This window comes from Sphingobacterium sp. UBA7249 (genome assembly GCF_002472835.1).
In the GTDB taxonomy this organism is placed as follows: Bacteria; Bacteroidota; Bacteroidia; order Sphingobacteriales; family Sphingobacteriaceae; genus Sphingobacterium; species Sphingobacterium prati.
The window spans coordinates 1-107,806 of sequence record NZ_DKST01000006.1; the positions used below are offsets into that span (position 1 = coordinate 1).

A 107,806-nucleotide genomic window follows, 5' to 3' on the forward strand; every position below is an offset into this window, starting at 1 on the left:
GCTAATATAGTTGGTGTTGATCTCGGTGTACGCTTTTTCGGCAGCGTTATTATTAGGATCACTTAAATCATTCACAAAAGCTGCTCCAGCATTGTTTACGATGATATTCACGTCGGCGTGATTCGTTTTCAGGTCATCCGCAATACGGATCCTGTCAGCTTCTACCGATAGATCACCTTGTATAACCACTGCGCCGTTTAATTCAGCCAATGCTTCTTGAAGACGCTCTTCGTTGCGGCCGTTGATGATGATTTTATTTCCAGCTGCGCTTAATTTTTTAGCAATAGCCAGACCGATGCCGGCACTTCCACCGCTGATAAATACGGTATTTCCTGTTGTTTTCATGTGATATGTTTTTGAGAGGTAATTACTTTAATAATTTATTTATTTCTTATACAAAATCTTTGTGATATTGGTGCAGTTATATCCCTGCAGTTTAGCTGGTTAACGTCGTGTAATCGGTGTAACCCTTTTGGCCCGGGGTATAAAACGTGTTTTGATCAGGTGCATTTAACGGTGCGTCTGTTTTGTAACGCTCGACCAGGTCGGGGTTGGCAATGAACGGAACCCCAAAGGACACCAGGTCAGCATCGCTATCGTTGATTACCTGCGTTGCCTTGTCCTTGTTGAATGCGCGGTTGATGATGATGGTACCCGTATAGATTTTACGGAAATGTTTTGCAACTTCCTGTATCGCATCGCTATTGCCACTTACATCAGTAAAAGGTTCGATCAAATGCACATAAGCCAAGCCGTAATCGTTCAAGCGGCTGACGATATAATCATAAGTGGCGATGGTTTCATCATCTACCAAAATACCCATAATGCCATTTAAGGAAGGGTTAAGACGGATACCGACACGACTGATATCCACGGCCTGCTTCAAGCCATCCAGTATGTCAAAAAGAATGCGCGCACGGTTTTCGGGGTTTCCACCGTATTCATCGGTTCGAAAATTGCTGTTTTTGCTGAAAAACTGCTGTAAAAGGTAGCCGTTTGCTCCGTGCAGTTCGACACCGTCAAAGCCCGCTTCAAAAGCGTTGATGGCGCCTTGTATAAAATCGGCAACTGTTTGTCTGATGTCTTCCAAGGTCATCGCCCTCGCTGTTTCACTTTGTTTAAACCCAGTAGCGGTAAAGACCTCTACCTTCGGGTTGTAAGCAGAAGGTGCCAAAGGAGCCTTCCCATTATGGTGGTCAGGATGTGAATACGCACCCGTGTGCCACAGCTGCGCAAAGATTCGTCCGCCTTTTTCATGAACGGCATCTGTCGATAATTTCCAGCCGGCAAGCTGGTCTTTTGAATAGATACCCGGTACATTGGGTACGCCCACAGCATCCTTGCTGATGAAGGTACCTTCTGTGATGATCAGACCGGCGGTAGCACGTTGTGCATAATATTCCGCTTGCAGTGCAGTAGCGGTATTGCCTTCGTTGGCTGCCCGTGACCGCGTCATCGGCGCCATTACGATGCGGTTTTGGAGTTGTAATCCGTTTAGCTCGTACGTTTCAAATAATACTGTGTTGCTCATATTTATTGATCTTAACTATTATACTTTTTAGTCTATTTTATTTTAATAATATACTTTTTAGTCTATTTTGTTTTAAAAAAAATTATTTGCTGTATTGTTCCAGTTCAGCCTTCAGGTTTTTGATAAGCGATTGCATGGGCTTTACGGTATTCATTGTTCTGCACATGATTATACCACCTTCAACAGCGGCCACCATTTTAAATGCAAAAACAGCCGGATCAAGGTCGTGCGAAAACTCCCCGTTCTCTATTCCTGATTTGAGGATATTTGTAAGGCCTTCCTGACCAGCCCTGAATGTCGCTGCGATCTTTTCCTTGATCACCGGATAGTTGTCATCCGCTTCTACCGCAGTATTAAAGATTGGGCATCCCCCTGAAATATAGGTTTCTATCGGATCTTTGTAAAAATCCATGAATGCGAAAATCTTGGCTTTTGCAGTTTTCCCTTTTGCAACGGTCATATGCATCTTTTCGCTGACTTTTTTCAGCATCTGATCAACGACCTGGACGGAAAGATCATCCTTGTTTTCAAAATGGCCATAAAGACATCCTTTGGTCAGTTTCGTCGCAGCCAGCACATCATCAATATTGACACCGGCTATCCCCTTTTCATTGTAGAGCGGGGCTGCTGTATCCAGTATAAATTGCTTTGTTCTTTCTGACTTTGTTAGCATTGTTTCAAATATTATGCAGCAAATATACCAAAAAGTATATTTTATTTGAGCATGCTAACTCTATTTAACAGACTATTGAGTATTCTTTTACGATAGTATGGCATTTCTATTGAGGCAATAAAGCGATGGCTATTGAATTTACTAGATTTGAAGAATATAACAATCTGGAAATTAAATCTGTATGGTGAAAGGAGGCCGAGCATCCAAACCCGGCCATCCAAATCAATCAGTAGAAACGAGGCTCTGTCACCTATAGAACAGCTTAAATTTTGAGATCGTTTAAAAATAATTTAAACGACATTTCAACTTGCGGTGCATAAAGAGTAATAGCGTCGCAGTGCTCTATCAATTTTTAGGTCTTTTACTATTTGTTCAAATAATCCGAATGCTGCTCCTTCAAAACAGTGACATCATTTAAAGACAAGGTGCTAACTATAAAATAGTTATATTAGCACATTAAGAACAGGTTCGTAGTAAGGCATGGTGAAAATTTATTAGATGAAGAAGAGTAACACAACGGATCCTATCGCCCGGCGTAAGCAGCGCACAACCAGACAAAGGGGCAGCAAGGCTGCATTATGCGGTATTTTGATTGGTCATGCTATGATCTTAGTGGGCGGCATGCTAGTCGTCCGTTCGCTTTTTGGTTTTTTAGAGGAGAATGTGACAAACGCTGGTGAACCACCCTTGGCGATCTTTGGAATGGCAGGCGGACTACCATTTATTATTTTTGGTTTCTTTGTGCATATTGGCGCTTGCCGAAGATTTACCGGGAAACTGCTTTCATCCCCCGGTGTTGGCGCAGGACCTATCCTTTTCCTGGGCTTTGCCCTAGGTGCCTGGTGGGGCGTGCTTTCACTCCCTGTACTTGGATTATTATGGCTTATACCAACGATCCTGACCGCTATTGCCCTGTTATTCCTATCAATTAGTGTATTCTTAAGAATGCGCCGATCTACAAAGAATGATCTGCTTAGGCGCATGATAAATGAGGGAAAAATAGCTGCTGCACTTATTACCGATATTCCGGCAATTGAGCCCAGTTCTGCTGGACTCATCGGAACAATCACCGTGAGATTCACCGACATGAACGGAGTCCATCGTTGGGTACAGAAAATAGGCCAATGGAAACGCCAAGATCTGCCCCAGATTGGCGGTATAGCGACAGTACTTTATGATCCACGACAGCCAGAGAATGATGCCGGTATCTGGGTGGGGCCGCCAGGATCCACTACAGTAACAGATTTTACATTTTGGCATTCCTAAGAAATAGTATTCTTCGATGGCTGTCAGCCGTTATTGCTTACACCACTGGGCGAGAAATTAGTCGCGGTACTTTGGAAATTGAACGATTGGGGAAAGCTTTTATTGGAGGATTCTGAAAAGGGCGGACTGCTATAGTCCGCCCTTTCTGCTATTTCCACCAATAGTAGTAATTGTGGTTGCCGTCATACTCAAAACCGCAACGCGGATATAGCGTATTGCCTATATCGTTTGTTTTTTCGGTCTCAAGCATCAAACCGCAAGCCCCTGTTTCATTGCACCATTGTTTTGCCTGGTCTATCAATGCTACCGAAAGCCCTTTGCCTCGGTAATCGGGATGAACGAACAAATCGCTCAATAGCCATTGCTTTTGGAGTTTAATGTAATGATAGAGTTTGTACAACTGAACGAAACCGGCTGCCTCCTCATCCACATAGATCATGAAGATGGTCGATTGCTCATTGTCTAACCGCTGGTGTATAAACTTTTTGCATCTCTCGAGGTCATCCTCCTGACGGTAAAAAACGCGGTAATTGTTGAATAATGCTGCTGCTGTGTCTAAGTCTTCCAGACCAGCTTTCTTGATTTTGTACCCCATTGCTTTTAATTGTTTTGATTAATAGCTCAAAAGTATCAGATTACAAGATTAGCTTGATGGTACAGTTTAAGGATAAGGGGCTAGTCCAGACGATTATAATAAAGACGGATCGTTATCCTGCTCCACATGCAATTCCTTCAACAAAATATCCCTGATCAGATTTCGCATTTTTTAGGGTTGTCTCCTGCCGGTTTGCCTACTTGTCAATAACAAAGGCACAAAAAAAACCGTTTGGTCATCCCAAACGGTTCTGTATATTTTAGACCCCTGTTCTACTTCAGTTTTTCGATCTCCTCGATGGAAAGTCCGGTACCTTTAGCAATATCTGCTACAGGTAAACCCATTTTCTTAAATTCTAATGCAATAGTACGCTTTTCTGCCTTAAGCTTAGCACGCTCTTCCAAACGCCCCTTCTCAATGCCTTGCTTCTCTGCTTTATCCAATAAATATTCTTGAGTGCCCATTATATTACTCCTTCCTAATTTGTTTTCGACCTCTTTTTCAAAGATATAGAAATTTTCTTGTTTTTGAAAACTTACATAGTAGGTCAAAAAATCATAGAGACCCTGACGTGTTTTCTTATCCATTTTACGACTCATCATCTGTTCATAAAGATCGTGCTTAATATCCTTCAACTTATCGTCACTGATATTTTTATTCGTGATAGCCAATAATGTAGTTAAAACTACGACTGAAAAGGGATTACTATTTGAACGTAATGCGACCTCGTCCTGATGCAACACTTTGTAACTACTAAAACGGTAATGGAGAATGGTACCCATGAACTCCTTGATATAAGCAGATGGGTGGTAAGTTCGGCTATCGTCGGTAAGAATAGCAATGGCAGAAATTGGAACTTGATACTTATCGGATATTTTATAGTAATACCGAAACATGCGCTCTGCAAGATCTCCCTTACCTCGACTGGACTGTACCTCAATATGGCATAGCACAAACTGCTCACCGCCCTCTTTCAAATAGACTTTGACCAACTTATCTACAAAACGCACCCCCTTGCCGTTGGGCTCTGGAGGAAATAAAGATTCAAACTCTTTATCTAAATAATCAAAAGGTTTGCTCAGATCGAATATAGATGCTGCATCTTCAAAGAAAAACTCTAAGAAATGCGCAAAAGTCTGTTCTAAAATAGACTTCCATAGCTGATCATCAACGCGGCTGGAAGATTTACTCATAATAAACTGCTTATAATAAGGATATTAGGGCAAAGATACAAAATAAAAGATAATAAAACTAATATTTTTAGTAATCATAATCCTGATGCTTACCATAAAGAAGTTGCTTAAGTATATAAACTGTTGTCTATTGACTGTATAAGAAACAATATTTTTTAGAATATGTTCTCCAACAGTATGATCTCATAAATTAACAGTGATCTATCTATATTTAACATGTGCAACGATCCTATGCTGACCTGACCTAACTACCGATTTTGACTCAACTTATCTTGCAGTGATTTGTCGAATTGGTAAATATCAGCGTACAAAATGGGCTTTCCGTTTTTTATCAGACAGGTCAGGTAAGTTATTATAATCGGCAGCGGCTTGCTCAGGACAAAATCCTTCTTTTCGTAAGATTGTATTGCATATTCCAGCTCCGAAATTCTGTATTCGGAATCATCATATGATAATAACATGGCGGCGAGCCTATCGGCATTCTCCACACGTATACAGCCATGGCTGAGCGCCCTTTTCCCGCGTTTAAAAAATTGTTTCTGCGGGGTGTCATGAACATATACCGCATGCGGATTCTGAAATCTAAATACGACGGCACCCAAGGCATTGTCCTCCCCAGATGATTGCCTTACACTATATTTCTTAGGATTATTCCTGATCTTTCTTCGTGTTGATGCATTCACGATGACTTCATTGCCCGCTCCGTCATAGATCGCGTAATTATGATCCGCGAGATAGCTCTGATCTTCCAAAATTTCGGGCAGTATTTCATTGAGGAAAATACTTTGGGGGACCCGCCAGTCTGGTGCTGTTGAAAAAAACTCGATCTCACTTTCCAAAACAGGCGTTTTTGTCGTTGGCTTTCCCACCACCACCTTAAAGTCGGATACTTCGTCCCCCTGATGAAATTCCAGGGTATAGGAAGGAATATTTACCAGGATATAGTTTTCACTTTGCGTGCTGATCCATCTAAGGCGCTCCATATTCATGATGATCTTATCCATTACCGCTTTAGGAGTCGTAGCCTTATTCTCTGCATAGTATCCATCCAAGTAGGCCTGTAAGTCGCGGTAAGCCTTGATCTTGGGCTGGGCATTGTGTATTTCACCCTGGAAATCTGCCCGCAACCGTGCTGCAGACAATATCTCATCCGCACAAAAACCATTTGTCCTGCTGCTATCAATGCTAGACGCATCGTATAGTGGATTATATTTGCCAAAGTGAAGGTGATTAATAAAGGTAATCAGGCCATCTGTCAGCAGGATATCAAACTTGGCTCTTTCCTTCTGATTCTTATCGGAAGGAAAATCCCGCCATTGCTTTAATTTTTTAGGTGAAAGGCTTTCTAGATGGTAATCGGACAGCGACAGTCCATAATGGTCAGCCCGTGTCAGCAGCGCGAGGGCTATTTCCGATTGATCCAGCCCTTGTTGACTATCAGTCCAACTATCGCCTGAATAATTGTCCGTGTAGAACCTGATGACCGATTTTGGATAATTCAGCTTGGAAAGATAGGTATTGTCCATTAGCGCTGTGGTAATTTCAGTACCTATTTTTACATCCTGCCCGTAGATCGCTACGGGGAGAATAGCTAAAAAAATAACGACGAAATATTGAAACGCTTTCATGATATTAAATTTTTTTGTTTAAAATTTCAATACCGACCTGATCCTATCGCTGCATTTGTCTTCGGATGGCCAAACCTTCAAATGACAACGTCAACTTATTACAAAGTTCTGAATTATAATGCAATATAAGTTATATAATATTAATTAATTTTTATGTAATTGGTAGAAATCCAACTGTGGCGTATCGGTATGCCACACGACAGTGAGAAATCCGACGTCGTTACCACCGAAGGACCGAAACAAACAAGTATTCCAAAACAATGGGCGGCGATATATTGTTATCATTTTCAAACAGTGAATACACGTAGAAACAGGTAATTATGGCAAAAAAACAACAGAACACGAAACAGGATGTAGCAAACTTCCTAGGTGAAATGATCTCATTTAGAAATGCTTTAAAGTTAACCCATTGGTCTATAACAGGTAAGGGAAGTTATGAAGCACATATTTCCTTGGACCAGGCTATTGAATCCCTGATCGACATTACAGACAGATTGGTCGAGACAACCTTTTCTTTAGAAGGCACGCTGGATATCATTATTCCTGAAACTTCCAAGCCTAGCAATTATATTAAATATATAGAGGACTTTTATAAAAAAGTGGAAAGCAAACGGGAAGGATTATTTAAAGAAACTTTTTCTCAATCCATTATCGACGATGCACAAGAAGCAGTCCAACAATTATTATTCCGGTTAAAGCGGTTAGAATAACATTCTACAAGCTAACTCAAGTTTTAAAGTGTTTATTATAATAAATGCCACGAATAGCGATTATTTGTGGCATTTATCATAACCTATAAATGAATAGGATAAAAATCGTTAATACAATGAATCTATTTCATTAAAATCTGCACCTTGTTCCTCGGCAGGCCATTGCAGGAAAGAAAGTAAGCGTAATGAAATCACATTCAGCGCTGTAGATGTATTATAAGTTAATTTTAGGGTAGGTTATTTTATATTTTAACATAAATAATTTTATAATGAAAATAGGAATTGTAGGAACAGGAACCGTAGGCAGCGTCCTAGCGAAAAAACTCGCCGACGCAGAGCAAGAGGTAAAGGTGACGAATACCAAGCCAATGTCAGAATTGAAAAAGATTGCAGCAGATTTAGGAGCCCATGCTGCTTCATTGCAAGATCTTGTCAACGATGTGGACGTGATTATCTTTTCCATGCCTTACAGCGCATATAAAGGTTTACCCAAAGATCTATTACATGAGGTGCCCGAGGGTGTCGTTGTTATCGATACATCCAATTATTATCCAATGCGCGATGGTGAAATACCCGAACTAAAGGAGATGACCGAAAGCGATTATATTGCCAGCATTCTGAATAGGCCGATCGTAAAGATGTTTAATAATATATTGCAATATGCCATTAAAAATAAAGGGAAAGCTGCTGGAGCAAATGGCAGAATAGCCATCGCTGTTGCCGGAGACAACGATCAACATAAAAAAATAGCTTCTCAAATCGCAAATATTGTCGGCTTCGATACGGTCGATAATGGAACGCTTGCTGAGTCTTGGCGGCAACAACCCGGTACCCCTGCCTATTGCACCCACCTGAACGTCAGCGAACTGAAAGAAGCATTGAGTTTTGCCATACGGGAGAAGTCTGCTGCTGCAAGAGATCGACTTAATGAGCAACTCGTGATTCAGAAAATTGACTTTACAAAGGAATACGAACGCGTAGTCGCTCTCAACCGCGAGATATTTTACCAAAGCGTCGGAAAAGAATATAAAGCGCACTAAGTCAAAAACGTAGATTAACTACATACTTATTGGCTAAACGCCAATTACTAAACAGGTGATCCTTACAAAGTAAGGATCACCTGTTTTAGCGTATACTGCTTGAATTTTAATGCATTTAGAATACAATCCTTAGCGAATAATAATTTTATTCAATTCCTTTTTATTTTTTTCGTTGCGCACCAGCAAGTTCATCATATAAAGCTCATCGATATCACCGATAAATTTCACTGGGGAGACATCAATCCGCATGATATTACTTATATCCACAAAAACCTCAGCAGGATTTTGCTGAACTATCTGATCATTGATCTTAAAGATGACACGATTAGATTTAACGTTTGTATATTTTTTTTGCAGGTCGGATAGCGTAATAAGGACTGGCTTATAGTTCTGATTCAGTTCGATTATAACAAGCTGTTTCCCCTTGACAACCTCCACAGATTTAACTTCCTCCGGCTTTAAGGTACTCATCAGATCGCCTTTGTACACCTTGCCCAAAATCTGAACATTCACCTGACTTTTATCATCGAGGTTTTTATAAACTGTTGAAGGTACGGTATCTGATTTACTATGTTGGCTGTGAGGATTCTGTCCGTGTGCTATACTGAAGCCAAACCATGACAAAAGAGTGCACAAAAGCATTTTCTTCATATTTTTAATAGCTGCTAATATTCACCAAGAAACTTGTATTTGAAATTTTGTATTTAACCATCTACGAAGACCTAATCTCCGATCATACCTCAAAATATACAAATTATCTTGATTCGGGATATCTTTTTTCAATTTTTGTTGAACCAACATAGATGTTGCATCAATAATCATTTTTTTTGAACGATATTGGTTTGAGGACTGTTTACCTTGAAATCAAACTCATAAGCATATGAAAAGAATATTTCTGACCCTAGCAATTGCATTTTCGATTGTTGCCGTTCAAAGTTGCGGCGGCGGTGCAAAGAATGACAGTAAGGAAACGGCAGACAGTATCAACGAAGAAAAGGCACCTGAAAATATAGATGATGATCAGGTCGCAGCGACGCCTCTATCAGTCAGCGAAGAGGATGCTAAATTTGTCACCGAGGCCGCAAATGGCGGTATGGCCGAAGTCGAGCTCGGACAGCTGGCACAGCAAAAAGCGCAGCATGCCGATGTCAAAGCCTTCGGAGAAATGATGATCAAAGACCACTCCAAGGCCAATGACGAACTGACAGCACTTGCCCAGGCAAAAAACATTACTGTCCCAGCCACAGTAGGCGCTGAGCAGCAAAAAGTAAAAGATGATTTGGCTAAAAAGGCCGGAAGAGAATTTGACAAAGCTTATATCGACGAGATGGTGGAGGATCACGAAAAAGATGTCAAGCTTTTTGAGGACGCCAGTAAAAATCTGAAAGATGCCGAATTAAAGGCCTTTGTAGATAAGACTCTACCGACTTTAAGAACTCATTTGGAGCACAGTAAATCGGTAAAGGACAAATTGAAATAATATATTTGGTATTATCCATCAAAAGTAAGGGCTTATCTTCAGGGAAAGCCCTTGCTTTTGATATCCCAAAACGAAAAGCTATGCCCGAATTGCCAGACCTAGCGGTTTTCAGTAAAAACCTAACGAAAATGATTCAAAGAAAAGTGCTGAAGAGTGCTGTTATCCATCAAAAACAAAAGATCAAAGTCAGTGAGAAGGATTTGCAGGCATTGGAAGGTAAAAGGCTGGATAAGGTGTATCGTGAGGGCAAAAGGCTTTTTTTTGACTTTGGAAAAGATGCACTCCTCGCCCTGCACTTGATGCTCCATGGCAAACTCGTGTATTCCGACGATCCGAAGCCTAAGTATACCTTGCTTTCACTGACTTTTCAAGATGGCAAGACCCTTTCCGTGACCGACTTTCAGCAGCTAGCCAATGTTGAGCTTAACCCACCTCAGGCAGATGCTGTGGATGCTCTTTCCACCAAGCTAAGCCCGCAGTTTTTGGAAGATCTGTTACAGTCCAGTAGATCCAAGATAAAAACGCTTTTAATGGATCAAAAACATATTGCAGGCATTGGCAATGCCTATGCCGACGAAATCCTATATGAAGCGAATATATCGCCCCTATCCGTTGCGAATAAGATTCCGGAAAAGGAAATAAAGAAACTCGCGAAAGCGATCAAAGAAGTGCTCGAACAAGCGGAAAAGCACATTTTAAAGACCCATCCCGACATCATTAGCGGCGAAGTCCGCGATTTTATGAAAGTGCATAACAGCAAAGCTGTAACAGATGCCAAGGGAAACAAGATTTTGCAGACCAAAATCGGAGGCCGCAGTACCTATTACACCGAGCAGCAGCACACATTTAGTTAATCCCCCTAAGCTACTCATATAAATTCATGCCTTTTTTGCAGTATACGACAACAATATTCGCCTAAACAAAAATAGTGTCCGTCATTTTGGCTACAACCAAGCTCAATATGGCAACAACTCCCCTATGCCTTCTTCAGACATTTGTATTATTGAATCAGATAATAACACTATGAGAAAGACAATTTTCATTACAGGAGCTTCTTCTGGGTTGGGAAAAGCAACTGCCAAGCTATTCCAACAAGCGGGTTGGGATGTTATCGCAACAATGCGAAATCCCGAAAATGAAACCGAGCTTACTGAAATCGAAAACGTTACGCTATTAAAATTAGATGTAACCGATCCCGCACAGATCAAAGAAACTGTTGAAAAAGCAATCTCTTTGGCCAAAATCGATGTCGTTTTCAATAATGCAGGTTATGGATTGATGGGCGCGTTTGAAACCTTGAGCGACGAAAAAATACTTCGTCAAATCAATACCAATCTGTTGGGTGTATTGCGCGTTACACAGGCATTTATCCCACATTTTAGAGCACAGCAAAGTGGTTTGTTTATTTCGACTACATCAATTGGTGGATTTATGGGATTCCCGTTACAGTCGATTTATCATGCGACAAAATTCGCTTTGGAGGGCTGGAGCGAAAGTATGTCCTTTGAATTGAAAAAATTTGGGATAGCGATCAAAACTGTTGCTCCAGGAGGAATTGCGACAGATTTTGTAGGTCGTTCATTGGATATGAATCGATCTTCCAACTATGAAGACATCGAAAACAAACTGTTAGAACAAATGGATCTGATGATGCAAAACGCATCCACGGCAGCGCAAATTGCCCAGGTGGTGTATGAAGCAGCAACGGACAATAAAGATCAGGTACGCTATTTGGCAGGCGAAGATGCAAATGCCTTATATGATAGACGTCTGTCAATCGGAAAAGAAGCTTTCAGGCAAGAAATCGCCAAACAATTTGAGGCTTAATTTTTAAATCGGCAACTGTCTTTCCAGGCAGTTGTTTTTTGTAAATTTGTAAAACAAAAACAGGATGCACATTATCAATTCCATATCCGAATTTCATAAGCAATTGTCATTGCCTGCGCCGTTACATCCGCTCATCAGTGTAATTGATGTCGCTGGAATAAAACCTGATGAAAGCAGCATTTGGGAGCAGTTCTGCGTCAATTTCTATAGCATTTCCCTCAAAAAAGATGTTACCGCAAAAATAAAGTACGGACAACAATATTACGATTTCGACAAAGGAACCATGAACTTTATTGCGCCCAAACAGATTCAGTCGTTAACGATTTCTGAAATCAGAAAAATGAACATCGAATGCGGAAAAGGTTACATGCTTATGTTTCACCCTGATTTTTTGTATACGCACACACTTGCAAGCAAAATAAAAAATTACAATTTCTTTTCGTATGCCCTTAACGAAGCATTACATCTCTCCGAACGGGAAGAAAAAGACATTGTAGAAATTTTTCTTAAAATCGAAAAAGAGTATCAACATATCGACAAACATACACAAGGTATTATTTTGTCACAAATTGATATGCTGTTGCAATACAGCAACCGGTTTTACGAGCGTCAATTCATCACACGAAAAGCTGTTAACAATGCGCTGGTAGCACAATTGGAAAAATTGCTGGATGCGTATTTCGACAGCGAAGAAACATTAAACCAGGGGCTTCCGACGGTAGAGTATTTAGCAGAAAACCTCCATGTCTCAGCACGTTATCTAAGCGATTTACTACGGTCAGTGACCGGTAAAAACACACAACAGCACATTCACGACAAGTTAATTGAGGAAGCCAAAGAAAAACTCACGGCGACAAGCCTTTCAGTGGCAGAAATTGCCTACAAGCTCGGTTTTGAACATCCACAATCATTCAACAAACTGTTTAAGAAAAAGACCAATGTTTCACCTCTAGCATTCAGACAATTGTTTCTTTGACCTCTCTTTCGCAACTTAAACATATCCTTCAACATTATAAAATAATCATCTCCACATCAATCATTTGTGGAGATGATTATACAGCCTATACGGTATAAAGGCCACCCATTAAAGGGTCCGTCTTAGAGATCTTTCCGGTCTCCACATGGCCAGCAAAACGCTCTGACCAAGTCGGATATCCTTCCACCTCAAGCTGCAGGTCATACCAGCCAAAACTTGATTGAAGATCGATCACAATCGACTTTTCTTCGCCCGGAGCTAAAGTCACTGGCCCTAACTGTTGCTGATACCCCAAGTCTTTGAGCAGCATTTTTTTAGCGGCAGCACTCCGGTTATTCAATTTTACAACTAGATTTCCTGTCAATTGATCCTTATTTTTCGCCTGTTCATATACACACTTGACCGAGACCTCCGGATGCCTGTCGCTACCACGAAATTCTCGATAGAAGCCATTGGGCGCATATCCTTTTAGATGATAATGGCCATCCTTAAACGAGCTTAAATGCCAGTTATCACGTAGGGAGTCTCCGGCAGAAACCGCATATTCCCAAGTTCGTAATGTCTCCTGATCATAAGGCGCGGCAGCATAGACCAAAAATGGTGAACCATTGGATTTGGTATTGTGGACCTTATTTCCTGCTGTAAAGGTAAGTTGGTATTCTTTACTGTTTACATCGTAATGGCCATCTAAGTACAATTCATACGGTATCGGACATGAAGGTTTGATTCCCTTTTCCTGCTCAGGAAAGAGAGAAAATTGTTGTGGCGCGGTATTCACCTGAGCGATTTCCGATTCACGCAGGGGAAGATAGTTTTTAGGAATATCTTTAAATTGGGATTTATGGACATCCACCATAAAAGCATCCTTTTCGAGCGCCTTAACTGTCTCGGATTGATCCGGCTGAAAAGGTCTAAAGATGGATGTAAGGTCACCACAGATGCTGCGGCGCCATTGGGTGATATTTTCTTCGCGAATGCTTTTTCCAAATTTCTTCGCCAAAAAGTTCTCCAAAAAGCGAAGTGATGAAGTGTGGTCAAACAATTCTGAATTCACAAATCCGCCCCTAGTCCACGGCGATGCGATAACCAGTGGGACACGATACCCTAGTCCAATGGAACTCTCCCGGATACGGTCTTCCATGGCAGATGGATTGGTCTGTTGATCTTTAGTCACCCATTCCATCTTTCCGTCGATATTGGATGAGACTTTACCAGACCCTTCTCTATACGGGTTGGGCGTCGCATAGGGCGGTACATGGTCAAAAAATCCATCGTTCTCATCATAGGTAAGAATGAAGATCGTCTTTTTCCATACCTCTGGATTTTTGAGCAAGATCTCCATAACTTCATTGACATACCAGGAGCCAAACCAAGGTCTTCCGGGATGATCCGAAAAATTTGCAGGCGTCATTAACCAGGAGACCGTCGGCAGTTTGTTATTTTCCACATCCTGACGGAACTGATGGAGCACATCCCCTTTTGGCACTTGCAACTGCCGGTCTATGTCTCCATCCTGATACGATATCGTCGTTAAAGCATGATAATCTGCGTCGTTATGATTAGTCGTAAAGGCTCTGTCATTGAGTGACTTTTCATGACGCGGTAATTTATCATAGGCTTCTTTTGTATAAATACCGATACTTTCGTCAATCATGCGCATCACCTTTTGTGCTGCCACCAATCTCTGCTTGTCGGATTGACTGACAGGATCTGGCCCGATACGATCAATCTCCTGTTGTACAGCTTTTTTTCGCTGCTGAAGATTAGCCACATTGCCGGGATGCAACCGCACATTGTATGCTTTGAAGTATTCCATCACATTGGTGCCAAAATTCCCAAGCCAATTGCTTTCCTCACCACTGATGCCCGATCCTATCGTGAGCTCATTTTGATAAATCCGCCAGCCGATGCCGTGTTCTTCCAATCGTTCCGGAAATGTCTTCCAGTCGAGCGTAGGCTTGTTGTAATCGCTGATATTCCAGAGATGTGCTTTCGCCCTGGGATTATTTTGCTCGCGTACCGTGCCTGTCATCCAATACCATCTATTGGGATGTGTTCCGGTAATACTCGAACAAAAATGCTGATCACAGACCGTAAATGCATCGGCCAAAGAATAGTAAAACGGGAAATCAGAGCGGTCACAATAACCCAGCGTCAGGGGTACATCGGCATATGCTTTGTTGTAGGGCTTTTTGACATTCAGCCAGCGGTCATACTTCCCACCATTTCGCGCATCGGTCTGATCAGCCCAGCCATGTGGGGTGGAACCCATCCACGGGGCCTTTGAGTCCTTTACATTGAGCCGAAACGGTATAAAGGTCTTCCCTTCGGCGTTAGACTGAGCCCATACACTATTTCCATTGGGCTGTATGATCGTACGGGGATCGTTAAAACCACGTACGCCTTTCAAACAACCGTATAGATGATCAAATGAACGATTTTCCTGCATCAGGAAAACGATATGTTCTGAATCATAGAATGTACTGCCCGATGCGGGATTGATTGCCAATGCTCTTTGGATTGTCGATGGTAGCAAACCTACCAAAGCGGCACTTCCCGAAAGGAGTGCCGACTTTTTAATAAAATCTCTTCTTGAACTGTTCATGTTCTGTTATTGCTTAAAAACTATATCTTACCCCTAATTGAATTTGGTATGGATTGCCGAGGTAGGCCATTTTACTTAAATCACGGGAATTGTCAGCGACTTACCCTCACTTGCCGTCTTTGAATTTTGACTTGTTTGTGCTTTTCAATCGTGCACAAGTATATAACAAGCGTTTAAACAGATTATTAATTTAGGTAAACCTTTCCGTTAAAAAAAACAAAGTAAAACAGATTAGCGTATTCAAATTTAACACGGTTATAACGTGTTTATTATATTAAATGCCACGAATAGCGATTATTCGTGGCATTTATCATAAACTATGAATGAATAGGATAAAAATCATTAATACAATGAATCTCTTTCATTAAAATCTGCACCTTGTTCTTTTATCAAATCAGCAAACGCGTTTAAATTTCAAAATGTTTGGTCCACTCTCGACCTTTTGTAGTGATGTCGCCAGCGTATCCAGCGTGGCGCCTGCGATCGGATCAAACATTAGTTTCGCGCCTTTTCCGCCGGTGATCTGCATGACACACTCGGATAGGTCTTCTTCCTCTGTGACGACAACGTCGTCCGCGGCAAGATCGAGGAGAGACCGACATGCTACGCATTAGGATTTTCAACTAGAATTTACGGATTTTTCTACTGGGAGATTGGAGTTAACTTACTTGCAGTTGATTAGGTGAAAATCCATATTTCTTTTTGAAGATAAAAGAGAAATGAGAGAGATCCTCAAACCCAACTTCGAGATAGACTTCAGTCGGTCTTTTCTTTTTTTCAGTTAAGTGATAGTAAGCGAGCTCAAGTCTTTTGTCTGTTAACCACTTTTGGGGAGTGGTATTGAAAAGTTTCTTGAAATCCCTGTTAAATGTAGATAAGCTGCGACCGGTTAGGTAACCCCATTTTTCCAATGACATATTGAACATAAAATTTCGTTGCATAAAATTGATAAGGTCGATTTTGCCTGGTGCATCGAAATTTGCCAGCACACTATCAACACTTTGGTCAATCATCCGCAGGATATTTATGGCCTCAGTTATTTTTAAAGAAGCTAGTTCGTCCGGAAATTCACCCTCAACATCAAAATATGGTATCAGCGAAGCCATGCAGCTTTCTAATAAGGGGTGATTACTGAAGCGAAATATTTTCTGTCCGGGCTCAGCGCTCTTCTTAATATCAATCTTTTCATAAAACTTCCGTAGTCGCTCCACCGAAAGGTGCATGACTACGGATTTGTGAGGAAGCCCATTTTTAGGATAATTGATGATAGTCGCGAGCTGGTTTCTGGGAATAAGAAAAATATCGCCTGTCTTAAAATTGAAGGTTGTGTCCCATTGGATAATCTTTGTCTCGCCTGAAATAAACCAGATCAGCATATGGTCCTGAAACATCAGATCTGACTTGAACAGTTTGTCCTCATATGAGGAAAGTTTTATTTCTTTCGTTAGGTATCTTGATATATGTTCCATTTTTGTAAAGTTATTCATTTAGAGTGGACTGTTTCAAATTAACATGTTAAAGTATCCTATAACGCTGATAGTTCAAAAATAGTGAATTCGGATGGCATGCCCACACGTCCCGGATACCCGAGATAACCAAAACCACAATTTTCATATAGCTGCTGATCCCCTTTCGCTTTTTAAGATGCATGATGTTACTAAAAATGGGGAAGGAAAAGCATACGTAATAGTTAATTGACCTCGAAGGCAATGCCTGTCATTTCTTCGCTTAGGTTCCAAAGCCTTTTGGCATTGTTTTGATCTACTGAATAAGGTTGTACACCTTGTGCTTCTAAGCCATTACCCTGTTCTATAGTTCCATTAGCTAATTCTGCCACTTCTACATCTTCGCAATACACGCCACCGATTTCATTTAGTAGTGAACTTGTGGCACACCAAACCGTAGTAGCAGCACCCTGGGGTATAGTTTTTAAGTTTGCAAGGATTTCCGGACGTATATTTCCATGCTCATCGGCATATCCCAGTTGTCTGAATAATTCCATATCCGCACCCCGTCCCAGCTCAGTACCTGCAATTTCACCTGGATGTAACGAATAGGCCCTTACATTAAAAGCTTTAGCTCGATTATCAAATTCAACAGTAAACAGATTGCATGCAGTTTTTGACTGTCCATAAGATACAAGGGTGTTATATTCAGTATGCTCGAAATTAGGATCATCAAAATTGAAAGAGCCCATATGGTGAGCCGATGAAGATACATTAACTACTCTTGCACCATTAGCTTTTTTAAGTGCCGGCCACAATCTTGCCACTAGCTGATACTGACCCAGATAATTGGTGGCCAATTGAGATTCGATCCCACGGTTGTCTCTCTGTAGTGGCACCCATGTCATACCGGCATTGTTAATAAGCAGATGCAAGGGACGGGCTGAGGAAAGAAATTTTTCAGTAAACTCATCAATGGTATCAGGCTGACTTAAATCCATCGCCTCTATCTCTACATTCGGAATGCCTTGCAGATTCTTTTTTGCTTTTTCAACATCCCTTGCCGGTACAATCACTATTGCCCCTGCAGCTGCAAGTACTTTGACAGTTTCCAAGCCAATACCTGTATTACCTCCTGTTACAATTGCAATCTTCCCAGTTAGGGAGATTCCTCCGATAACTTCAGTTGCCGTTGATTTGGCGTTAAATCCCGATCCGATGGGGTGTTGTAATGCGCCTTGATAATTGCTCTTTTCCATTTTGTTTATTTATTTAAATGTTATAGTACAAATTTAGGCAGTTCCGAAGGCGGGAGTTTTGTTGAGAGCGTCAATAAATTTTGTTCAGCATGTCACATTGATCGTAATTCAAAACACTAAGTCTTGTGATCCGCCTGACGCATGTAAATTGAGCTTGGATACAGGTTGCAAAGGTTTTAACCTACTTGTGCCAAGAAGTAAGCCACTTATTTTAAAAATAAAGGGACCGACGTATGCCAACGCGGTCCCTACTACAAAATAAACTATTAAAACTATCTGCTCCGTTTGGATTAGTATCCAAAGATTTCATTTAAGCTAAGCTTAGTGATTTTACCAAGCGCTGTAATATTGTCCTGATTCAGGTCCTTCTCCTCGCCTACAATGCAATAGCTATAGGGCTTGCGGCTGATATTATCACTGTGAAATTGTTTAAGATCACTGTATGTCAATTGAGGAATCTTTTCAAAGATCATTTTTCTTGAATCTTCGGTAAGTCCACGGCGTTGTGCTGCCATATAGCTTGAGAGGATACCAGTCCCCGTAATACGTTCACTAGCCAATGATTTTAATAAATTCGTACGTACCGACTCCAAGCCCACAGTTGATTCTGGTAGTTCATTCAAAAGCTCATTCATACCACCTACAGCATCTTTAAACTTATCCGATTGCGTGCCGATATAAGCACCGACCAGGCCATGGTTTTCTTTCTTTTGCGGTTGTGCATAGTAGGCATAAGTCGTATAGGCCAAAGCTTTAGATTCCCGAAGCGTCTGAAATACAATACTGCCCATACCGCCTCCAAAGTATCCATTGAAAAATGCAACCGTCGGCAGTTGGTTTTTATCAAATAACCCTGAATTTCTGATCCAGAATACTTCAACCTGCTTCATACCATACTGTGCAAAGAATACTTTGCTCTCATCGGTCGGCTTTTCTACAAACTTTACGCCCTTTTCTATTGTTGCATAGGCCGTGTTACTATTTTTTAGCGGTGTCAGATTTTTTACCAGTTCATTCACAGGCTCCGGTCCATAATAGAGAATACGGTGTTTCGCATCCGCTAACTTATGCAATACCTCCACGAGGTCTGAAGCTTTCAATCCATCCAACTCTTGATCGGTATAGGTGTAATTGAACGGGTTTTTGGCCCCATAACGTGCATATGCTTTTAGCCCCTCCATGATAGAAGCTTTATTCTCCTTGGCATTGGCCCGGGATTTTTTAACACGGTCAATGAATGCGGCGAATGCCCGCTCATCCGCTATACAGTTATGCATCAGATCTTGCAGCAGACCGACCGACTCCTTGAAATTACTACCCAAACCAGAAATAGAAACACTGCTTTCCTCATTTCCGGAAGAAACTGAAAAGTCTGACGCCAGCTTATAGAATGCTTTGCTAAACTCTTCACTGCTCCTATTCTTGGTACCCAAAAATTCCAGGTATCCGACGGCCAAGCCCAGTAACTTGTTGTCCCAGCTACCAAAATCATAATGATAAGTCAGTGTAAATAGTTCGTTATTTTTGTTTTGAACAGCCAATACATCCAGATCCTTCAGCTTTGCTTTGGAAATCTCCTGATCAAAATCGATCCATTTAGGACTGATATTCTGCTCCGGCATAGCATTAATCTGTTTCAAAAATGCAGACTCTACATTCCGGTTGACCGTAATAGGCGTAATGGCTGGTTTGACTACTTTATCTACATTGGCATCCTGCCCTTTTTCCTTGAAGACGGTCACGTAATTGACGTCAGAAATATATTTATTGGCGAAGCGAACAATATCTTCTTTGGTAATCTTAGCTAAGCGGTCCGTATAAGCCAACTCATTTGCCCAATCCAACTCCGAATTAAAGCCTGACATAAGCTGTTCGGCGGTACTGGTGTAGTTTTCGAAGAGTTTAATCTGTGATTTTTTTTCATTATTGATGATCGATGTCAACAAGTCGTCGGAGAAATCTCCTTTTCTCAATTTGTCCAATTCAGCCAACAATAGTTTTTTGACATCTTCAAGGCTCTGACCTGTGCCTGGATTACCTTGAAGAATAAGCATCGAATAATCTTTTAGAATATAAGGAAATGCACCTGCTCCCAATAATTTCTGAGACTTAACAAGGTCTAGATCGATCAAACCAGCAGATCCATTGGTAAGGACATTAGCCATTAAATTGAGGATCTGTGCATCTGGATGTGCTGCCCCCGGGAAACGAAAACCCATTAAGACATATTCCGAAGCAGGGCCTTTGACAGTTCTTGAAATTGGATTAGTGATGGGCTGCTCTTTCTCAAAGGTATATGCTGGCACGGGTTTGGATTGCATGCCTGAAAACGCCTTGTCAATACGTTTAATCACATCGGTAGGATTAAAATCACCCGACATAATCACGCCCATATTATTCGGAACATAATAGGTGTTGTAATATTCACGGATTGCTTTGAGCGAAGGATTTTTAAGATGCTCCACAGAGCCCAAAACGGTTTGCTTGCCGTAGTTATTATTGGGAAACATGGCCGCAAAAATAGCTTCGATCGATTTTCTGCTATCGTTATCTAAACTTATATTTTTTTCTTCGTAGACTGATTCAAGCTCTGTATGGAATAAACGGAGGATGGGATTTCGGAATCGCTCCGCTTGTACGGTCAGATATTTATCGATCACATTGCTGGGGATATCTTCCACGTAGACCGTTTGCTCAAAAGAGGTAAAGGCATTCGTACCCTTGGAGCCCATGCTACTCATCAGTTTATCATACTCATTCGGAATTGCGTATTTTGATGCCTCCCCCGATACACGGTCGATTTCTTTATAGATGGCAGTGCGTTCATTAGCATCTGTACTATGGTTGTATTTCTCATAAAGATTGTCAACCTCGTCCAGCAGCGGTTTTTCTTTGGACCAGTCCAAACTACCAAACTTGTCGGTTCCTTTAAACAGCATATGCTCCAGGTAATGTGCTAGTCCAGTATGATCTTTTGGATCTGTCTTGCTACCAGCCTTGGTTGCAATATAAGCTTGTATGCGAGGTTGTTTGTTATTGGGGCTTAAAATGACGGTCAATCCATTTTTCAATTTGTAAAACCGGGTTTGGACCGGGTCGTTGGTCACATATTTATAGGTATAGCCCCCCTCAGAGGTCTCTTTCCACTGATATTTTCCGACTTGCGCCTGAATACCGGTCGTTATAAACAGTAGCGATAGGAAAGCTACCGTTTTCATTTTTCTATTCATAAATAAACAATTTAGAGAACATAATCTTGATAATAGTTGGCAATAATATTTTCAACAATATTAAACTTTAACCAAACAATTATCAATGTAACGGGTAAAAAACAATAAAATTTATAGAAATTCTAGCGCTTGAGAATATAATATTCAGAAAATTCATTATCATGTTATGGAAAAAAGGAATTTTTTCGGCTTTCGGCTAAGAAATTCATTTCTTAGCCGAAAGCCGACTATGGTCAAACAAAGAACTATTGCATTTTTCCTAATCACCTACCCCCTCGTCGATTCCACCGACCCAATAAGGGACATGGGGCGATGCTTACCGGTGTGCCAAGGGCTGCGATGAGGTAATATTGCAAAATGAACTTATTCATCACCTTAATTTAAAAACTTAGCTAAATACTGTTCCAAAGCCGGACCACGAAGATTTCGGGCGACAATCTTTCCCGTCGGGTCAATTAAGAAATTGCGCGGGATAGATTTCACTTTATAAAGTTGAGCCGCTTCATTTTTCCAGCCTTTCAGGTCCGCCACTTGGGTCCAAGGCAAGCCATCACTATGGATCGCATTTATCCAGGCCTCGCGCTGACTGGCACCATCTAGGGAGACGCCTAATACGGTGAAATTTTTATCCTTAAACTTATGATAGGCTTTTACAACCGTAGGATTTTCATTGCGGCAAGGACCGCACCAAGAAGCCCAAAAATCCAATAGCACGTATTGTCCCCGAAAGTCTGCGAGACGAACCAGTTTTCCAAGTGTGTCCGGCTGGCTGAAGTCTGGCGCGAGATTGCCAACAGCTAAGGTGTTTTGCTCCTGAATATAATTGGCCACTTGGGCTGCTGAAGGATAAGCTTTTACTTTGCTACTTAATTTTTTAAAGCTATCTACGTTTTGTGTAGCATCGAAATCATTTCGCGCTATGCGTTGTAACATTGACCAACTCACATAAGACGCTGGATTTTCAGTAATAAATATCCGTGTCAATGAATCCTGGTAAGCATTTATGCTATCAAACCAACGGACCAGTTTCTGTTGAAATTCAGTATTTGAACGCTCCGCATTGTCAGTTTTATTAAACATCTTGTACATCGGTTCCTGAAATGCTTCTACCCGTTTCGATACCGTTTGATTGTAGTGCTGAAAGTCATTATTCACCTTTCCGCCTTTAATATTGGCTGTTTTCAGACTGTCGGTCCCCAATACAGTTATCGTTTCTTTCTCCAAGAATATTTCCTTTGTATCGGCACTTTTGATATGAGGAAGCTTGTGAATACCTTGGTGATCCATTACAATCGCTAGGCGTTCTGGTTCATCCCGCACACCGGTAAATATGAAATGGCCATTAGCGGATATAACACTGTCTACTATTTTGGCGTTTGTCCACCCATAATTCTGGACAAGGTATGCCACCGCCTTTGGATTGGCATTTTTCAACTTGATATCAACCTTGAACTTGAACTCCTGCCCGAAAGTGAGAGCCGGAAGCAAGAATAATACGATAATTTTTATAATTTTCATGATGTAATGATCTTTTTTAATGTGTGTTATATGTTTATACTGATGTTTATTGACCATAGCCCGGATTAGGCGTCAAATTTGGATTTTGAAATAGATCTACGTTTGGAATAGGCCATAATGCCATATAAGATTTCCAATTACTTTGCTTCAACGGACTGACATTTTGCATGACCTCATCAATCTGCTTGGTCCGTTTGAGATCAAAAAAGCGGTGTCCACTTTCCGTGAATAATTCGACACGTCGTTCCTGGGCGATTGCAGTCATGATATCCCCTGTTTGGATTGCTCCTAGCCCCGCTCGTTTGCGCACCATATTCAGGTCATCCCAAGCTGTATTTTTGTTGCTATGTGCACGCGCTTCAGCTCGGATCAGGTATTGTTCCGCCAAGCGCAGAGGGACAGTCAATTCAGCATCATTCACGGGCGAACTATATTTATTGGGCAAATGGTAAATTGTTTCAGGTCTTGTTGCGGAAGCTTCTGCCTTTACCGTACGTACCCAGCTGTTCAAGCGTTCATCAGCAGGCTCAAAACGAGCATACAATTGGTCTGTTATTACCCCAAAAATATTAAATGTACCTGGGGTCTGGTTACCGGTTAGCACTGCTGGCATTCCATTATTAAATGCCTTAAAATAGGCATTCGTTTTGGGTTCACCATTTGCCAAAGACCATATAATCTCTTTGCTTCCCGCCAAAAACACTTTATTTAAGGGTTCTAAGACATAATTGGCATCCTGAATAACTTCCGTTGCTTCGTTTTCTGCCTCCTGCCACTGCCCAGCATAAAGGTATGCCCTGGCCAAAAGCGCTGTCGCAGCCGCCTTATTGGGTCGTACACGCTTGGTACTCGAATTTCCCGAACCATCCCTATACCCATCGCTAAGGAGGTCTTTTGCCAATTTTAGATCCGCAATAATCTGCTTAAAGATCAATTCTTCGGAAGATCGCAACAGGCGATTGTTAATGCTGTAGTCACTTGTCACTGCGAGGGGCACTCCTCCATAAAAGTTAACTAAATGATAATATAAGAATGCCCGCATAAAGTAACATTCACCAAGCCATTGTTCCTTAAACTGAAGATTCGCGGACGTCGATTGGATACCTTCTAATGCAGCGTTCGCGATGTATATCTTTCCGTAGAAATCGTTCCAGAATGGACTATTTTCAGGCCGAATATTATTTTTATAAAAAACATCAAAATTATTCCCGGGGACCAAATTTCGGAGTTCATCGGTATACATCCCGCTCACCATGACCATATCCGAAAAAGTAGGCCCAGAGAAGGCGCCGGCGGTTGTGGTTGAAACAAAGATACCATTGACGACACTAGCGACCAACTTATCTGACTGGTAGAGACTTTCAGAAGGGATGACACTCAGGGGCAATGGGGTATTGTCGAGGTATTTATCACAACTATTCAAAGCAAGCATGAAGGCAAGCATAAGTATATTAAATCGTTTTTTCATCATGATGGACTAAAGGGTTAAATTAATACCTGCTGTAAATATGCGCATGGGCGGAAGTACATTAGCATTTAGATTTTCGGGATCCAACCCGCCATATTTGGATATCGTCAATAAGTTCTGTCCTTGCAGATAGGCGGTAAGTTGTTTCAACCTAAGTTTTTTAAGAAGATCAGCTGGTACGCTATAGCGCAAACTGACATTTTGCAGACGTGCGTAGGTAGCATCTTCATACGCACCACTGCTGTCATTAAAATTCAGTATCGAGAGATAATTCATAACCGACGTGCTTACCTTTGGCACATTGGTTATATCGCCGGGCTGTTGCCAGCGATCAAGCCAAATCCTAGAGCCATTTGTACCATAAAAACCCATCGGTAGCCCAGATTGCCCCATGAGGCTCTTGCCTATCCGTTTGGTAAAGGTAAAGGCAAAGTCTAGCGTGAAATTTTTGAAGGTGAACGTATTGGTCAGACCACCATAGTAGGTAGGATCAAGATCGACAAACTCCGTTTTGTCAGACTGGGACAGGCCAGTTACGAATTCGCCTGTTTCACCTTTGGCATTTGTAAAAGTATATGTACCTGTTTGCGGATCCACCCCTGCATATTTATAAGTCAAGATACCGTTGACCGATTTACCCAATACATAGTTTGAATAAATACTACTTTGCGTTGGCATCCTGAGTATTTTGCTATCCGGAAGCGATATATTAAAGCGCGTGTTCCACTTAAAGTCTTTATGGTCAATATTGACACTGCTCAAGCTGATCTCTACCCCCGTATTACGTAGTAAAGCATCCGAATTGAGCGTATATTTGCTAAATCCGGTCACCATGGAAAGCGGCTGGGAAATCAACTGATTGCTTGATCTGTTGTGGTAATAGCTGGCATCCAAAGATATGCGGTTTTTAAAGAAACCCAGCTCAATAGCGGCCTCCGAGTTGAAGTTTTTCTCCCATTCCAAGAGTGGATTAGAGAGCGATGTTGGGTAGAAGCCAATTTCTCCACCATAGGTTTTGCTGAGCACTGAGTAGGTACTCAAGTATTGATAATCACCGATCTTGTCCCCTCCTACAATTCCACTACTTGCTCTTAACTTACCAAAGCTCAACCAAGGCATCAGCTCTTTGACACCTCTTTCTTCGGAAAATATCCATCCCAAAGCTGCCGAACCAAAATTACCAAACCTGCGACTTGGCCCGAATTTAATGGAGCCATCGCGGCGACCATTCAGGTCAAGCATATATTTTTTGTCCCAGATAAACTTGACAATCCCATACATGCCAATAGATCGGTATTGGTTATCCGAAATCGTATACGTTTTTGACGCCCCCAAAGCTGGATTACTCAACAAGGCATCCGCAGGAAATCCCGTTCCCGTGATTGCATTAGATCGCCTTGTATTCTGATTGATTTCGCCACCTAATTTGACGCTCAGTTCCCCCTTTTTCCAGATTACATTTTTATATTCGGCGTATGGACTAATCGTTAGCGATTGCGTATCAAAATTGTTCAAAAGCCCCACATTCGTGTTGTAAATAGATGTTGAGGCGGGATTGAAGGTTGTAGAGGGTACAGTAGACAATTCCCTACCTTTGAGGCTATTGAATCCAAAAATTGTGTTTAGGACAATATGCTCATTAGGGCGATAATTTAAGGTCAGATTCGATAATAAATTATTGGTTGTATTGAGATAAGTACGGTTGATATTACCGATCCCTTTTTCCCAATCCCCCACTTCGCTCCAATTGACTTCCCCCTTGTCAGTCAGCGGATAAGGTGCATTTGGCGCAACAGAGCTGGCATAAGAAGAGAAATCATAGGGTACCATATCATTTTTGGATCCCATATACGATCCACTGATAGAGAGGTCAAACTTATTGTTATTGCTTTTGGTATTGAGGTTAAAGCGCAATGAGCCATCCCTATTTGCGCCCCTATGCATCTGGATGTTGCCCGTATTGCGCAAGCTACCATTAATCAAAAAAGAGGTATTATTGCTACCACCGCTATAGCTCAAGTTGGCATTGCTGGTCACAGCGGCTTTACCCAAGAAAGCTGTTCGCCAATCATGGTAACGATCTTCGGGCCAAGTTCCATTGACATCATAGTCTGTTGCAGCAGGTTCAAGGCCATCGTTTTTAAAGGCCTCGCGACGTAGCATCAAATATTCCGCTGTGTTTAGTATCGGTGCTGTTTTCCCTTTTATAGAAACCCCACTATAAACGTTGGCACTGACCATGCTACTTGTTGTCTTTGCCTTTTTTGTGCTGATCAAGATGACCCCATAGGCCCCGGAGGATCCATAAATTGCGGTGGCATCAATATCCTTGAGCACATCGATGCGCTCGATATCGTTGGGATTGACATAATTCAGTCCGCTCCCCCCCTGTAAGAAGTTGCCAGTATCGTATTGTGAGTTGGTATTCATGGGCAGGGTACCACTGGGGTAACGCACCCCATCCACGATAACCAATGGTTCGGCAGATCCTGTATTAAAATTACTGGCACTTCGTAGTCTCATAGAGAATGCACCGCCCGGTTGACCAGTGGCCTGTTGGATAAATAGCCCGGGGACTTTTCCCTGTAAGGCCTCCAGCACATTGTTAACGGGATTTTTCTCAATATCTTTAGCCGTTATCGTCGTAATATTACCTGTATTAAAGCGCTTGGTCGTATTCCCATAAGCAGTCACCTGGATTTCATCCAGGTCATTCAGTTGCGGCACCAATTTAAGTTCAAAGGGATATTTAATCGCTGTCGCTTGTAAATCCACTGCTTTATACCCCACATAGGAAAAGCGTACAGTCGATTGTTTACTTTTGACCTTCAGTACAAAGGCCCCTTTCAGGTTAGTTGTGGTCGCATTCCCATCGGGGTTTAATTCTTTGACAATGACACCAGCCAAGGTAACCCCATTTTCATCCATTACGGTTCCGCTTACATAACTCTCTTGAAAATTTGCAGGGGCCGCAAGTGGGGCGGCATCGGCTCTTTTGCTGACGACGATACTGTTATCCGTGATATTATAACGTAGATTTTCGGCCGAGAACAGTTCCAATAATAGCTCCTGTAAACTTTTATTTTTTACGTGGATCGTTTTCCGCTGAATAGCGTTTATATGACTATCGTTGTATACAAAGTCATAACCTGTCTGTTTTCGGATCTCTTTAAAGATCTGCGACAGGGTTGCATCTTTGACGTTGAGCGTGACTTGCTGACTAAAAGACGTCGCGCTGGCGTGTACCATACCAAAGGTGAGCAGCGTAATAATAAGCTTCATAATACATGAAATTTTGAGCAGAATTCGCCTGATCCGCCGTTTTTTATAGGTAGAAAATTTGTACATTTGATTTAAGTTAATAATGGGTACACTTCCTGCCAGTCGTGTACCCTGGAAAATACTTGAGTCTTTAGGGTGGCCACTTTGGCCTCCCTTTTTTATGGTTGTTTATTGCATTTTATATAGGTCCGAATTCTTTCATCATGATAGTCGTTATTATTTAATTGATTAGGTATAATGTCTGTCCCTTGAGCGTGAATTTAAGGGAGTTTGTTTTTTCAAGAAGTTGTAGGATGCTCGAAAGGTTCTTTTTTCTAGAGATGATGCCTGTAAACGTATCTCCTTTATCTGTATAGGCCGCGTAATCGATGTCTATGTTGTACCAGCGTGCGATGTCCGCCATCATTTGTTTGATTGGTACAGCATTGAACACAAAGTCGCCATCCTTCCATCCAGCTTCCGCTTCCGCGTCAACTCGCTGAATTTTGGCCCCATCGGCAGATACAAGACATTGTTGCCCCGGTTTCAATAGGTATACGCCATGTTTTGAATTGATTTTAACAGCACCTTCGATCAGTGTGGTTTTTGTAGCCCTATTTTCCGGATAAGCCGTCACATTGAAATGTGTGCCCAATACTTGGATTTCCTGCTGATCGGTCCGCACTTTAAATGGACTGTGTTGTTTCACCACCTCAAAATATACCTCACCCGAGACAGATACTAGGCGTTCATTCGCTGCAAATTTTGTTGGAAATTCAATGGAAGATCCTGCATTAACCCATGCCTTTGTCCCATCGGGAAGCGTAAGTCTATATTGCCCACCTCGAGGCGTAGTTAGGGTATTTAAAAGGGGAAATTGGTTACTTGTAGGCGTGTTCCCATTCAATTCATAGCTGATATTTCCTTTTCCATCTTGGTGAACAGTTACCTGCTCATTGAGCTTGATATCCTGTACATTGCCTTCCCCCAGGGTATATACCTGCCCATTGGAAAGCTTCAGTATCGCTTTATCCGTTCCTGGCTCTACCTTGATGGACGCTGCTTCGGTAGGCACTAACTCTCTGTTTTGCTGATACAGAATCCAAGCCACAAAAGATAGACAAATACAAATTATAGCTGCCGCAACCATGCGGTAAGGAAAGTGAATAATTCGCTTCGGAGCTCCCACTTCAGGCTTCAATCTGCCCAATTCCTTATATTGCTGATCGGTCAGCTGCTGCCCGGAGATATTGAGCTGGGCATACCAGGCTTCAAGCAGTCTGGCCTCCTCTTCCGAGCAATCGCCTAGATTATATTTTAACAACAATTCTTTTAGGTCTTCTGCGTTTTTCATGCGCTTTATTTAATGTAAGACCTTTGAGGAAGCCTTAAGGGCTAGTGTGTTTTTATTTTTTTTAAAAAAAACCTAGAAAAAGTACCATACCCAGTTTAGTGCGCAATGTTTTTAGTGCAGCTTTAATATGGTTTTTGACGGTATTTTCAGAAATTCCGAGGCTTTCGGCTATTTCCCTGTGTGATAATCCATGCATCCGGCTCATCAGCAGCACATTTTTCATTTTTGGCGGCAATTTTTCAATTTCACCATCTATTAGCTGCTGCATTTCCCTTTCCCGGATTTGATACTCTGTGTAATGGCTTACATTATCTGTGAATTGACGAAAAGATTCGGCGTATCGGTCCACCACATTTTGATGTGCAATATATTTTAATACTTTATTACGTACCAGCACATAGAGCCAGGCCGAAAGATTTTTTATCGCAGGTAAGTCTGCATGTTTGATCCATATCTGAGAAAAAACATCCTGTACGACTTCTTTTGCCCCATCATAACTACCCAATTTTTGGTAAGCGTGACTGACAAGCAATACCTTATAACGATGATATACTATTTCAAAAGCTTGATGATCCCCATTGCGGATCTGATCGATCAGTTCTTCATCCACATGACTTTCGTTAGTTTGCATATAAAGTATTTACTGAATGAACCTTTACCATGTATACTTAGGTGAATTTTAAATCGGATAGACTATCTCGTTTGGCACAAAAATTGGCCTTCATCGCCAAAAATATCAATATTAAATTGAATAGAAAAAGAAAATTGGCGATGTTATAAAAATTCATTCAAAATTTTCAACGCGATATACCAGTCCCATTCAACTCCCGGAAGCGGACCGGTGCCATCTGCATCATTTTTTTGAAGAAATTATTAAAGTGGGTAGCCTCTTTAAAACCTAAAGAATACGCGATTTCTGAGACGTTCCATTCGGTATGTCTCAGTAATATTTTTGCCTCCTGCAACAAACGCTCCGCAATAATCATGGAGGTTGTTTTTTCTGTGGTCACCTTGACGGCCCGATTTAGATGATTGACATGAACGGAGAGCTGGTCCGCGAATTCACAGGGCGAACGAAAGCTGATACGCTGCCTCACATCTTCAATCGGAAACTGACGCTCTAAGAGTTCCAGGAACATATGGGTGATTCGTTGAGCAGCATTCGTTTGTTGCTTTTCAACTTTTGAAGCCGTTTTCATCCGATGAGTATAGTGAAGCAGATCAAACACGAGATTTCTCAGCAGATCATATTTATGTTCATAATCCGAATCCAAGCCCTCCTGCATCTTGAGGTACACCTGCTCTATTTCTTCCAATTGCTCATCCGTGAGCTCAAAGACAGGTATAGCATTAGGTTTAAAAACTTCGTAGTCGTTGAGATTGCCAAAATGGTGAAAAAATGATGCTGTAAAAACACAAAAAAAACCAGCTTTATAATCGTCAATCCATTCAAATTTGTAAGGGATCTGCGGATTTGTAAAAAATAAGGCCTGCTTTTTAATTTCAATGACCTTATCAGCATAATGTATTCTATTTCTGCCGATTATCAGGGTGATTTTAAAATAATCTTTCCTGCTGTAGACCACAGGCTTCGTATGCTTACCTATATATTCATCTATTTTAAAAACATTGAAATGCCCTACCCCATTTCGGATATTTTCGGGGACCCGGTCAAATTTAGACTGGTAAAATCCCTCCAGCGACTGCATTTTTTCCATCTGATAAATATACGAAAATCAAACAAAAAGTGTTGTCACTCTGGAGTGGCAACACTTTTTGTTTTTGGGGTAAGATTTTAATTAAAATCAGTAGAATAAGAAATATTCTTGTCGCTTTCCAGTTCTTCAGAAAGCAACTTAATTTTTTCCGTTGCCCTTTTATAGGCATCGCTTCCGAGATATAGCCGTACAGGGGGATTCGGATTCTCTGTCAGATCAATAAACACCTGAGCCAGCTTTTCGGGGTTACCGATTTGTGTTCCGTTCATTGCTGCATATTTTTCGTGAGAGGCTCTGATCGCAATGTAGCTTTCGATTTTCTGTTCAGCTAAAACCAGCGAGCTATCTTCCAGAAACTCCGTCCGGAATGCCCCTGGTGCCACCACTGTCACTGTCACACCAAACTCTTTCACATCCTCTGCCATCACCTCCGAAAGCCCTGTCACGGCATATTTTGTTGCCGCATACATTGCCCAGCCAGTCCCTGGGGCAAATCCCGCAATAGATGAAATGTTGATAATATGGCCTGATCTCTGTTGCCTGAAGTAAGGAATCGCAGACTGCATCGTCTTGATAACAGCCATTACGTTGATGTCAAAACTATCTTTGATTTCTTTCTGACTTAATTCTTCCACAGCTCCACCTATCCCATAGCCGGCATTATTCACCAACACATCAATTTTACCGAACTGTGCAACCGTACGTTCAAACGCTTCATGGATAGATTTCTCACTTGTCAAATCCACTTCCAATGGTAAGAACTGTTGCTCGTCAAAATGCCCGACAGCGTCAATTAAATGTTGAGATTTTCTACTTGTTGCTGCTACGCTATACCCTTTTTCGATGAGCTTTTTCACCAGCGATAGCCCCATTCCTTTGGAGGCCCCGGTTATAAACCATACTTTATTTGTCTTCATATTAAATTTATTTATAGGACAAAATTAGCACTTCAGTGGCCGGCAGTGTTAACAAAATAGAAACAATAGCTTACAAAAATCAAACAATTGAGTCAATCCCCATTTTCGTATATATGCAGGACAAAACCGCTGCATACCAATTCAGCACCGAAATCAGAGAATAGGCATATAAACGATATTTTTTTATTTTTCACTATGCTAACATAAATTTTATTACCTTAGAATATTGTTTAAAGAAATAATTAAAGCCTAAAAAACAAGATACAGCAATAATATTAGGTAAAGAAAAAATAAATTTATGAATACAACCCTAAGGATCGCTTCATTACTATTTTCTGCTGCCATTTTTATCTATGGGTGCAACAAGGATGACAGTATACCCAAGTTACCAGAGAAAGTTATCGAGAAGCCCGAAGAACCAGCCCGACTCGTTAGAGATACCTTTCTGTTTTTACGAAAAGATGTCATCGTCTTTAAAGCATATAGAGGGTCACTCAAAGGAGGTATTGATATTTCAGCTCAAGAGAAACCAGAATCTTTTTGGAATTCTACCAAACTGACCAGTTATCGTTACGATACGCTGACCGTTACCAAAGACAGCACCTTTGAAAGACCTTATAAATATGAAATCAATGATTTTCGGTTTGAGCAAAGGAAAGACAGTGTTTTCCGATGGAATCGCTACGCAAGATTTTGGGAATTTTATGGGATGCGCAAGAAAGATACCGTCGAACAGTATGTGCGCTTTTATAGTTTTCAAAAATACACGCCACCCTATTTATATGCTGAAAACGGTCACAATTCGGGCGAAATATCCTATACCTATTATTTTAATGACAATAAATACCTTTTTAAAGGCCCCGAAGATATGAAAAATGAGAACGATGAGGTAGCCTGGTATGGTATCAAATATATATACGTTAAAAAGAAATAGCTTATTCGACAGACAACAGGACCTATTTATAAAAAGGGAAGCACCAGATACGATGCTCCCCTTTTTATAGTCTAAGGCCTAAATTCAGTTAAACGAACCCAATTTCAGATCGGCAAAATAGAGATGGTCAGTATAATACCGGTACTTATATTGACTGCCCTTTTCACCGCTATGAACATGGCAAGGATACCGCCGAAATGGACTGGCCATTACCGATGAGCAGCTCAAAAACGGTGTGGGGACATTTCCTGTACGCGCATTTGCCAAGCTGAAAAAGGATGTGGCTGGATAGAAGCTTTACGATAAGAACGCCAAGCCATATACGTAAATTAAATACAAGAAAGAAAATGGGCCAATACTTTTGGATTGCAATACCTGCACAGCTGTTTTTTCAGTATTGCGGCGAAACGATGGAAAAACATCATGCACACGCCTATATTGAAATGATAAACCGCCAATCAGGCAAGCACAATTATGTAAAATATAGCAGGGAAAATCAGTCGGCGTTCTTGGAAAGCTTTTCATCCGCGGATTATTATGGATTTTTTCTGTCGACTTATCCCTTTTCAGATCAGGAGGCTATAACAAGCTCTGGTCTCTTCTACGATTCGCCTGTGGCCGAATATACAATCGCAGGAAGCGGCGGGTATGAAACTGATCAGACAAGAGAAATCATCCACTTGCGGCAGATCATGAAGCAAGCTGACAGATCCGCAAAAGCATTTTTTGCGGCCTTGCAGCGCAACCTCAAAAAGATCCCCGACCTACGCGCTACCCTAGTAAGTGGAAATAAAAACCATCTTTACCTGCCAACACCAAAAAGTATCATTCCACAAAACGCGCATAGCCGACTTATAAAAATGCCTTGGGAAGAACACTGTCTCAGCAAAGACCTCGTCTACCGGCAAGAATGATTCAAATCAGGTGGGGTACACAATGTTGACGAAGCCGGAAAACCGGTGAGTTTGGCCGGAAGACGATAAAATAGCCTGTCATCGATCAGCTTCTAGCGATTTTCGGGGGGGGGAGTAAATTTTGGTCTAATAAGTGGGAAAAATGAATTTTCCTTATTCAAAATCAGGCCAGTCATCGGTACGGAACGGTGATACCGGTAAACCTTTGCTATTGAAAAGATTGGGTGTAGCGCTGTTGGTAAAACCAAAACGTACCGCCGTCGGTGCCTTTACCTGATCGGCAAAGACCAACAACCGCGATCCCTTTACTGTATGCTTGGCGGGATAAAATTTACGGTTCTCGCCGGCAATGTACAGATCAGTGATTTCTTTTCCACGGACAAGCAGCTTGCCGTCCAGGTCGGCAAAGGAAAGGATGATCTTGTCACCTTGGATTGTATAGTCCTGCAAGGTCGGTGATTTATAATCCACCAGGGGCCGTGCATAGACCTCGGCCAGGGCCAGATCCGCGAGCCGCGAGGCTACTGCTTTTTTTCTTGTCGGATGGATATTCTTTAGGTCATCGACAAGATCAGTGGTGACCACCATCCCCGACCGCGGCAGTTTTCGGGCGGTCCTTGCCTGCTGCTCACGGAGCAATGCCGCATTAGGCTTTTTATATTGCGTGTAAACAAAGGGGGCAATCTGTACGAAGTAAAATGGAAACTGGTAGCCCCAGGCCTCCCGCCAGGCACCCACCATGGTCTGAATCAGTTGATCATATCCCCCATAGGCTATCGTGTTATCCTCCCCCTGATACCAGAGAGAACCGGCTATCGTATAGCCCGCAAATGGCGCCAGCATACCGTTCCAGAGTACCCCCGGCTGATGGGGTTTGCGGGGCGCCAGCTTCTGTAGTGCCGCATAATGCGTGAGTTGCTCGTTAGCTAAGATCTTCTCCTTTGGTGTCCAGAATTCTGCGGCTGTGCCACCCCAGCTGGCATTGATGATACCCACCGGGACATCCAGTTCGCGCGATAGTTTTTCCGCAAAGAAATAGCCGATTGCCGAAAAGTCCCTGACGGTCTCCGGCCGTGATGTTTGCCAGCTGTCAAAGATATTGTGCTGTGGGGTTTGGGCAGCGATATTACTGACCTGTAACAAGCGGATATTCGGATTGCTGCTGCCTGGGAGGATATCCAGGATCTCCTGCAGCTTATTGGCGCCGGACCATTGCATGTTGGACTGGCCCGAACAAAGCCAGACTTCGCCGATCATGATATCCTTAAGTTCCAGCTCCTGCTGCGGAGTGACCAGTTTAATGCTGTGCGGCCCACCCGCTTTCGGGGTTTCCAGCTGCGTGCGCCATGTCGCGTCACCGCTGACCACCACTGATAGGGTATCTTTGGACCAGGATGAAATCAGTTTGACCTGCTGTCCGGCTTTGGCCCAACCCCAGATATTCACCATAGACTGCCGTTGTAGCACCATATGATCCGAGAAGAATGCCGGCAGCCGTAAATTTTGCGTATATGCCTGGCATAGTATTAGGCAACAAGCGATTATAAATCCTACTTTCTTTTTCATCTTCTTTTTTGTTTATGCGCCAGCCTGGCGCAATTAGTCCGTCGCTATTCCTGGCCAAGTCCCGTTTATTTTCGTTTTCCTTGGGATAGGTCTTTTTGCCGGATCTTATTGTATTGTATCATTTTTAACTTTCACCAACAGCAGTGCCAGCGCAGCCAGCAGCAGCCCGATTGCTACGACCTGATAGGTTATTGCCAGGCTTACATTGGCATCTTTCAGGGCACCCCCGACATACACCATCAGTCCGCCGACAATGGTGCTCAAAAAATTCAGGAAGCCATAGGCCGTGGCGCTGTAGCGGCTGTCGGCCACCTGCCGCAAGAGCGGCATCAGGTTGGCATCATTGAAACCGCGTGCCAGTCCGAAAATAAGCATCGCAAGGATTGCCCAGGCAAAAACATTAGTCCAGGCCATAAAAAACAAAAAGGGGGCACCCAGCACAAAGCCCAGGACGATCATATAGAGCCGGGCGCGTTTATTCCGGCGCTGCCAGCGATCCGCTAACAGGCCTCCCACAATGACACCGGCAAAAGACCCGATCTGCATATAACCCGTGGCCGAAATACCGGCCTGGCCAAGATCCAGGCTGAACTGTTCCTTCAGGAACGTCGGAAGCCAGCCGTTGATCAACCAGTTTGCCATGCCCAGTACCGCAAAATAGACCATAATGACATAAAAGGAAGGCAGGCGAAATAAGCTATGTAGGATGGCTTTGAGCTGCACCTTCCCTACCTGTTCCGGTAGCGGTTCGTTCGGAGCGGTGGGAACAGTCCGGTCGCGCAAGGTATAAACCAGTAGCAGTGCGTACACAACACCAAAAAGGCCGAAGACGTGAAATCCCTGGCGCCAGCCCCAATATTCGGCGATATATCCGCCCAGACCGCCCATGGCCATTCCAGTATACAGTCCGCACATATGCAGCCCTGTAGCCAGGGAACGTGTACGGCCGCTATGGTAATCGCTGATCAGTGCCAGGGCGGCAGGAATATAGCAAGCCTCACTGACACCCATCAACACCCTTGTCAGTAACAACTCGGGAAAGGAACGCGCATAGCCTGTCCAAAGCGTAACCGCAGACCAGACGAATACCGAGAAAAGAATCACTTTCTTGCGGGAGTAGCGATCAGCCATATAGCCGCCAAAGGGACTCACAATGCCATAACACCATAAAAAGACGGCGGTGAGCAAGCCAAACTGCGCATCGTTCAACTTAAATTCACTGAGAATCGGATCCCGCATCGAAGTCATCAGCAAGCGGTCAAAATAGTTTAAAAAGGCGACCACCCACAGCAAGATGACGATCAGCCAAGCATAACGTTTTGATGTCGTGTTTATCATTATTTTGGGTTTATTCAAGTTTTGTTAACCGCGATACGCTAGTACATTCTTAAGCGTGATACGCTACTAACGTATTAAACGAGCTACTTTAGTACATTAAGGTTTAAAACGGGCCGTTAATATCCGGTTGGTCCGCACACCGGGTCGCACCTCACCCATCGGAATAACGATTTTATTGTCCAGTTGCACCAGACCGGTCGTCACCGGACTCCATACCCCCGCTTCCGGATTATCCGCTTCATCCTTGTTTCTGCAAACAGGGACCTTGCCGGCATCCGTCCATGTGCGCTGCCGGATATGGTATGCCAGGATCCGGTCCGAGAAGCCGGGATGCCCCACAGGGCTTGCCGCAGCCAATGTGCCGTCATCACCGCCGAAAATTAGGAGCTGTCCCAATTTGACGTCAAAGGCGGCGGGACTGGGTGCCGCGGCGACAGCATGACTAAGGGTCGGCAGCTGCTGCCAAGTTCCATCTGCCGTCAGCAGATAGGTATCTTTCAGATACTTCCGTTTGCCATTGATCAGTGTTACACCCGACAGCACAATCAGCTCCCCATCGGCATTTCCGGCCACGGCAAGCATGCGGCCTGGACCGGGGATGGCGGTCATTACCGTCCAGCCTTTTTCGGGATGATCCAGGTCCAGCCGCCAGCAGTTATTGTTTGCCGTCAAGGCATCGGGGCTATTTATGCCACCCAGGATATACCAATAATTTTGGATCCGGACCGAGGCACAGTTGGCGATCTTCGCCGGAAGATCCGGCAGACCGGTGAACCTGCCGCTATCTGCCGAAACCTCCAGGCGATAGGTGGTCTGTAGATGCCCCGATTGATTGCTGCCACCAGCAATATATAAGCGGCCCTGATACGAAGCATAGGCGCCGTAGCCCATCGCCTGAGGTAAACGAAATGAAGCCGCATGCGAGGATCCGTCTTCCTCGATCACAAAAATCCGGTCTGTCCAGACCTTCTCCCCGCCTTTCCAGGGCGGAATTCCCGAAGGAAAGTTGGCCCCGCCCAAGGCGTACACGCGACCCCCTGCCTGGCCGACATAGGCACCGGCATAACCCATTGGATCAGCGACCTGCCCGCTTGTGTCCCAGACCATCCGATCGCTCAGCACCTGTGCTATTCCATCTCGATATCCCATAAATAATAAAGAAAATAAAAGAAGTTTACTGATATAAAGCCACATGATCCAAGAATTTCGACTGTTCCAATTCGGACAGCAGCAGCTGTTCATTGACTTCATCCAACAGCGTCAATGGTAGCCGCGGCTGCCCCAGATCTAATCCGATTTTTTTCATAATCGCGCGCTGCACCGGGATAGGCCCATATTTTACCAGCAGCTGTACCATCTGCACGGCTTCAAAGTGTAAATTTCGGGCGCCTTCGTGATCACCCGCGTTAAAACGGCGGATCACCTCCAGATAGAGGGGGGCAGCGTAATTGTAGGTACTGCCAATGGCGCCAGTGGCTCCCACCGCCAGTGCCGGCAACAGCAGTTCATCGTAGCCAAATAGGATATCGTATTTGCCCTCATTGTATTGTAGGCAGGCCTGGTATTCGTGCAAGGTCGCCGCCGTATATTTGATTCCCTGAAAGGTCGGAATTTTCTCTTCCGCGAGGGCAAGAAAGCGGAGCATATCGATCTGTAGCCCCGTGACAGCCGGAATATGGTAATAGTAGAATGGCGTATGGGGTGCCGCGGCCGCAATGGCGGCCATGGCATCGACCAGGTTTTCTACGGATGAAGGCTTGAAATAGAAGGCCGAGACTGCGGAAATATAATCCGCACCGATGCTTTCGGCATGCGCTGCCAGGCGCTTGGCTTCGGCAATGGAGCTATGGCCCACATGGACAAAAGAAAGGATCCGGCCGTTAATGGCCTTGATATAACGTTCGGCAACTGCCATGCGTTCGGCCGTCGAAAGGCTCGGTCCCTCACCATTGGTCCCGCAGATAAATATCCCCCGCAGGCCCTGGCTGACAAGGTGCTCCGTCATGGCCGGAATAGCGTCCAGGTCAATATTTCCGGTAGGATCATAGTTGGCAAATGCCGCGGCGATCAAGCCTTTTATTTTATGTTTTTTTTCCATTATTTTTTGCAATAGTTGCGGTTATAACAATTCTTTTAGTGGTATCTGCTGAAAGATCAGATCTGCCTGGCTGCTTTCATAGAGCACGCCAAGCGTATGCTGGTCCACCGAAGTGATGCAGGAATAACCCCGCCCCTTGCCTTCGTCCAGCAAAACCTTGGGCCGCCAGGAGTCGCCATTATCCTTACTGGTTTTTAAGGTAATATGTGAACGGACAAATTTTGAATCGGGATTGCAGAATACCAGCAGCGATCTGCTGTCCTTTCCGGACTGATAGACATGCCTGTGGATACTGGCCATACAGGTCGGTTCAATCAGCGCTTTGTGCGAACTGGGGTGTTCGGTCCAGGTTTCACCCAGGTCCTTCGTTACGGCAATTGCACGGCCATTGTCATCGCCTTTGTGGGTGGCATTATAGTTTGACCGCATATTTAACATGATCTCCCCATTATCCAGTTGTACTGCCATACATTCCGTTGTGGATTCTGCCAGTGCCGGATTGGATGTTTTCCAGGTTGTACCACCGTCTTTGCTGTAGGTGATATTAGAAAAAGCTTTGCCGGTATGGTCGCGTCCTTGGCTCGGCATCAGCAGCGTGCCGTCCTGCAGGGTAATGCCATGGCCAGGTGCAGGTGCCCAGAGCCACCAGTGCGCCTGTTTTAAATGAGTCAGGTTAACCAGCTTGGACCAAGTGCGGCCATTGTCCTCGCTTTTCACCAGTAGAAATTGCGAGGTCTGTTTGAGATCAAAGCCAGGCTGTGAGCCTTTGTTTTTCCATTGGTGATTGTGGATTTCGCGGCCATCTTTGATCCCGGGATACCAGGTACCCGTTTCGTCGAGTACGCCATGCATCCATAGTCCTGCGACATAGATCGTCCCGGTTCGCTCGTCGAGCAAGATATTGGGATCGGAGACGCCATTGAATTTCTGCGGCAGGCCACCGTAGGTACCCATATCGATCGCGGTCTCCATCGGCAGCCAGCTGCGGCCACCATCTAGGCTGCGCGATACGCCGATATCGATGTCGCCTTGCAGGTCCCGGCCCAGCTCCCTGCGGGCATCGTATACCGCGACCAGACTGCCGTCTTTGGCCGTAATTATGCCCGGGATACGGCTGGTATGGACTCCCTCAGCGCCTTGCCGGTGTACGGCAACGGCTGGCCTGTAGCGGTCGAACTTGCCCGAAAGCAGGGATTGAGATGCTAAGCCCGCGAGTGAAACTCCAGTTATGGCCACTTGAAAAGTTCGGTTCAACTGTTTAAAAGGACGTACTTTGGCCGTCACCCAAAGGTAGTTGACGCCCTTCTCCAGGGTTAGCGGAACCTCTATTTTTCCTGTTTTTCCTTTCCATTTCTGTGCGATCAGCAGCTGCTTTGCGCCGGGCTTTCCGTTTTCAATAAGCGTCGAGTCCGTACCGGCAAACCAGCAGCTCAGGCTATCGATCTGCTCCGCACCCAGTGCATCGACCCTGATCCTAAGTTCCGCATCGACACGTTGCTGTTTGTCTGCCACAAATTCCAGCCGTTTGAGGACATTTATTGGTTGATCTGCCAATACAGGCAAGGTGTAATGCCGTTCGGCAATCTTTACCTGGGCTACAGAGGTCGCTGTCAGTAAACTGAAAAGGGCGAGCAAGCTGTAGTGTATTTTGGTTATCATTATCATCTTTTAGGTACTTATGTACTACATTATAGTATAAAAAAATATTGGGAAGCGGCTAGCGTTCCCCAAGAAATTCAAGGTGCGGACGCAAATGTTCCTGCATGGCCTTTGAAAAAGCATCGCGGTCACCGGTTTTGAGTATCTGCACCAGATCGCTGTGAGAGACCTCCGATTTGATGCTATGGTGGCTTTTGTTCAACACAAAACCAAAGATCGGCATCAGCATCGTCTGGAAACGTTTTAGAGTAGTATTGCCAGTAATTTCATACAGCTTACCGTGAAATGCAATTTCCTGACTAATTCTGAACTCTTCAGCATCGACATTTTTGTCCTTTTTCACAATGCGTTCCAGTTCGGCGATATCTTTATCCGTCTTGCGCAGGTACAGCAGGTCAGCCATCCCCAGTTCCAGGAGCAGGCGCAGTTCAAAAATGTCCTTCATCGTATTTTCGTCCATCAGCTGCGGATTCAGTACCCGTTCAAACGAGCCCAGGATATCCGGTGCGGACAGTACCATGCCGCGTTTCTTTTTGGTTTCGATCAGGCCCAGCATGCGCAGGCGGCTCAGGGCTTCCCGCAGTACATTGCGGCTCACATCGAGCGCCTCCGCGAGCTCCAGTTCTGTTGGGAGGGTATCCCCTGCTTTTAATTTCTTGCTGGAAAGATATTCTCTTATGCGTATTTCGACTATATCAGCGCGCGTACTGGTCGCTATTGGGGTAAGGTCATTGATCATATTATAAGCAAATAAATCATTTATTATGTTCTACAAATTAACAAAAAAAGAATAGCAATCCAAGCGCCCTAATTGTAGCCCTCGGTCTGTTTAATATTGGGATTCGTGTTGATTGAGCTATCGTGAACCGGCCATAACAGGATGTTTGTTTTGGACTGTTGATTTTTTAGGCTCTCGACTTCATCAAACACCACGCCGAGACGGATCAGGTCCCACCAGAGTTTACCTTCGGCCACGAATTCCCGTTTTCGTTCACTGAGTATGGCAGTATTGATATCATTGGTCGGAAGTCCGGCTGCATAAAAATTATCCGTTCCATACGCCCGTTTTGCGATCTTGTTCAACTGTTGGATGGCAGTCTGCCCGTTCCCCAGTGCATTTTCGATTTCGGCACTGAACAGAAGGGCATCCGCATACCGGTATACAATCAGGTCAGCATCAAAGATACGGGTGGCATTCTCCCATTTCCCAGCATATTTATTGATCCATTGGAAGGTCAGGTTTTTACCTTTGTCGAAAGCCGTATCAAAACTGACCTTTGCCCGGGTGTCGGCCGTATTTTCCGTCAAAAATGCCTTGTAATTGTTCGTCAGAAATATCCACTGCTGATGTGAGCCCACTTTAATGGGATTTTCAACCAGGCCAGGCGAAACATATTGGATAGGCACCAGAAAATCCGCGGGATAGCCACCCGTAAATTCATCTTGTGTCAGGCGCCAGCAAAAGATCACTTCGGGATTCAATTCTGTAGCAAAGATATCCGGGAATTTCTGCATCAGGGCGTGCTTTCCCGTTAACACCTTATCCACAGATTGTTTCGCCATATTCAGTGCCGCTGCGCCACCATTCTGCCGTTTGGCCATCCAGAGGTAATAGTCTGTTTTGAGTAAACGGATCGCATCCAGATTACCATACTGTGCTTTTGTGGCGGTAGCCGGCATCAGTTCCTCCGCCCGATCGAGATCCTCTTTGACCAATTGGAAAACTGCCTGTACAGGCTGACGTGATGGATAAAGGTCCTCCTGATTGGGTGACTCAAAACCGGTGGTCAGCACCGGTGCATCGCCCCAGATGCGGGCGATCCAATAATAACAGAACGCGCGCATAAAATACGCCTGCGCGAGGTATTCATTCTTTTTTTCCGCCGTGGAAAAACTGATTTCCGGCAGATGTTTCAAGATCAGGTTGCAGTCGTTGATGGTGGTATATAAATTATTCCAGTTTGCATGGGCATGTGTACTGTTCAGCTGATTTAAGAATGCCGTGCTGTAGGTCGCATTGGTTTCAAGTCCGGCGCCCCAATAGCCTGTTCGGTATTCGCCCCAGAAGATATAAGCCGTGGCAAAGGTACTGCGCATACGTACGTAGGCACCTGTTACGGCAGCCTGGGCATCGCTCTCATCCTTCCACATGGAGTTGGCATTGATGGCAGCTTTTAGATCGGCATCTAGTTTATCCGAACAAGCGGTTCCGGATAACAGGCCCAGGAATAATATTGATATGTATAAAATTCTTTTTGTCTTCATTTTCGTTTCTTTTATAAGGTTAACTTGGCACCGATCGCGATTTTACGGATGGCCGGATAGTTATAATAATCGTTACCATAGGTTGTTCCGGCACCGACTTCCGGTGAGATACCCGTCCCCCGCAGCGCGGAAAAATAAAAGAGGTTCTGACCGGAAACCGAAAGCTGCATGGAGCGGATCCCGATGCGTTTGCTCCAAGTATCGGGCAGCTGATACAGGAAAGATACCTCCCGTAGACAGAGGTAGTCCCCTTTGTAATTGAATACATCTGAAGTTCGGGAGAAATTGCTGTTCCCGGTATCCGGGTCATTGGCGGTAAAGCGGGCATATTTCGACTGATCGCCCGGATTTTTCCAGGTCTGGTTGACCTCATCCACCAAGGTGTAGTTGTTGGCAAAGGTATTCATGAAATAGCGCATATAAGCCGTATGATTGATGGAATGGCCCAGTGCCCAATCCACAAAAATATTAAGTCCGAACGAGCCATAGCTAAAGTTATTGGCCAGCCCGCCCGTGGTATGCGGTACGCTGACCCCCAGTTCATATTGATCCTTACTGCTGATGACCCCATCGCCGTCGCGGTCCTGCCATTCGTAGTCACCGGCCATTTTGCGCCCTTTGATGTTCTTCTTGTCCGTTGGGCTCCAGCCACGTGCCGACTCATCGTAACGGGCGGCAGCAGCCTCTTCGGGAGTTTGCAGAATATGGTCCACCTTGTACCCGAAATAGCGGTACAGCGATTCACCCTCAGCGGTCCCGCCAAAGGCTGTGCCGTCCGCCAGCTGGATCCCGCCGATACGGTTTTTATCACGGCCATTGTCCGGAAGCTGCAGTACCCTATTTTTAACAAAACTTAAGGTCAGCTTGCTGTCCCAGCGAAATTTGCCGGAACGCATATTCTCACTGCCGATTTCAAGATCAAAACCCCGGAAGCGCACCTTACCCACATTGGTCTGGACCGTTGAAAAGCCCGAGGTATTAGGCAGCTGTACGCTAAAAAGCAGGTTTTTGGTGATCTTATTGAAATAGTCCGCCTGGATATTGATCCGGTTGTTGAACAGGGCAAGGTCAAAGCCAAAGTCAAACTGCGTTGAGGTCTCCCAGGTCAGGTCGCGGTTGGGCATGGTTGCGGCATAGATCCCCGCGGCACCGTCGTACCGGATATCGGTGCTGTATTTTCCCAGCGCATCATAAAGCCCAATGGAATTATTTCCCGTCTGACCATAACTGGTACGGAATTTTAAGTAGTTCACCGTCTGCTGATCGCGCAGAAAAGGTTCCTGTGTCACGACCCAGCCTGCCGAGACACCCGGAAAAAATCCCCAGCGGTTTTCCTTGGCAAAGAGCGAGGAACCGTCGTACCGGAAGGTTCCCATCAATAAGTACTTTTGTTTGTAGGCATAGTTGGCTCGGCCGAAATAGCCGATCAAAACCTGTTGCCAGATATCCTCCTCAGCCCCTGTTTTATTCGGTCCGGCCGACAGTGTGGGTACTTTGTCCGAACTCGCACCATTGACGGTCGCGTTAAATGAATTAAAATCCGTCTGTTGATAAGAATAACCGCCCAGCAAGGATAAGGTATGGTCTGTATTCCAGTTGGCATCGTATTTCAGTAAGGCATCCACTTTGGTACGATCTAGCTGGGATTGACTCGCCCTGGTCGTCCGCAATCCCGAAAATTCATGCGCTTTTTCAAAATAATGGTAGTTGACCAGATCCGAATAGTTGGATACCTGTACCTGCGCTTTTAGGCCGTCGATAATGGCATAGTCCAGGCCACCGATCAGCGATAAACGCCGGTCTTTGGTGCCATAATCCCGGGTATAATCCCACCAGAGCGGATTTGGTGAGGTCGCATTATAACCCGGTGTCGGGCGGCCATTGTCGAAGTACATCTTTTGCGTTGCCGGAGTGGCCAGCCCTCGGGCAATCACGTTCGTCTGATTGTCAAACTCCTGCGAATTGGTCAGGGAATAGTCAAAGGCTGTGTTGAGTGACAGCTTTTTCGAGATGGTCACATCCCCCTTCCCCCGTGCAGAGAAGCGGTTGTACCCTGTACCCAGTGCTACACCCGCATCGTCCGTATAGCCGGCGCTAGCGGCATATCGGACAAGTTGGCTCCCCCCGTTGACACCGACATAATAATTGTGCCAGCCCACATTCCGAAAGAGCAGGTCCTGGTAGTTGTTGTCCTGGAAGATCAGTGTTTTGCTTGGATCCAAAGGATCCGGCATACTTTGATAGCCGGCAGGAACAGCCTCACCTGCTTGGAGATAGCGCGTGGAATAGATCGAGCTGGCATCATTGCCCGAACTGGCGGAGTAGCCAGAGTTCGTATTATAATTGGGATTGGGGCTTAAGGCAACAGCAGGCCGCACGAGCTGGATATAATCACGGGCGCTCATCATATTTAGTTTAGATTCCGGCTGCTGAAAAGCATAAGTAGCATCAAAGGTGATGGTTGCCTGTTCTGCCGTTTTCCCCTTTTTTGTCGTGATCAGCACCACACCATTGGAGGCCCGAGAACCGTAGATCGCGGTTGAGGCCGCATCTTTCAGCACCTCAATAGACTCCACATCATTGGGATTGACCCCTGAAAAGGAACGTTCGACACCATCTACCAGGACCAGGGGATCGTTGGTTTTATTGATGGACGATCCGCCGCGGATCCGAAAGACCGGGTCCGCTCCGGGACTATTGTTTGACTGATACACCCGGGCACCAGCCACTTTTCCTTTTAGTCCCTCACCGACGGTGCTGACCGGAACATTTTCCAGCGCCTTGCCATCCACTTTACTGATGGCTGTTGTCAGTGTGCGACGGGATTGCGTGCCATAGCCGACCACCACGACCTCGTCCAGGCTTCTGTTCGTTGCGCTAAGTTCCACTGTCAGCGGCGCCGTCGAGGTCACCTGTCTGTCCAATGGCTGATAGCCTACCGAACGGAACTGCAACGTATCCGGTAGCTGCTGTACATCCAGCCGGAACTTTCCGTTGGCGTCCGTCTGCGTTTGGCTGCCCGAGCGGCGGCCTGACACCGTAATGGATTGTAGAGGTTTTCCCTGTTGATCCTGGACCGTCCCTTCGATACGCTGCTGGGCATATAAGGATGATACAAGGATTATTTGGGTCCCCACAAATAAGCTAGCTTTTTTGCTTGTCCAAATCATAATTTATATTTTATAAGTGTAGAAAACTTATGCAAATGAGCGCTTCCCCGCAGACGCTCGCTAAACGATGACCTATCCTAAATCAGTATAGTACAGCACAATATCTAGTAGTTGTTAAGGCATATGATCGGTCAAATCATCCAGCTATTGGTTATTATTTTTATGTTTATTAGTTGTTATGTCCTACATAAAATTAGGAAGAAAAATGAATAAAACAAAATTTATTTTACTGTTCAGGAATAATTTGCTTTCAATTGTCAATGTACTTTCAGGGCTCAGCTGAGTAAAGAAGCCACTTGGTGCACAATGCCCATATACCACCGCACATTATCTTTATGCCGATATCATTAAAGCAGGCAAAATTTTGGGCCAAGCATATACAACGCTTGGCCCAAACTACATCCTAAAATATTGTTATCCAATATTGCAGGATTTTAAAATTGGCAACGCACACGGATGCCCTGCGCTTTATCAACTTCTACTGTTGCCTTCGGTTGCCCCATCGCCCCAGTAGCCTACTCGTTGCAAAGCTTACAAGCGTACCAAGTGCAGCGGTTAGTACAGTCTGTGCTATATCACCAAAGGAGAAGCTTGCCCATACCGAACAAAGCGTGCCTCCCAATGCCGAGATGCGGATATCATTCAGCTTCATCGGCTCCACTCCTTTCCACCTTGTCCATTTTTGGGGAACTATCCGATACTTCCGGAGGTGGCTCGTCCTCGTCCAACACCGTCTCGAGTATGCCCAATCCAATAGCCACATACTTCAATACATTGCCCACCTTACCCGGTAGTTTAACAGGTGCCGCCAGCACCAGCTGCAGCACCTGTCCTATTTTGTTAAAGATTTTTTTCATTCTATTTTTTTAACTGTTTGTAATTGTTCAAGCAGACCTGAAGTTATTGTACGTCCACTTCGACCAATCCCTGGAGCAAGAGTGCAGCTACAGCTCTATAGAATTGTTTGTAGGCTACACCCGAAGCCAATAGGCGATAATCGCCCTCTTCTAATACATATTGTGCGCCTACCAGTATACAGCCTGCAGTCTGCTTATAGCTATTCCCTTTGTGAAAGTAGACGTAGCTAAAGTTTGGTATATCAAGTATTTCAAGCATACCACGATGCAATTTTGGATAGTCGTCATAGTAACGGCCATTCATTCCGCCATCACGGTTAAAACCCAGGAGATACTTCCCGGCCGGGATAGCGGTCTCGCCCCTTATTTTCACCGGCCGTGGAATATTTTCGAGGCCATAACAGACAAATTGGTTGTTGACATATAGCTCCGACAATGTACTGTGTTTGCCCTGTTTGGTACGTTTTACGTTTACAACTGATTTCATACTATCTTTTTATTTTATAAAAGACCCAGGTATTGACTTCTGGAATAGAGCGTTTCTTCACGGTCATGCAGGAACAGGTATAGGTGCACCGGCTTCCCATGCAGGATGGATGGCAGATCGATGGCCATTTGAGCATCTTGCCGTAGCACCGACTGCTCATTGATAGCGGCTTGCGCGCTAGTGATATCATAAGCACAGAGGATGACCTGATCGTCCCATTGGCTATAATCCTTGATATTTGATTCGGAGGCAGCCCATGTCAATTGGATTTTATTGACTATCCGCGTGCAGTCATTCACCGCCAGTGGAGACAACATGCCATTGCTGATCTTGACAAGTGACGGCTCTATCCGAAAATCCGGGAATTCGCCTTTGATCACATTGGTCAGCGTATGCGACATGGCGCGACCAAAAGCTGCCTGCACCGAGCACTTACTATTGCCATAACCTTTCAGGATCAGTGGGTACAGCGGATTTAAGAATCTGCGTGCCAAGCGAAAGCGTTCCTGTACTGCCTGCCGACGTGTCGGATCTTTATCCTGCTTTTTAAACTCAGAAATCAGTCGCATATCTTTTATCGTTATGTATTCAAAAATCAGAAGGAGCGCGCAGCTCCTCCCGTTTAATTAATCCCTTCGCGGTTAGGCCAGGTCCAGTTCGCCCAGATAGCTACTTTTGGATACTTTGGTCGCCTTGCGATCTGTGAAGAAGATCCAGACATGACCTTTGCCCCCCAGCAGGTGTGCCGGAATCTCGATGTCGATGGTACCGTCGGCACGTGTCGGCGGTGTTGGTGCCGTCATAAACTCATCCTTTTCAGGCTGGTAGATCAGGATGATGACCTGATCATCGGCCTTGGTCTTGTAAAGGCTATTGAGCGTGGTATCCCAGTCGACGGAAAGAATTCCACCCGCTACAGTTGCGGCCATGGCGCCACCACTGAGGTATGAGCCTGTACTGATGTCGATCTTACTGTAATCCAATGCGAAATTTGGATAAACACCCGTTATTGCCTGCGCGATATTGAGCTGCATCGCTACATTGGTCGGTGCCATTGTATCTGTTTTGGAGAGCCCAAATCCGACCTTCAGGATTGGGGTGATCGGCATGAGGAATTTAGAGATCGTCAGGAAACGCTCCTGTTGGATCAGCTGCTCTTCGGACATCCCTTTCGTGCGCTTTTTAGGCAGGCCTTTGAGGTAATTGATAGATTTCCAGGACGAGGCAATCACCGCGCCCACTTTACCGCTTGCTTTGCCGATTACACCATTTTTGATTGTTGCCATTTTGTTTTATTGTTAAGAAAGTTAAACCATCATAAAGCATTCATTTATACCGGTATTTATTGCTTTATATGAACAAACATACTACATGACATTGCCCCTTGTCAAGAGCCATCAGCAGGTTGGCGGAGACTTGTCGGAGATATCCCTATTTTTGTCGGCGGGCTGTCGGAGAGCGGATGGCAACAGATACAAAACAAGTCTTTGACAGCGTCCGTATTCCAGCGGAAGTACCAGGCTTCCATGGTTAAAAATTATCAGAATAGGCGATCGCATTAGCCTTTCCTTCGGATCAGCTAGGTACCTGCTTCAGATGAGCAATAGATTATGGACAGACGCTGACCAGACCTTGACCAGTGTCTGAACAGGGAAAGCTTGGTCAGACACTGGTCAGTATGGCTCCTATTGTTGGTCGGCCGCGCAAGCCTTCCGAAGCAGCTCCGCATACCATCCGAAGCTAAGGCATCCGCCTAGGCCATCGTTTGTATTCGTGGATATAGAGCTGTACCACATCTTTTTTTAGAAATAAATCCGCATTGCCCTCTTTATGGGCCGCTTTGAGAAATCCTTTCGCGATACGCCGTTCGATGGTACGCACACTTTTGCTGAGATACGAGGCTACTTCGGTGATTGTCATCGTACCCATGATCTTATTGAGTTCGGAATAATGCTGATCCTGCAGGAGCTCGAGGATACGGTCAATTTTTTGGTGGTATAGATCACTATCAACCAGCGCCGTTGAACGCTGCTTAAGCAAATAAACAAATCGAGTATTTGGGAAATTATCTGTTGTAGTGGCAAAGCGGTAGCTGGATCCTTGGCATGAAGGATGTCCATTAGAAAAAAACATACATTGGTCTTTAGGAGACGACATACCGCCGAAATCCCAAATGGGTATGCTATATTTTAGCCTTACCCATTTCAGTAAGTCTGGTTTATAATCGGGACATCTGTCAGTCAATTACCACATAAGTATCCCAAACCTCGTGTGGCAAGTGTTCCTTGTTTTTCCAAAAATCACCTACATAATCTTTTATCCGGGGACCTATGCTCCCGATTTTTACAATTTCATTATCTTTCATATTTGCATACATGGCCTGTTTTGTCTGCACTTGCAGCTCTACCAATTGTCCGTTTCTTGGGTGAGCGAGGTTGACGTGCAGTAGATTGACCGAAATGGTCTTACTGATCTTTGGGAAATAATGCCGCAAATTATGTTTTTTGAGGTATTCAATAATTCCGTTGGCCTGCAGCTCTGATCCATCAGTCAGTATGACAAAAGCTTCGCCTTTGGCATGCGAGCGGATAAATACAATAGCGTGCAGCTTGAAATGGCCACGTTCGTCGCGTTCTGCGGCGGCCGTAATTGACCGCTTATGATAAAACAAGAAATAAGTTAACTCCAGTGGTGCAATAGCCGTGTCGACAATCACAAATCGTTCACTGTCGACTGAAGGCTGCTGTATATTTTGTTGGAGCCTCATGAATATACTAGCCAGCTCTGCTTTTACAAAATCCTTGGTGTCACGTGCATAGAAATCAATGACCGTCTTGATGCCCTGCATCCAGTGCAATTGCGGATCTGCCTGATCAGCGTTTAGCACAAGCGGCTTCGTGCTATCTTCCCTTCTTCTACGTTTGTCAGCAAGCCGTTCAAACCAAAAGGCATATACGATAGACATAAAGATAAAAAACATATAATGCCTCGATAGATGAAGGGAAAACACCTTCTTGTGGTCAAATTCAAAATAAAGGCCTATCGTGAAGGCAATAAAAATGGTTAGACCAAAAGATAAGGGACCAAAGAAATAAAGAATTTTCCACCAGAAACGTTTCCATGTATATTGTGCGTCGCGGTCACGGTAACGACCATACTTTTCGATCTTGTAGAAAAGTATTGATAAAAAGACCATCAAGGCGACTGTGAGGAAATAGCGTATTCCAAATTTTTCATCAAAGATCGGCCCATTTATCCAAAAGTATTCCTTGATTGAAATCCTATTGTACAAAAAAGGAAAAATGATTATAAAAACATAGATGAGCCAATTATGGCTTAGATGCGTAATGAACAGCGCAATTTTCTCTTTCAAAAACTTCATATAGGTTACTTTTCGTCAAATTCTAATCGGTTAAGCTATCTAAATCTAATTAATTTGTAAATATTCTCCACAATTTCTATATTTTTTTACAATTTTCTTATTTATTAAGCAGCTATTATTTTTTAGTGACAATCGATAAAACGCTGCCAACGTATCTATTTTTCTACCTTATTCCGAAAATCGTATTCTAAACGCATCAATACCCTTCCTTAGCTCTTTTGGGCTGGAATAGTGCTGTTTAAACATAATTAATTAGTCAATTTTGAGCTATCAAAACGAAAAATAATTATGATTAAAGAACCCTTTACCCAAATTGGCGTCGATAATGCGCAAGCAAATTTCCAAACGCTAACAGCTTTACAACAAGCCGCTGTCATCAGTCTGATTAGAACAGATTTTGATACCTGGATGAATCAGTGGTTTGCCTTGACCACTAGCCAACAGCAGCAGATTCAGTCCATGGATCCAGATTTCAAGCAAAAAATTGCCATCGCAATAGCCAACACCTATCAAGCGGGCTACATCGTCAATTTTACGAAGGAAGATCAAGAGGAAGATATTCCTGATCGCAAGGAGACGCAAGTATTTGGTCTTGAAGACTGGCAGGATCTCAATGATAATGCTACGCTGAAAACTTTACGGGTACCGCTTATGGTCAGGATCAGTTACGGTACATAACCAGAGCAGCTCAAAGGTATGGAGCAGTTCCGATAGCCCTGCTCCTTCCTTTACCTTCCAAAATCGCCAATATTTACCTAATCACTTCATTATGAAAAAGAATACACATTTTAAATTAAGCCATCGCTTCCAAAAGGTCGATGACATTCCCCGGGATTTTGCGCCACATTTAAAACTTGCGGCTGCACCTCCGATAGCCTATCGCAGTGACATCGGCTATCTGCTTCACCAGCAGTTTGATGGTCTTGTGGGTTTTATCAACTGCCTGGATTTTGACCTTGAGGCTACGGAGAGAATCCCTATCGAGATCAAAGGAAACGATCTACATATGCTCTATCTCCCAGAGGGCGACCAAGGTATTATCCTGACGGATAAGAAAACGCATGTCAGTCAAGCCATAGCGCCACAACGGGGACGATTTTTTTATCTGCCCGAAGGAGAATATGAGCTATGGGTACCAGCCGGTCGCCACTTCGTATTTAACTTTTACTTTCGTGGGTCAATATTCCGGGATGGTAATGAGAAGCCATTTCCTTATTTATATGACTTGATTGCCGATTTTCGGAATGGATCCGATCAAAGTAGCAGCAGTATAGACTTTAAAGTTGGCAAACGCACCTCCTTATTGATCAAAACCATTTTGAGCAATCTCAAGAAAGGAGATCTGGATAGTGAAGATAATATACTATGGGGTATCAAGAAACTGATCAAGCTCTCCAAGGAGAAGATCTTTGAGGAATATCATAAGATTTCGGAGGCCCAACTAAAGGCTAAAGAAGCACATGATCACATGCGGCACTTCGTTTCATTATACGGCCATGATTTTAAAGTTGATGATATAGCCGAGTTGCTCGGAATCAGTGTGGACTATCTACATCGTCTTATCCACAGCTATTATGGGCACAGCCCCAAGGGGATGAAGACCACATTTGTACTGGATCTGGCCCAAAAATATGTTTTAGATGGTATGCCTACCGACCAGATCGCCTATGAATTGGGCTACGCTTCACCCAGCAGCTTTGCCCGCTTTTTTAAAAACAAAACGGGCATGACGGCAACGGAATTTTTTGAGCGTAATAACCTATGATTATTTTTAAATCTTTATTATTAAATTAGCAATTGTAACCTACAATCATGAAAGAATTAATTCAAAGAGCCTTGGGATTTGCCAAAGCTATCGGAAAATTTTTTGAAACTGAACCATTTGACGAGAAAACGAAAATTTCGAGAGAAAGTTATCCTAAATATAACTCCCTAATAGATGGTTCTTTGCATAATTTTATTGAAATAGCTACTTCCCATTTTCCGGAAAACTATCAGCTTGATGAAAATCTACTCAAGGCTGCCGAAGAAGTTGAAGATATTTATAATGAACGGCATATGCTTTATTATCTTTTGTCCAATGCGAAAAAGGTAGATTCACCACGCCAATCATTACCAATTAAAAAGACCTATAGTTATATGATATGGCAAATATTTAATATGTCAAAAGTGGATATTGTGGCCACCCTCCCCAAACACCCACGCTTAGTAGAAATTCGTGAAGAAAAGTTGGAATTGTCCGCGGCTAAAGCTGAGATATTGATCTTGACCAGTGGAGGTGATTATTTTGAAGTGAATCATCTTCTTTCGAAGATTGACCTGACAAATAAGTATGTAATTGTCTGTTCCTCTTTTGACGAATCCAAGATACGCGATCATGTTCTTTATCGTGTAGATCGTAAAATTTCTCCAACTTTTGGAAGTGAAAGGGAATGTCTTTTATTCGTCGATGAGATTATCCGAGAAGCAACAACAATTCCTTTGAAAGTATAACTTACCATCCCCTTCCCAAGGGGATTTTTTATTCCTATTTCCTTTCATTATTTCAATCCTGTACATACCCGACTCCAGCTTCGGTCAAGTCCTCCTGCTTTTTACTACCGAACTTTGGTATAAGTTAACGACGAAAAAGTTAGCGGGATAAAAATGAAAAAATAATAAAAGCCCGGTGGGCAGGCCGCACCAAGGATGCGCCGCTGAGAACAGATAAATGGACCAGGTAAAACAAAGTTGTATGAACAGGATGCACGGTATATTGAACTTTATAATAGCCCTTTTCTGCTGGATCAGAAAGCTATACTCGTCCTTCAGGGCGCAGGTGCATCTGCTGTTTATGCCCAAGGCTTTGGTCTGCAGGCTGGTCAAAGACCCGCTTCAGCTGGACACTTTATCGCATCGTATTGCCTTCGCCCAGAAGAGAGTTGTACAGCGAAGGTCGCACAACCGTAAAGGGGCACTGTTCACGGAGATCCCGGATAGCCCTAAGGGGTTATCTGGGAACAGGATGGCAGCGTATCGGGATGCAAAGCCAGCCAGCGAGGTCTGCTAAAAGACACCCATAACACTATAATTAACAAAGTTTTTTGAGGCAACCTTTTTTTGCAATTATAAAAAAGACCCAGATATGATTTCAAAAAAAATCATCAAAAAAAGTCTAATGGCCGTCGGATCGGCGTTGACATTAACACTAGGCATTGCATTCGCAGTGAATGCAATGGAAAATAAGGTTAGTATTATCGAGGAGCAACCTGCTACTCAAACGTATTATTATCAACTAAATAGTACAACACCTGCGGATGTTAATAACCGCAATAATTATGCATTGACCAAACCTGGTAATGGACAGGTAGAATGCGGTGAAGGGATATATATCTGTGAAATTCAAGATACTCCACACCCATCCGACGCTACAAAACCGGCCATGTCATTGGGTAATGTGACCGATAATCCTGATGATTACGAAGCTGCCGAAAGACCGGCATTTTCAAATTAATGGGATAGTTTTTAAGGAGGGACAGCTCGGCTGCCCCTCCTTTTAGTTTTATCTTGGGTTTTGGGGCATGCCTGTCAGCTCAATGATTTCAGCAGGTAATGGTAACGCATATCTGTTATCATTTCTCTTAAGCGAAAACTCGCTGTTACCTAACTTGCGAGCAGGAATAATCAACCCATCATCAATCTTATTTAACCGTTTGATATCCCCCCATCGGGAATCCCGCATGATGAATTCCTTTCGTCTCTCATCCAAAACTAGTTTTAAGGCGCTCTCTTGCGACATTGACGCAAGCGGCGGGCTATAAGTCTCATCATAACGATGACGTTGGAAAATTTCAAGAAATCGCAGTCCTTCCTCTGTTTTATTCAGCCGTATTAATCCTTCCGACAGGTTGAGGTAGGCATCCGCTACTGTGAGTCCCATAAAAAGCCCTCGGGAGCCGAGGTAAGACCCCTTGAAATTATAAGATCCATCTTTATTTCTTTCAAAAAACAGCTTCTTTCTAAGATCATGGGTGTTATATGAAGAATATAATAGTGTATCAATTTTACAATAGGACTTTCCAAGTAGGTTATAGATTCCTCCTCCGGCCACTATATAAACGATTTCATCATCAAAACCAAAAAACGGATATCTGGCTTCCTGTGAATAGTCTTTATAATCTTTAAGTTTGCTATCGATTTCAAGTGCTTTCTGAGCATACAGAATTGATTGATCAAATTCAGCTCGGGCCTGATAAATCCATGAAAGTAGCACATAAGCTGATATCCTTGACGGTAAGTGAATATTATCTGATTTCAATGGCAATAAACTTTCTGCTTCATGAAGATCCTTTAGTATCTGTTGATAACATGCCTCTACTGTTCCCCTTTCGGAAGGGATGTTAAAATCATCACTCAGTCTTAAAGGGATGCCAAGATCAGTTTTAGAAGCATCTATATCATACGCTTTAGAAAAGAGGGAAAGCAGCTTATAGTGACCAAATGCCCTAAAGAACAATGCCTTTCCCCTAAGGTCCTTTGCATGCCCCTCTATTTTCTTCTCAGAAGCGATCTTATCCAATTTGGCCAATACATGATTGCTGTAATATATGCTCTTATAATAATCCAGCCAAGGATTGAGGTAAAACTGGTAGAAGATTTCTTCTCCCCATGTATATAACTGTCTTTCGTGCTGATCAAATGCTTCCCAGCTAGATTTGTCGACGTAGTAATTATCAGCAGAAGCCTCGCCAAGTCCCATGCTATAATAATTCATGATCTTAGTATTGTTCAAGAGCGCATCTAGGTCTCCGAGGCTATTGGCTTCTTTTAGACTGGCATCAGGTTTTTCATCCAAGAAATTTTTACATGAAATCTGAAGAATGATCAATAGATATAAAAAATAGTTGAACGTTTTCATTTTTTCTAATTATAAGTCAAATTAATGCCTAGAGAAATCTGTTTCTTAGGCGTGAATTGTGAAAGGTAATCGGGATCAATTCCTTTATTGTTCTTTCTCCAAATAATTCCCAGATTAGCTGCATTGCAGAATAGCCTTCCGGAAACAGCTTTATTGATCCTGAATTTATATCCTACAGAAAGATTCTGTAAACGTATATGGCTTGCATCTTCCACTAAAACGGAAGAACTTTGATAGAAAGAACTGCGCTCAGTATCAACAGGATAAATAAAAGAAGGTATATCTGTTTTGTTTTCGTCACCGCTCACTTTCCATCTCCGGTCAAAATCTCCACTACCATCGCCTAATCCACCCATGGCAACCAATTCATTATATCCTACTGGAGTCCGCCTAAATACGTATCCAAATTTATATAGGAAACTGGCGGAGACATCAACGTTTCCTAGAGATATACCGGGGTTAAAATAACCCGAATAGCGGGGAACTACACTACCTTTGTATTCGAGTACGGATTTATCCTGCAATTTGATGTTTGGATAATCGATCGAACGCTGACCATCCAATTCCCCGACAGGATTTCCGTTAGCGTCTAGCCCATTCCACTTATATGCGAGAATAGAATATACCGGATAACCTACCTGTCCCGTTACTGAAGTGCCATAACTTAGAAACTCATAAGCATAATTGCCCTCATAGTAATAATCGGTGACTTTACTGTTATTGAAATTCATCATAAGCTGGGGCGTAAAGAAAATACGATTTCCAAGCGGGATATTTCCATTGACTTTCAGGTCAAAACCATTGCCTTTCATTGCGGCAATATTCCGAAGTACACCCTTGTTTGGTATAGCCGTATAATCCACGGGATATCTGCCAAAAAGGTCAGTTCCCCATTTTTTGTAATAGTCCAGAGAACCATTGATCTTACCCGAAATAAATGAAAAATCAATTCCAGTATTCCAGATTGTATTTTTTTCCCACCTCAGATCAGGGTTGCTGTACTGGGAAATAATAGCCTGTGGTAAATTGGTATAGCGGTCCGGATTTGTATAGCGAATAGTTGTAATGGCTGAGCGCGATTGATCCACATTTCCACTGATACCATATGATCCGCGTAGGCTCAGCGCATCTATCCATGCAATCTTAAAGAAACGCTCTTCCGAAAGATTCCATTTGTAGCCGATAGACCATAGCGGTTGCCACCTTTCATTCGTTTTTACTCCGAATAGATTTGAAGCGTCCCGCCTAACACTCCCTGTCAGGACATACCTACCGTTATAAGAAACCGATGTATTTGCATATTGAGATCGTGAACGGTTTATTTTAAGGCGCTTATCATCTAAATATGGAACATATATGGTCGATTTATCAATAAAGTGAGTGTATGGGTTCCGGTAATCTACTTTTGAAACAGTATAAGTGTCGGGATCAAATCCATAGAACCTGTATTGAGCACTCTCGGCATTTGTCTGTCTCCATTCTGTTCCCAGTAAAGTTGTAAACAACAAACCCCGCCACCTCTTTTCATAGTTTACACCAAATCTCACATTATGCGTCGTTTGTATCTGATCAGATTGATCCAGAATACCGCCGTTAGGAATTGCTGATGTCACCGTTCCTTTGGCATAATCTACCATAGCATAGGAATTGATCAGATTTCTGACCATATAACTATCCTCATCATAACGTTGCTTATCCCGGGTGGATACAAATTGGAAACTATAATTTCCCTGCAGATTCAGTCCCTTCAATAGTTTGATATCAGCTGTCACATTTGCGAGTACCATATTTGATGCGAGTATAGAATGCTTTTTCTTGTATTCTATAAGCGGGTATTCGAACCAGTCATTTAAGAGGCCCTGCCCTACAGTGTCAAGATATCCTACCCTATTTTTAGCATGTCTAATCGGATTCCCATCTTTGTCTGCAAGCATTAGGTATGGTCTACCGTTTGTTGGACTATAGGCAGTTCTTCCTTCTTTAAAATTATTGTCTACATATTGAAGATCAGTTGAAAGCCTGATTTTTGGATGCAGTTCAATTTCAACATAACTTCTCAATAGACTCTTTCTCAGTTTTTCGTCCAGTGTCCCAGTATTGTTGTCCATTCGCGCAGAAAATTGGTAACGCAAGTTCCTACTACCGCCTTCAATACTTAAGTTCTGATATTGGTTGACAGCCGTTCGGTACATATACTTACTATAATCGTCCCTGACATCAAGCTTTCTGTAGTTCGCTATAGCTTGCTCATGATCCTTTCGATCTCCTATCCCATCTCTAATGGCTATTAAATGCTCTACTACAGTCGAAAAATAAGGCATGTTGAAGGAATTTTGATTATCATAACGGCCTTGTTCAAACAGGAAGTTTTCGAGATCTACAACACCCGAAGAAGAAATCCGATTTAAGGAATAAAGGTCTGGTTTTTCCTGTATCTGCACACCGCTTGCTATTGTGACCCGATTCGGAGAATTGTATTTCCCTTTTTTCGTTGTAATTACTATAACCCCATTGCCTGCACGGGTGCCCCAAATAGCTGAAGCAGCAGCATCTTTTAATATTGTGATATCTTCGATATCTTCCGGATTGATCCAGTTCGGATCACCTTCGTATGGGAAATTATCAAGCACGATGAGGGGAAGATTTGTATTATTGATACTGCTCAATCCACGGATAGTCATCGACCGTTTGCTATCCCCGGTCTTATCGAATAGTATTGGAGAATTGCCTTCTAACTTCTGAAAAATATTGCTAGCGTATACATCTTTACTTCGTCGGAGATCAATTTTATCGAATGCGCCTGATGCTATACGCTGATTTATTTTCTGATATCCTGTATTGACTGTAACCGTTTCGAGCATATTGTCTTTGCTGGCCAAAGTGACGGACCTGTCTTTAAGCAGCTGACTCAATGCAATCGTAACAGTTTTGTATCTGACATGCGTAAAGGTCAAGCTGTCCATATTAAACTTGTTCAAAAGAAAAGATCCTTCATGGTCAGTTTTTGCGACAAAATCTCGTGCTTTGACATTTACCTCTTCCAGCGGATTAAAGCTATCCACGTCGGTGATCTTTATCTTTATTACCTGAGCCTGACCGTTCACCGTCTTCATAAAAATGAAAAGCAAGAATATTAAGTAAGTCGTTTTCATAAGCTTCTCCTTTCTGTTACCTCTATAATTGATTGTTTAGAGCGCTGATTTTTGATTTTCAGCCCATATCTAGACAATATGTTCTGTAAATATTCCTCATCCCTTATTCTATGGAGATCTATAGAAATCCTGTCCTGCAGATTGATTAAATCACTGGACAAATAGATTGGAACCCTTCGCATATCCTTTTGCTGGTAGTTCAGCGATTTCAGCAGTTCCTCAATCGTCACATTATCGGCTGGCGCATGTAACTTTTTATTTCCTGTTGGATATATCAGTTTGGTTTCCACTTCTTTCTCAACGACTGAAAGGTCATATCCATTTGTATTGAGCAGTGCGATCAATGCATTCCACTTTAATTCCTTTTTTGGGATGTTCAATGGGGCGATAGATTCTAAGCCAGCGCCATATTTGGTTAACCATACAGTGTAAGGAAATTTTTGTTGATCTTCGAACCCGAAGTAGTCGAACTGATCTTCATTACTTATCTTTAAAAAGATCCGGTTATGCCAATAGACATCAAGGAGCTTGTACATTGCAAACAACAGGCTATGATTTGTTAGGTAGAGCCTTTGTGTGCTATCAGTCTTTTTGTAAGATCCAAATGCTGAAAGTCCACTGATAGGCCCCATTATAACCGTCCTGGATTTTATTGCATTCTTAATTCTACTGCTTTTTTGGTCCAGGATGACTTTGGTTTTATCAAAATCAAGGATATCACTCTTTGCAAGATATTCTTCATATTTACCTCCTTTCAATTTTTGGACATTTTCAGGTAACAATATTTCAGAGTGGGCAATAGTCAAAACTTTTCCCTGTTGGATGACTACGATATGCGGAATTATTCTATAGGGAAAATATGCTCTGAGCACTGTATCGCCGATTATTGTTGGAAAGTTAAGCTTAAACCTTTCGTTGAATTTGGTGACTTCTTCCCTGTCCTGATAAGTGACACCGAGGAATGCTATATCTGCATCAGTATACGGATCCGTTTTAACATACTTTTGTATTGATCCAATACAGGCACCACACCATGTCGCCCAGAAGTCCAGAATGATCAGTTTTCTATTTTTGAGTTCCGTAAGAGCTATTGCATTCTTATTAGAGCTGTTGTACATAGCGTTTAAGGATGCAGTCCAAAATTCATCCGGAACTGTATCTCCTATTTTTAGTGGTTTAATTATTTTCAGCCCTTCGGCCCCGCTGTCCTTGCGGGGCGTCTGAGCCGATAAACTAAACATATAAAATACAGTAGCAATTACTAAAAGAGTCCTTATGGTCAGTAGTTCTCTTAAGCTATATGTTTTACTTTCAATACACCTAGGTTGTGTATTTACTAAATTTACATACTGGGCTGCCTGTTTTGAACAGGCAATACCTCTCCCAGTCCTTATAAAATTGTTCATTTTAAGGTTTTAAAAATGGTCATAATCTTTCCTTTTCCTCGCGTAGACGCAGGATCAGGTCATTAGAATAACTCGTAAAAATGTTCCGATATAGTAGTCTCTAATTGGTTACACAAAGCAGATAATATATTTACAATGACACTTTTTTCGGATGGCCATACAGACCTCTAGCCTTAATAGAACTAAGGCGGATTGGGATTTTTTGAATGTTTGTTTTTAATAATCATAACTCGTTATCGGCTAAACGAGTCTTGGGATAGGACATTTTTAGATAAATGTGGGCCTACATGCCGTGGTTGCGAAAAAGTTTCTGAAGCCTTACGTAACACGGACTAACAGTAGGCCCACATCCACCTTATTAAAGCAAATATAATAAAAGCTTTTAAATAAGAATAGACGTGGGTATTTAAACTACCGCCCTGCGTTACGGCTTCAGAAATTGCAACCGCAAGACTCTTTATTTTAAATACCATAAATCCTCTCTTTAAGAGAAGAAATTATTTACGCAAACTTAGTGAATTGCTATAATAATTCATAGAAATAAATAATATATTTTTTCACAAACCGCCATAAATTAATATATGGCAAAGGATATCAATATTATCATTGGAAAAAATCTCAAAATAGCTAGAGAAAAACTACTGTTTAGTCGAAAAGAAATGGCTAATAAGTCGGGAATCAACCGAGGATCAATAGAACGAATTGAGAAGGCTCATAAATACTTTAATATAGACGAGCAGACGAAATATATAAAATTTATCGGTATAGAAAAGGATGTTTTGTGCAGGCCTTCTTTTAATTTAACATGGAGAGAGCTAACTGTAATTTTGAAAAAAAATCATCCCGAAAGCCCTTCTATTTGTGATATTTCAGACAAGGAGACAAAACCTCAAAAAGTAATTATGCAAAGAGCTCTTCCGGAAAAGCTACTTGAAGAGCCCGTAACTGCTGCGGAATTAACGGCGCTAATTTCCACAAATTTCAAAATAAATATTGAAGCAAATAAAGTGCAGAATTCTCTAAATTCTTTGGTAAATATTGGACTACTAGTCAAGACCCAAACATCCCCTATAAAATATAAGCGCTCGGATAAAAAGTTTCCAGAAGAAATAGATCCGCTTTTCGAACTGGTGTCGAAATTAGAGCAAATATTTGAACTAATCCAACTAAACTTAGTGAATGAAGATAAGATTAAAGTCAATCCATCCTTTCGAAAAATGGCTTTAATGTTAGAATATCTAAATGAAGGTGAAAAAACAAGGGGCGATCTATTTCGGAAAGTAGGAATGGTCAATGATACTAATAATGTTGTGAGAACAGTAAATATATTAGAAAAAATGGAGCTGATAAGAAAGACGAAAAAAGCCACTAAGAGTAGTCTTCAAAGCTATATATTAACATATACTGGAGCTGATATTTTGAAAGAAGTGGGAATGTAGTATTACATCGTAATCGCTCTTGGTTTGGTTCCGCTGAAGAAGGTTATTCGAATCCAAATTGTTTAAACAAGTCAGAGAAAGTTGTATCTTAAGTATTATGTATAAGTTATCATTAATCATTTTTTTTATTGTCTGTTGTTTAAATAACAGTACAGCACAATCTGATGTTAGCATTCAAACCGAGCTACAAACGACCTTTTCCTATGCGTATATTCAGGTGGAGGGAAAACTCCTGTCGAGAAAACTAAAGGTGAAAGTTGACTTAGGGGATTCAGATGAGCAGATTAAAGAAGGCCAAAAGTTGTCTGACACCCTGACCAATAAAAAATCGTATGCTGCCGTATTGAATTATATGTCTAAGATCGGTTATGAATTAGTGAATACGTTCGATTTAACACGAAGCAGTGATGGATCGGGCGGAACTTCTGGTATTATTTACGTCATGAAAAAAGCTGAGGATTAATTTTTATTGATTGCAAGATCAATATGGTATAATTAAGAATTGTCTCAATTAAATAAGCCATAAATGAATTGGTTGTACGTTTTTAAACATTGGGGAAGCACTTTATTACTTGGTGCCATTCTTTTTATTCTAACAGAGGGATTAGGGGCGGAAGAAGGAATTGTGTTTACGCTCATACTATCGGCTGCGAGTTTAGCCTTCTCTATACCTACCCTAATTATTTATATTTTAGTCTTCTATTGGCTTAAGAAATATAATAGAACTAACAAAAAATGGGTAAGGCTAATTTTGGTTTCTACCACAATTCTTGGCATTGGTATAACACTTTGCTTATTGTACTCGATCGGAATTATTCAGCCTTTAATCTGCTATTCAATTGCCGCAATTGTTTCCAGTTACTTTTTTGAGCTAGAAAAAGGAAATTTGGAAAATTGATCAACATATTTTAGTCTAACGGTTTTTAGCGTAACTTTTTATATATTAGTTTTCTCTAGCACAGACGTTATCTTCACTGCAGAGACAAACCATTCTATGGCAAAAATAACAGACATTAATTAAGGTGACTTGTTATAGCATTCGAAGCCGCTGACAATAAATTTAAAGTATTGCTTTGTACGAGTACTCGCAAGGACAAAAGCCCAAAATATTTTACTTTCGCGGCATTGCCCCACGACAGTTTCGACAAGCCGACGACTTCAATCATTAATAATATCGAATTCTTTGGAATAGGAAATAGAAAAAATGCTTCATTTCAATTAAATTCTGTTCAGTAATTTTATACATAAACACTTTTGTGTAGTATTTATTAAATAACATCAATAAAATATAAAAATTTATATCTTCGAACAAAATCACGTTAAAGCTCATGTAAAAAAAAAGACTGTTGATAATTATGAATAAAATATTCAAATTTTTAATTTTATTGTTTTTTATAACTAGTTGTAGAAAACAACATAATATCGTTAATGAAGACGCGGGTAAAAATGTTATCGAATTTTTGCGAGCAGATTTTAAGAAACAGACTGGCTATCATGATATAGACTCCAATTTCGTAAATTCAAATTTTAAATCTGTTATTGATTGGAAAACATATCGCCAAATATCAGAAGATACAATTTATGTGAAAGTTAGTGTCCTAAATCGCGTTGAAGCATTATTGGACTCATCCAAGATAGATATTAAAGATAATGTATGGATCAAGGCGGTCAGATCTGATCAAAAATGGTTTTACAAAGTCCTAACCTTTATTAAAGGTGATAAACAGAAACCATATTCGGGAGCGATAGCTTCCCAATCTTTGATGGATCGAGAAACGATCATTTCATTTTTCTTATATGATGAAATATTAGGAAGGGATAGTAAAGGAAATAAGTTAAAAGCAGGTTTTCCACCAATGAGGATACCTAATTGTATTCCGGGCTACGTGGATGGAACTTTAAATACCGTAGTATGTTCAGGTAGCGGAGGTGATGATCCGGGCTCATATGAAGATTGGCTTAGTGGCTCTCCTGGGGATTATCACAATGTTAATCCGGGAGGATCTGCTGGTGGTGGAGGGACAAATAACAACACAGTTGCTAATTTCAATAATAGAATTGATGATACAAAACTTCCAGATTGTATGAAGGGTGTAGTGGATGCGCTAAAAAAGCTTAATGGAAATTCAGTAGCGGATATTATAAATAAATTTGCTGGAACAGTACCGGGATATAATATTAAATTCATTATGGAAGAAGGTGAAGATCCTTTACAAGTTGCAGGAACTAAACCAAAAATGGTTAATGGTGAAATGATAATCGGTTTTAATAGTAATAGATTAACAATTCAAAATGCGACGGATCTAGCGGTAGCGACATCCGTTTTACATGAATCGATACACGCTTATCTTTCTGCGTTTTACACAAATGACAAAGATGCAGCAAAACTAACGTATCCTCAGTTATTTGAAAAATATTCGAAAGCAAAGGCTTTGTCTAACCCGATTCAACATGAGGAAATTGCAAAAAATTTCATTAAAGATCTCTCGCTCTCTTTAAAAGATTATGGAAAGTTAAAAGGATATAAATTTGATGATCAGGTTTATGATGATATGGCTTGGAAAGGACTTTTAGAAACTGATACTTTCAAAAATCTTCCTTTGATTGATAGAAATAGAATTACTGATAGAATAATGGCTGAACAATATGGTACTAAAGAAAAAGAAGTTGCACAAAAAGGGACTCGTCTTGGATGTTAAACTATTATCGTTATTTTTATTAGTTGGATGTTCAACCGTAAAAAATAGCGACGACTGGGTTGAGATAGATCGCAATAATTGTAGTAGTTTCAAACAACATGGAAAGGGACTGCTTAAGGATGGGGATACTCCGATAGTAAATGGAAAAGTTAAGTTTTGTTATAATAACAAAATTGTTCCAAATGCAACAGTTATATTCATTGATTCTGAGAAAGATACTGTTGGAATTGTTACCACTAACGTAGAAGGTATGTTCTCGAAAACATTTTCTTCGGATGGATTGTTATTTGGGAAAATTGTTATTAAAGCTGAAGGAACAGAAATGACGGTGAATGATGTTTACATTGGCCCAAATTTTAAGAACTATTATTTTGATATCGGATTACCAAGGCTTCCAAATTATATTGAAAATGAGATTCCTAAAAAAAATAAAAAATATTGGAGGAAGGAGATTGAAAAGGTAAATAAGGTTCACGCTCCTTAATTGCAAGCGATCCCACTCACGAAATCCTCTAATTTTCAAGTAAGTACAAGCGAAACAGGGAAATATTAAAAATAATACTCCAACTTTTATTCATTATTTCCTACTATATTTCCTAAAAGCTGATATTGTCTGGAAGATGCCGTATCCCATAAAAATAATACCAAATAGCCTAGCTATATCAGTTAAGAAATTTGAATTTTCGGCATATCCCACTAATTGTAGCTTGGGATAAGTGGCTATATAACGAATGTACTCCGCCGGCCAGTTTAAATCACAAAAAGCAAAAATGTTTAAGGAGGCTTGATATGCGACAAAGGATATCATACCTGCAATTAAAGTAAAGAATACGCCTAACAACCAATTTCTTCCATGCCAATTGGAAACCTCGTTTAATAATAATAACATCCTGTCGGCTTCATTACTTTTAGTCCTGCGTAGGTAATTTAGCTCTAAAGATCGGTACTCGACGGATTTATCAGTATCTCCATTGCGCTCAGCTAACAATCTGAATTGATTGTAGGCAAACTTAGCATTTATATTAAAGTCTCGTTCGTCCTCTAGACTGGGTAGTATATTAAGGTTCTCGGAGTAATTAACTAATCTTGCAGGATAATGAAATAGCTTCATGCCTAATATATTTGTATTGATAAACTGTATATGTCTAAACGTTTTAAGGTCAAAAAAATGAAAGTTGATGTTATCTAGAATGGAATCTTTTGCCGTTAAATAATTCGTATCTCTATTGGCTTTTATAAAGTTTAGTGAAGCAGTCTTTGAATCTATAAAATTGATCTTACCGTGATTAACGAATGTTTCAAATTCTAATGCATTGATTCCGGACCCCTTAACCGTGATATTAGAAAAATTTGTACCCAAAAAGCTCAAATTAACATTGATAATTTCAATAAGTATATCGCCAGAATTTTTTTCCCCAATAACAAAAGTAGTTGGAGTGATATGTATATCCTTGTATACAGAGGATATTAACAATGGTTGGTCGAATTTACACTCCTCAACGTAAAGCGCTAGTGGCCTAGGAATTTCTAGGCTTATCTTTTTAATTGTTGTACAGCTATTTAAATGTACTTCTCCTATTTTATTATCTTCAAAATAATCTTCATCACCACGCTCTAAATAATTTGTAAGTTGACTTATACCGCAGCCAGTAAGTTCTAACTTACCAATGGGTGATTCATACAATCCATTAAATTGAACAGTGTTTATTTCATTAAAAGTAACTTTATCCAATTCGTTATTGTCCCTGATAATGAAAGCTAATTGTCTAGTTTCGTTAATTAAGAAATTCTTTAATACATTGTTTTTTACTTCAACTTCAATATCCCGCTCAACAATTGAAATATTCGTATTTTTAATATTACTATCCTGGAGGTATATGTATATTTCTTCAAGATTTTTTCCGGACCCTCCTTCCCTGTTGAAAAGTTTCAGCGCCTTAGTATGTAAACGGTAACAATTAAAACGAGTAAATCTACAATAGGAATTTAATGACATGGAAACCTTAACGGTATTTAGATATATCTGCTCAATTTGTGATCCCCTTCCAAATGACAAGACATTCTCAAACTTCGTATTTCTAATATCTAGAGAAAGTATTTTGCAATGCTCTAATCTGAAATAAAGATTAAATGTACAATTTTCAATAATCAGTACATCACATGTTAAATTGTATATTCTTGCTTTTTGGCCAAAGTCAAGATCTTTTATAATAACTGTTTTTCGGTGACTACTGTCTAATTCAAAAAATTTCTTTGGGGCTTCGCTTGATACTAAAAAGGGTTCATTAACTTCTTCTGACATCTTATAAAAAATTTCCTTAAGTATTGAGATATTTATTTTTCACAATTTTAGCTGGGGATGTTATATTCAAATTTCCCCCACTCAGATTTTAAATCGTCATTAGATGGTAATTCATTTGGTTTGTTAAAGTTCCATTTATTTAACACCCTTTCGATAAATTTGTCAGCCGTATCCAGATCATAAAAAGTTGCCACAACCTTAGCTTTATGCTTGTAAGTACCACATTTAAACTTTGAAGCTTCGATCGTTGCGTGATTAAGCGAATACAATACTTTGATTTCTCTCATTTGAAAATAGGTTTGTTCGTCGAAGATAATTAAAATGCTCGATACTGTAAAATGAAACCTCACTTCTAGTTATTGAGCTAGATTTTGCGAGTTTCCGAAAATATTTATTTCTTCAATCTATTGAGTCGAATATGGTTTCCCGTAAAAGATTGAAAATTATACATTGTAATTTTCAGTATTAATTGAAAAAAGTCTTTCATGGAATATTTTAGTAAAAACTTGAAAAATTGTGTTTAAAACATTTATATTTTAAATTACAATTATTATATTGTAATAATATATTATTAAGCTATAACACCTTTTTTACATCGTCGTACAGACGATTTCAAGAGGAAAATTTATGAATTAGCCATTTATTTGAAAATGAAATTTCTCCATACTGCAGACTGGCATATTGGCCAATTATTTCACGAATATGATCGCACCTATGAACATCAGCAATTCTTAGATTGGCTGGTTGAAACGTTGCATCATGAAAAAATTGATGTGCTGCTTATTAGCGGAGACGTGTTTGATATATCAAATCCGTCAGCTCAGTCGATCAGAATGTTTTACACCTTCTTGAATCAAGCTACTTCTAAAAAGCCAGATCTACAAATTATCATTACTGCCGGAAATCATGACTCTGCATCACGCCTTGAGGCGCCAAAGCCTTTACTCCTATCTTCAAAAATTCACATTGTTGGATTGGTTGAGAAAGATGCGGAAGGAAAAATTGATTTTGAAAAATTGATTGTACCAATATATGATCAAGCTGGAACAATCAAGATATACTGCCTCGCCGTACCATTCCTCCGTATGGGCGATTATCCAACTATATCTGACTGCTCAAACCCTTATACAGAAGGTGTAACAGCGCTTTACAGAGAGTTATTTGACTATGTGCAGGAAAAAATAGAAGATGATCAAATCATCATAGCTCTGGGGCATTTACATACGCACAATGCTGAAATAACTGAACTAGATAAAACAGAAAGGCCGATCATGGGTGGTGTCGAATGTATTCCAGCGACTGCTTTCCATGAAGATATAAAGTACGTTGCTCTTGGACATATTCATAAGGCACAAAAGATTGGTGGCAAAGATCATGTGCGTTATGCTGGCAGTCCCCTGCCTATGTCTTTCTCAGAAATTAATTACAAGCACCAAGTCGTCGTCTTTGATCTCGACGACGAGATGCATAACCTAAGATCGATCGAGATACCACTGTTTGTACCGCTGCTAAGAGTTCCGCTAAAACATCAACCTTTACATGATGTCATCGCTTTGCTTGAACAACTACCTCCTTCTTATGAAGCTAACAAAGCTACAATACCTTATCTTGAAGTTCGTGTATTTTTAGAAGGTCCTGAGCCGGCATTGCGCCATAAGGTAGAGGTGGCATTGCGGCAGAAGAAAGTGAGACTTGCGAAAATTGATGTGAAGTATCCTGACTCCAAAACGGTGCAACATCAACTCATCGCTCCCGAGCAGTTGCAGGAACTAAAGCCGCTTGATGTATTTGGAAAAATATATCAAACGAGATATAACAGTGCCGTACCCGAAGAGATCCTACATCTTTTTCAACAAGTAGAGGAAGAAGTCAATCAAACAGCCGAGTAGAATGAAGATATTAGCAATAAGAATTAAAAACCTAGCTTCCCTAGAGGGAGTGACAGAAATCGACTTTACTTCCGAGCCATTATCATCCGCTGGCATATTTGCCATTACGGGAGCTACTGGTGCTGGAAAATCTACGATATTAGATGCCTTGTGCCTTGCTCTTTACGGAAAAACACCGCGGTATCTGCAAGCGAAAGAATCTGGTATCGAAATTAGAGATGTCGAAGGCAGTACGCTCAATCAGGGCGATGTACGTAGCATTTTGCGTGATGGTACGGCGGATGGCTTTGCTGAGGTTGATTTTGTTGGTATTGATGAACAATATCATCGTGCTACCTGGAGTGTAAGGCGTGCGAGAAATAAAGCTGATGGTAGCATGCAATCTGATGCTGTGACGTTGAAAAATATAACTACGAATATTGATTTTCCAGCGAAAAAAGCAGAAACGTTAAGTGAAATTGCAAGGTTAGTAGGTTTAAATTTCGACCAGTTTACCCGGTCTGTGTTACTAGCTCAAGGCGATTTTACAGCTTTTATGAAGGCTGACAAAGGTGAAAAAGCTTCCTTGCTTGAAAAGTTGACTGGCACTCATATATATTCGGAAATTTCGAAAAAGATTTATGAAAAATACAGAGCTGAAGAAGTCCTGTTGCGTGACCTTAACCTTCGTAAAGAAGGAATCATCACGCTCGCCGAAGAAGAATTGAAGGCGTTGTCGGATGAACAGGAGACACTGGAAATCAAGATCAAAGGTTTGGAAAAAGAAATTGAAAAACTTACTACTGAAATCGGCTGGTACGAACAGCTCGCTAAACTACAAATCAATTATGATCTAGCGTACACAGCATTAGATGTTGCTACGGAGGTTCAAAGCTCTGCCTTTCCACGTAAACAAAAACTGAAAACTGTTGAGCAAGCACAGCAAACCAAAAGCTGGGCAGATGCCTTGAAACATGCTCAACAGCAGCATGCTGACAAAACAACAGCCCTCGCACAAATAAAAGCAAACATATCGGTCCTACAGGAGGATAAAGAAAAGCTCGAAAAGCATTTGGAGGTGGGCGAAACCAATCTTTCAGAAAAAAACAAGGTACTAACCGATGCCCTTCCCCTATTGGAGCACGCTAGGGAACTAGATACGTTGCTGGCAGAGAAAAAACAACAGGTAGAAAAACTTAAAGAGGAAGCTGAAAATTCTGCTGAAGCTAATAATCAGCAACAGATACTACTAAAGTCTAAACAAGAGGAGTTTGCAAACCTTGCTGATCAAATAAAAGATATCACCGACTGGAAAGCAGAAAACAAAGACCGCAGCCCGATTGCGGAAAATAAAGACCTCATCTTGTCGAAACTACAAGATGCGCAGCAGTTTTTGGAAATTTTGCAGCAATCGTCCGCTACGTTGGCACAAATACAGGATAAATTTGATAAAGACGAAGCCGAGAGGTCGACAATAGAATCTGATTGGAAGCAACAGGCAGATCGCCTAGAAATTTTAAAGAAAAGCAATGATTTGCTTATCAAAGAGTTGCAATTAACACCTATGGAAACTTTAGGCCAAGATAAATCCGAAATAGACCGACAGGTTGAATACACTATAAAAGCACAGGCGCATTGGCAACTGTTTTATGGTGCATTTACGGAATTGGAAGCACTAAACCAAAAACAGGTAAATGATAAGTCTGATCTTCAAACAAAACAGGAATCTTTACAAAATTTAGCCCAGCAGCTGCCGTTGGAAAAGGTACAACGCGATACGGCGCAGCAGCTTTTGCAGCAAGCACGTTTGGCATCGACCGAAAACGTAGAAACATTGCGGGCGGCTTTAGTGGATGACGAGCCTTGCCCTGTTTGCGGAAGCGAAAGTCACCCTTATGTGCTTCATAATCCGCAATTGGAAAATGTATTGGTGCAACTCGAAAAATCCTTCGAGGAACAAGACCAGAGCTATCACGCGAGCAATAACCTCTACATAGCCCTCGAACAGGAAAGTAAGATGCTACAGCAGAATATTGAACGCCAAGGTGAAGAAATTACAGCAAGGCAAGAAGCATTAGTCTCTAAAAAGCAAATTTGGGAACAATTTGATATTGCCGAGCTAAGTAAGACTATAGCCAATGCTGAAAAAGCAGCTTGGATTGAAGAAAAATTACAGGATCTTAAAATCAAACAGGGCGATCTGCAAGCGCAAATACAAGCTTACACGGAGAAAAAGCAACAAATAGAAGTTGGTAAAACACAAATAGACCAACTGAAAGAAAAGACCGATAGCCTTGCCAATCAACTTAAAGACATTGAAAACCAGCTTGCTGTTTACAAAGAACAGCAAAACAGCCATACGAGAGATCGTGATAAGGCAACACGTGATTTAGACAGTGTTGAACGGCTGCTCTCCCCCTATTTCACCGCTCCAGAATGGATGAAAAATTTGAAAGCTTCACCCCTAGCATTCGTTCAGCGTATTGAAATCTTTGCCCGCGATTGGAAAGAAAGAAGCGAACGGATGGATCAATATACCCGTCAACATGCAGCACTCGAAGCCACAATAAGCCAACTGGAACACCAAGCTAAAAGTCTTGCTTCAGATGTTAGCAAAAAAACAGAAGCTCATATTGCGGAAAATAAACTGTATTTAGCGTTATATCAGGAACGCTATTCGATATTTGGAGGTCAATCTGCAAGCGAAACGGAGACCAAGCTAAAGCAAGCAATAAACGATGCTCAGCAGCAACTCGATCAGCTTAAAATAACCAGAGAACAACTCAATATCAACAGCACCAAAGCCCAAACCCAATACGATGAATTGGCGACTTCATTAACAGCGTTACAAGCCGACGCTCAAAAAGCATTGGAAAAAATGCAGGGGTGGCTTGACGATTTCAATTCAAAGAACAGTCAATCGTTAACCATGGAGACTCTCCATGATTTATTGTCATTGAGCAACGATTGGATGGCTACAGAACGTGGGGAATTGCAAACGATGGACGAGGAAGTAACAAAAGCGAGTAGCGTTCTTTCGGAACGAAAACATGCTTTAGACACCCACAAAGAAAATAGTATATCCGACCGACCAGTTGAGGAACTCATAGATCTCAATGCTGTTGTAAAATCGGCGCTGGAAACCAATAAACAAAAAAAAGCGGAAAACAGCTTCCGCCTACAACAAGATGCTGTGTATAAACAGAATATTGGTGACTTGCTGAAACGTATAGCGGCGCAAGAAGCTATCAAAGATAACTGGAGCAAACTGAATGAAATTATCGGTTCGGCCGACGGTAAAAAATTCCGTCAGATTGCCCAAGAATACACGCTCGATGTGCTATTGGGCTATGCCAACATTCATTTGCAAGCACTGACCAACCGGTACAAAATCGAACGGATACCTCTTTCACTGGCTCTTCAGGTAGTAGATCAGGATATGGGCGATGAAGTGCGCACGGTCTATTCCCTTTCGGGCGGCGAATCGTTTCTCGTCTCACTTGCGTTGGCTTTAGGCCTTGCTTCTTTGTCATCTAGCCGTATGAAAGTGGAATCTTTATTTATTGACGAAGGCTTTGGTTCGTTAGACCCTAATACACTTAATATCGCTATGGATGCTCTTGAACGCCTCCACAATCAGGGACGTAAAGTGGGTGTCATCTCTCACGTGCAGGAAATGACCGAGAGGATCCGTGTACAGATCAAAGTGAGCAAGCAGCAGAGTGGGAAGAGTATGGTGGACGTTTTGGGAATGTAATACTAGAACAACTAAATTTTAAACATAAAAATATGAAACAGACTATTATCGATGCAATCAAAGGTCAAAACTTACTAGAATTTTCTTATAATGGACATCAAAGAGTAGTTGAACCACACACTTTTGGAGTTTCTACCAAAAGGAATGATTCCCTTTCGGCATATAAGGTTGGAGGAACAAGTGATAAGGGAGTCGTTCCCGATTGGAAATTATTTACTATTTCAAAAATAGTAAACCTTGAAAAATCAGATGAAACCTTTACAGGTACAAGAAGTGGCTATACAAAAAATGATAGCAGGATGTCTAAAATTTATGCAGAACTCTAAACCTTTAAAAACATGGAAAAATATAGAAACACAGGAAGAGACTCAGGGGTATCAGCCTATGAAATAGGAGCTGAATACATTAAAGTAAAATTTTCAGGAACATCACGCACTTATACTTATAGTTACAGAAAAGCTGGAAGTAGCCACGTCGAGCATATGAAAGCATTAGCTAGAAGTGGCAGCGGTTTGAATAGTTACATAAACCGGAATGTGAAAAATTTATACGATTAAAACGCAGGTATTATGCCTTTGTGCGTACCCGTTATGGGTCGAACTATTGGCTAAAAGCCCTCGCTACAATGTGGATTATACGCTATGATCCCTCACGCAAAAAGTATACATTAACAATCAGTTATAATAAACCATAATGATAAATAACGGTATGGCAAAATTCAATTTTTTAAATCTTGACCAAAATGTAAGGTCAATAATGTTATCAGAAATCAATACCGACATTGAAACCGATAACTTGTATTTTAGCGACCGCCTAAATGACACAGGTAAAGAGAACTATACTAATTTTCTAATTGATTCTGTTAAAAACAGCGACGAAGAAGAATTTGAAATGCTTTTAGACTTTGCAACCCACTTTAATCCTACATCACTAAGGCAAGGCAAAATCGTAAAGACACCATCGAATGCATCAACTATTTTATGTCAAAGTGAATTTAATCGATACTATATTAGAGCGGTTTGTGTACATGCTATGGCCAATGACATTAATGAAGTAGAAATATATAGGGCTAGAGAATCAAGCTGGTCGAGACCAGGATCTGAGGCAAAGATTGGTAATAAAATTTCCGCTCAAGATTTATTGGATGATTTGAGATCTTCAGTAGGAGTTGAACCAAAATTGATGCCCGAAGTAAACTCAGGATTGAGTGTCAAAATATCCTTATAATATCATCTACTACTTTAATTAGTTAATTATGATCAAAAAAATAGATCACATTCGAGGGTTTGGAATATACAAAAACTTTGTATGGTCATCTGGCGGTACTTTAAAAGATTTTACAAGTAAAAATATCTTTTATGGATGGAACTACTCTGGAAAGACGACGTTATCCAGACTATTCAGTTCACTAAAAAATAAGGCTATACATGAAGATTTTGCCGAAGGAAGCAGTTTCAAAATAAGCTCTGACGGGGGTAATTATCAACAAGATACAATTAATACTTATGGTAGAAATGTAGAAGTATTTAACTCTGATTATGTTAAGGAAAATCTTAAGTGGGAATTCGACGACGATATCAATGCCATTTCTTTTGAAGTTGGAGAGAGTATTGACATTCGTGAAAAGATAGACAACAATTTAGCCGAAATAGCTGCGATTCAAGGCACAGAAGACGTTATTGGTAAAAAGGCAGGGCATGAAGAAATGGTCAACCAATACAACCAATTTGAAAGCCTTTATACAAATGAAGCTAAACGAATAAAAAATGATGTTTTTATTAGTCTTATTGAATTTAACAAAGGGCATTTAAAAAGAATAAAAGATCAAATTATTACAGATATCAATGCAGCAATAATTTCGGACAAAGAAGAGCTAAAACGTTTACAGAATGTAGTGAAGATAGAAAGTCCAAAAGAAGAATTGGATCTTATAGCGTTCGAAAATACTTTAAAAGATACTTATGATCTATCCAAAAATCTTTTATCCGAAACACCTTCAAAAACTCAAATAATTGAGGTATTAGAAAAAAATCATGCACACTATACTTGGGCGAAGCAAGGTCTAGAGATACATGAAAAAGGTGATGAATGCAAATTTTGTGGAAATCCAGTAACGGAGGAGCGTCTAACTGAGCTAACAAAATATTTTAACAATCAGGCATCCATACTTCGGGAAAAAACGCAAAAAGCAAAACAGATTATTTATCAAGAAATCGAAAAGCTCAATGCCATTAATTTTCCCTTAAGTGCAAATGATTTCAACAACGGTTTTCAAAGTAAATATGACAATCTACTTGGTGCTGCAAAAAAAGAAATCGACAAAAGTATAGCTATGTTGAATCTACTTTTAAAAGACCTATCTAAAAAAGAAGAAAACAGTATTTATCTTCCAATATCTACATTAGCAATAAATGAATCTGGAAGCCTACAAACGTCTATAGATAATCTAAATACATTAATAGATGAAAATAATGAGTTTAGCAAAAGTTTTGATAGTATGATAAATGTCGAACGACTTAAATATCAAAAACACTTAGTTGCAGAATTCTTAAAAGCTAAAAAGTACCTTACGGCTAAATCGAATAAAGAAAAAGCTGAGAAAGAAATTGAAATACTAAATGCTCATATTTTAAAACTTCAAAATGAGAACGTTAAACTAAATGCAGAAATTAATAGTATTTCAAAAGGTTGTGATCAACTGAACACCTTTATTCAAAGCTTCTTAAATAGGAACGATATTAAAATTGAGGTAAATCCAGAAACAAGCAAATTCAATTTGAAAAGAGGTAGTAAACTAGCAAAAAATCTCAGCGATGGCGAAAAAACAGCGATTGCTTTTTCTCATTTCTTAGTGTTAATATACAGTCTAGAGGAAAAAGGTCAATTAAAGGACACTATTGTTTATATCGATGATCCAATATCCAGTTTAGATAGCAACCATGTTTTCCAAATTAATGCTCTTTTAAAAGATACCTTCTGCCGGTATGTTCCTAGTGCAAATAACCCTTCACAATCTGAATGGACAATTGCCTGCAAGCAACTTTTCATCTCTACCCATAATTATGAATTTTTCGGTTTATTAAAGGAACTTCCGCCAACTGGTAAGAACAAGGAGTCTAGATATTTTATTTCAAGAAGAAATGATGAATCTTTTATATCCACACTTCCTTTATCGTTTGATAAATATTCGTCAGAATATCACTACCTGTTCGGAGAGATATATCAATTTATCAACGAACCTGATCGCACAGCATCTCATCGGCTTCTGGCAATGCCAAATATTTTTAGAAGGTTTTTAGAACTCTACACATTATCAAAATATCCTAGTTACGAAGAAGTTGATAAACGTGCCGATAAAATATTTGGACCGCTTGTTTCAAAAAGAATACTAAAAGTACTTCATTATTTTAGTCACTTGAACAGTATAGAAAGGATTTCTAAACAAAGTGATTTTATATCTGATATTGAAATTGCAACAACAGAATTAATAGATTATATTAAGACTAGCGATACATTGCACTATGACGCTTTGAAAGCTTCAGTTTAACTTATTTTTAAATAATAAAAATACTAGCATACAGCGACAAAGAAAAATGGAGCGATTCTGGTAATGACCTCTTCCCACAAAACAGTACATTTTAAAAGTTGAGAATTCGGGTGTGAATTACTAATTTTAAATAGTAGGAAAAACCATGAAAAGATCAAGTTTACCGAGGCACAGATCGCCTTCGCGCTACGTCAGTCCGAGACCGGTACCCGTGTGGAAGAGATATGTCGGCAAATGGGAGTCTCCCAGGCAACATTTTCAATTGGAAGAAAAAATACCGCGGTCTGGGCGCTCCAGAGTTGCGCAAACTGCGGCAGCTGGAAGAGGAGAACGCCCAGCTAAAAAAGCTGGTCGCTGATTTAAGTTTGGACAAACAGATGTTACAGGATGTGATAAAAAAAAAGTTGTGAAACCGGCTTACAAAAAAGAAATGGCATATTGGATGGTTAGCAATTATCAGATATCAACCCAACGGGCCTGTCGATGTATATGCCTTGCCAGGTCGATGTACTATTATATCCATTACCGACATCGGCAAGATAGTTTGCTAAAAATGCGGATGAATGAAATAGCCCACACACGTATTCGTTACGGCTTTAAGCGTATATTCGTTCTGCTTCGACGGGAAGGTTTCACCGATAACCATAAACGTGTTTACCATATTTATAAGGCTTGCGGAATAAACCTACGTGCCAAGCGGCCAAAACGAAGCCGTAGTGCTGCTCATCGGTTAGACCGACTGCAGACTACAGTTATAAACCGAGTATGGAGCATGGATTTCTTACAGGATGCGTTGTTTAACGGCGAACGTTTTCGCATCTTAGCTATAGTGGATAATTGTATTAAAATCTGCCACGGACTACTGGTGGGAAAGTCTTTAAAAGGTGCCGATGTAGTAAATGAACTGACCAAAGCCTGCCTAATGGAAGGATGTTTCCCTGAAAGAATTCAGTGTGACAATGGCAGTGAGTTTATATCAAAAGATGTAGATAGGTGGGCTTACGAAAATCAGGTAACACTGGATTTCTCCAGACCCGGAAAACCTACTGACAACCCATATGTTGAGTCTTTCAATGGCAAATTCAGAGACGAATGTTTGTCAGTAAATTGGTTTCTGTCACTTGAAGATGCAAGGCACAAGATTGAGAATTTCAGGTGGGAATACAATCATTACAGGCCGCACAGCGCACTAAATGATTTAACTCACAAAGAATTTGTTAACTTACAACTCACAAAGCCCGAAACTCCACTTTTGACTGTCTGAACAGGAGGTCAATTTCTTAAAAAATGTTGTTCAAAAATTATATCCTAATAATAATTAATTCCAAAAGGCTATTTCACTTCATCAAATATTATCATCATTTTCACGATCACTCCAGATCAACCCACTCTTAGATAATGACAACCGTCTTTTATCAAAAAGTTCTTCCATGATCATCCACACCTGATCCGTCAATGTAAAATATTTTTTGGTGCTTAGATCATCTATCGTTAGAAATCCAGTAACAGAAAACTTTTCGATGGCTAGTACACCGTTTTCAACATCCAGGAATAATTTTCTATCCGTTAAATAATCAAGTGTAATATTCTTTAGAACCTCTCTCCTATTGGTAACCTCAGAAGCGAATTTTAAAAGATATGGTTGTAAGTTAACTTCTCTTCCACAAGCATCACGAAGTTTAAATAAATAGGCCGCACCTATCAAAGGATCAAATTGAATAGTTTTATCTCCAAAGGTTATACTGGTTATATTAGCACAAGTGCGTGTAATGTTTAGACGAATATCCAGAGTTCCCAACTCTATGTCCTTTTTGTAATCCGTATCACTTTCTCCGGCTTCCCAAAGCTTAACTAGCTTTATACCCTTATGCTCCGCATACATGATGGTATCTTTGGTAAATCCTGATTTGCATACAATTATTCCTTTTTCTATCCCCAAATCAAGCATAGTTTCAGATAGTTTCATCACAATATCCTTATTGGCTTTCTCCTTACAGTATTTACATTCAATCGCAGTGCGTATGCTTTTCTTACCATCAAATTGCTCAGTCAAGACATCAATCTGATGCGTTACACCAGATTTACCGCTCAACTTACATGTATTACCGTAACCTAAGATCTTGATGCCATATTGTGCACCGAGGGACTCATATACGTATTTAGTAATGGCCTCGTAGTCTTGCCAGTTTATTTTGGATGTCTCGGACATAGCTATTTTTTTGTACTAAAATAAAAATAGCAAATCCAAAGAATAATTTGAACTCGCAGTAAATCGCAAAGTCTGAAGTATATACCAGAACAAGTTCGTAGATAAACATCAGGCAGCGATTTCCGTATATGAATACATAAAGGTAGGGTACAACGGAATAACACCGTAGGACAGTGGAAAGATTTCAGGATATTGAAAAGCTCACCGAAAGTGAAAAGGATCACGTATTTGCACCGTTTGACGCATTCCTCGCCAAAAGCAAGATGCAGGCGATACTCAAATAAAACAACAACGCCCAATCTTTATAGGATTGAGGGTTTTATCTTAAAAGTACCACTCGGTTCTTTTCTATAAGCAAAAAAGCCGGGCTCCATATCAGAAAGAGACAACAGCTCCCCATCTATGTTCAATATCTCTTCCATGGAAATAACTGTATAGTCCGATTCTTCAACCGCTCTGTCACTAATAAATTCCCACATTCCATCCTCTAGATGATGATACACCCTAGTTATTTGATCCGTCTTATTCAAAACAAATGATGTTGTCAAAACTGCCTCGTTGGCATCAGAAAAATAGTTAATTAACTCCATTCTTCATTGAACACTTTAAAATTTTTACCTTGTACAAATTTCGCTCTTAGGCTAATTTCACTTAAATTCATTAGACCTACTATTTATTTGGAAGTGAGATATAGTTATTTCCCTATGCATCATGAATCGCATAATTATAGAGTAATTTTGCTAGTTCTTCATTAGAAAGGAATCTGTTTTGATTATTATTTGCCTCTTCAATGGCATCTAAGAAATAATAAAAATCAAATAAATTATGGTAATTTATTCCATTATCTGAATATTCTATACTCCCTCCAGTTTTCTCGATTTCAAAATATCTCAATTCATTATGAATATCCAATGGGATTTCCATAAAAATCTCAATCACTTCAGATTCCTCATGTAATGACTGCAGATGGCAGAATTCTTTGAACGAACCACCATCCCTAAAAAAATCAATTAATTCTAAAAGCTTCATCTAACGCTGCTATTTTATGTTAAATTTAGACAAATCTTAAAACACGTGGCAAAGCATTTGTATTGCGAATACCGGAAATAATTGGTCAATCCACCAAAGCAGGATGTATTCAAAACTACATGAAGATTAATTATCTTTAGCACCATTTTCATAATGATAATGATCTTGACTTGCGGAAGTAAATTGTTGGATAAAATTAGCTTCCATTTGAGCTTGTTTTTTCACACTGAAAAAATCATTAAATAATGCCCAGTCGTACACCCCTTCATCAATTGGATATGCTGTTAAAACTCCTGATAACTTATGTCTGTTTATCCATATTTCTGCCTTTTCAATTGAAGTAAAAACTCCACTTGAAAACCGCCCCCCTTCTCCATGAAAAACCCAAATTGTATCTAACATATTGCTTATTTTTTTAAAAATTACCCTGGGAATCTAGTATGGAGGACTGTCCGATCTGGAAAGTTTTCAATCTGCTCAAAATCTTCTATTTTTCTACAATTATTAAAAATAACCTTTTCGATGAACTCACACTGGTTTACCTCCTTGACAGATTGTAAGTTTCTTCCATAGTCGATGTGCAATGTTCTTAGATTTTTGAGCTTCTCGATGCCTTCCAAACTTTGCACATTAGTATGATGGACGAATATTTCTTCCACATTTGGGAATGCATTCACGATCGATTTAATGGATTTGCTTGTAGGATTGAAATACCATAATGTAATATACTTTACAGAATTACTGTGATTTTCGAATTTAACGCTCTTATTAAAATCCAAAATATGGATTTCCTCTAGCATACTATATTTGCTTAAATCGATGGTTCCCTTTGTCGATTTTCCACTGCAGTAGAGTTGTCTTACCTCCAGTAAGTTCTTAGGCAGCTCAATATCCAGTAAGGATTCTGAGAAGCTAATTTTTTGAAACTGAAGGCGCTTCAATTGTTCAAGCAAACGATCATCAAAAACCTTATCCTTATAACGATCTATTATTAATGTTTTTAAATTTCTTTTATCGAACGGCAAGCTTACATCATACAATTCAGCAAGATACTCATTATAGCCTGGAGGATCATTACGTCGTAGGTATTTTTCAAATTCATTCCAGTTTTCTGGTTTATAACGCTCCACGATAGCCATCACATCTTCTAAGTTGCTGATTGATAAATACTCTTCTCCTTTAAATTGACAAAGAAATAACTGGTGCATCTTTTAATGTTGTATTGGCTCTAAACTTACCAAATTTCCATTGAAATAAGTGTGATGGCTTAAACATTTCCTGCATCTTCTTCTCGTAGCTGGTAGAGCGACGGTTAAAGAAATCTAGATAGCTCGCTGCTATATCGCTAAAGATATTGGTCCCGATGACAACATTGGCCGCTATTGGATCATTATATCGTGAAATCTCCCTCCCTTCGATGGAATTGGTAGTGGTTACTATCATGGCATGCTATCTTCCAAGCGGGCAAGGTTAATACCCAAGCCTAATATACATTATTTATTTTGAATTAACATGTTTGTGAATATTAACTATCTAGATTATTACACACTTTGTAAGGCTAAGGTATGGGTTTGAAAGTAGGGTTGGTTACGGGAAACCGTAAGAAAACGAGAAGGGACGTTTATCCCAAATAAAAGGATAAAAAGTTAAAAAAAACTTCTTTATAACATTTAAAGGAGGCAGTTTGGCTAGATCTCCATTTTGATCTAAAAATAACCTTTATTAAACTCACAAATTTTAATTGTGCTCAATATTTCATTTTGTAAAAAATGTTCAATACTATTTGCCTTTAAACGATCCTTTTTGATAAGTTTAAACATGATGGTACCATAATTCAGCTTAGAAAACTCTATCCTTAATTTCTCAATTTCTAATCTATGCACCTGCTCGCCATTCTCTAAGAAATTATGCAAAAGCAATAATTTCTGACATAAAAAGTATACTTTATCGTCTTCCAAAATAACATCTCTCTTGAAGGAAGATAATAATGAATCTTTAATTTTATCGCACAAAGACTCTTCACCAATAAAAATCAAATTATTCAATTTTTTAACATCTAGTCCCAAATTATCAATGAGATAATTTGCAACTTTTTTAGGAGAAATTTGGCTTCGATAAAAATCCCTCAGATTATCAAGAGGTTCCCACCTACTTCTGTCCAAAGAAAGGTCAATTTGATGCAAATAGGCATATAAAAATACTACAAACGAATAGTTAATTTTCATCTTTCTAATTCTTATATATTTACAATTTCCGCCAATTCTTATTAAAACTGACTTAGTTCCTTGTATATATTATTCCTTTTTTTTCATTGTCTTAAAAATAAACAGCAATTTGTCCAGATCTTTAGTTGATTTTGCACTGCCAAACATGTGAATCATTTCATTCCACCCCTCTCCGCTTTTACTATAGATTATGCTTTGAATTGAATAGTCTCCATTACAGTTATAGATGGTCCAGCTTACATCTTGATCAAATATTTCATTTTTCAGATGCTCGGTTTCGCAACTTTTGCTTTTAGCTGGAAATTGGCTAGGATGATTACCGAAATATAGGCCTCCCGAAAAACCAGTATGATTTGTAGTGTCAGCAGGATTAAAATAGTAAACGGAAAAATCTTCTCCATTGGTTTCACCTATAGGATAATCTGTGGGTAAAGAAATAGAATACTTACTTTCCCCTAATTGCCTTTCTTCCAATGATTTTATAAAAGTGCTGTCTGCCGAGTCATGTACAGATTTATGATCATTATCTTGTTCACAGCTGGGCAATGTTAATGTCGTCAGTAGGACAATCATTGTTAATTGTATCTTCATATCTTGGTTATCTATATTAGGATTGGTAGCTCTATATTTTATACTTCGTAACCGCTAGATAAGCATATGACTCACTTTACCTGAAATTTCGTCCATATCTATACTAAACTCTATAATAACATAAGCACAAACTGCCTAAGCTTTTATAGTCAAAAGTAGAAGTAAGCACCTGTTTTCCTTATTCTCGCTTCTTGGAACAAATAAATCAATTTTTCTAGTAGTTTTCTGGCGACTTCGTCATTCACATTTATAGCATTTAGGTAGTTCAAGCCCATCTCAAGCAGTCTTTCGTCAGTGATCGACTCGTCTTCAAAATCTTCAATGCTGCATCCTAGAATTTCATTTAAGTTAGAAAAAATACCGTAGCAATTTAATGAATTAAATTGATCCTCTGTCAAAACCAATTCAATTAAGTCAATATCTGTAGCCTTATCATAATCCAATAATTTTTCTGCTTCTTTATCTTTTGGAGTAACTATATAACGTTTTTTCATTCGTTCTACTTTTATGCTTCTAAGTAATTGAAATGGGCGACTGTCCCACATTGGATTATTGCCGGCTCCCGAATTTAGAGATTCTTTACATTATATAAGAATCTATCTCAGATGCGATCTCAACTAAAAGATCCTCATCAATATTTGGTGGATCTATTGCTTCAAGACCATTGCCAGTGCCGCCGAAAATTACCTCCATTCTATTAATGTGAGTAATAAAGAAAAGACCGTCGCCTTTGTTGAAGGGATGGTTGGATGAACTTTACTCAGGATAGTACACTTACCCAATAGGAACAAAGAACGTTTCAGGTTCATAATCATCGTCTATCATTACATAACCTTTTAAATAAAAAAGATACCCTATCGTATTTTTTATATGGGTTGATTTCAAAAAAATTGGTTTGATCAAAAGTCTTTCCGTTTTATCTTCCCTTTCTAAAAATTTGGTAACCAAATAGTTCAAAGATTTAACACTGTCTAAAAGAATATCCTGATCAGGTTGAAAAATCCCATCCTCTCCAACTATTTTTTTAATGGTATATTCTTTTTGTGGTTGAGTTAGTATCGCCCTAAAACTAGTACTTAAATTGCTCTTTTTTTCGTCCCTTTCCTTAAAATAGTTTTTAAACCACATAACAGGTCCCTTAAATAGTTTGCCGCTTGTGGTTTTCCCAAATACTATAATGGTTGATATGCGTTCAAAAAACATGTCATTGTCCTGGCTCAAAACATAGTCTTCAACATTGATTTTTTTTCCATAGCTTCTTTCAATATTTTTAACTGTTTTTACGCCGACATCTTCTTTGTTTTGTGATTTATGGATAACGTGTTCTCTTTTTTGTCCGTTTCTACAAGCAATAAAGAGCAGTACGATAATTACGGTTGTAATAACTTTAATCACTTTTCTTTGTTATTAGATTTATAAAACAAGTTTGGTGGACGAATAACTCTCAAATATACGCAATTCACCAAATTAGAAAATAGATTCAATTGAAAATGCTAAAAGAGAGAGTTAAATTTATCCACCAATCCAAAAACTTTTTTTAATATTAGATGCAAAGTGATACTTTTAAAGCGATGAAACTGACTGCACATGACCGACAAGATCGAACAATTTTTTAATGCGTATTTGACCAGAGATGTAAGTTCCGTTTACACAGAAGATGTTCCAAAAGAAATGATGGCATCTGAGGTAAACGAAGATGGGTGGTATGAATGGAAACTTATCCCCGGATCATTAACTGATGATGATTATAAAAAGCTCGAATCAGAATTTGGTGCTTCGTTGCCTGTTAGCTTTATTGAATGGCATAAGCGTCATTTCTTTGCTGAGTGTGACTGTTCAATAGCCAGACTCCCTCACTCCTTGCCTTCCCAACCGCTAGCGGAAATAATATCCAATCTTGACTGGTACATCGCTGAACAACTCATCCCCCTTGGCCTGATTCCGTTTGCAAGTGAAGGTAATGATGCTGGACCACTGGTATTTGATACGAGAGGCTCCGTCGAAACAAACGATTATCCGATCAGAGTGTACGATCATGAATATGATGGCGAGCTCGAAGGATTGAGCGAAATTATTTTCTCATCATTCAGCAGGATGTTGGCATGCTTAACCCATTTCCTTAACGAAACTAAAACAAGAAAACATTTTGAAGTGATTGCTGACTTTTATACAATCGACCCAGATGGAGCTGGATCTACTGGTCGATTATATTGGGATGGTTGGATAGAAATGGGCCGGGCCAACTTTGAAGAATTTGGATATTAAAGTCAAAATCCGTCAAATAAACCTGTAAAAAATAATATGAAGAAAACTCTTTTGGTATTGGATCTGGACGAGACATTGCTGTACGCAACAAAAGATAAGCTGATACAACAGGAAGACTTTGTGTTGGGAGTATATTATGTATATGTCCGTCCAAATTTAGACTATTTTTTATCACGGGTTGCGCAAGATTTTAAATTGGCCATTTGGAGCTCCGCGGATGATGCATATGTGGAAGAGCTCGTTGGTAAAATAAAACCGACCGCTATCGATTTTGAGTTTATCTGGGGGCGATCTCGCACGACAAAAAAACGGAAAAGTGTAACTGATGAATACTATTACGTAAAAAGGTTATCCAAAGTAAAACGAAAGGGCTTCTTATTGGAAAGAACGCTTATAATAGATGACACCGCTGAAAAATCAATGTTGAACTATGGCAATTCAATCCCAATAGCTGAATTCACAGGGAACGCCAACGACGATGAGTTACTCTTATTGGCATCTTATTTAGAGAAATTTAAAAATGTTGAGAATGTGCGACAAATTGACAAAAGAAATTGGAGGAATCAAGAGAGGTCTAGTTAATTTAGGAATATGGCGATTAACTTAAAATTTTATAACTTAAGGCGAAATTTTATTTTTGTGGTCGCAAAATGGATCGGGACATTTAACCGCTAAAATAAGTACTAAATAAGGATTGTTATACTATATTAGAAACTCGAATGAAAATACAACCTTTGCTCCTACAAGACATACCTTTTACTAGACGGATTCAGCCCCAAGGATGGGGAGATATCACTGTATCACTGATGGAATATTGTCTTCAATCTTTTTGTGAACCTGTCAAAGTTGTCGAGCAAAACAAAATTATCGGTATTGGTGCTTTGATTTTACATAAAAATTCGGCTTGGTTAGCGCACATCATTGTTGACGAATCCTACCGTGGTAGAGGAATTGGCTATCAGATTGTAAAATATCTAGTAGATTCGGCAACTAATAAGGGGGTATTGTCCATAAATCTGATCGCAACAGATCTAGGAGTTCCGGTTTATAAAAAAGCTGGCTTTCGAGTAGTGAGTTCTTATCATTTTCTGAAAAGAGAGCAAAATTGGTTACCGAAAACTTTAGCTGGGCAATTGAAGCCTGCCAAACCTGCATTTTATCAACAAATTATTAAACTGGATCAGGAGATAACTGGTGAGAATCGACAGTCGTTGATCAAAAGTCATCTTAAACAGGCCATAGTTTTTGAACAAGACGAGCTGGTTGAAGGTTATTATCTTCCAAAGCTTGGGCATGGACCGATTTATGCTAAGACTGAACAAGCAGGCTTAGGATTAATGGCACTTAAATATTCCACAATAGATTCAGCTGTTTTACCAAAGGATAACACCATCGGCCTTCAATTTTTGTCTGAGATTGGTTTTGAAACACAAAATACAACTGCGATAAGAATGACTTTAGGAGAGGATTTAATGTGGCAGCCAAAACTAATCTTCAGTAGAATTGGTGGTAATTACGGTTAATTTAAATGTGTAATTCATACAGATTCTTTCAATAACTTTATGTAAAAATGATGGTGAAACCACCAGTTTTACCATCATTTTTACATAGTCAACTGCAACGAAAAATGAAGTAAAGAAATTATGATTTTATGTATGGCCCAAAAGTAAGACGGACAATTCAGCGGATTTCTTAAAATTCTAATTGATAACAGTTGTTATAATTTTATTAGTTACTGCTATTCCTTTTTTATATTTTTATTGTTAATATTTAGAAAAATGGTCGTATAGTTTTAACGATGAAAAGTATTGGAAATGCAATGGGTAGCTCCAATCAGGTTGTCGCGGACTACACAACCTATGGAATGCTTCGAAAGTTCTTTAAGGACATAGGTCATCCTGTAGAGTCATGAATTAGACAAGGAAAATTATTCCATATGCACAAAAGAACAATAGCGATATGTATAATGGCCGTGGTGCTATTTTCATGTACTTCGGAGAACAAAGTTCCAAGTAATAATAACGATATCATTGTACCAACAGCCGAATTTGATCTGACAGATACCATACCGAAAATAACCATTAAGGACACATCACTGGCATTCCCACAGTTGTTTGAGGGGAGTTTCGTGAAGGGCACAAAAGTAGCGCAATTTGGCACGGAAATTACCTTTGATAAGATAGCTGTAGGAAATCTAAAGGTATTGTCAGGCCAGATTGTCGCCACTGACCCCGTTACCTTAAGTGATGCGATAGCTTTTAATGAGAATTTTCCTGTTGGTGAGTTTCCAGTTGAATTGGCAATGGCAAATATCAACGCTAATAAGGATAGACGGATCGCATTTGCACGAATAAAATTCTCAGATAAGCCTATCCGTAAATGGGAGTTTGCGTTATTACCGGGACAGACTCCAATTCCCATCAAATCCAAAGAAATATATGGATATGGAGTAGATGCAGGACTAGGTCTTTTCGTCGATCAAGTAGCAAGGAATAGCTTAAATGATATTCTTGATAAAAATTGGGACAATATATTCTCCGAAAAATTCAAGGATTATTTAAATTATGATTTTCAAAATCAAAATGCCGTCTTTTTCTCCACGGGGTATGGAGATGGTTTTTATGCCACTTACATTGGAAGGGACAATGACGGTAAAATTTGTCAGCTGTTGACTGACTTTGATATTGTACTGTGGCGGAATGTTGGGGAGTATTAAAATAACTTAATTTCTCAATTTTCACATTACAAGCATTTTTATTTATGTAATAATTTGGTCAGTCGAAGGTTTATCAAAGTTTAATGCTTTCAAAATTTTTATCGCTTTTGCCTTATCTTCAATTAAAGCCTTCTCATACTCAAATACAAGTCCGGTGGTCAATAATCTCTGGTCACCTGTAAGTCCATCAAAACTTATACATTTCTCTGATATTTCATAGCCAACCCACTGTCCTCTAACAAATCGTTGTAGATGTCCAAACACAGGATTTCCGACTTCTCTGCCTTTTATCCTTGTTGGAATAATAAAGTCCTGTTGGCAATTTTTAGGTTGGTCGGCAATTATTATCCAATCCTCTTCATTAATAGCATACTCCTCAAAGCAAGATTCAATCGCGTCTTCCATAGTGCAAAAGAAGTGATCCCAATCTGCAGAACTGTCCTGTAAGCTGTAATATCCAAAAAGATAAACTCCCCCTTTTGCCTGACAAAGCATAATTTTTTTTGTTTTCTCATCTATGTCTTTAAATACTACTTTTCTCATAACATTTTAAGGGTGATAAAAATTGCTGGTTTAATATAATATAATGTCTTACCTGTAATATTTTGACCAGGCTTCAAAATAAGGCTGTAACTTCTCGCTCAGATTCATCTTGACCCATTCCCGATCAACTCCCTCCTCCGTGTATAATATTTCGAGGATACCGACATGTACGATATTGATGATTTCACAGTTGTGGCTTTGCCCAATATAATTGATATAATCAAAGGAACTTTCAACAAAAGAGCTTGTGCGATCAGCTATGATCTGGCCACCGAGATATACCGCAAATTCATTCATAAAAGAATACGTCAAACGATCTGAGAAACGACTATCCTCTCTCATATCAACAACGTCCTTGTACCCGGGCACCTTATCAAATAAAATACCTGTTAATGTATCAAAAATAAAAATATCTATTTCTAATAATGGCTTCATATAAAGCTTCAAATATGAGTAAAAATAAGAATTTGCATCAGATCTGAAGCAACATAATCATTCAATACCTTCCTGATAACTAGATTAATCATTTTGTATCAAGATACAAAATAGATATGTAAATTAGCTACTGAGTTATATATTAATACAATGGGAATTTCCTGGGTTCGTAAGTTATCATTTATATGTATTTTATCACTAGGCCTGTTATCGCAGGCTTTTGGTCAATCCCTTATTTTGGATTCCATTCGTAGAAATTCAGTTTTAATCAATCATCAATCATTGGTTGATTTCTTGCACGCTGATCCAAAGACTAGTTTTGTCATTGATGCGACGCGATATTCAGTAGATGAAAAAGACAAACTCAATCAAAAACTGGTCGAAATCAAAAGTCAAATTGTTTCGCTCGATTACATAAAAAACAAAGGACAGATCGGTTGTAACCCAAATGATGTTATCTTTATCTGTACAAAGGATTTCCTTAAAAAGAAACGGGCAAAATCGAAAGGAGTAAATAAAAATACAATCATCGAATCTCCTCGAGAAATGAACGAGGTATTTCCTGAGCCCCCTGATGGCTCAGTTGGGTTCAAAAATTGGATTATCAGTCATTATAAAGTGCCAACGGCTGCCATGAAGGCAAAAGTAAATGGTAAACTGATCATCAATTTTACGGTTGGAGAAGATGGTAAGCTCCGTAATTTCCGGATAGCCAAAGATGTTGGTTATCAAACTGGTGAAGCACTAATAGAATTGATCAAAAAATCCAGTCCCTGGAAACCTGGATACCAGAATGGACGTGCTGTAAAATGCGGATACACCTACCCGTTGTTGTTTGATGCTGGTAATCTAACATTAGAAAATGGTACAAGAACAACTAAATAATAGCGAATATGTTTCCCATAGATCATGAATTCACAATGGTATACGCGCTGTATATACTGCTATTTTGCTATATCATCTATAGGTTTGTAATTGGCGGCAGAAGTGAAAAAGTTCGACTGATATGTATTGTGTCCATTAGCCTTGCACTTAATATTTTTCTATATATAGATCCCGCGAATTTTCAAGGTGGAGCATCATTAATTGTACTATTTTACTCATTAATTATTTGGGCATGTACGGCTCTAATATCAGTTGTAAATCGCATTTTTTCAAGTTGGAAAAAGAAAACTTAGCCATTATAGTTATGGAAAAAGATAAATAAGATTACATCATAAACCATTACCTTCATTTGATGTCCCCAAAAGAAAAGCGTGCTTATAAACATGCGCATTCACTTTTAAAAATAGATCAAAATGAAGATATTGATAAAATAAAAAGAGTCTACTTTAAAGTTGGCTGGCTGACCAAAGATAAAAGTGCATTAAGTTTATTAGATAATGGTCTAGAAAAATTTAATAAAAATACAGATAGACGTATTATACGGGATCATATTTCAGAAATATTTTTTAATTATTGTCCTAATTGTGGAAAGTTGGCAAGGACTCCCACCGAAAAACAATGTCGCTTCTGTTATTACGACTGGCATTGAATTGACTTCTTGTATTCTTCAGCCAGATTTCGTAGATTCAAAGCATAAGCCATAGTATGAAACAGTTCATAAAACTATTCCACATTTCTGCCCTTACTATCCTCATTGTTGGGTGCATAGATCCATCGCGCACAAAGACAATGGATTTTGGTCTATTTACGCTTGAAGTTCCTTATAAATGGCAGCAGGTCAAACAAAACGGAATAGACAGTTATATAGGCGCTATTGCTGTAGACAACACGGATACGCTTTACTTTGATCTGGGTATGTATTCAAATACCCTGACTGAACCTAACATAGAAGTTATCACCAGACAAATGATGGAGGAAAACGATCTAGACTCTTCGCGTTTCGTTGTTGTAAAAGATATCATGTCGATGAATATTGATGCCGATTTGTATAGAAAACAAAATGTATCCTGGGATACCATCGATAACAGAAGGGCCAAAATCGTATTTCCTAGGATATCCGGGAAAGGTACGACTGGGATATACATCGGTAGCCTATGGGGAGACTCTTCAAAAGTCCGATTTAATCTCTGTGGAGCAGATCTAAAAGCGCAAACAGAAGAGGATCTTCTTAAAGCGATAAAAACATTGAGATTCTACAAACGTAATATAGATAATGAAGAGAATTAACGCTCCCCTATTTGTGCATCTCTGTTTTATGGCTTTGACATTTTATGCAGCATTCACAGACGGGGATTGGCTGAGGTATTTTACGGGGAGTTTAGATTTTAACTTGATTATTTTTGGATTGCAAGTTGCAGGACTTATTTATGCAGGATACTTACAGGCGCAAAGAAATAGAAATGCAATCTCAATATTCTGGACAGCATTGATTGGGTTGATCATACTTGTATCGTGTGTACTCATCACAGGAAATTATCAGTTTAATAAAAATATCGGAATTACAATCGTGTGGATTATCTTAGAAGCTTATTATATATGCTATGAAATTTTAATCGGTGATCTTATTGAGAAAATACCTTTTTTATTAAATCTCAACTACGGTTTCCAAGCTCAATGCATTTATGTTATTCTTTCCGGCGTATTTCCATTGATTGGCTATGTTATGTTTAGATCAAAAAGAGCATTGAACAAAGAGTAAATCCGGGATGTATGCAAAGTAATTGGGATAAATATGGATTTTCATGTACTATGGGACCAAAGTTAAGGGAACTAGTGCAAATCCAACTTGTTGATGAACTAAATAGTCCATTGGGCATGAGCATCAAATTTGATTTCGACTGGTCGAAATCCTGTATCGAGGGACATAATGGAATGTTTTTGGATGGTAATCTAGAAAATTATTCGGGTATTAGATTGACCAACAAACAAGCACTAATTAAAGCAGATGGTTGGATGGACTTTATTCAGGAAGGAGATTTCTTCCTGGCTTATTGGGATCAAATAACAGTTTGTCATAACAATAAGGAGCTATTCTCAAAAGATTTTGGGATCTCTGGCTTTGCCTTTGATTTAGTTCCTGAGGAATTGCGCTGGCATCTGAAAGAGGTCAGAAAACACTAAAGAAATGATTATGTTAAAAATTCATAGATAATACCTTAAAACATTTTTTTATCTTTGGTATATCAACTATTTTTTAGGTATGACTGTAATATCGCTACGCGAACAGGTAAAGAGCGGTACTGTAGCAGTAAGAGCGCTAAGATTAAAGAGATTGGAAAACGGTTTACCGTTTATGATCAACGTTAAAGGAATGGAAGAAAAGTTATGTTACATTGAATATCCAAATGGCAATATTCATCTCGTAAAACAATCTTCCCAAGGCAACGATTTTGAAACGCTGGAAGTTCTGGATAAATCAGAAGCTCTAAATCTTAGACGTCGATTTAATCTCATATAATGCCTGAGTTATTCGTCATCACTGGATCTAACGGTGCAGGAAAGTCTACAATTGGCCCAATATATTTTCCTCCGCATTTACAAAATGTTTTCGATGGTGACAAACTCTACCTCCAAAAAAGGTCGGAATTATGGAGGTCTGGTATCCGAGTTCAAAGAGAATTGAATTCACAAGCGTCAGATTTTGTCGATTCTACTTTCGAATCATTAGTAAATAATGCTATTTCCAATAGTATTGACTTCGCTTATGAAGGTCATTTTTCTCAGGATAATAGTTGGGAGCCTTTGCAGAGATTTAAGGATGCTGGATATTATTTACATATGGTTTTCTTCGGTCTGGATAATGTTGATATCTCATCCGACCGTGTACTTATAAGGGCAAAAGAAGGTGGTCACAATGTTGATCCCCTGACTTTGAGAGACAACTATTTTGGGAACTTACACCAAGTAGACAGACGCTTCCTTATCTTTGATAGCTTAAAGATAATTGATACATCGGAAATGGAACACCGAGATCTTATATTTATCCTAAATGGAAACATAAGGGAGTTTCTCCCCCTATCGGATCAACCATGCTGGCTTTTAGAAAATATGCCTAATATTTCTAATCTATTGGGTAAGTCTATTAGTGAACGATAATGAAAAGATCCGATTAGCGCGACCTTTGCTTAGAATATCATAAAACAACTAGATGTCGACTATTGAACAGAGTATTGACAGATTGAGAGTTCTACTTCTTTTCTTATGTATCTAGCAAAAGCTGGGCCTAAGAGAAATACGTACTTGCCCTTATTTTTGATCAAGCAACTTTGTTTGAGCTGTATATATATTTTTCCATCTCTCTATACCTGAGATCTAAATATTTTTATCTTCGTCACAACCATACCATAATCTAAAAATAATTTGTTTACCGTCAGAATCAATTGCATTTATGTTAATTACTACATAGCTGTAATTAGAAGTGAAAAATACTTCTCCGCCAGTAGAACCTCTCCTAGCTAAAAGTCGAAATTGCACGCTCACGAATCTCCGAAACATTCAACCCGGCCTCTTCCAATTTCTGCGAAGCCTGCTGCTCGATTAAATCCTTTAACAGGACAAAGGTCTTGTCAAATTGGACATGTTTGCCCATTACAAAAGAAAGATCATACTCAACTTCTTCCCAGGTAGAAATATCGGCATGATTGTGCTGTAGCTGTACCTCTAACTTGTCAATGGCATTGGCGACCTTGGCTTCAAAGGTTTTCTTCTCTTCAAATTCATAGAAAAGATCATAGATCTCCTGTCCGTTACTTGTTGCCAGCATTTGCCTGATCTTGAGAATGGCCTGTTCTTCATTTTGCTGTTTGATCTTTCTGATCTCCGGATTGCGGATCTGATCCAATACGGAGACGTCTCCCGCTTCTGCTTCAACAAGGTCATGGATAATGATCATTTTTAACAGACTGGCTAAATCTACCTTCTTATCCAAAAGCGGTTCAATCCCGACAAAAAAACAGGTTTGCCTAGCAAAGCGTAAAGAAAATAGGACTCCAATTTGCATAAAGTTACCGTACCCTTAAGTTTAAAGCATAACTAGTTTAGACTTCGGTTTCTATACTCGTTAGGAGTATACCCTACCCTATTTTTGAATAACCGACTAAAATGTTGGGGATATTTGAACCCTAGTTCAAAGGCGATTTCATTGATGGTTTTGTTGCTATCAAAGATCTTTTCTTTGGCGATGTCAATTAGTTTATTTTGGATATACTCCTGTGCAGTCTTGCCAGTTTCTTTCTTGACAAGGTCACCAAAATAATTAGCGGATAGAAATAACTGCTCAGCAAAATAGGCTACAGTCGGCAAACCGCTTTGCTGTGGTTCGTCTGACTGGAAATAGACATTGAGGTTTTCATCGAATTTCTCTAGGATGCCCTTATTGACATTTTCGCGTGTAATAAACTGGCGATCATAAAATCGCTGGCAATAATCCAAAAAGAGTTCGATATTGGAGACAATAAGCTTTTTGGTATGCTTGTCGATACTATGTGCCAGCTCATGCTTTATCTTGCTGAGACAGTCCATAATAATCTTCCTCTCCTGCTCGGAAAGATGCAACGCCTCACTGGCAGAATACGAAAAGAAAGTATAGTTGCCTATTTCCTTAGCCAGAGAAGTGCCATACAACAACTCTGGATGAAATACCAAAGCTGTTCCCTGTGGCTGGTAAAATTCGGTACCATTCTCCCCTATGACCTGACCGGGCGCCAAAAAGATCAATGTGCCCTCTTCATAGTCATAGTTTTTAAGACCGTAACGTAGATCGCCACATTTTATTTCTTTAAAAAACACAGTGTAAAACTCATACCTGAGCTTGGAGAGCTTGCGTGGGTCTGCCTTGCTCAGATCGACAACACTGATCAAAGGATGTAGGGTCTCATTGTTGTTGAAATTATTGTATTCTGCGATACTCTTAAAATTGATGATCTCTTCCATTTCTTTCATTACTGGTAAAACAAATTTACAAAACTGGAATCCAATAATTTGTAGAATCAGTAATATTGGTAGAACTATCCGTAATGCATATACCAAAACCTTAGACCGCAAACCCGAACTTTGTTAACAGTGAATTGTATAATACATAAACTCTTTACATTATGTATAAAGTAAAATTAAACAACGGAATTGAAATGCCTATCCTCGGATTTGGTGTTTTTCAGATAAAAGATGCCCAAGAATGCGAACGTGCGATCGTTGACGCCGTCGAAACCGGATATCGTCTAATTGATACCGCTGCCTCTTATTTAAATGAAGAAGCGGTGGGAAAAGCAATAAAAAACTGTGGTGTGCAGCGTGAGGAGTTATTCATAACAACTAAACTGTGGATCCAGGATACTGGATATGAACAAACGAAAGCTGCTTTCGAAAAATCCCTCGAAAGGCTACAGCTTGACTATCTCGATCTTTATCTGATCCATCAGCCTTACGGCGATATCTTCGGATCTTGGAGGGCTATGCAAGAACTTTACCACGAAGGAAAAGTGAAAGCTATTGGGGTGGCAAATTTTCATCCGGACCGCATGATGGATCTTATTGCAAACAGCGGTTTTACGCCTGCAGTAAACCAGATAGAAACTCATCCTTTCCATCAGCAAATTGAAAATCAAGCTTTCCTGAAAGAGAATAATATCCAGACTCAATCCTGGGGCCCTTTTGCGGAGGGGAAAAACAATATATTCAATAATGGGCTCCTTACCTCAATAGGAATGAAATACAATAAGTCTGTTGCGCAGGTAATCCTCAGATGGCTTGCACAACGTGACATTGTCGCTATCCCCAAATCTGTCCGTAAGGAGAGAATAGCCGAGAACTTTCAAATATTTGATTTTGAACTGACGGAGAAGGATATGGATGCCATAAAATCCTTAGACGCTGGAGAAAGTCTATTTTTTGATCACAGGGATCCTGAGATGGTCAGATCGCTGAGTGAAAGGAAACTAGATATCTAAAATTTAGAACTGATACTAAAATGGAAAAAAGAAAACTAGGAAATAGCGGACTTGAAGTGTCCGCACTTGGATTGGGCTGCATGGGTCTGAGTTTTGGCTATGGCGCAGCTACCGATCATAAAGATGCCATTCAGTTGATCCGCTCGGCTTTTGAATCGGGAATTACTTTTTTTGATACGGCTGAATGTTACGGCCCCTTTGCAAATGAAACGCTGCTGGGTGAAGCATTGGAACCACTCAGAGACAATGTAGTGATCGCGACTAAATTTGGTTTTGAGGAAGGAGATTCAAAAAAAGGTCTGGATAGCAGTCCGGCAAGGATCAGAATCGCAGTTGAAGGATCTTTAAAACGACTTCGTACGGATCGGATTGACCTACTTTATCAGCACCGTACTGATCCTAATATTCCTATTGAGGAGGTTGCAGGGACAGTCGCTGATCTGATCAAGGAAGGCAAAGTAAAACATTGGGGACTCTCAGAGGCGGGAACTGAGACAATACGCACTGCGCATGCCGAGCTTCCCCTGGCGGCATTGCAGAGTGAATACTCGCTATTTTACCGTGAACCCGAAAAAGATATCTTACCGCTGCTTGAAGAGCTGGGAATAGGCTTTGTTCCGTTCAGTCCGCTCGGTAAAGGTTTTCTCACGGGAGCAATTGATTCGACAACCACATTTGACCCAACTGATTTCAGAAATATTGTACCCCGATTTTCAGCGGAAAACAGAAAGGCAAATCAGGCCCTGGTTGAGTTGGTAAAATCTATCGCGTTGCAAAAGGACGCTACGCCAGCACAGGTTGCATTGGGTTGGCTGCTTGCTCAGAAATCCTGGATAGCCCCTATTCCAGGAACTACCAAACTGCACCGTCTGAAAGAGAATATCGGTGCTGTAACCTTGAAATTATCGCGTGAAGATATTCAGCAAATAGAAGATGCGGCTTCCCAGATAACGATTCAGGGTGCCCGTTATCCCGCAGATTTACAAAACAGAGTTGGAAAATAAACAAACTGAAATGATAAAGAATTTTTCAAAATACATCGTTACTATCGTATGCCTTGTATCGGTAACATTACCACTGCATGCTCAGATAAAACAAAAACCGCTGCGTATTGCCGAGCAGGGAAGTTTTGCTATCGGTGGTACCAAAAAAACTGAATCCGGTAATTTCAATGTCAACGATGCATTGAAACCGCAGGGTCAGACCTATCACGGGGATCATGCCTATGCATTTTACCAAATTCCTGTAAAGGCTAAAAAATACCCGCTTGTTTTCCTACATGGTGCCGGGCAGTCCAAAAAGACATGGGAAACTACACCGGATGGACGAGAAGGGTTTCAGAACATTTTCCTGCGTCGTAATTTCGGCGTGTACCTGCTCGATCAGCCCCGTCGTGGTGAAGCTGGCAAAAGCATGGCCGAAGCAACGATCAAGCCTATTGCCGATGAACAGTTCTGGTTTACACAGTTCCGTTTAGGAAATTACCCGGATTACTTTCTAAATGTCCAATTTCCGAAAGATGCTGCCTCACTGGAGCAGTTTTACCGGCAGATGACGCCTAATACCGGAGCTTTTGATGCCAATGTGGTATCGGACGCTGTTTCCAGTTTATTTGACAAAATCGGTGATGGTATTTTGGTCACCCATTCGCAGGGCGGTGGCCCCGGATGGATGACCGCTATAAAAAATAATAAAGTCAAAGCTGTTGTAGCCTACGAACCGTATAGTGGTTTTGTATTCCCGGAGGGAGAATTACCCCAACCCATCGAATCTGCAGGGCTTTTTGGTGAGCTCAAAGGTACCGCTATTCCCCTCGAAGATTTCAAAAAGCTGACGGGTATACCGATTGTGGTCTACTACGGTGATAACATCGCCAAAGAACCGACTACCGTATGGAACAGTGACCATTGGCGGTCGGGACTTGAAATGGCCCGGTTATGGGCTGCCACTGTCAATAAACATGGCGGGGATGTGACCATAGTCCATCTGCCCGAAAAAGGAATTATGGGAAACACACACTTTCCTTTTTCAGACCTCAACAACGTGCAGATCGCCGATGAACTATCGAGTTGGCTGAACAAAAAAAAGCTGGATAAGTAACATTGGTAGTATTATCCGTAATCTGTATACCAATAATGCAGGAAACTATAGGGAACTTTGTATAAATCAGAAGGATACAAATGAAAACCAAAGTACTATACGGATTTATTATCAGCATATTTCTCTCGGTGACTTCTTGCTCACGGGCAGAAGAGTCAGGAACACAAAAGGGTACTTCTTTAATAGAGAAAGCAGATTCATTGCAGGACAGAAACGTATTGATCGTCTACCTGTCGAGAACAAAAAATACCAAAGTTCTTGCTGAGATTATCCACAGGAAAGTGGGTGGTCGCTTAGTGGGAATTGAATTGGAAAAACCTTATCCAGCACATTATCAAACTACAGTGGATCAGGTCGCTCAGGAAAATAGAACAGGTTATCTACCGCCATTAAAAACGAAGATCGACAGCATGGATACCTACGATGTGGTGTTCATCGGTTTTCCGACCTGGGGCATGCAGCTGCCACCGCCGGTGAAAAGCTTTCTGAACGACTATAACCTGGCGGGAAAAACTGTCATCCCATTCAATACAAATGCCGGTTACGGTATTGGCAGTACGTTTGACACTGTCAGGCAGCTCTGCCGGGGCAGTAAGGTCCTTGAGGGATATTCAACCAAAGGCGGTGTGGAACGCGATGGTACCCTTTTCGTGATGGAAGGTGATAAAGAAAAATCGGTTGAAAAGGAAATTCAGCATTGGCTTGTGAAAATCGGCCTAGCAAAATAAAAGATTTAAAATTATTAAGAAATGGAACAGATCAAATATATCATCGTAGCCATGTTCATGGCAACAGGCATGATCTCCGAGGCGCAGGACAAATCAAAAAATCCATTTGGACTGGTCTACGGAGATGCTATTACGGAGAATGTTAAAGGAAAAGTAAATATACATCCGGTCACCTATAAATTAAATGGAATAGACATCGCAGCGAATGTTTATACTCCGGCAAATTATGACGCTTCAAAAAAATATCCGGCTATTATCGTAGCACATCCCAACGGCGGGATCAAGGAGCAAACTGCAGGACTGTATGCACAGCGGCTTGCCGAGGCAGGGTACATAACCATTGCTGCTGACGCTTCCTATCAGGGAGCCAGTGGCGGAGAGCCCAGACATACGGATAAACCACAGTTCAGGACAGAAGATATCCATGGGATGGCAGACTATATAGCAGGCTATGCCGGTGTCGATCCTACCCGTCTGGGTGCACTTGGGATCTGTGGTGGCGGTGGTTATACCCTCAAAGCGGCACAATCAGATAAACGCCTTAAAGCCATTGCGACATTAAGTATGTTCAATTCAGGTGAAGTAAGACGTAATGGATTTCAGAATTCGCAGCTCAATACCATTGAGCAACGCCTTAAACAAGCATCGGATGCGCGTGCACAGGAAGCAGCTGGTGGAGAGATCAAATATTCCGGTGTTGCTAGCATAACGGACGAAGAAATCGCCAAAACGCCAACGGATCTCTATCGTGAAGGGTTTGAGTACTATTACCGAACCCACGCGCATCCAAATTCAACGTTTTTATATACCACCAGCAGCCTGATGGACCTAATGACATGGGATGCGACCGATGGTATCGAACTAATCGACCAGCCTCTATTGATGATGGCGGGAAGCAAAGCAGACACCAAATACATGACGGATGAGGCTTTTCCGAAAGCAAAGAACGCTAAAAACAAAGAGCTCTTTTTGATAGATGGTGCAACACACATTGAAACGTACTGGAAAAAAGAATATGTTGCAAAAGCGGTAAATAAACTGGTTGATTTCTATCACCAAAATCTTCAATAACAAACAAAATATACTTATTATGAGAAAATTATTGCTCGGCCTCTGCTTGGCCCTATCCGGAATCCAGATCTCTCTCGCGCAATCGGCCACCGATCAGGAAATCATCAAACTTTCTAAAGATAAATGGCAATGGATGGCCGACAAAAATGTCGGCCCATTGGACAGTCTTTTCCACGAAAAATCAATGTTTGTCCACATGGGTGGATCCTGGGGAAAACAACGGGAGCTCGAAGTGATAAAAAGCGGCGGCATCTGGTATAAAAAGGCTGATATCCACGAAGTATCGGTCAATATCATAGAAAATACGGCTATTCTGCTAAATAGGATCGATCTATTGGCCGTAGTTGGTGGCAACGAGGTGACTAATCCCTTTATGGTTACGGAAGTGTATGTCAAACAAAATGGCTCCTGGAAACTAGGTTCATTATCATTCAGCAGACTGCTTACACCTGGCAATAGATAAGCTATATTAAAATTATAATCATGAAAAAGATCTTTACAGGATTTTTCTTGGTGTGCAGCACTTTTTTATTTTCTCAAAATAGTATTTTAACAGAGAATTCTGCTGTATCACCAACGGTTACGACCAGTTTAGGGGCAGTACAGGGAACGAGCGATAGCGCAGTGGATGCTTTTAAAGGAATACCTTATGCGGCCCCTCCTATTGGAGAGCTCCGGTGGCGAGCCCCTCAACCGGTCAAACCGTGGAAAGGCGTACGTGATGCAAGCAAATTCTGTGCAGATTGTGCACAGGCTGGATGGCCTCGTGCTTCCGATAAAATAAGAGAAAACACATCCGAAGACTGTCTTTTCTTAAATCTATGGCGCCCCTCTAGCGCTACGAAAAATGCTAAGCTCCCAGTTATGGTATGGATCTATGGTGGAGGATTTGTGGGTGGTGGTAGTTCTTACGCGACTACTTCTGGGGATAATTTTGCAAAACAAGGTGTCATCTTGGTCAGTTTTAATTACCGATTAGGAAGATTGGGGCATTTTGGATTCCCTGCACTGTCAAAAGACCATCCAGAAGAACCAAAAGGAAGTTATGCCTACATGGATCAAATAGCTGCACTGAAATGGATTAAGAAGAATATAGCATTTTTTGGAGGGGATCCAAATAACGTAACGATTTTTGGAGAATCAGCAGGTGGTGTCTCTGTTCACTCCCTTTTGACAATACCGGCAGCACAGGGACTCTTCCATAAAGCAATCATTGAATCGGGAGGCGGTCGTGATGGTGTTCTCACCGGTAGACCGATACGCGCTGAAAATGCCGACCCATATTATCCTGTCTCTGCCGAAACCATTGGAATAAACTTTGCCCGCAAACATGGTATTGAAGGAACAGATGCTGCTGCACTGAAAAAACTCCGGACGCTCTCTGTTGAAGCCATCATAGATGGTGGCAAAGAAAGTCAGAATGGTTCTATCATATATCCAGGTCCCATACTCGACGGTAAACTTGTTGTGGAAACCCCTGAAAGTATTTACACAGATCAAAGGCAGCCGGCTATTCCTATCATTATTGGTTCAAATAGCGCGGAAGTACCGGCAGGTTTTGTAAATGCGCAGTCAAAAGAGGAGTTTTTTGCTAAATTTACCCCTTACAGCGAGGAAGCAAGGAATGTTTATGACCCTGACGGAACAAAATCCCTTGCCGAATTACTAACAATGCTTAATACAGATAAAGTCTGGGCAGAACCGGCACGCTTTACCGCTAGGGCATTTTCAGCTAACGGAACCGATACCTACATTTATCTATTTGATTATGTTCAGACTGCCCTCCAACAAGAGTTTGCATATGGAGCTCCGCACGCTTCTGAGATACCTTATGTTTTTAATAACCTTTCTGGCAGAAATAATGTTGATTTGACCGAAACGGACAGAAAGGTCGCATCCATGTTGAATAAATACTGGGTAAATTTTGCCAAAACGGGAAATCCTAATTCAAATGGAATCGCCAAATGGGAAAAATTTACTGAACAAAACGACACACTTTTGGAAATCCGGCGTGATGGTTCGGCAGTTTCTGTTCCTGATCCTAAAAAGCAAAGATTGGATGTTATGGAAAAGGCTACTAAAGACATAAAATAATGATGAAGAAACAAAAGTATATAATCGTATTTATAATGACCTTATTTTACCTGTCCCCCTTGTTATACGCAGGCCAAAATCCGGTAAAAGATCCCTTAACTAGCCATGAAATAGGACTTGTAAGGGTTGCAGCTACAACAGCCAAAGGCGACCTGAAAGGACTGAAAAAGGAACTTAACAAAGCACTTGATGATGGATTGACAGTAAATCAGATTAAAGAGGGAATCATACATCTTTATGCTTACGCTGGTTTTCCACGAAGTATACGAGGATTGCAGACCCTGATGGAAGTACTTGAGGAAAGAAGGTCTAAAGGCATAAATGACAGGACAGGTGCAGAGGCATCCTCTATTCGAAACGACAAGACAAAATACGATCGTGGAAAAGCTATATTGGAACAGCTAACAGGTGTACCGGAAAGAGATCCTAAAACTGGTTATGCCGCTTTTGCACCGACTATCGAAGTTTTCTTAAAGGAACATTTGTTTGCCGATATCTTTGAACGTGATGTACTTAGTTTTAAAGAAAGGGAACTCGTCACAGTCTCTGTGCTTAGTGCGATTGGGGGTGTAGAACCAATGCTACAATCGCATCTCAAGATCTGCCTTAATGTTGGTCTGACTCCGGCACAGCTTCATCAGTTTGTTGCCATTATAGGATCAACTATCGGAAAAAAGGAAGGTGTGGCCGCAAATAACGTATTGAATGAGATTTTACACGATAAAAAATAGAAAATTATGATTGTAATAAAGCAATGGAAAAAATGTAGTTTGATCGGCACGATAGCCCTTATTGCAGTGGCCTTCTTTTCGTGCAATGCCAAGAAAGATAAAAAAACTGAAAAGCAAGAAGTTGATTCTAATATGCCATTTTCAAAAGGAGAAAAGGTATCCAACGACAATTTCATCGGAACAGTTTGGCTAAATTACCTAGTTGAAACAGATTCTGCCCATAACGTCAACATTGGATCGGTTACTTTTGAACCTGGAGCCCGGACAAACTGGCATTACCATAAAGGCGGTCAGATCTTACTCGTAACTGCCGGTAAAGGACTCTATCAGGAAAAAGGAAAAGCTGTCGAAATTATTGAAAAAGGTGGCGTTGTGAAATGTCCCGCAGAAATTGAACACTGGCATGGTGCCACTGCTACAGAAGGAATGACTCATATCGCAATTGGGACAAATACAAATATTGGTGGTGCAATCTGGTTGAAACCCGTTACTGATGAAGAGTACAGTCAAATTTCAGAATAAGATATGAAGAATAAAATAAAAGGGATTACATACCTTATTGTATTCTCTTGTACGGCTCTACATGTGATTCCTTCTTTTGGTCAAAGCCTTATCAAGAAACAGCCTTTGGTTATTCAAGATCAAGGAAGCTTTGCTATTGGAGGAACTATAATTGAAAATACTGGCACTTACGATCCTATCAAACGGGGAACAGATGGTCAGACTTTTCATGGTGATCATGCTTATGTCTTTTATCAGATACCACAAAAGGCTAAAAAGTTACCCTTGGTATTCTGGCATGGAATAGGACAGTTTTCCAAAACGTGGGGGACAACACCCGACGGGCGGGATGGTTTTCAGAACATATTTCTTCGGCGTAATTTTGGGGTTTATTTATTGGATCAACCTCGAAGGGGAAATGCAGGTCGCAGTACCGTGGAAGGAACAATTATCCCCACTCCTGATGAACAGACTTGGTTTGGGACATTCCGTGTAGGTGTATGGCCAAATTATTTTCCGGGTGTCCAATTTTCAAAAGACCCTGCGACGCTTAATCAGTATTTCCGTTCGATGACTCCAAATGTAGGACCGATTGATATTAATGTCAATGTAAAAGCGGTTTCTGCACTATTTGAAAAAATTGGTCTTGCGATATTAGTGACCCACTCACATTCTGGTGGTATGGGCTGGCTGACAGCCATTAAAAACCAAAATGTAAAGGCTATCGTTTCTTACGAACCTGGCAGTGGTTTTGTGTTTCCAGAGGGCGAAGTTCCGCCCCCTATCGTAAGTTCAGCGGGTCCCCTTGAGGCGACGGCAATTGCCAAAGAGGAATTTTTAAAATTGACTAAGATTCCAATTATCATCTATTATGGTGATAACATACCGGAAAAACTAGATAAGGATAACCCTGGAGCCGATGGTTGGCGCGCCCGTCTTGAAATGGCTAGGAACTGGGCAAAAACAGTCAACAAACACGGTGGAGATGCTACGGTAGTCCATCTTCCTGAAATTGGTATCAAAGGCAATACCCATTTTCCATTTTCTGATCTGAATAATATCGAAATAGCTGATCTACTTTCAAAATGGTTGGAAGTTAAAAAACTGGATTAATATTAAAACTTTATTACAACTGTAAAAGGTTATCAGTGCATGCACCAAAAAAATCTACATGGCTCACCAATATCAATAAAGATATTCGTACTGATAGTATTTTGCTTTTGGATGCGTAGTTTTGTTATTCTACGTATTATCAATCAGAAGAAAAAGTGAAATTAATATAATAGTAAACATGAAAATATATCCTCTAAAAGACGGTGATTTCAGTGTCGATAAGAATAAAAATTTCACCTATCTGGAAGATACTGAAAACGATAAAAATTTAAAAATTGCTGTGCAGCCTTTCCTTATTGAAATAGCTGATAACCTAGTATTGCTAGATGCAGGATTAGGCTGGACGGAAAACGGAATTCCAAAAATTCAAACTAACATTATAAAAGCAGGATTTCAACCAGAAGATGTTAAGCTAGCTATGCTTTCTCATCTGCACAAAGACCACATTAACGGACTTGTGAATAGAGCGAAAAATGATTGGACGCTTAATTTTCCAAATGCTGAAGTCTATATACAAAAGCGTGAATATGATTTTGCACTTTCAAAAGATGGGAGCCCTTCTTTTGATTTGGATGTTTTGAAGTTCATTGTTGAGTATGCCAATATTATCTGGATGGATTCTGATAAAGGAAATATTACTTCAGAGATTGATTTCGAAGTCACCGGCGGACATACCCCTTATCATCAGGTTTTCTGGATTAAAGATAATGGAGGGACAGCTTTTTATGGTGCGGACAATCTTCCTCAAATGGGATATTTAAACTATCAAATAGCATTTAAAACTGATTATGATGGCAAAAAAGCGATGGAGGAACGAATCATTTGGAAGAAAAGAGCAAAAGAAGGACAATGGAAAATCCTTCTTTATCATGATATTGAAAATAAAATAATTACCCTCTATGACAGGTAAGCTCCTCCCCTAGCTAAAAGTTGAGATTGCGCGCTCGCGAATCTCCAAGACATTCAGCTATGGATATGATTTTGATGTAGCGCATTATTGCTGCGCAATTGATTTATAGTTCTTTCAACAGCTTCTACGGTTTGTTTGATTTCCTGTGCTGTAGTGAAACGCCCCAAGCTAAATCGTAGCGCATTAAATGCTTCCTCTCGACTCAATCCCATAGCTTGTAGCACAGGGGAAGGTGCTGGATCAAAGTTATTGAGTACGGAGCAGTTGGAGACACATATAGAATCGAGCTTTTTTACAACAGTTTCGCTGTCAATGCCATCAAAACAAATCGTACTTGTTGTATATATCCTATGTTTTTTAGAACCTATTAATTTCGCTCCTCGGATGGTCAATAATTGTTGTTCTAATATATCACGTAGCTTCCCGATGCGTTCTTCATCTTCATTCATCTCTAAAGCGGCGAGCTCAGCAGCTTTAGCCATGCCAACGATACCATGTACATTCAGTGTACCGCTTCTTGCTTCTCCCTCATGTGCCCCAGAAAAGATCAATGGTTTCAAGGGTACTTCGCGACCAAAATAAATGCCCCCGACACCCTTTGGTCCATAAAATTTATGGGCAGAAAAAGTGAGAATATCTATAAATGATCGTGCACGAATAGGGAGTTTTCCTACTGACTGGCTTCCATCGGTCATAAAATATGCTCCATGAGCATGCGTTATTTCCGCAATCCGTTCTATATCCTGAACCACACCGGTATCATGGTTGACATGCATCACACATACTAAAACTGTATGGGGTGTAAAGGCACGTTCTAGTTCCTCAAGATCTATCAATCCATCGCTATCAACAGAAAGGTAGGTAACCGCAATACCTCTGGACTCAAGACACATACATGTATCTAAAACTACAGGATGTTCGGTCTGTACAGTTATAATATGTTGTGTCCTTAACGTCAGTATTCCACGTAAGCCCATATTGATAGCTTCGGTTGCACCTGATGTGAAGTAAATCTCTTCTAAATTGATATCGATGAGATCAGCAATTTGTCTCCTGCTCTTCTCTACGGCAGTATCTAAATATTTACCTAGCTTGTGACGACTTGCTGCGTTACCATACTTATCTGTCAGATAGGGCATCATTTCGGCCAAGACCCTAGAATCCATTGGAGTGGATGCGTTGTTGTCAAGATATATAATATTGTCCATGTTAGTCGATTTGCCTTGCGTCATTTTTTTCATCTTCATCATACGTTTTGAGCATGTAATCTTTTCCCAGGTTGCCTTTAAAAACTTTTACTTCGGCAGTCATTGATGGATGCGGAAAATCACCTTCCCATTTCATAAAAAATAGATTCATCATCCGATTTCCCCATTCTTTGTTCTCAAATACGGCATCATTGTAATTTCCTCCAGAAGTAATTACCCAGGATGGTAAATCCACCTTAGCACGCTCCCATGTAACGAATTGCCGCGCGTTAAAAATATTTGTAAAGGATAAGAGTCCATAGGAATAGACTGTTGAAAAGAGAAAAATAACACTTACATAAAAGAATTTCGAAAATGTATCTCGGATAGTGATCTTTTTGAATACGATTAAGATACTACTGACTACCATCACAACTCCACCTAACACAGCCGCCCAGGGTAGAAAGTACCAATCATCTTTCAGATGGACTTGATCATATAGCATAAAAGCAAATTCTAGCACTACCAAAAATGTTAAAAACGCCTTTAAATATTTGTTCATGAAATATTCAGTCCGCCAATTTTTTAAAAAAAGAACCAATATTAATCCCGAAAACAGTCCATAAAGCAAAGCTGTATATTGATTAAAGAATTCAAAACCAAAAGTGTGAAAAATGGAAGCCAAGATGAAACCGATAAAGAGAAAGACGTCAAATTTCTCGTGTGAATAAACTCTAAATTGTTGTATAATATGCATAAATTAAGCCATTGGTTAATATGATGAAACTAAAATTCACTGTATTGGATAAATAGCTTCTGTTTAAAGATAATTATTATCTGTCAAAAGTTGCTAAAACTGAAGTTTAATTAACCAGATTGTTACATAAATAACGCTATAAGTTCCCGTATTATGGTTTCTTGCTCAAATGATAGTTATCGAAATCTCTGACGTGAAAAAATATTTAAAGCATATATTTTTAGATTGATTTTTATTTTTCTAAATGAATCAGTATTTTAAACTCAGCTTTAATTAGCTGATTAATTAAATGCACCATTTTTTAATTATTAAACCAAATCACTAGATCAATGTATAAATCTCTTCGAGTGAAGCTCGAGACTTTTCATGAGGTATGCAGTAAACAATCGAAATTTAGAATTGCCATTGCTCCATTCTATCATAAAGATTTCTATACTCTTTATAATGAAATAAAGGTGACCCTCCGTTCACCTTATCTATTATTCTTTCTGGATGACGAGAATTTAGATACACTTCATGAATCTAATGGCGATCTACCCGATCAATTCTCATTTAGGATGTGTCCGAAGTTTAAGAATAGCGAATCAACAGCTGACTATTACCAAAGTCGATATTTATTTTTTACGGTTGAAATTGATAAGAATAGATTGGAAATTTATTCGGTTAACAATAAGCGAGACGGAAAGGGACATTCTTTTGCAGAGACGAAAGATAAGATATTATTGGCCTCGATTAAACCCAATGAGTATAACATAGACAAGATTCGATCTATCTTGGTCACATTTCTAATTGAAGAACTGGAGTTCCTCACTGAAACATTTGCTGTTGAAGCCAATGGAGAATTGAATTATAACAGAACATATGCGACAGAAGGTAATGAGATATATCAGATTTAAACATTTATTAAAAATACATGGTTAATCAATTGTACGAATTGAAAGTAAGAGACAGACAAAGCTTCATCAAATTTCTTGATTTGTTGCGCCAGGATTTGCTCCAACATCCTGAAACTTGGGAAAACAAAACCTTACCTGATTTTCTGGAAGCTTTGGCGGCATATACTGAAGATATCCAAGGATATTATGATAATACAGATGCAAATGTAGATGCTGAAAAAGCTGCGTGGTCAACATTTGCTGATATTTTCAAAGGAGCTAAGGTTTATGAGTAATGATAAGCATTCAACGTAAAGGAATTGTTCAAAACAGCATGTTAATAAATAGTGTATTTCATAAAGTTATCATAGATTCTTATTATAAAAAAACGATTATGTATAAATTATCTTTAATTATTTTTCTTACGATCTGTTGTCTAAGTAGTAGCTCTGCCCAATCCACTATCAACTCTTCAAATAATGAAATACATAACTCTTTCTCGTATGCGTATATACGTGTAGAGGGAAAATTCCTATCAAAAAAACTAAAGGTGAAAGTTGACCTAGGAGATTCGGATGAGCAGATCGCGGAAGGTGAAAAGCTGTCCGAAATATTGACCAATAAAAAATCCTATGCCGCCATATTGAATTATATGTCGAAGATTGGATTTGAATTAGTGAATACGTTCGATTTAACACGAAGCAGTGATGGATCGGGCGGAACTTCTGGTATTATTTACGTCATGAAAAAAGCTGAGGAATAATCGCTATAGATCGCGAGACCAGCAAAGTATAATTAAGAATTGTCTCAATTATTAATAAATAAGCCATAAATGAATTGGTTGTACGTTTTTAAACATTGGGGAAGCACTTTAATCCTTGGTGCCATTCTTTTTATTCTAACAGAGGGATTAGGGGCTGAAGAAGGAATTGTGTTTACGCTCATTCTATCGGCTGCGAGTTTAGCCTTCTCTATACCTACCCTAATTATTTATATTTTGGTCTTCTATTGGCTTAAGAAATATAATAGAACTAACAAAAAATGGGTAAGGCTAATTTTGGTTTCTACCACAATTCTTGGCATTGGTATAACACTTTGCTTATTGTACTCGATCGGAATTATTCAGCCTTTAATCTGCTATTCAATTGCCGCAATTGTTTCCAGTTACTTTTTTGAGCTAGAAAAAGGAAATTTGGAAAATTGATCAACATATTTTAGTCTAACGGTTTTTAGCGTAACTTTTTATATATTAGTTTTCTCTAGCACAGACGTTATCTTCACTGCAGAGACAAACCATTCTATGGCAAAAATAACAGACATTAATCAAGGTGACTTGTTAACATTCAAAGCCGCTGACAATAAATTTAATGTATTGCTTTGTACGTGCATATTCCGCACTATACTA

Annotated in this window: 105 protein-coding genes and 1 pseudogene; 51 read left to right on the forward strand and 55 right to left on the reverse strand. The window is 40.6% G+C overall.

What is annotated here, in order from left to right; genetic code table 11:
- From B4A24_RS03535 to B4A24_RS03545, 3 genes are all read right to left on the reverse strand, one after another.
- A partial coding sequence (locus B4A24_RS03535) for an SDR family NAD(P)-dependent oxidoreductase (protein WP_293942665.1) occupies nt 1-345 on the reverse strand: 345 nt, incomplete at its 3' end.
- A gap of 91 nt (nt 346-436) precedes the next feature.
- Entirely contained in the window at nt 437-1,531 is a 1,095-nt protein-coding gene (locus B4A24_RS03540; RefSeq protein WP_293942667.1) for an alkene reductase, read from the reverse strand.
- A gap of 82 nt (nt 1,532-1,613) precedes the next feature.
- Nucleotides 1,614-2,204: a TetR/AcrR family transcriptional regulator gene (locus B4A24_RS03545; protein WP_172393958.1), complete on the reverse strand. Its 591-nt coding sequence runs from the start codon at nt 2,202-2,204 to the stop codon at nt 1,614-1,616.
- Nucleotides 2,205-2,702: 498 nt separating this feature from the next.
- Between B4A24_RS03545 and B4A24_RS03550 the strand changes: the two genes are divergently transcribed.
- Nucleotides 2,703-3,470 (forward strand): hypothetical protein, encoded by a 768-nt coding sequence (locus B4A24_RS03550; protein WP_293942672.1) that lies wholly within the window; start codon nt 2,703-2,705, stop codon nt 3,468-3,470.
- A gap of 148 nt (nt 3,471-3,618) precedes the next feature.
- Here B4A24_RS03550 and B4A24_RS03555 read toward each other — a convergent pair whose 3' ends face one another.
- The 3 genes from B4A24_RS03555 to B4A24_RS03565 form a co-directional block, all read right to left on the reverse strand.
- Nucleotides 3,619-4,065: a GNAT family N-acetyltransferase gene (locus tag B4A24_RS03555; protein ID WP_293942675.1), complete on the reverse strand. Its 447-nt coding sequence runs from the start codon at nt 4,063-4,065 to the stop codon at nt 3,619-3,621.
- 272 nt (nt 4,066-4,337) lie between these two features.
- Entirely contained in the window at nt 4,338-5,258 is a 921-nt protein-coding gene (locus tag B4A24_RS03560; RefSeq protein ID WP_293942678.1) for a hypothetical protein, read from the reverse strand.
- Nucleotides 5,259-5,506: 248 nt separating this feature from the next.
- Nucleotides 5,507-6,886, reverse strand: a complete 1,380-nt coding sequence (locus tag B4A24_RS03565) for a L,D-transpeptidase family protein (RefSeq protein WP_293942681.1) — start codon at nt 6,884-6,886, stop codon at nt 5,507-5,509.
- Nucleotides 6,887-7,206: 320 nt separating this feature from the next.
- Between B4A24_RS03565 and B4A24_RS03570 the strand changes: the two genes are divergently transcribed.
- Nucleotides 7,207-7,596, forward strand: a complete 390-nt coding sequence (locus tag B4A24_RS03570; protein WP_293942684.1) for a DUF5856 family protein — start codon at nt 7,207-7,209, stop codon at nt 7,594-7,596.
- Nucleotides 7,597-7,865: 269 nt separating this feature from the next.
- The gene (locus B4A24_RS03575) at nt 7,866-8,636 is read left to right on the forward strand and encodes an NADPH-dependent F420 reductase (RefSeq protein WP_293942687.1); all 771 of its coding nucleotides are present in this window, start codon (nt 7,866-7,868) and stop codon (nt 8,634-8,636) included.
- Nucleotides 8,637-8,765: 129 nt separating this feature from the next.
- Here the strand turns inward: B4A24_RS03575 and B4A24_RS03580 are convergent, their stop codons facing one another.
- The gene (locus B4A24_RS03580; RefSeq protein WP_293942690.1) at nt 8,766-9,287 is read right to left on the reverse strand and encodes a hypothetical protein; all 522 of its coding nucleotides are present in this window, start codon (nt 9,285-9,287) and stop codon (nt 8,766-8,768) included.
- A 229-nt stretch (nt 9,288-9,516) separates the two neighbouring features.
- On the opposite strand from B4A24_RS03580, the gene B4A24_RS03585 reads away from it, so the two are divergent.
- From B4A24_RS03585 to B4A24_RS03600, 4 genes are all read left to right on the forward strand, one after another.
- Nucleotides 9,517-10,116 (forward strand): DUF4142 domain-containing protein, encoded by a 600-nt coding sequence (locus B4A24_RS03585; protein WP_293942693.1) that lies wholly within the window; start codon nt 9,517-9,519, stop codon nt 10,114-10,116.
- Between the two features lie 80 nt (nt 10,117-10,196).
- On the forward strand, nt 10,197-10,970 hold the full coding sequence (locus tag B4A24_RS03590) for a DNA-formamidopyrimidine glycosylase family protein (protein ID WP_293942696.1): 774 nt from the start codon (nt 10,197-10,199) through the stop codon (nt 10,968-10,970).
- 169 nt (nt 10,971-11,139) lie between these two features.
- Nucleotides 11,140-11,943 carry an SDR family oxidoreductase gene (locus B4A24_RS03595; RefSeq protein ID WP_293942698.1) on the forward strand — a complete coding sequence of 268 codons (804 nt, stop codon included), beginning with the start codon at nt 11,140-11,142 and terminating at the stop codon, nt 11,941-11,943.
- A 64-nt stretch (nt 11,944-12,007) separates the two neighbouring features.
- Nucleotides 12,008-12,919 (forward strand): helix-turn-helix domain-containing protein, encoded by a 912-nt coding sequence (locus B4A24_RS03600; RefSeq protein ID WP_293942700.1) that lies wholly within the window; start codon nt 12,008-12,010, stop codon nt 12,917-12,919.
- An 85-nt stretch (nt 12,920-13,004) separates the two neighbouring features.
- Here the strand turns inward: B4A24_RS03600 and B4A24_RS03605 are convergent, their stop codons facing one another.
- The 11 genes from B4A24_RS03605 to B4A24_RS03655 form a co-directional block, all read right to left on the reverse strand.
- Nucleotides 13,005-15,524 (reverse strand): phosphocholine-specific phospholipase C, encoded by a 2,520-nt coding sequence (locus B4A24_RS03605; RefSeq protein ID WP_293942703.1) that lies wholly within the window; start codon nt 15,522-15,524, stop codon nt 13,005-13,007.
- A gap of 659 nt (nt 15,525-16,183) precedes the next feature.
- Complete coding sequence (locus B4A24_RS03610) at nt 16,184-16,993, reverse strand: helix-turn-helix domain-containing protein (protein ID WP_293942706.1); 810 nt, start codon at nt 16,991-16,993, stop codon at nt 16,184-16,186.
- A gap of 221 nt (nt 16,994-17,214) precedes the next feature.
- Nucleotides 17,215-18,228 carry an SDR family NAD(P)-dependent oxidoreductase gene (locus B4A24_RS03615; protein WP_293942709.1) on the reverse strand — a complete coding sequence of 338 codons (1,014 nt, stop codon included), beginning with the start codon at nt 18,226-18,228 and terminating at the stop codon, nt 17,215-17,217.
- 290 nt (nt 18,229-18,518) lie between these two features.
- Entirely contained in the window at nt 18,519-21,458 is a 2,940-nt protein-coding gene (locus tag B4A24_RS03620; protein WP_293942712.1) for a M16 family metallopeptidase, read from the reverse strand.
- Nucleotides 21,459-21,833: 375 nt separating this feature from the next.
- On the reverse strand, nt 21,834-22,976 hold the full coding sequence (locus B4A24_RS03625; protein WP_293942715.1) for a TlpA disulfide reductase family protein: 1,143 nt from the start codon (nt 22,974-22,976) through the stop codon (nt 21,834-21,836).
- A 46-nt stretch (nt 22,977-23,022) separates the two neighbouring features.
- A complete protein-coding gene (locus tag B4A24_RS03630) occupies nt 23,023-24,447 on the reverse strand; it encodes a RagB/SusD family nutrient uptake outer membrane protein (protein WP_293942717.1) in 1,425 nt (474 codons plus the stop codon).
- Nucleotides 24,448-24,453: 6 nt separating this feature from the next.
- Nucleotides 24,454-27,726, reverse strand: a complete 3,273-nt coding sequence (locus B4A24_RS03635) for a SusC/RagA family TonB-linked outer membrane protein (RefSeq protein WP_293942719.1) — start codon at nt 27,724-27,726, stop codon at nt 24,454-24,456.
- A gap of 220 nt (nt 27,727-27,946) precedes the next feature.
- A complete protein-coding gene (locus B4A24_RS03640; protein ID WP_293942721.1) occupies nt 27,947-29,059 on the reverse strand; it encodes a FecR family protein in 1,113 nt (370 codons plus the stop codon).
- Nucleotides 29,060-29,120: 61 nt separating this feature from the next.
- Nucleotides 29,121-29,690, reverse strand: coding sequence for an RNA polymerase sigma factor (locus tag B4A24_RS03645; RefSeq protein ID WP_293942723.1), 570 nt, complete (start codon nt 29,688-29,690; stop codon nt 29,121-29,123).
- A 166-nt stretch (nt 29,691-29,856) separates the two neighbouring features.
- Nucleotides 29,857-30,777 carry a helix-turn-helix domain-containing protein gene (locus tag B4A24_RS03650; RefSeq protein WP_293942725.1) on the reverse strand — a complete coding sequence of 307 codons (921 nt, stop codon included), beginning with the start codon at nt 30,775-30,777 and terminating at the stop codon, nt 29,857-29,859.
- Nucleotides 30,778-30,854: 77 nt separating this feature from the next.
- On the reverse strand, nt 30,855-31,694 hold the full coding sequence (locus tag B4A24_RS03655; protein ID WP_293942727.1) for an SDR family oxidoreductase: 840 nt from the start codon (nt 31,692-31,694) through the stop codon (nt 30,855-30,857).
- 298 nt (nt 31,695-31,992) lie between these two features.
- On the opposite strand from B4A24_RS03655, the gene B4A24_RS03660 reads away from it, so the two are divergent.
- Both B4A24_RS03660 and B4A24_RS03665 read left to right on the forward strand, forming a co-directional pair.
- Complete coding sequence (locus B4A24_RS03660) at nt 31,993-32,628, forward strand: hypothetical protein (RefSeq protein WP_293942729.1); 636 nt, start codon at nt 31,993-31,995, stop codon at nt 32,626-32,628.
- A gap of 347 nt (nt 32,629-32,975) precedes the next feature.
- Complete coding sequence (locus tag B4A24_RS03665; RefSeq protein ID WP_293942731.1) at nt 32,976-33,542, forward strand: hypothetical protein; 567 nt, start codon at nt 32,976-32,978, stop codon at nt 33,540-33,542.
- Nucleotides 33,543-33,695: 153 nt separating this feature from the next.
- Here the strand turns inward: B4A24_RS03665 and B4A24_RS03670 are convergent, their stop codons facing one another.
- The 16 genes from B4A24_RS03670 to B4A24_RS03745 all read right to left on the reverse strand — a co-directional run bounded on the left by B4A24_RS03670 (nt 33,696) and on the right by B4A24_RS03745 (nt 50,364).
- Entirely contained in the window at nt 33,696-35,012 is a 1,317-nt protein-coding gene (locus B4A24_RS03670; RefSeq protein WP_293942878.1) for a sialate O-acetylesterase, read from the reverse strand.
- Nucleotides 34,897-35,166: a hypothetical protein gene (locus tag B4A24_RS03675; RefSeq protein WP_293942882.1), complete on the reverse strand. Its 270-nt coding sequence runs from the start codon at nt 35,164-35,166 to the stop codon at nt 34,897-34,899. The genes B4A24_RS03670 and B4A24_RS03675 overlap by 116 nt, the downstream gene beginning before the upstream one ends.
- A gap of 47 nt (nt 35,167-35,213) precedes the next feature.
- Nucleotides 35,214-36,446, reverse strand: a complete 1,233-nt coding sequence (locus B4A24_RS03680; RefSeq protein ID WP_293942733.1) for an MFS transporter — start codon at nt 36,444-36,446, stop codon at nt 35,214-35,216.
- 96 nt (nt 36,447-36,542) lie between these two features.
- Nucleotides 36,543-37,640: a galactose oxidase gene (locus B4A24_RS03685; protein ID WP_293942735.1), complete on the reverse strand. Its 1,098-nt coding sequence runs from the start codon at nt 37,638-37,640 to the stop codon at nt 36,543-36,545.
- The gene (locus B4A24_RS03690) at nt 37,621-38,544 is read right to left on the reverse strand and encodes a dihydrodipicolinate synthase family protein (RefSeq protein ID WP_293942737.1); all 924 of its coding nucleotides are present in this window, start codon (nt 38,542-38,544) and stop codon (nt 37,621-37,623) included. Before B4A24_RS03690 ends, B4A24_RS03685 begins: the two co-directional genes overlap by 20 nt.
- Nucleotides 38,545-38,565: 21 nt before the next feature.
- A complete protein-coding gene (locus B4A24_RS03695) occupies nt 38,566-40,203 on the reverse strand; it encodes a sialidase family protein (RefSeq protein WP_293942739.1) in 1,638 nt (545 codons plus the stop codon).
- Nucleotides 40,204-40,261: 58 nt separating this feature from the next.
- The gene (locus tag B4A24_RS03700; protein ID WP_293942740.1) at nt 40,262-40,942 is read right to left on the reverse strand and encodes a FadR/GntR family transcriptional regulator; all 681 of its coding nucleotides are present in this window, start codon (nt 40,940-40,942) and stop codon (nt 40,262-40,264) included.
- Nucleotides 40,943-41,010: 68 nt separating this feature from the next.
- Nucleotides 41,011-42,468, reverse strand: coding sequence for a RagB/SusD family nutrient uptake outer membrane protein (locus B4A24_RS03705; protein WP_293942741.1), 1,458 nt, complete (start codon nt 42,466-42,468; stop codon nt 41,011-41,013).
- An 11-nt stretch (nt 42,469-42,479) separates the two neighbouring features.
- Entirely contained in the window at nt 42,480-45,638 is a 3,159-nt protein-coding gene (locus B4A24_RS03710; protein WP_293942743.1) for a SusC/RagA family TonB-linked outer membrane protein, read from the reverse strand.
- 478 nt (nt 45,639-46,116) lie between these two features.
- Entirely contained in the window at nt 46,117-46,290 is a 174-nt protein-coding gene (locus B4A24_RS03715) for a hypothetical protein (RefSeq protein ID WP_293942745.1), read from the reverse strand.
- Nucleotides 46,277-46,495, reverse strand: coding sequence for a hypothetical protein (locus B4A24_RS03720; RefSeq protein WP_158655637.1), 219 nt, complete (start codon nt 46,493-46,495; stop codon nt 46,277-46,279). The genes B4A24_RS03715 and B4A24_RS03720 overlap by 14 nt, the downstream gene beginning before the upstream one ends.
- A 43-nt stretch (nt 46,496-46,538) precedes the next feature.
- On the reverse strand, nt 46,539-46,982 hold the full coding sequence (locus tag B4A24_RS03725; protein ID WP_293942749.1) for a DUF5675 family protein: 444 nt from the start codon (nt 46,980-46,982) through the stop codon (nt 46,539-46,541).
- A gap of 14 nt (nt 46,983-46,996) precedes the next feature.
- Entirely contained in the window at nt 46,997-47,551 is a 555-nt protein-coding gene (locus B4A24_RS03730; protein ID WP_293942751.1) for a DUF6266 family protein, read from the reverse strand.
- Between the two features lie 72 nt (nt 47,552-47,623).
- Nucleotides 47,624-48,268 carry a DUF6266 family protein gene (locus tag B4A24_RS03735; protein WP_293942753.1) on the reverse strand — a complete coding sequence of 215 codons (645 nt, stop codon included), beginning with the start codon at nt 48,266-48,268 and terminating at the stop codon, nt 47,624-47,626.
- A gap of 454 nt (nt 48,269-48,722) precedes the next feature.
- Nucleotides 48,723-49,115, reverse strand: a complete 393-nt coding sequence (locus B4A24_RS03740) for a helix-turn-helix domain-containing protein (RefSeq protein WP_293942755.1) — start codon at nt 49,113-49,115, stop codon at nt 48,723-48,725.
- Between the two features lie 103 nt (nt 49,116-49,218).
- Nucleotides 49,219-50,364 (reverse strand): hypothetical protein, encoded by a 1,146-nt coding sequence (locus B4A24_RS03745; protein WP_293942757.1) that lies wholly within the window; start codon nt 50,362-50,364, stop codon nt 49,219-49,221.
- 288 nt (nt 50,365-50,652) lie between these two features.
- On the opposite strand from B4A24_RS03745, the gene B4A24_RS03750 reads away from it, so the two are divergent.
- The 5 genes from B4A24_RS03750 (at nt 50,653) to B4A24_RS03770 (ending at nt 53,857) form a co-directional block, all read left to right on the forward strand.
- Nucleotides 50,653-51,042 (forward strand): hypothetical protein, encoded by a 390-nt coding sequence (locus B4A24_RS03750; protein ID WP_293942759.1) that lies wholly within the window; start codon nt 50,653-50,655, stop codon nt 51,040-51,042.
- Between the two features lie 91 nt (nt 51,043-51,133).
- On the forward strand, nt 51,134-52,129 hold the full coding sequence (locus B4A24_RS03755) for a helix-turn-helix domain-containing protein (RefSeq protein ID WP_293942761.1): 996 nt from the start codon (nt 51,134-51,136) through the stop codon (nt 52,127-52,129).
- Nucleotides 52,130-52,176: 47 nt separating this feature from the next.
- Nucleotides 52,177-52,857 (forward strand): hypothetical protein, encoded by a 681-nt coding sequence (locus B4A24_RS03760; protein ID WP_293942763.1) that lies wholly within the window; start codon nt 52,177-52,179, stop codon nt 52,855-52,857.
- Between the two features lie 237 nt (nt 52,858-53,094).
- Entirely contained in the window at nt 53,095-53,313 is a 219-nt protein-coding gene (locus B4A24_RS03765; protein WP_293942765.1) for a hypothetical protein, read from the forward strand.
- A 175-nt stretch (nt 53,314-53,488) separates the two neighbouring features.
- Nucleotides 53,489-53,857 carry a hypothetical protein gene (locus B4A24_RS03770; protein ID WP_293942767.1) on the forward strand — a complete coding sequence of 123 codons (369 nt, stop codon included), beginning with the start codon at nt 53,489-53,491 and terminating at the stop codon, nt 53,855-53,857.
- Nucleotides 53,858-53,905: 48 nt separating this feature from the next.
- Here B4A24_RS03770 and B4A24_RS03775 read toward each other — a convergent pair whose 3' ends face one another.
- From B4A24_RS03775 to B4A24_RS03785, 3 genes are read right to left on the reverse strand one after another with little or no spacing between them, the layout of a single operon-like run.
- The gene (locus tag B4A24_RS03775) at nt 53,906-55,261 is read right to left on the reverse strand and encodes a RagB/SusD family nutrient uptake outer membrane protein (RefSeq protein WP_293942768.1); all 1,356 of its coding nucleotides are present in this window, start codon (nt 55,259-55,261) and stop codon (nt 53,906-53,908) included.
- A gap of 5 nt (nt 55,262-55,266) precedes the next feature.
- Nucleotides 55,267-58,413, reverse strand: coding sequence for a SusC/RagA family TonB-linked outer membrane protein (locus B4A24_RS03780; protein WP_293942770.1), 3,147 nt, complete (start codon nt 58,411-58,413; stop codon nt 55,267-55,269).
- Nucleotides 58,410-59,819: a peroxiredoxin family protein gene (locus B4A24_RS03785; RefSeq protein WP_293942772.1), complete on the reverse strand. Its 1,410-nt coding sequence runs from the start codon at nt 59,817-59,819 to the stop codon at nt 58,410-58,412. Before B4A24_RS03785 ends, B4A24_RS03780 begins: the two co-directional genes overlap by 4 nt.
- Nucleotides 59,820-60,400: 581 nt before the next feature.
- Here B4A24_RS03785 and B4A24_RS03790 point away from each other — a divergent pair.
- The 5 genes from B4A24_RS03790 (at nt 60,401) to B4A24_RS03810 (ending at nt 64,441) form a co-directional block, all read left to right on the forward strand.
- Complete coding sequence (locus tag B4A24_RS03790) at nt 60,401-61,258, forward strand: helix-turn-helix domain-containing protein (RefSeq protein ID WP_293942774.1); 858 nt, start codon at nt 60,401-60,403, stop codon at nt 61,256-61,258.
- A gap of 97 nt (nt 61,259-61,355) precedes the next feature.
- Nucleotides 61,356-61,721 (forward strand): hypothetical protein, encoded by a 366-nt coding sequence (locus B4A24_RS03795; protein WP_293942776.1) that lies wholly within the window; start codon nt 61,356-61,358, stop codon nt 61,719-61,721.
- Between the two features lie 63 nt (nt 61,722-61,784).
- On the forward strand, nt 61,785-62,156 hold the full coding sequence (locus tag B4A24_RS03800; protein WP_293942778.1) for a hypothetical protein: 372 nt from the start codon (nt 61,785-61,787) through the stop codon (nt 62,154-62,156).
- Between the two features lie 457 nt (nt 62,157-62,613).
- On the forward strand, nt 62,614-63,957 hold the full coding sequence (locus B4A24_RS03805) for a hypothetical protein (protein WP_293942780.1): 1,344 nt from the start codon (nt 62,614-62,616) through the stop codon (nt 63,955-63,957).
- Nucleotides 63,947-64,441, forward strand: a complete 495-nt coding sequence (locus B4A24_RS03810) for a hypothetical protein (RefSeq protein ID WP_293942782.1) — start codon at nt 63,947-63,949, stop codon at nt 64,439-64,441. Before B4A24_RS03805 ends, B4A24_RS03810 begins: the two co-directional genes overlap by 11 nt.
- Nucleotides 64,442-64,534: 93 nt before the next feature.
- On the opposite strand, the gene B4A24_RS03815 is transcribed toward B4A24_RS03810, so the two are convergent.
- Together B4A24_RS03815 and B4A24_RS03820 are read right to left on the reverse strand one after the other, a co-directional pair.
- On the reverse strand, nt 64,535-66,259 hold the full coding sequence (locus B4A24_RS03815) for a hypothetical protein (RefSeq protein ID WP_293942784.1): 1,725 nt from the start codon (nt 66,257-66,259) through the stop codon (nt 64,535-64,537).
- Between the two features lie 47 nt (nt 66,260-66,306).
- Nucleotides 66,307-66,546, reverse strand: coding sequence for a hypothetical protein (locus tag B4A24_RS03820; RefSeq protein WP_293942786.1), 240 nt, complete (start codon nt 66,544-66,546; stop codon nt 66,307-66,309).
- A 363-nt stretch (nt 66,547-66,909) separates the two neighbouring features.
- Between B4A24_RS03820 and B4A24_RS03825 the strand changes: the two genes are divergently transcribed.
- From B4A24_RS03825 to B4A24_RS03855, 7 genes and pseudogenes are all read left to right on the forward strand, one after another.
- The gene (locus tag B4A24_RS03825; protein WP_293942788.1) at nt 66,910-68,148 is read left to right on the forward strand and encodes an exonuclease SbcCD subunit D; all 1,239 of its coding nucleotides are present in this window, start codon (nt 66,910-66,912) and stop codon (nt 68,146-68,148) included.
- Between the two features lies 1 nt (nt 68,149).
- A complete protein-coding gene (locus B4A24_RS03830) occupies nt 68,150-71,884 on the forward strand; it encodes an AAA family ATPase (RefSeq protein WP_293942790.1) in 3,735 nt (1,244 codons plus the stop codon).
- Nucleotides 71,885-71,916: 32 nt separating this feature from the next.
- Nucleotides 71,917-72,210, forward strand: a complete 294-nt coding sequence (locus tag B4A24_RS03835; protein ID WP_293942792.1) for a hypothetical protein — start codon at nt 71,917-71,919, stop codon at nt 72,208-72,210.
- A gap of 12 nt (nt 72,211-72,222) precedes the next feature.
- Nucleotides 72,223-72,441 carry a hypothetical protein gene (locus B4A24_RS03840; protein ID WP_293942794.1) on the forward strand — a complete coding sequence of 73 codons (219 nt, stop codon included), beginning with the start codon at nt 72,223-72,225 and terminating at the stop codon, nt 72,439-72,441.
- 136 nt (nt 72,442-72,577) lie between these two features.
- On the forward strand, nt 72,578-73,111 hold the full coding sequence (locus tag B4A24_RS03845; RefSeq protein ID WP_293942795.1) for a hypothetical protein: 534 nt from the start codon (nt 72,578-72,580) through the stop codon (nt 73,109-73,111).
- 28 nt (nt 73,112-73,139) lie between these two features.
- Entirely contained in the window at nt 73,140-75,431 is a 2,292-nt protein-coding gene (locus tag B4A24_RS03850) for an AAA family ATPase (protein ID WP_293942797.1), read from the forward strand.
- 123 nt (nt 75,432-75,554) lie between these two features.
- A pseudogene (locus B4A24_RS03855) lies at nt 75,555-76,695 on the forward strand (IS3 family transposase).
- Between the two features lie 81 nt (nt 76,696-76,776).
- Here B4A24_RS03855 and B4A24_RS03860 read toward each other — a convergent pair.
- The 10 genes from B4A24_RS03860 to B4A24_RS03905 all read right to left on the reverse strand — a co-directional run bounded on the left by B4A24_RS03860 (nt 76,777) and on the right by B4A24_RS03905 (nt 82,880).
- Nucleotides 76,777-77,640 (reverse strand): restriction endonuclease, encoded by an 864-nt coding sequence (locus B4A24_RS03860; protein ID WP_293942799.1) that lies wholly within the window; start codon nt 77,638-77,640, stop codon nt 76,777-76,779.
- A 302-nt stretch (nt 77,641-77,942) separates the two neighbouring features.
- Nucleotides 77,943-78,230: a hypothetical protein gene (locus B4A24_RS03865; RefSeq protein ID WP_293942801.1), complete on the reverse strand. Its 288-nt coding sequence runs from the start codon at nt 78,228-78,230 to the stop codon at nt 77,943-77,945.
- A 112-nt stretch (nt 78,231-78,342) separates the two neighbouring features.
- The gene (locus tag B4A24_RS03870; RefSeq protein WP_293942803.1) at nt 78,343-78,669 is read right to left on the reverse strand and encodes a hypothetical protein; all 327 of its coding nucleotides are present in this window, start codon (nt 78,667-78,669) and stop codon (nt 78,343-78,345) included.
- A 126-nt stretch (nt 78,670-78,795) separates the two neighbouring features.
- Complete coding sequence (locus B4A24_RS03875) at nt 78,796-79,071, reverse strand: DUF7710 domain-containing protein (RefSeq protein WP_293942805.1); 276 nt, start codon at nt 79,069-79,071, stop codon at nt 78,796-78,798.
- Between the two features lie 20 nt (nt 79,072-79,091).
- The gene (locus B4A24_RS03880; protein ID WP_293942807.1) at nt 79,092-79,877 is read right to left on the reverse strand and encodes a hypothetical protein; all 786 of its coding nucleotides are present in this window, start codon (nt 79,875-79,877) and stop codon (nt 79,092-79,094) included.
- On the reverse strand, nt 79,849-80,112 hold the full coding sequence (locus B4A24_RS03885; protein ID WP_293942808.1) for a heavy metal-binding domain-containing protein: 264 nt from the start codon (nt 80,110-80,112) through the stop codon (nt 79,849-79,851). The genes B4A24_RS03880 and B4A24_RS03885 overlap by 29 nt, the downstream gene beginning before the upstream one ends.
- Before the next feature lie 263 nt (nt 80,113-80,375).
- Nucleotides 80,376-80,894, reverse strand: a complete 519-nt coding sequence (locus tag B4A24_RS03890) for a hypothetical protein (RefSeq protein WP_293942810.1) — start codon at nt 80,892-80,894, stop codon at nt 80,376-80,378.
- Nucleotides 80,895-80,963: 69 nt separating this feature from the next.
- Nucleotides 80,964-81,485: a hypothetical protein gene (locus tag B4A24_RS03895; protein WP_293942812.1), complete on the reverse strand. Its 522-nt coding sequence runs from the start codon at nt 81,483-81,485 to the stop codon at nt 80,964-80,966.
- Between the two features lie 149 nt (nt 81,486-81,634).
- Nucleotides 81,635-81,979, reverse strand: a complete 345-nt coding sequence (locus B4A24_RS03900) for a hypothetical protein (protein WP_293942814.1) — start codon at nt 81,977-81,979, stop codon at nt 81,635-81,637.
- Nucleotides 81,980-82,259: 280 nt separating this feature from the next.
- Nucleotides 82,260-82,880, reverse strand: a complete 621-nt coding sequence (locus tag B4A24_RS03905) for a hypothetical protein (protein ID WP_293942816.1) — start codon at nt 82,878-82,880, stop codon at nt 82,260-82,262.
- A 192-nt stretch (nt 82,881-83,072) separates the two neighbouring features.
- Between B4A24_RS03905 and B4A24_RS03910 the strand changes: the two genes are divergently transcribed.
- The 4 genes from B4A24_RS03910 (at nt 83,073) to B4A24_RS03925 (ending at nt 86,466) form a co-directional block, all read left to right on the forward strand.
- Nucleotides 83,073-83,750 carry an SMI1/KNR4 family protein gene (locus B4A24_RS03910; protein WP_293942818.1) on the forward strand — a complete coding sequence of 226 codons (678 nt, stop codon included), beginning with the start codon at nt 83,073-83,075 and terminating at the stop codon, nt 83,748-83,750.
- Nucleotides 83,751-83,786: 36 nt separating this feature from the next.
- Nucleotides 83,787-84,332 carry an HAD family hydrolase gene (locus tag B4A24_RS03915; RefSeq protein WP_293942820.1) on the forward strand — a complete coding sequence of 182 codons (546 nt, stop codon included), beginning with the start codon at nt 83,787-83,789 and terminating at the stop codon, nt 84,330-84,332.
- Between the two features lie 137 nt (nt 84,333-84,469).
- Nucleotides 84,470-85,273, forward strand: a complete 804-nt coding sequence (locus tag B4A24_RS03920; protein WP_293942822.1) for a GNAT family N-acetyltransferase — start codon at nt 84,470-84,472, stop codon at nt 85,271-85,273.
- 413 nt (nt 85,274-85,686) lie between these two features.
- Entirely contained in the window at nt 85,687-86,466 is a 780-nt protein-coding gene (locus B4A24_RS03925) for a DUF4241 domain-containing protein (RefSeq protein WP_293942824.1), read from the forward strand.
- A 42-nt stretch (nt 86,467-86,508) separates the two neighbouring features.
- Here the strand turns inward: B4A24_RS03925 and B4A24_RS03930 are convergent, their stop codons facing one another.
- Nucleotides 86,509-87,009 carry a hypothetical protein gene (locus B4A24_RS03930; RefSeq protein WP_293942826.1) on the reverse strand — a complete coding sequence of 167 codons (501 nt, stop codon included), beginning with the start codon at nt 87,007-87,009 and terminating at the stop codon, nt 86,509-86,511.
- Between the two features lie 48 nt (nt 87,010-87,057).
- On the reverse strand, nt 87,058-87,444 hold the full coding sequence (locus tag B4A24_RS03935) for a DUF7674 family protein (protein ID WP_293942828.1): 387 nt from the start codon (nt 87,442-87,444) through the stop codon (nt 87,058-87,060).
- 150 nt (nt 87,445-87,594) lie between these two features.
- Between B4A24_RS03935 and B4A24_RS03940 the strand changes: the two genes are divergently transcribed.
- From B4A24_RS03940 to B4A24_RS03970, 7 genes are all read left to right on the forward strand, one after another.
- Nucleotides 87,595-88,329 (forward strand): energy transducer TonB, encoded by a 735-nt coding sequence (locus tag B4A24_RS03940; protein WP_293942830.1) that lies wholly within the window; start codon nt 87,595-87,597, stop codon nt 88,327-88,329.
- Between the two features lie 352 nt (nt 88,330-88,681).
- The gene (locus B4A24_RS03945; protein WP_293942832.1) at nt 88,682-88,978 is read left to right on the forward strand and encodes a hypothetical protein; all 297 of its coding nucleotides are present in this window, start codon (nt 88,682-88,684) and stop codon (nt 88,976-88,978) included.
- A 56-nt stretch (nt 88,979-89,034) separates the two neighbouring features.
- Complete coding sequence (locus tag B4A24_RS03950; protein ID WP_293942834.1) at nt 89,035-89,616, forward strand: hypothetical protein; 582 nt, start codon at nt 89,035-89,037, stop codon at nt 89,614-89,616.
- Nucleotides 89,617-89,644: 28 nt separating this feature from the next.
- Nucleotides 89,645-90,088 carry a hypothetical protein gene (locus B4A24_RS03955; RefSeq protein ID WP_293942838.1) on the forward strand — a complete coding sequence of 148 codons (444 nt, stop codon included), beginning with the start codon at nt 89,645-89,647 and terminating at the stop codon, nt 90,086-90,088.
- A gap of 11 nt (nt 90,089-90,099) precedes the next feature.
- Nucleotides 90,100-90,510, forward strand: coding sequence for a hypothetical protein (locus tag B4A24_RS03960; protein WP_293942840.1), 411 nt, complete (start codon nt 90,100-90,102; stop codon nt 90,508-90,510).
- Nucleotides 90,511-90,589: 79 nt separating this feature from the next.
- The gene (locus tag B4A24_RS03965) at nt 90,590-90,847 is read left to right on the forward strand and encodes a hypothetical protein (RefSeq protein ID WP_293942842.1); all 258 of its coding nucleotides are present in this window, start codon (nt 90,590-90,592) and stop codon (nt 90,845-90,847) included.
- The gene (locus B4A24_RS03970; protein ID WP_286862472.1) at nt 90,847-91,485 is read left to right on the forward strand and encodes a zeta toxin family protein; all 639 of its coding nucleotides are present in this window, start codon (nt 90,847-90,849) and stop codon (nt 91,483-91,485) included. Before B4A24_RS03965 ends, B4A24_RS03970 begins: the two co-directional genes overlap by 1 nt.
- 355 nt (nt 91,486-91,840) lie before the next feature.
- Here the strand turns inward: B4A24_RS03970 and B4A24_RS03975 are convergent, their stop codons facing one another.
- Both B4A24_RS03975 and B4A24_RS03980 read right to left on the reverse strand, forming a co-directional pair.
- Complete coding sequence (locus B4A24_RS03975; RefSeq protein ID WP_293942846.1) at nt 91,841-92,389, reverse strand: HD domain-containing protein; 549 nt, start codon at nt 92,387-92,389, stop codon at nt 91,841-91,843.
- A 32-nt stretch (nt 92,390-92,421) separates the two neighbouring features.
- Nucleotides 92,422-93,330 (reverse strand): helix-turn-helix transcriptional regulator, encoded by a 909-nt coding sequence (locus tag B4A24_RS03980; RefSeq protein WP_312399744.1) that lies wholly within the window; start codon nt 93,328-93,330, stop codon nt 92,422-92,424.
- Nucleotides 93,331-93,482: 152 nt separating this feature from the next.
- Here B4A24_RS03980 and B4A24_RS03985 point away from each other — a divergent pair, with 152 nt between their 5' ends.
- From B4A24_RS03985 to B4A24_RS04035, 11 genes are all read left to right on the forward strand, one after another.
- Entirely contained in the window at nt 93,483-94,334 is an 852-nt protein-coding gene (locus B4A24_RS03985; protein ID WP_293942848.1) for an aldo/keto reductase, read from the forward strand.
- Between the two features lie 20 nt (nt 94,335-94,354).
- Nucleotides 94,355-95,338 carry an aldo/keto reductase gene (locus tag B4A24_RS03990; protein WP_293942850.1) on the forward strand — a complete coding sequence of 328 codons (984 nt, stop codon included), beginning with the start codon at nt 94,355-94,357 and terminating at the stop codon, nt 95,336-95,338.
- A 10-nt stretch (nt 95,339-95,348) separates the two neighbouring features.
- Nucleotides 95,349-96,434: an alpha/beta hydrolase gene (locus tag B4A24_RS03995; RefSeq protein ID WP_293942852.1), complete on the forward strand. Its 1,086-nt coding sequence runs from the start codon at nt 95,349-95,351 to the stop codon at nt 96,432-96,434.
- Between the two features lie 80 nt (nt 96,435-96,514).
- A complete protein-coding gene (locus B4A24_RS04000; RefSeq protein WP_293942854.1) occupies nt 96,515-97,162 on the forward strand; it encodes a flavodoxin in 648 nt (215 codons plus the stop codon).
- 21 nt (nt 97,163-97,183) lie between these two features.
- The gene (locus tag B4A24_RS04005; RefSeq protein ID WP_293942856.1) at nt 97,184-98,233 is read left to right on the forward strand and encodes an alpha/beta hydrolase; all 1,050 of its coding nucleotides are present in this window, start codon (nt 97,184-97,186) and stop codon (nt 98,231-98,233) included.
- Between the two features lie 19 nt (nt 98,234-98,252).
- Complete coding sequence (locus B4A24_RS04010) at nt 98,253-98,696, forward strand: nuclear transport factor 2 family protein (protein WP_293942857.1); 444 nt, start codon at nt 98,253-98,255, stop codon at nt 98,694-98,696.
- A 20-nt stretch (nt 98,697-98,716) separates the two neighbouring features.
- Complete coding sequence (locus B4A24_RS04015; RefSeq protein WP_293942859.1) at nt 98,717-100,327, forward strand: carboxylesterase/lipase family protein; 1,611 nt, start codon at nt 98,717-98,719, stop codon at nt 100,325-100,327.
- Nucleotides 100,327-101,058: a carboxymuconolactone decarboxylase family protein gene (locus tag B4A24_RS04020; RefSeq protein ID WP_293942861.1), complete on the forward strand. Its 732-nt coding sequence runs from the start codon at nt 100,327-100,329 to the stop codon at nt 101,056-101,058. The genes B4A24_RS04015 and B4A24_RS04020 overlap by 1 nt, the downstream gene beginning before the upstream one ends.
- Nucleotides 101,059-101,064: 6 nt before the next feature.
- Nucleotides 101,065-101,580: a cupin domain-containing protein gene (locus tag B4A24_RS04025; protein WP_293942863.1), complete on the forward strand. Its 516-nt coding sequence runs from the start codon at nt 101,065-101,067 to the stop codon at nt 101,578-101,580.
- Between the two features lie 3 nt (nt 101,581-101,583).
- Complete coding sequence (locus B4A24_RS04030) at nt 101,584-102,672, forward strand: alpha/beta hydrolase (protein WP_293942865.1); 1,089 nt, start codon at nt 101,584-101,586, stop codon at nt 102,670-102,672.
- 178 nt (nt 102,673-102,850) lie between these two features.
- A complete protein-coding gene (locus B4A24_RS04035) occupies nt 102,851-103,582 on the forward strand; it encodes an MBL fold metallo-hydrolase (RefSeq protein ID WP_293942867.1) in 732 nt (243 codons plus the stop codon).
- 53 nt (nt 103,583-103,635) lie between these two features.
- Here the strand turns inward: B4A24_RS04035 and B4A24_RS04040 are convergent, their stop codons facing one another.
- Both B4A24_RS04040 and B4A24_RS04045 read right to left on the reverse strand, forming a co-directional pair.
- Complete coding sequence (locus tag B4A24_RS04040) at nt 103,636-104,790, reverse strand: cysteine desulfurase family protein (RefSeq protein WP_293942869.1); 1,155 nt, start codon at nt 104,788-104,790, stop codon at nt 103,636-103,638.
- A 1-nt stretch (nt 104,791) separates the two neighbouring features.
- Nucleotides 104,792-105,526 (reverse strand): hypothetical protein, encoded by a 735-nt coding sequence (locus tag B4A24_RS04045; RefSeq protein ID WP_293942871.1) that lies wholly within the window; start codon nt 105,524-105,526, stop codon nt 104,792-104,794.
- A 329-nt stretch (nt 105,527-105,855) separates the two neighbouring features.
- Between B4A24_RS04045 and B4A24_RS04050 the strand changes: the two genes are divergently transcribed.
- The 3 genes from B4A24_RS04050 (at nt 105,856) to B4A24_RS04060 (ending at nt 107,164) form a co-directional block, all read left to right on the forward strand.
- Nucleotides 105,856-106,422: a hypothetical protein gene (locus B4A24_RS04050; RefSeq protein WP_293942873.1), complete on the forward strand. Its 567-nt coding sequence runs from the start codon at nt 105,856-105,858 to the stop codon at nt 106,420-106,422.
- A 38-nt stretch (nt 106,423-106,460) separates the two neighbouring features.
- Nucleotides 106,461-106,697 carry a DUF7660 family protein gene (locus tag B4A24_RS04055; RefSeq protein WP_293942874.1) on the forward strand — a complete coding sequence of 79 codons (237 nt, stop codon included), beginning with the start codon at nt 106,461-106,463 and terminating at the stop codon, nt 106,695-106,697.
- Nucleotides 106,698-106,795: 98 nt separating this feature from the next.
- Nucleotides 106,796-107,164, forward strand: a complete 369-nt coding sequence (locus tag B4A24_RS04060; RefSeq protein ID WP_293942876.1) for a hypothetical protein — start codon at nt 106,796-106,798, stop codon at nt 107,162-107,164.
- Nucleotides 107,165-107,806: the final 642 nt, after the last annotated feature.

Coding starts and splice junctions, on each gene's coding strand:
- B4A24_RS03920 (WP_293942822.1), top strand. CDS start 84,470: ATGAAAATACAACCTTTGCTCCTACAAGACATACCTTTTACTAGACGG.
- B4A24_RS03795 (WP_293942776.1), top strand. CDS start 61,356: ATGTATAAGTTATCATTAATCATTTTTTTTATTGTCTGTTGTTTAAAT.
- B4A24_RS03955 (WP_293942838.1), top strand. CDS start 89,645: ATGGCTTTGACATTTTATGCAGCATTCACAGACGGGGATTGGCTGAGG.
- B4A24_RS03700 (WP_293942740.1), bottom strand. CDS start 40,942: ATGATCAATGACCTTACCCCAATAGCGACCAGTACGCGCGCTGATATA.
- B4A24_RS03890 (WP_293942810.1), bottom strand. CDS start 80,894: ATGAAAATTAACTATTCGTTTGTAGTATTTTTATATGCCTATTTGCAT.
- B4A24_RS04040 (WP_293942869.1), bottom strand. CDS start 104,790: ATGGACAATATTATATATCTTGACAACAACGCATCCACTCCAATGGAT.
- B4A24_RS03820 (WP_293942786.1), bottom strand. CDS start 66,546: ATGAGAGAAATCAAAGTATTGTATTCGCTTAATCACGCAACGATCGAA.
- B4A24_RS03945 (WP_293942832.1), top strand. CDS start 88,682: ATGTCCCCAAAAGAAAAGCGTGCTTATAAACATGCGCATTCACTTTTA.
- B4A24_RS03730 (WP_293942751.1), bottom strand. CDS start 47,551: ATGCGACTGATTTCTGAGTTTAAAAAGCAGGATAAAGATCCGACACGT.
- B4A24_RS03725 (WP_293942749.1), bottom strand. CDS start 46,982: ATGAAATCAGTTGTAAACGTAAAACGTACCAAACAGGGCAAACACAGT.
- B4A24_RS03740 (WP_293942755.1), bottom strand. CDS start 49,115: ATGTTTTTTTCTAATGGACATCCTTCATGCCAAGGATCCAGCTACCGC.
- B4A24_RS03655 (WP_293942727.1), bottom strand. CDS start 31,694: ATGAAGACAAATAAAGTATGGTTTATAACCGGGGCCTCCAAAGGAATG.
- B4A24_RS03750 (WP_293942759.1), top strand. CDS start 50,653: ATGATTAAAGAACCCTTTACCCAAATTGGCGTCGATAATGCGCAAGCA.
- B4A24_RS04010 (WP_293942857.1), top strand. CDS start 98,253: ATGAGAAAATTATTGCTCGGCCTCTGCTTGGCCCTATCCGGAATCCAG.
- B4A24_RS03940 (WP_293942830.1), top strand. CDS start 87,595: ATGGGAATTTCCTGGGTTCGTAAGTTATCATTTATATGTATTTTATCA.
- B4A24_RS03645 (WP_293942723.1), bottom strand. CDS start 29,690: ATGCAAACTAACGAAAGTCATGTGGATGAAGAACTGATCGATCAGATC.
- B4A24_RS03745 (WP_293942757.1), bottom strand. CDS start 50,364: ATGAAGTTTTTGAAAGAGAAAATTGCGCTGTTCATTACGCATCTAAGC.
- B4A24_RS03540 (WP_293942667.1), bottom strand. CDS start 1,531: ATGAGCAACACAGTATTATTTGAAACGTACGAGCTAAACGGATTACAA.
- B4A24_RS03635 (WP_293942719.1), bottom strand. CDS start 27,726: ATGAAGCTTATTATTACGCTGCTCACCTTTGGTATGGTACACGCCAGC.
- B4A24_RS03835 (WP_293942792.1), top strand. CDS start 71,917: ATGAAACAGACTATTATCGATGCAATCAAAGGTCAAAACTTACTAGAA.
- B4A24_RS03875 (WP_293942805.1), bottom strand. CDS start 79,071: ATGTTAGATACAATTTGGGTTTTTCATGGAGAAGGGGGGCGGTTTTCA.
- B4A24_RS03625 (WP_293942715.1), bottom strand. CDS start 22,976: ATGAAAATTATAAAAATTATCGTATTATTCTTGCTTCCGGCTCTCACT.
- B4A24_RS03665 (WP_293942731.1), top strand. CDS start 32,976: ATGGGCCAATACTTTTGGATTGCAATACCTGCACAGCTGTTTTTTCAG.
- B4A24_RS03685 (WP_293942735.1), bottom strand. CDS start 37,640: ATGTGGCTTTATATCAGTAAACTTCTTTTATTTTCTTTATTATTTATG.
- B4A24_RS03595 (WP_293942698.1), top strand. CDS start 11,140: ATGAGAAAGACAATTTTCATTACAGGAGCTTCTTCTGGGTTGGGAAAA.
- B4A24_RS03650 (WP_293942725.1), bottom strand. CDS start 30,777: ATGGAAAAAATGCAGTCGCTGGAGGGATTTTACCAGTCTAAATTTGAC.
- B4A24_RS03610 (WP_293942706.1), bottom strand. CDS start 16,993: ATGGAACATATATCAAGATACCTAACGAAAGAAATAAAACTTTCCTCA.
- B4A24_RS03880 (WP_293942807.1), bottom strand. CDS start 79,877: ATGCACCAGTTATTTCTTTGTCAATTTAAAGGAGAAGAGTATTTATCA.
- B4A24_RS03585 (WP_293942693.1), top strand. CDS start 9,517: ATGAAAAGAATATTTCTGACCCTAGCAATTGCATTTTCGATTGTTGCC.
- B4A24_RS04050 (WP_293942873.1), top strand. CDS start 105,856: ATGTATAAATCTCTTCGAGTGAAGCTCGAGACTTTTCATGAGGTATGC.
- B4A24_RS03605 (WP_293942703.1), bottom strand. CDS start 15,524: ATGAACAGTTCAAGAAGAGATTTTATTAAAAAGTCGGCACTCCTTTCG.
- B4A24_RS03935 (WP_293942828.1), bottom strand. CDS start 87,444: ATGAAGCCATTATTAGAAATAGATATTTTTATTTTTGATACATTAACA.
- B4A24_RS03590 (WP_293942696.1), top strand. CDS start 10,197: ATGCCCGAATTGCCAGACCTAGCGGTTTTCAGTAAAAACCTAACGAAA.
- B4A24_RS03555 (WP_293942675.1), bottom strand. CDS start 4,065: ATGGGGTACAAAATCAAGAAAGCTGGTCTGGAAGACTTAGACACAGCA.
- B4A24_RS03930 (WP_293942826.1), bottom strand. CDS start 87,009: ATGAGAAAAGTAGTATTTAAAGACATAGATGAGAAAACAAAAAAAATT.
- B4A24_RS03850 (WP_293942797.1), top strand. CDS start 73,140: ATGATCAAAAAAATAGATCACATTCGAGGGTTTGGAATATACAAAAAC.
- B4A24_RS03575 (WP_293942687.1), top strand. CDS start 7,866: ATGAAAATAGGAATTGTAGGAACAGGAACCGTAGGCAGCGTCCTAGCG.
- B4A24_RS03870 (WP_293942803.1), bottom strand. CDS start 78,669: ATGAAGCTTTTAGAATTAATTGATTTTTTTAGGGATGGTGGTTCGTTC.
- B4A24_RS03800 (WP_293942778.1), top strand. CDS start 61,785: ATGAATTGGTTGTACGTTTTTAAACATTGGGGAAGCACTTTATTACTT.
- B4A24_RS03760 (WP_293942763.1), top strand. CDS start 52,177: ATGAAAGAATTAATTCAAAGAGCCTTGGGATTTGCCAAAGCTATCGGA.
- B4A24_RS03680 (WP_293942733.1), bottom strand. CDS start 36,446: ATGATAAACACGACATCAAAACGTTATGCTTGGCTGATCGTCATCTTG.
- B4A24_RS03915 (WP_293942820.1), top strand. CDS start 83,787: ATGAAGAAAACTCTTTTGGTATTGGATCTGGACGAGACATTGCTGTAC.
- B4A24_RS03865 (WP_293942801.1), bottom strand. CDS start 78,230: ATGGAGTTAATTAACTATTTTTCTGATGCCAACGAGGCAGTTTTGACA.
- B4A24_RS04030 (WP_293942865.1), top strand. CDS start 101,584: ATGAAGAATAAAATAAAAGGGATTACATACCTTATTGTATTCTCTTGT.
- B4A24_RS03550 (WP_293942672.1), top strand. CDS start 2,703: ATGAAGAAGAGTAACACAACGGATCCTATCGCCCGGCGTAAGCAGCGC.
- B4A24_RS03660 (WP_293942729.1), top strand. CDS start 31,993: ATGAATACAACCCTAAGGATCGCTTCATTACTATTTTCTGCTGCCATT.
- B4A24_RS03815 (WP_293942784.1), bottom strand. CDS start 66,259: ATGTCAGAAGAAGTTAATGAACCCTTTTTAGTATCAAGCGAAGCCCCA.
- B4A24_RS03965 (WP_293942842.1), top strand. CDS start 90,590: ATGACTGTAATATCGCTACGCGAACAGGTAAAGAGCGGTACTGTAGCA.
- B4A24_RS04005 (WP_293942856.1), top strand. CDS start 97,184: ATGGAACAGATCAAATATATCATCGTAGCCATGTTCATGGCAACAGGC.
- B4A24_RS03990 (WP_293942850.1), top strand. CDS start 94,355: ATGGAAAAAAGAAAACTAGGAAATAGCGGACTTGAAGTGTCCGCACTT.
- B4A24_RS03845 (WP_293942795.1), top strand. CDS start 72,578: ATGATAAATAACGGTATGGCAAAATTCAATTTTTTAAATCTTGACCAA.
- B4A24_RS03900 (WP_293942814.1), bottom strand. CDS start 81,979: ATGAAAAAACGTTATATAGTTACTCCAAAAGATAAAGAAGCAGAAAAA.
- B4A24_RS03830 (WP_293942790.1), top strand. CDS start 68,150: ATGAAGATATTAGCAATAAGAATTAAAAACCTAGCTTCCCTAGAGGGA.
- B4A24_RS03790 (WP_293942774.1), top strand. CDS start 60,401: ATGGCAAAGGATATCAATATTATCATTGGAAAAAATCTCAAAATAGCT.
- B4A24_RS03705 (WP_293942741.1), bottom strand. CDS start 42,468: ATGAAGACAAAAAGAATTTTATACATATCAATATTATTCCTGGGCCTG.
- B4A24_RS03840 (WP_293942794.1), top strand. CDS start 72,223: ATGGAAAAATATAGAAACACAGGAAGAGACTCAGGGGTATCAGCCTAT.
- B4A24_RS03895 (WP_293942812.1), bottom strand. CDS start 81,485: ATGAAGATACAATTAACAATGATTGTCCTACTGACGACATTAACATTG.
- B4A24_RS03980 (WP_312399744.1), bottom strand. CDS start 93,330: ATGAAAGAAATGGAAGAGATCATCAATTTTAAGAGTATCGCAGAATAC.
- B4A24_RS03720 (WP_158655637.1), bottom strand. CDS start 46,495: ATGAAAAAAATCTTTAACAAAATAGGACAGGTGCTGCAGCTGGTGCTG.
- B4A24_RS04035 (WP_293942867.1), top strand. CDS start 102,851: ATGAAAATATATCCTCTAAAAGACGGTGATTTCAGTGTCGATAAGAAT.
- B4A24_RS03960 (WP_293942840.1), top strand. CDS start 90,100: ATGCAAAGTAATTGGGATAAATATGGATTTTCATGTACTATGGGACCA.
- B4A24_RS03630 (WP_293942717.1), bottom strand. CDS start 24,447: ATGATGAAAAAACGATTTAATATACTTATGCTTGCCTTCATGCTTGCT.
- B4A24_RS03950 (WP_293942834.1), top strand. CDS start 89,035: ATGAAACAGTTCATAAAACTATTCCACATTTCTGCCCTTACTATCCTC.
- B4A24_RS03615 (WP_293942709.1), bottom strand. CDS start 18,228: ATGGAAAAGAGCAATTATCAAGGCGCATTACAACACCCCATCGGATCG.
- B4A24_RS03775 (WP_293942768.1), bottom strand. CDS start 55,261: ATGAAAACGTTCAACTATTTTTTATATCTATTGATCATTCTTCAGATT.
- B4A24_RS03545 (WP_172393958.1), bottom strand. CDS start 2,204: ATGCTAACAAAGTCAGAAAGAACAAAGCAATTTATACTGGATACAGCA.
- B4A24_RS03975 (WP_293942846.1), bottom strand. CDS start 92,389: ATGCAAATTGGAGTCCTATTTTCTTTACGCTTTGCTAGGCAAACCTGT.
- B4A24_RS03825 (WP_293942788.1), top strand. CDS start 66,910: ATGAAATTTCTCCATACTGCAGACTGGCATATTGGCCAATTATTTCAC.
- B4A24_RS03970 (WP_286862472.1), top strand. CDS start 90,847: ATGCCTGAGTTATTCGTCATCACTGGATCTAACGGTGCAGGAAAGTCT.
- B4A24_RS03755 (WP_293942761.1), top strand. CDS start 51,134: ATGAAAAAGAATACACATTTTAAATTAAGCCATCGCTTCCAAAAGGTC.
- B4A24_RS04025 (WP_293942863.1), top strand. CDS start 101,065: ATGATTGTAATAAAGCAATGGAAAAAATGTAGTTTGATCGGCACGATA.
- B4A24_RS03710 (WP_293942743.1), bottom strand. CDS start 45,638: ATGATTTGGACAAGCAAAAAAGCTAGCTTATTTGTGGGGACCCAAATA.
- B4A24_RS03805 (WP_293942780.1), top strand. CDS start 62,614: ATGAATAAAATATTCAAATTTTTAATTTTATTGTTTTTTATAACTAGT.
- B4A24_RS03565 (WP_293942681.1), bottom strand. CDS start 6,886: ATGAAAGCGTTTCAATATTTCGTCGTTATTTTTTTAGCTATTCTCCCC.
- B4A24_RS03600 (WP_293942700.1), top strand. CDS start 12,008: ATGCACATTATCAATTCCATATCCGAATTTCATAAGCAATTGTCATTG.
- B4A24_RS03580 (WP_293942690.1), bottom strand. CDS start 9,287: ATGAAGAAAATGCTTTTGTGCACTCTTTTGTCATGGTTTGGCTTCAGT.
- B4A24_RS04000 (WP_293942854.1), top strand. CDS start 96,515: ATGAAAACCAAAGTACTATACGGATTTATTATCAGCATATTTCTCTCG.
- B4A24_RS03620 (WP_293942712.1), bottom strand. CDS start 21,458: ATGAATAGAAAAATGAAAACGGTAGCTTTCCTATCGCTACTGTTTATA.
- B4A24_RS03640 (WP_293942721.1), bottom strand. CDS start 29,059: ATGAAAAACGCAGAAGACCTAAAAGAATTGTTGTTAAAATATAATCTA.
- B4A24_RS03785 (WP_293942772.1), bottom strand. CDS start 59,819: ATGAACAATTTTATAAGGACTGGGAGAGGTATTGCCTGTTCAAAACAG.
- B4A24_RS04045 (WP_293942871.1), bottom strand. CDS start 105,526: ATGCATATTATACAACAATTTAGAGTTTATTCACACGAGAAATTTGAC.
- B4A24_RS03770 (WP_293942767.1), top strand. CDS start 53,489: ATGATTTCAAAAAAAATCATCAAAAAAAGTCTAATGGCCGTCGGATCG.
- B4A24_RS04020 (WP_293942861.1), top strand. CDS start 100,327: ATGATGAAGAAACAAAAGTATATAATCGTATTTATAATGACCTTATTT.
- B4A24_RS03570 (WP_293942684.1), top strand. CDS start 7,207: ATGGCAAAAAAACAACAGAACACGAAACAGGATGTAGCAAACTTCCTA.
- B4A24_RS03925 (WP_293942824.1), top strand. CDS start 85,687: ATGCACAAAAGAACAATAGCGATATGTATAATGGCCGTGGTGCTATTT.
- B4A24_RS03695 (WP_293942739.1), bottom strand. CDS start 40,203: ATGATAACCAAAATACACTACAGCTTGCTCGCCCTTTTCAGTTTACTG.
- B4A24_RS03560 (WP_293942678.1), bottom strand. CDS start 5,258: ATGAGTAAATCTTCCAGCCGCGTTGATGATCAGCTATGGAAGTCTATT.
- B4A24_RS03670 (WP_293942878.1), bottom strand. CDS start 35,012: ATGGTGCTACAACGGCAGTCTATGGTGAATATCTGGGGTTGGGCCAAA.
- B4A24_RS03715 (WP_293942745.1), bottom strand. CDS start 46,290: ATGAAGCTGAATGATATCCGCATCTCGGCATTGGGAGGCACGCTTTGT.
- B4A24_RS03995 (WP_293942852.1), top strand. CDS start 95,349: ATGATAAAGAATTTTTCAAAATACATCGTTACTATCGTATGCCTTGTA.
- B4A24_RS03885 (WP_293942808.1), bottom strand. CDS start 80,112: ATGATAGTAACCACTACCAATTCCATCGAAGGGAGGGAGATTTCACGA.
- B4A24_RS03735 (WP_293942753.1), bottom strand. CDS start 48,268: ATGGCAACAATCAAAAATGGTGTAATCGGCAAAGCAAGCGGTAAAGTG.
- B4A24_RS04060 (WP_293942876.1), top strand. CDS start 106,796: ATGTATAAATTATCTTTAATTATTTTTCTTACGATCTGTTGTCTAAGT.
- B4A24_RS03910 (WP_293942818.1), top strand. CDS start 83,073: ATGACCGACAAGATCGAACAATTTTTTAATGCGTATTTGACCAGAGAT.
- B4A24_RS03985 (WP_293942848.1), top strand. CDS start 93,483: ATGTATAAAGTAAAATTAAACAACGGAATTGAAATGCCTATCCTCGGA.
- B4A24_RS03860 (WP_293942799.1), bottom strand. CDS start 77,640: ATGTCCGAGACATCCAAAATAAACTGGCAAGACTACGAGGCCATTACT.
- B4A24_RS03690 (WP_293942737.1), bottom strand. CDS start 38,544: ATGGAAAAAAAACATAAAATAAAAGGCTTGATCGCCGCGGCATTTGCC.
- B4A24_RS04015 (WP_293942859.1), top strand. CDS start 98,717: ATGAAAAAGATCTTTACAGGATTTTTCTTGGTGTGCAGCACTTTTTTA.
- B4A24_RS03780 (WP_293942770.1), bottom strand. CDS start 58,413: ATGAAAACGACTTACTTAATATTCTTGCTTTTCATTTTTATGAAGACG.